Below are 113,701 nucleotides of genomic sequence, written 5' to 3'. Positions count from 1 at the left end.
CCAACCCCTCGGGCGGCCTGCTGTCCAAAGGCCACCCGCTCGGGGCCACCGGCTTGGCCCAATGCTACGAGCTCACCCAACAGCTGCGCGGCACCGCCGACAGACGACAGGTGGACGGCGTCCGCTTCGCGCTCCAGCACAATCTCGGGCTCGGCGGTGCCTGCGTCGTCACCCTCTACGGCAAGGCGGCCTGAGATGATCGATCGCGACCGCCACCTCGGCGTGGACTCCGAGCCTCGGACGATTGAGATCGAACGCGGCTTCCTCAAATTCTTCGCGAAGGCGACGGGCGAGACCGACCCGATCTATTTCGACGAGGCGGCAGCGCGCACGGCGGGCCATCCGGATCTTCCCGTGCCGCCGACCTACTTCTTCTCGATCAGCATCAACCCGCGGCCGCGTCGTGGCGACATCTTCGATGAGGACGAAGGACTGGGCATCCCGATGTCCCGGGTACTGCACGGCGAGCAGGGCTTCACCTATCACCGCACCGTGCACGCCGGCGATCGGCTCACGCTCCGCCAGACGACGCGCGACATCGTCGCCAAGAAGGGCGGCGCGCTCGAATTCGTGACGCACGAGACGCTCTTCGAGAACGCGGCGGGTCAACTCTGCGCGGAAATGCGCGTGGTCACGGTGGTGCGCAATGGCTGATCTGTTGACGGAGACCCGGGTCGCGGTGGGGGATCGCCTGCCCGATCATGTTCTGCCACCGATTTCGCGGACGACGCTGGCGCTGTTCGCCGGCGCCAGCCATGATCACGTGCCGCTCCATATCGACAGCGACTTCGCCAGGGCGGCCGGCATGGAAGACGTGTTCGCGCACGGCATGCTCTCCATGGCCTATCTCGCGCAAATGCTGACGCGCTGGGCGCCGCAGGAGAGGCTGCGGCGCTGGTCGGCGCGCTTCACGGCGATCACACCTTTACATGCCGCCGTCACCTGCCGGGGCGAGGTCGTCGAGATCTTCGAAGAAGCGGGCGAGTGGCGGGCGCGCGTGAAAATCGGCAGCTGGACGGACAAGGATGTCCAGACGCTCGACGGCGAAGCCGTCGTGGCACTGGCCTGACATTGGAGAGGGCAATCATGGGGAAGCTCAACGGCAAGGTTGCGATCATCTCGGGTTCGGGGCGGGGCATCGGCCGCGCGGTCGCGCTCAAGCTCGCGTCGGAGGGAGCGAAAGTCGTCGTCAACGATCTCGACGAGGCACCTGCTCTCGAAACGGTGGCGGCGATCGAGGCAGCGGGCGGTGAGGCCGTCGCCTGCGTGGGCAATGTCACCGCTGCCGATTTCGGCGAACGCTTCGTGGCGATGGCGCTCGATCGCTTCGGCGGCCTCGACATCATCGTCAACAATGCCGGCTACACGCGCGATGGCGTGATCCAAAAGCAGAGCGACGAACAGTTCCAGGCGATGCTCGACGTGCACGTGACGGCACCGTTCCGTATCCTGCGCGCCGCCGCCGAACCGTGGCGGACGATGGCCAAGCAGGAGGCGGCCGAGGGACGCGAGGTGATCCGCAAGGTGGTCAACATCTCGTCGATGGCCGGCACCCATGGCAATGCCGGACAAGTGAACTACAGCTCGGCCAAGGCGGCACTGGTGGGCATGACCAAGACGCTGTCCAAGGAATGGGGCCGCCTCAAGGTCTGCGTGAACTGCGTTGCATTCGGCTTCATCGAGACGCGGCTGACCAAGGCCAACGACGATCCGGAGACGAAGATCGAGATCGAGGGCCGGCAGATTCAGGCCGGCGTGCCGAGCCAGGTGCTCGGCGCACTCAAGACGCTGGTACCGCTCGGCCGCGCCGGCACGCCCGAAGAAGCGGCCGGCGGTGTCTATCTCTTCTGCTCGCCCGAGAGCGACTATGTCTCTGGCGAGATACTGGTCGTCGGTGGCGGCGTCAGCATCTGAGGCACATGCCATGAACGATCCGAGCTTCGGGACCGTCCTCAAGGCGCGGGGCAGCAGCGAACGGGCGGGTGCCATCGCCCTGCGCTATGCCGATGACGCGATCAGTTGGGGCGAGCTCGATCGCCGCTCCGATGCGCGCGCCGGTCAACTTCTCGCGCTGGGTGTGGCGCCGAACGAACTGGTCGCGATCTCGCTGCCCAACGGCGTTGCCCATCACATTTGGTCGTTCGCCGCGTGGAAGGCGGGCGCCACGCCCTGCGTCCTGCCGACGCGACTGCCCGGGCACGAGCTGCAGCAGATGGTGGATCTCGCCGCACCCCGCATCCTCGTGCGGGCCACCGGGGACGCGATCGACGGCGTGTCGGTGATCGGTGCCGACCAATCGGCCCCCACCGTCCCTCCCCCGCCGCGCGGCCTGACGGCCGACAACTGGAAGGCCATCGGCAGCGGCGGATCGACCGGTCGGCCCAAGCTCATCGTCGACCACGGGCCTCCGCGGCTGACCGCGCGGATCGAAGGGCTCATCCGGCTGGTGGAAATGCCGAGCGGTGGGGTGATGCTGAATGCCGGTCCGCTCCATCACAATGCCGGTTTCCTGTTCACGACGCTTGGGTTGCTCGCAGGCAGCGAGGTGGTCGGAATGGAGCGGTTCGATCCCGAGCAATGGCTGGCGCTGGTCGAGCGACATCGCGTCGAATGGGCCTTCCTCGTGCCGACCATGATGCACCGCATCTGGAGCCTGCCGGCCGAGGTCCGCGACCGCTACGACCTCTCGTCACTGCGCAAGATCGTGCATATGGCGGCCGCCTGCCCCATCTGGCTCAAGCAGGCCTGGATCGACTGGCTGGGGCCGGAACGGATCCTCGAAGGCTATGCCGGCACCGAAGGGCCCGGCACGATGATCACCGGCGAGGAATGGCTCGGCAAGCCGGGCTCGGTCGGACGTGTCCCGCCCGATACGATCAGCATCCGCAACGCGGCGGGCGCCCCCTGCCCGCCCGGCGAGATCGGCGAGATATTCTTCCCGCCCGGCGCGGCCGATCGCTTCCACTATATCGGCGCCGAGATGAAGCTCGATGCGGAGCGGCGCATGTCGCTCGGTGACCTGGGCCATATCGACGAAGACGGCTATCTGTTCCTTGCCGACCGGCGCAGCGACATGATCGTACGCGGCGGGGTCAACATCTATCCTGCGGAGATCGAGGCGGTGCTTAGCGAGCATCCGGCCGTCACCGGCGCGGTGGTGATCGGACTGCCGTGCGACGAACTCGGTCACCGCGTCCATGCCCTGATCGAGCCGCGCCCCGCGACCACGGTATCGCCGGAGGAGCTCGATGCCTTCTCCCGCGTCCGACTGTCCGCCTACAAATGCCCCGAAAGCTACGAGCAGGTCGCCGATGCACTGCGCGACGAAGCCGGGAAGGTGCGTCGTGGCGCTCTCCGCGACGAGCGATTGCACTGGCTTTCGATCGGGCGGCCGTTCGCGATCGCACCGAAACGGATGAATTCATGACTTTCAGGCCGGCAAACGACAGGGCGACACCGGACGACGTCGTTCGCGTGACGCTCGCCGACGGCGTCGTCGAAGGTGTCGAGCGAAACGGCGTCCGCTGCTTCTACAGCATCCCCTACGCTGCCCCGCTGACCGACGAACGGCGTTTTCGCGAACCGCAGCCGGTGGAGCCCTGGGAAGGTGTGCGTGATGCCACCAGGCCCGGCCCCTGTCCGCCGCAAATCCTGCCTCCCTCGCCGCCAAACATCGATCTCTCGGCCGTCAGCGTGCCACAGCTACCGGACGGCCCGGACTATCTGACGCTCAACGTCTTCTCCGCTGCGGATCGACAGGCGAAGCGCCCTGTCATGCTCTATATCTACGGCGGGGGCTTCGTGGGCGGCAGCAAGGACGTGCCGGCCTTCGACGGGGTACCGCTTGCGCGCGACGGGGTCGTCTGCGTCGTGATCAACTATCGCGTCGGGATCGAGGGCTTCCTGCCCCTCCCGGGCGTCCCAACGAACCTCGGCCTGCGCGACATGGTCGCGGCCCTCCAATGGACGCGCGACAACATCGCGCTGTTCGGCGGCGATCCCGGCAACGTCACGCTGTTCGGCCATTCGGGTGGCGCCTGCTGCATCGCCGTGCTCCTCCATTCGCCGCTGGCGAAGGGGCTTTTCCATCGGGCGATCTGCCACAGCGGCCACGGCGTGGTGACACGCGATCGCGCGACGATGCAGAAACTTGTGCGCAGGCTCGCACGGCGGCTGAAGGTGCCGGCGACCCGCGAAGGGTTCCTCGGCGTCCCACGCGATCGTCTGCTGGGGGCGCAGAGCTGGGTGCTCAAACCCAGCCTCCTCTTCGACATGCGCGATCGGAGCGGCCGCGATCCGTCGTTCGGCCTGACCCGCTTCATGCCGGTCCATGGCGACGACGTGCTTCCGCTCGAGACTATGGAGGCGTTGCGGCGCGGTGTCGGCGCCGAGATCGACCTGCTGATCGGTTCGACGGCGCAAGAGGTGAATGCCTTCTTCCTGCTCGGCAATTTCTTCGAAAAGGTCCGGCGCTGGCAGGCGGTGCTGCTGGTCCACAAGGCCATGCCGCGCGCCCGCGCGGCGTTGCGCGCCTACGGACTGGGCCGGCCCGGCACCAAGACCGGTGCGGTGCTGATGCCGGCGCTCAACGACCTCATGTTTCGCTGGATGGCAAGGCGAACCGCCGAACTGCACGCCGGGCAGGCCCATGTCTTCGAATTCGAGTGGCGCTCACCCGCGCTCGGCGGAAAGGTCGGCGCGGCGCACGGTGTCGATCTTCCCTTCGTATTCGGCACGGTCGAGATGGCAAGCGGGCCTGACGCCATGCTCGGCCCGAATCCGCCGGTCGAGCTTTCAGACCAGTTGAGAACAATGTGGACCGGATTCGCGCGGGACGGCATTCTGCCGTGGCCTGCCTACGACACCGAGACCAGGATGGTCTTCGCATGCGCCGCCATGTCGGCCGCGCACGAGCCGGTCATGCCCGCAGCCATGTTCCTTCCATGAACATGATCGTACCGGAACCGCTGGCCCGTCCGAACGCACGCTCAAGCGGGCATTCCAGGTGGCGGCTGGTAGCGACCATATTCGCATCGGCGACGGGGTTGACCTCAGCCTATCAGGGTGTCGCCAGTATCGCCCTGCCGCGCTCGCTTCAGCAGTTCGATCCGGTGCACAAGGTGAGCCTGCTGGCGACGACGACGACGCTCGCCGCGATCCTGGCGATCTTCGGCATGGTTCTGGGCGGGATGATATCCGACCGGACCCACAGCCGCTGGGGGCGTCGCACGCCGAGCATCGCGATCGGCTGTACCGTCGCCGCGATCCTGCTGGTAATGATGGGATCTGCCCGAAGCGCCGGGGCGCTGATGATCCTCATGCCGGCGCTCTGGCTCGCACTCAACTTCTACCAGGCCGCGATGACCGCGATGCTGACGGATCGTGTGGCGCCGGGCGATCTCGGGAAAGTCTCGGCGGCGATCGCGCTGGGTGCGCCAGTCGGTACCTTGATCGGTGTCAATATCACCAGCTTCGTCACATCGGCCCTGGGCAGTTACATGGCGATCGCGGCGGTGCTTCTGGCTGGTACGGGCATCCTGATCGGCTTCACGCCCGAGTCCCCCTATCTCGAAAGAAAGGTGCAGGCGCGGCCGAAGCAGGGCTGGGCGCTGAGCAGTTTCGGCGATCGCGATTTCTCGCTGGCGTTCGTGTCGCGCTTCCTCCTCTTCATCGCCTTCTATTCGGTGACCGGTTATCTCTTCTTCCTGGTGCAGGATTATATCGGCCTGCAGCGCCTTCCCGGGCGTGATGCGGGCAAGGCGGTCAGCGTCGTGTTCAGCATCATCACGGTGGGCTGGATCGTCGTCACGCCGATCACCGGGTTCATCGCGGACCGCATCGCGAAGATCCAATGGATCGTTGGCCTGTCGTCGATCGGGATCGGTCTTTCGATCATGGTGCCCGCGCTGTATCCGACATGGACGGCGATGATCGTGTTTTCGGCGGGGGTTGGCGTGTCCTTCGGAATCTACGTCGCGATCGATCTCAAGCTTATGGCGCTCGTGCTGCCCGATCCCGATGCCGCCGGGCGGGACATGGCCTTGCTGGGCGTCGCCGGAGGGGCACCGCAAATCCTGACGCCCTCGATCGCCGCCGCAATCATTGGCATGGGCGGATATTCCAGCCTGTTCCTGCCCGGCGCCGTCGTCGGCATCATCGGCGGGATCGCATCCTTCTTCATCCAGCTGAAAAGACATCGCGAGCGCGCGGATGGCATGGCGTCGAACGGCTAGAGCCATCCTGCTCGGCACGATCTGCGTGATCGCGGCTTTGATCGGCGCCGTCCTGATCGTCATCGTCGTGCAGGGAAAGCGGAAGCCCGACACGTCCGGCCAATATGTCGCGATGGGCAGTTCGTTCGCGGCCGGGATCGGACTGGGCCCGCATGCGCCTGGAAGTCCGCTGGTGTGCATGCGGACAACCGGCGGCTATCCACATCTGCTCGCCCGGGACCTTGCACTGTCGCTGGTCGATATGACCTGCTCCGGATCGACGACAGACCATATCCTCGACGGAGGGCAGATGTTCCTCGGCCCGCAACTCGACGCGATCGGTCCGGCGGCGCGTCTGGTCACGATAACGACGGGCGGTAACGATATCGGCTATATCGGCGGACTCATCCATGCGTCGGCGAAGGTCAGCGCCATAGATCACGCCCTGGTCGGCAAGCCGCCGCCGGTCGATCCCCGAGCCTTCGACAAGGTCACAGGCAACCTCGTCCGGATCGTGAAGGAAGCTCGGCGCCGAGCGCCCTTGGCGAGGATCGTCCTTGCCAGCTATCCGCCAGCCCTCCCACCGTCAGGTTCGTGCCCGGCCCTGGGGATTTCCGACGATGCCGCGGCGAAAGCCCGCGATGCGGCCGATCACCTCGCCGCAGCCACACGAAAGGCCGCGCGCCTATCGGACGCCTTGTTCGTCGACATGAACATCATCGGCGCTGAGCACGGGGTGTGCTCCGCGGATCCATGGATCAATGGTCCAGCCCCGAGAACGGGTGTGCCCTTCCATCCCAACGCCGAGGGTGCCCAGGCCGTCGCGGACGCGATCCGCGCGAGCCTCGATCGATCGCGCTGAGCCGCCGATGACCACGTCACATCGTCGATCGTTGCGAGGGAAAGGAAACGGGCGACGTCCTGAGGCCACAAAGACGGCCATTCGCGACAGCAAAACGATTTCAGGATGGTCGCATGCGGCCGTCGCCGCTCAATCCCGCGCGTCGAACACCGCCCGTGCGCATTCGACATGCTCGATATTGTCCGCCGCCCCGACCTAGACCCCACAAAGGGCAGCGCCGAGCGCCGCCGCGAGATGGTTCGGCCGGTAGTCGAAATGCGGAGCGACGGCGGCGTGCGCCGTGCGGATCTTGAGCCCGTCGTTCCATGGGCGCGGAGAGTCTGGGTCAGCATATCTGGCTGATCCCGCCGATCGCCCCGCCGAGCCGCGTGGAGCGCAAAGCATGCCTGCCGATGACGGCCACTTCGCTATCCGGTAAGCATTCGCTCGACCATAGAGCCGGGTGTAGCCGACACGATCAGACAAGATCTTTCGCGATGACGCCCTGCAGCATCTCGATCGGCCGAAGCGATGCCCGACGGCGCGATGCAGGCGCAGCATCGCACGTCTCGCTCCGCCATCGCCCGCCCGGGTTCGACGCCAAGTAGAACGCCGAGGTTGAAAACAGGAGAGCATGCCTTGTCGCCGAACACTGCGCCGGACCGACCTGCGGTCGTGATCGTCGGCGCTGGCCCGTCCGGGCTGGCGCTCGCGATCGAACTGGGTCACCGCAACGTTTCCTGCCTCGTCGTGGAGCGCAACGCGCGCGCCGGTCACGCGCCGCGCGCGAAGACGACACACGTCCGCACGCGCGAGCATCTGCGCCGCTGGGGGATCGCCTCCAAGCTTGCCGAAGCATCGCCGTTCGGGATCGACTATCCAAGCGACATCATTTTCGTCACCCGGCTGGCCGGTCAAAAACTCGCCCATTTCAGGAGCGGGCTCAACTGTAGCCCAGCACGACACGAGCATTATTCCGAGCACGGCCAATGGATCCCGCAATACAAGCTCGAAGCCGTGCTCCGCGATCATGCGGCCTCGCTCCAAAGCGTTCGAATACTTGCCGGAACGGAACTAGTCGACTTCGAGCAGGATCAGGACGGCGTTTCGGCTCTCTTTCGGGAGGTATCAAGCGGCGCCGAACGGAGGATCTCGACGCGCTATCTGGTCGGTGCGGACGGGGCGCGCAGCCGGGTGCGGGACCTGATCGGCGCAGAGATGCAAGGGCGCTATGGTCTCTCGCGGAACTACAACATCATCTTCGAGGCCCCGGGCCTCGCCGAGGCGCATCCTCATGGCCCGGGCATCATGTATTGGCAAATCAATCCGGAGACACCGAGCCTGATCGGCCCCATGGATCAGGGCGACCTGTGGTTCTTCATGCCGACCGGCCTGCCACCCGGCGAGCGCTTGTCCGACGACGATGCGCTGGCGCTGATCCGCAAGGCGACCGGCATCGATTTGCCCTATCGCATGCTCAGCTCCGACGAATGGGTCGCCAGCCGGCTCCTCGCGGATCGCTACGCGCGAGGGCGCGTCTTCCTGATCGGAGACGCGTGTCACCTGCATCCCCCGTTCGGTGGCTTCGGCATGAACATGGGTATCGCCGACGGGGTCGACCTTGGCTGGAAACTGGCTGCCATGCTCCAAGGCTGGGGCGGTCAAACCCTGCTCGACAGCTACGAGATCGAGCGACGGCCCGTGCACGAACTGGTGATGGACGAGGCGGAGAGCAATCACACGCTGACGCCGGATCGCCTGTTCCGGCCGGGCATCGAGGAGGAGTCCCCTGAGGGCGATGCCATCCGCGCGGAGGTTTCGCAGTTGATCGAGCAGCATAAGCGCGCCGAATTCTATGCGCTCGGCGTCGTGCTCGGCTATTGCTACCGGGGCTCCCCGGTCGTCATCGACGACGGATCGGGCGAACAGTGGACCCGATCCCGTGACTATCATCCCAGCGCGCTGCCCGGCTGCCTGGCACCACATCGCTGGTTGAGCGAAACGGAGTCGCTCTACGACCGCTTCGGCGACGGTTTCACGCTGCTCGCTTTCGACGCCAAACGCGATGTGGAGAGTATCGAAAATGCGCGAGCGGACGCGGTTCGGACGGCTACCCCGCTCAAGATCGAGGCGATCTCCGACATTGACCTTCAGCGACTGTACGGTGCCCGCCTGGCTTTGGTGAGGCCGGATCAGCATATCTGCTGGCGAGGCAATTCCTGGCCGGCCGATGCTGGAATTTTGGAGAGGGTGACGGGTCGCGCGAAGGCACCGGCAACTGTCTTGCGTGAAGTCGATCAAGCCGCCTCCGGTTGAGCGTCGGCACTTTACGACTGATCGACGAGGCCGTCAGCGCAGCGATACTTAGCTCGGTTCGCCGTGCCGCTCCCGATAATGGCCGCCAGCACGTCGGATCAGGTCGGAGAGATACTCGGCCATCGGGGTCAGAGGCATTGCGCGCCGCTTGGCCATGCAGATCGGCGGTGCCGGCATGGCAGGGCAGATGACCTGGATATTCGGGGGACCATTCGCCTCGATCCATTGCCTCGGCAGGATCGTCAACAAGTCCGACTGCGCGACAGCGGTCCACGTGGTCAGCGCCGAGCGCGCGTGGAGAACGACCTTGGGCGGAGGCAAGCCGGCCTCGACAAACAGATGGTGGAGGTCGCCTTCGGTGCTTTTCACCGACAAGGTGGGCCGAACCCATTCCGCGTCAAGAAGATCGGCGAGCGAAGACGAACCCGCCAGCGGATGCCCGGATCGCCCGAGGACGACCCGCTGGTTGCCGAAGAGCCGCTCGACCTCCAGTTGCGGTGATGCCGCCTCGATCTCCATCGGCCCCACGTACAAATCCATCTTTCCGTCCATGACGTCCGCCTCCACGGGCGGAAACAGGCTCTCGACGATCTTGAGGACGGCATCGGGGTAGCGCTTGCGAAACGGGCCGGTGATGACCGGCATCATGACCATCGTCGATGCGGTCGACAGTCCGATGGTGATTTCGCCGGTCTGCCCTCCCCTGATCTGGTCGATCTCATCGCGCGCGCGCTGCAGCTCCGCCTGGACCGCGGCTGCACGGCGGATGAAGGCCGCTCCGACCTCGGTCAGCGAGACCCCCTTGGGCTGACGTTCGAAGAGCGGCGCTCCGAGCTCCTGCTCGAGTTCACGCACGCTGCGCGTGATGGCTGGCTGGGTCACTCCGAGAAAACGGCCTGCCGCACGCAAGCTGCCGAGTTCGGCGATGGCAAGCACGTCCCGAAGCTGGTTGAGTTTCATCGCTGTGCAGACTCCGTCCGCGCATCGCAAAAGGGCAAGCGATGCCGCTGCGGCATCGGGCTAGGTCGTCTCGTTGCGCAAATCCGTCAAGCCCGCTTTGCCCGATTTGTCGCGATTGCTGCCCAACCCGCATCGCTCTGCAGAAGTTTGCATCTGCAGTGGAGGCGGGGCCGAGCCTAGGCTCGATCAAGATAATGCTGCGCAAAATGGAGAGATGTCGATGACGGGCGTTCCCGATCGTCCCGCCGCGAACCTCATGTTCAGCCATATGGGCCTGAGCGTGGTGGATATCGTGCGGATGGAGGAATTCTACACAGAAGTCCTGGGCTTCACGGTCACCGACCGCGGCCATGCCGATGGCATGGATCTCGTCTTCCTGTCGCGAGACCCCCATGATCATCACCAGATCGTGCTCGCCACCGGACGTCCCGAAACGCTGCCGGCGAATACCGCCAACCCGCAATTCGGACCGAGCATCAACCAGATCTCTTTCCGGATGGGGTCGCTCGACGACCTGCGCGACATCGAAATCCGGTTGAATGCGTTTGGCGCCGAGAGCATATTCCCCGCCAATCATGGCGTCGCATGGAGCATCTACGCCCACGACCCCGAGGGCAACAACCTCGAATTCTTCGTCGATACCGACTGGTATATCCTCCAGCCCTTGCTCCTTCCGCTCGATCTTTCCAAAGACAATGACGTGATCATCGCTCAGACGAAGGCGATGTGCGAACAGAGCGAGGGCTTCGAACCGATCGCCGACTGGCGCGCCCGCATCGCGCCGCGCATGAGCGCGTTCCGCCCGCCCCTCGGCCGCCCCAGCGAGGTCGTATCGTGAAGTGGGTGCGTTCGGCGTTTTGGGTCGGCCGCGCCAAGGACGGTGAGGAGGCGCATCTGCGTCGCGCGGTCGACACCGACCTCGTGCCGCGCCTGCGTACCTTCCCCGGCGTTCACACCGTGAAGGCGCTCTGGCCACGGTCTCGGGAAGATTCGCCCCCCGACATCTTCTGCCAGGTGATCGTCGAGTTCGACGACCGAAACGGGCTCGATCGCATGCTGGCGTCGAACGAGCGCAAGGCCACGCGGCCGCTCGTGCACGACCTGGCGAGTCGCTTCGACGGCACGATCAGTCACATCGATTTCGAGGTCGGCTAATACGCACCCGTTACCGGTGCGGGAGGAGATGAAGAACGATGAGATTTGTGCGTTTCGAAGCGGACGGCGGTGCCCGTATCGGGGTCGTGAAGGATGACGGCATCGTCGATCTGATCGACGCCGGAAGCCGCCACGAAACGATCCGCTCCATCATCGAAGGCGGTTCGGCAGCGCTTGCCGAGACCAGGGCGCTGGTCGATCGCGCCTCTGCCTCGGCGGCGCTGACCGAAGTCCGGCTTCTCGCTCCGATCGAGCGGCCCGGGAAATATCTCGCAATCGGGATGAACTATGGGAAGCATCTGGAGGAGGCGGACAGGCTCGGTGTCGCGCGATCGAGTCACCAGGTCTGGTTCAACAAGCAGACCACATGCATCACCGGCCCCTATGACGAGATCGATCCGGGCGTAACCGAGAAGCTCGATTACGAGGTCGAGCTCGGGCTCGTGGTCGGACGGACCGCCAAGCATGTCTCGGAAGCCGATGCTCCCGCCCACATATTCGGATATTTTGTCGCCAACGACGTTTCCGCGCGCGACTGGCAATTCCATTCATCGACCTTCACCATGGGCAAGTCGTTCGACAGCCATGGCCCGATCGGTCCCTGGATCGTCACCGCCGACGAGATCGCCGATCCGCACGCGCTGGACCTGCGAAGCTTCGTCAACGGCGAACGACGCCAATCGAACAATACCAGGAACATGATCGCGGACTGCTGGGCGCAGATCGCCTACCTTTCCACCGCCTTCACGCTCGAACCGGGCGACCTGATCGCGACCGGAACGCCCGAAGGGGTCGGCGTAGGCATGGATCCCCCCCTTTTCCTCAAGCCCGGCGACGTCGTGCGCTGCGAAATCGACGGCATCGGAGCGATCGAGAATCGCGTCAAATCCGGCTAATGGCTGCGCGGTGATGAACCGGCCGCCGATCCGAACGGCGAAATTCGAACGCGAGACATTCCGATGCTACGATCCCGGACAATGCGAAATGCCTTCGCCGATCTCCCGGAGCCCCCTAGAACGATGACGGCCATCGAGATGAAGGCCGGGATCTGTCGCTTCGTGTCTTCTCCGGTCTTTTGGGTGGGAACGGTCCTGATCGCGATCGTCTCCTTGTCCATCCACGTCGTGATGCTCCAGTTGCTCGGGATCGCCCATCCCGATTTCTCGTCGGTCGGCATCTGGGGACTCCTGGTCGTCGTCGGACAGACCTTCGCGCTCATCGTCGTTTACGATCTTGCTCGACCGATCCTCGACGACTGGCGCCTGCCCGCGAGGATCGCGTTCCTTGCCGCCATCGATATCGTTGCGACCGACCAGTTGCGCCTGGCGGTGATGGCGGGCGTCACGACCGCATCGTTCGCCTTCCCACTCATTACCTTCCTGGCCGGTGCGGCCGGAACGCTCGTCGTCGCGATCCTCATCGCGCTGACGGCGCCGTATCTGCGGGCGCCAGTCGCGAAAGCCGGGGTAGCGGTCGCCATCACCGCCATATCCGCGTTCGTGGTGCAGCCTGTCTCGAATGTTCTGGTCGCGCCCTTTGCGACACTCGCACGGCCCGAAATCTACACCGAGCCCTACGGTCCCGGTGTTCTCTCGATCAGCTACTCCTTCTTTGCCGCGACCGTGGCTGCGATAGTGTTGATCGTCGCCATAGCGGCGCCAAGGCTGTCGGTCCGCCCAGCGGCGAACCTGCTCCAAGTCGCGGCACTGCTCCTGTTGCTGCGTGGCACGCTGGTCGCACAGTTGCTCTTTCCCTGGCTGATTCATGGCGGCGTCGCCCACGCAGCGATCGGCATCAGCCAGTTCTTCTTGGAGGATCTCGCGATGGCGATGCTCGCCTGGGGGCTTTGGATGCGCGGCTGGGCGAAGACGGACCAGATCGAGAAACCCTGAAGCTGGCTCCAAATCGACAGGTCTTAGTGATACCGGAATAGCATCGCCAATAGCGAACGGGCGTCTCCAGCTCGGCTGCAGTGGTGCCCATTTCTCGGCAGCGGCCATCGACGGTCGCGCGAACCGAGGAGTTGAGGATGCCGACCAAACCGATGGGCGCAGTAAATCCAGCGTTGATGGCACACTGCCCCGAGCGCCCGCGCCCCGAAAACGCCGACAAACTGCCGGTCCATGTCACACCCTGGGGTGACAGCGGCCCGAGCGTCCTGCTGGTTCATGGTGGCGTCCAGGGCGGCATCGGCGGGGGGCCCGTCAACTACGAGGGACAGAAGCCGCTCGCCGAGCGCGATTGGCGGCTGCGCCTGATCGACCGCCCCGGTTTCGGCGAAAGTCCGTCGCGCGGCGCCGACGATATGGAGGCGGATTCGATTCTGATCGCCGAGCTGTTGGGCAATGGCAGTCATCTGATCGGCCATAGCTTCGGCGGCGCGGAGGCGCTGCTCGCAGCGGCGCGGCGACCGGACGCCGTGCGATCTCTCATCCTCATCGAACCCGCGCTCCAGCCGATGAGGCTGGCGATGGCCAATACCGACGCCTCTGCCCAGAAGGACGCGATCGTCGGGTTCGTCCTGTCGGCGACGTCTCCCGGCGAGTTCGCGATCAATTTCGCGCGAAGCATGGGACGAAGCGAGGACGGTGGCGACAATGTGTCGGTTGCCAACATCATCGACGATCCCGATAAGGCGGCCGCGCTGGGCTGCTCGCTGCTGCGCTCGCAAGCCGTATCGCCGCAGGAGATGCTGGCGGCGGCGCATGCGGTGCGCGACGCCGGCATTCGGACATTGGTGGTGTCGGGCGGCTACAGCGATCGCCAGGAAGCGAGCTGCGACCTCGTGGCAAGCGAGACCGGCGGAAAGCGCGTCGTCATCGATTGCGGAAGCCATTTCATCCAGCAGGCCAAACCTGCCGAGTTCAACGACATTGCCGACCGCTTCATGCGCGACGCGGAGCGCGCACGGAGCTGAGCAGATGGGGCGCCGTCGGAAAGGACGGCGCCCTCCCTTTAAAAAGTGATGGACGCCCTGCCGCCGAAGGTCCGCGGCGCGCTCGTATAGGCGCTGACCACACCGCTCAGATAGTTGACGTACGTTACCGTGCGGTGATCCTCGATGTTGTGGACGAAGGCTGCGATCGTCCATTTGCCGCCGGGCGGCGAATAGCTGATCTGGGCGTCCGAGAGCCAGCGCGCGGGCACGCGTTCGATCGGCAGGTATTCGAAGCCGACATAGTTCGAGCTGCGATACTGCGTGTCGGCACTGAGCACGATCTTGCCTTCGCCGATCCGGATGGTCTGCTCCGCGCCCAGATTGATCGTCCACTTCGGCGAGTTGTAGGCCGGCAAGCCCGAGCAGTTGACGGTATATTGTCCCGCGTTCGCCGGATTGATCGCATAGGGGCAACCCGTCGCGGGCGGCGCCGTCCCGGTCGGCACCTGGTAGGAGAAGGACGAATAGCGCGCGTGAAGATACTGGACGTCGGCGTTCAACGCCGTCGTCGGGGTGACCAGAGCGCGCGCGTCCATCTCGACGCCCTTGAGGTTCGACCGGCCGATATTCTGGGTGAAGTTGACCTGATTGCCCGCAAGATCGGTCCCGGGATGAAGGACCTGCTGGTTGCGGTAGCGCCAGATGAAGCCCTCAAGGTTCAGCTGCAGCCGATTGTCGAGCAGACGGTTCTTCAGGCCGATGGTGTAGGCGGTGATATATTCCGGTTGATAGTCGCTCTCGCCGACCGCGAGAGAGAAGCCGCCCGAGCGATACCCAGTCTCGTAGCTCGCATAGAAAAGAGACTGCGGCGCCAGGTCATATTCGACTGCGGCGCGCCAGGTCGCCCGGTTGTTGTTCAGGTGCGAGGCAATGTCGAAACCCTGGTGACGGATCACCGCGCCGGTCGCGCCCAGCGGCAGCGCGCCTCCACGCGGAGGGACCGGAAGAATCTGGGTGGCGAGCGAACTGGAGGTATCGAACAGGGGCGCGGTCGGGCAGCTCGGGCGCCCTGCTACGACATGCGTGCACGCGATGACGAGCGCATCCTGCGTCCCCGTGAAAGTCCGATGATCCGACGTGTATCGGATGCCGCCGACAATCCGGAGCTTGTTCGTGAGGTGCGCGGTCAGCCGGCCGAAGCCCGCATAGCTGTGCGTGATCGGCGCGAAATCCTGATAGATCTCCACCGAGGACTGGTTGACCGAATAATGCGCGCGATCGGATTCGTCGTATGCGAACCCCCCGATCTGCCAGTCGAAGATGCCGATCCGCTTGCCAGCGAGCCGTGCCTCGAGGCTATATTGATTGTCCTTCTCGCGCAGGTAGGGCGGGAAGCCCGGACCGCCGACGACCTGGCTGATCTGTGCCGCGCGCCATGCCGGGATCAGCGTGAACTTGCCGATCGCGCTGTCCCAGTCGATCTGCGCGTTGAAGCCGTAGAAATTGTCGGCCCGATACTGATTCGGAAAGTAGGGCGCGGCGATCGGCGAGAGCGTGCGCCCGGCAGAACCCGCGGGCAGCGTCGTCCGATAGGCGTTGGCGAGATCGCTCCTGATGCCATCGGACAGCGGCACCGTCGTCGGCGTGAAGACATATTGCTTGAGCGCAGGATTGTAGATCTCGCTCCCGAGATAGCTCTCGCCGTAGCCCGCCCCACCGAGGTGCGAATAGTCCGCGGCAAGACGCACCGTGAGCGTAGGCGTGAGCTCGGATTTCATCTGGACCCGGAGCGCCTTGGTATCCTCGTCCGACGTGCCGTCCTTCAGATACCCGTCGTGCTCGACGATGTTTCCCGAGATGCGCAGTGCACCCTTGTCGCCCATCGGCAGATTGATCGCGCCCTCGGCGGAGACCGCGTCATAATTGCCGTAGCTGACCGTCGCATAGCCCGAAAGCTCGCCGAGCCTGGGCTGCGCCGGCAGGACGTTGATCGCGCCACCGGTCGCATTGCGCCCATAGAGCGTGCCCTGCGGTCCTTTCAGCACCTCGACCCGATCGAGATCAAAGAAGGTGCCGTTGGTCGAAGTCGGCCGGCTGACATAGACGCCGTCATAGTTGAAGGCGATCGCGGGATCGCTATAGGCCGCGACCGAGAAGTTGCCGACGCCGCGGATGAAGAACAGGTTGCCGCCGCCGGTTGCCTGAACGCTGAGCGCGGGCACCTTCTGGCCGAGCTTGCCGGGCTCGGTGATCCCGTCCTTGATCAGATCCTTGCCGCCGACCACGTCGATCGCGATCGCGGCGCGCTGGACGTTTTCGGAGCGGTGCTGCGCGGTCACGACGATCTCGCCCAATCCGGCCGCGTTCGGTGCCGCTGCCGTCGCCGCGGAGGCGTCGGTCGACGCCTGCGCGCTGGCCTGCCCGGCAAGCAACCCCAGCGCTGCCGTGGATCCGAGCCATGTGATGATGCGCATATATCCCCTCCGCCGTTCCGATTTTTCGGACAGGTTTGCTTATGGGCGGCAGCTTTAGAGGGGTGGGTTGGCGGGGGCAGATACGATGTCGCCGTCACCGATCACGAATAGGCATCGGGCTTCGCAATCGACCCGGTACGCATCGGCCCGGCGCGCATTTGCCATGCCTGCCTGCCACTAGAACGATTACGACCGCTCGCAAATCGCGGGTTGGCCCGATGCCGAATACGCATCGCATGACATGACACGCGGTCTTCTTTTCCTCCCGCCTGGGACCAAAGTTGCCCGGTGATAAGATAGCGCAAGGAAGAGGCTCATGTCCGGCACGGACCTGCCCGACGCATGGACGACGACATCGCCAGCCATCTCACGGCCGGCGGCCACGGTGTCGATCGACGATCTGGTGGATGGCCAGGCCATCCATGCCCGCATGATCGTTCTGCTTGCAGTCGCAGCCCTGGCCATGATCAGCGACGGCTACGACCTGTCGGCGATCGGCTATGTCGGGCCCGAGCTCGTGAAGGCCTGGCATATCTCTCGCGAGGCGCTCGCGCCCATGTTCATGGTGGGCGTGGCCGGATTGCTGGTCGGCGCCCCCGCGCTCGGAACGCTGGGCGACAGGATCGGGCGCAAGAGGGCCTTGCTGATCAGCCTCATGCTGCTCGGCTGCGCGTCGCTGCTGTCTGCCGCCGCAGGTTCGCTGCGCGTCCTGACCGCGCTTCGGTTCGTCACCGGCGTCGGTCTCGGCGGCGTGATCCCCAACGCCATCGCGTTCGTCTCGGAGATGGTGCCGAAGCGCGTGCGCGGCCGTTTCCTCGTGGCGAGCAGCCTGGGCGTTGCAGCCGGTGTCGCTTGTCCTGGATTGGTGACCGCGGGGCTCGTCCCCCGCTTCGGCTGGCCCGTGCTGATGGTCATCGGCGGACTGATACCGCTGACCGTCGCGGCGCTCGCCGCCGGCGCCACGCCGGAGTCGGTCAAGTACCTGATCGGCCGGCCCGAGCGTGCGGACGAGCTGCTCGCGATCGCGGGCCGGATACGGCCGGATTTGGCTATCACCACCGTCGATGACCTCCGGACACCGTCCGTCGCCAGTGGGGAACGCACGGGACGCGGTTCACCTCGCCGCCTTCTTGCAGGCAAGCTGGCCGCCGCGACGCCGCTGATCTGGTGGCTCAACGCCGCCAACCAGTTCGCGAGCTTCTTTGCGCTGACCTGGCTTCCCACGTTGCTTCAGTCGCGCGGCGCAAGCACCGCGGCGGCTGGTCTCGGCGGGTCGCTCTACTCGCTCGGCGGCCTCGCCAGCGGGCTGCTATTGCTATTCGTCGTCGACGGCCTTGGCGTCATGCCCATGGCAGCCTTCTTCGTGGTCGGTGCACCGGCTGTGGCGGCGATCGGCCTGTCACTTCCGACCGCAAGCCATGGGCTGGTACTGATGCTCGCCGGGCTGTGCGTGACCGGCAACAATATCGTGATGAACGCCGTCCTCGGCATCGTCTATCCCACGTCGATCCGATCGGCCGGCGTCGGCTGGACGCAGGCCACAGGGCGTCTGGGCGCGATGGCCGCGCCACTGGCCGGAGGTCTGCTCCTGTCGTTGCGCTGCTCCGAGCAGCAACTGCTGCTCGCACCGGCCGTGGCGCTGGTGGCGGGCGGTTGTGCCAGCCTGGCGCTCGCCTTCATCTGTTATCGCACTTTCGGAGGCACGCGCCTCGGCGAGTTCGCGGCAAGTCCGGCGCCCGAAATCCCGGGCGGGACGAGGAGGCTGCCTCTGACCCCATGATCACCGGAACAGACCGAGGGGGCTCGCACCAATGCGCATCGGATTTTGCGCCGTCGCCCAGGCCCCCTCTCGCGACATCGGCTTGAAGCGGCGATCCTCGAAGGAGAAAAATCGTGTCTTCAGTCACAATCAATACCGGCACCGGAAATCGCCTGCGGAAAGTCGCGCTGGAGGAACATTGCATGTTCCCGGAGTTCGTCGACTATTTCAGCGTCAACAAGAAGACGGTGTCCGCATCGCTTTACGAGAAGGCCATTCCCGCCTTGAGCGACTTCGGCGAGAAGCGGCTCGCCTTGATGGATGACAATGGCATCGACTTCGTCGTGCTCTCGCTGTCGGGCCCGGGCGTGCAGATCGAGCCCGACACCGGCGTCGCCGTGAAGCTCGCCCGCCTTGCGAACGAGAAGCTTGCCAAGGAGGTCCAGCGCAAACCTGAACGCTACGGCGGCTTTGCGCACCTCGCGATGCAGGATCCCCAGGGCGCTGCCGACGAGCTCGAGCGCTGCATGCGCGATTACGGCTTCCAGGGCGCGATGATCAACGGCCAGACCGGGGGCGTCTATCTCGACGACCGGCGTTACGATGTGTTCTGGGAGCGCGTGTCGGCGCTGCGCGCGCCGATCTATCTTCATCCGGCCGATCCGTTCGACAAGCCGGCGATGTACGCCGATCACCCCGAGATGTGGGGACCGACATGGAGTTGGGCAGTGGAGACCGGCTCGCACGCGCTGCGGCTCGTCTTCAGCGGCGTTTTCGACCGCTATCCGGACGTCCCGCTGATCCTCGGCCACATGGGCGAGAACCTGCCGATCCAGCTCTGGCGCTTCGACAGCCGCTACGAGGTCAGCAACAAGCGGCATGCCATCGCCAAGGCCCCGTCCGATTATATCCGCAGCAACATCAAGATCACGACATCGGGGGTCTGTTCGGACGTGGCACTGCGTTGCACGCTCGACGCGATCGGCCCCGAGAACGTCATGTTCTCGATCGACTATCCGATGGAAAGCACCGAGATCGCCAGCAAATGGATTTCGGGTGCCGCCATCAGCGACGAGGAACGGCGCCTTGTGAGCCACGCCAATGCCGAGCGCATCCTGGCCCTCGGCGGGGCAGAACGCACCGCCGCCGCTGGAGGCGACCATGGCTGAGCCTCGTATCGACGTCCATTTCCACTATCTGCCGGATTTCTATCGTTCGGCACTGATCGCGGCTGGCTTCTCGCATGCCGACGGCATTGCGCGCCTGCCCGACTGGAGCGAGCGGGACATGATCGAGACGATGGATCGGCTCGGGATCGAGCGAGCCTATCTCTCGATCTCGTCGCCGGGCGTTCATTTCGGCGACGATGGCGCCGCGCGCGATCTGGCGCGGCGGGTGAACGAGGAAGCAGCGCGGCTCAAGTCCGTCCATTCCGGCCGGATCGAATTCTTCGCCTCGACACCATTGCCCGATATCGATGGCGCGGTGGCGGAGATCGCACATGCGATCGATACTCTGGGCGCGTCCGGCGTGGTGTTCGAAAGCCACTTCCATGGCATCTATCTGGGTGACGACAGGCTCGAGCCGGTTCTCGCGGAACTCGATCGGCGCCGTGCGGTGCTCTTCGTCCACCCGACGACTCCGGGCATCTCGTGCGGCTGCGGCGGGGGCACCCCCGATTTCGGCTACCCGGCGCCGATGATGGAGTTCGTTTTCGACACGACGCGGACCTTCACCAACATGGTCCTCTCGGGGACATTCGAGCGTCATCGCGAGCTTCGTATCATCCTGCCACACGCCGGCGCCGCGCTCCCCATCCTGGCGGGGCGGATCGATCTGATCGGGCCGATGCTCGCCCCGGAAGGCGCGGCCAAGCCGCCGTCGATGCGCGAAGCCCTGAAATGTGCCCACTTCGACCTCGCCGGCACACCCGTACCCGAACTGCTGGGGGCGCTGCTCTCGGTCGCCGATCCCAACCACATCCATTACGGGAGCGACTGGCCCTACACGCCGACGCCGGTGTGCGAAAAGCTGGCCGCCGAGCTTGACGGGACGGCGCTGCTCGATGGCCCGCTCCGGTCGCAGGCGATGAGACGCAACAGTGAGCGGCTGTTCGCCGAACGGTCCGACACCCACGCTCCCCAATCCTAGCGAGACGAACAATGGCGCATACCCACTCCCACATCCCCAATCTGCGGCACGGCGGCAAGATCGACATCTACAACCACGTCATGCCTCCGGCCTATCTCGAGGAGGTCAAGCGTCGCTTCGCCGACGCTGGGATGGTCAAGCGGTTGTCGAATATCCGCAACCTCTGGGATATCGAGGCCAGGGTCGAGATGCTCGCGCCCTTCCCCGAGGTCCAGCAGATCATCACGCTCGCGACACCCGGGCCGGAGACGCTCGGCGGACCCGACGAGTCGCCCGCACTCGCGCGGATCGCGAACGACGGCATGGCCGAGATCTGCGCCCGGTATCCCGACCGCTTCCCGACCTTCGTCGCCGCCATGCCGATGAACAACGTATCGGAAAGCCTGCGCGAGATGGATCGCGCTATTGGGACGCTCGGAGCGCGCGGGATCGAGATCAAGACCAACGTCAACGGCCGCCCGCTCGATGATCCCGAGTTCTTCCCGATCTTCGAGCATGCCAGCCGTACCCACGGCGTGCCGATATGGATGCACCCCGAGCGGTCACCGGCAATGACCGACTATGCCTGCGAGCCAAAGTCCCGCTACGAGATCTGGCAGGTGATGGGCTGGCCGTACGAGACAACGGCCGCAATGGCGCGGATCGTGTTTTCCGGCCTCTTCGACAAGCTGCCGGACCTGCGCATCATCACCCATCATTGCGGCGGCATGCTTCCCTATTTCTCCGGCCGCGCGGAGACGCTCTGGGCGCAACTCGGCTCGCGGACCGCGGACGAAGATTACAGCCACGTGCTGCGCGACATGAAGAAGCCGATGATGGACTATTTCAAGATGTTCTACGGCGACACGGTGCTGGGCGGATCGGCGTCGGCCCTGCGCTGCGGACTCGACTTTTTCGGCGACGACCACGTCGTCTTCGCGAGCGACTGCCCGTTCGATCCGGAAGGCGGTCCGATGTTCGTTCGCGACGGCATCGCCTCGATCGAAGCCCTGGATCTGCCCGAGGCGATCAAATCCAAGCTCTATTTCGACAATGCGAAAGGCTTGCTCAGCCCGCGCGGCACGGGGTGAGCGGGGCAAATCTCCGATCGAGAAACGCGATATTGAGAACACCCTGCACGAAGCTCTCGATCGCTTCGAGCCGTCGGCCAAACCCGCGAAGGGCGGTCTGGGACTGAACCGCATGCCCGGCTTCAACTGGCAGCGCCCCCGACGGGCGGCCGCCATGCTGCAGGCCCCATCACGACGAACCGATCCCGGCCGCTTCGAGGCGCTCCGTCAATTCGCCGGCCAATATGGGGCATTCATCGATCGGATTGTCGCGCGGGCAGGTCAGACGATGCTTGAGATAGCGCTCGGCCGACCTGGCGGCCTCGATCTGCTCCTCGAGGATCGCGATGCGGTCTTCGATGATCGTGCGGACATCCCGATCGTCCGGGGCATCCCGCACGATCTCGGTGATCTCGCTCAAGCTCATGCGAGCGGTGTCCTGCAAGAGCTGGATCAGGCTCAGCCGGCGCAGGTCGGTAAGACCGTAATAGCGCCGGCCGGAACGGCGAAGCATCGGGCGCAGGAGCCCGATCTCCTCATAATAGCGCAAGGCCGAAGCCTTGATGCGGAAGCGCTGCGCGACCTCGTTGATCGGAAGCACCGTCTGGCTCGTGAAAACAGGGTTCTCCGCCATGCTCTTGACCTCAAGTTCACTTGAACTGGTACCGAGTCGATTACACCAGAAAGAGGAGAACGGAAATGTCGCAGCCGATCGTCGATGGAACCGTGGCCAGCGGCTTCGAGCCCGTCCGGCAGGCGCTGAGGATGATCGCGAGCGCAGAAGAGGGCCTCGATGCCCAGCTCGCGATCTATCACCGTGGTCAGCAGGTGGTCGATCTATGGACCGGACCGTCGGTGACGCCCGATACGCTGCTGGGCGTTTACTCCGTGAGCAAGGGCGCGGCGCACCTCGTCGCCGCCCTGCTCGTTCAGGACGGTGTTCTCGACCTCGACGAGAGAGTAAGCCATTACTGGCCCGAATTCGGCGTCGAAGGAAAAGCCGACCTCACGCTGCGCGAATTGCTGGCGCATCGCTCCGGGCTCGTCGGCTCGTATCGCGGCTTCACTGTCGACGAACTGTCCGATGAGAGGTACGTGGCCGAACAGCTCGCAACGCAACGGCCATATTGGCGTCCCGGGGCAGCATTCGGCTATCATGCGCTGCTGATCGCCGCGCTTTCAGGCGAAGTGATCCGCCGTGTGACCGGGCGCACGGTCCAGGAACTTTTCGCCGAGCGGATCGCCCGTCCCTATGGGATCGACTTCCACCTCGGCCTCCCGGAGGCATTGGACGAACGCTTCCTCCCATCCCAGCCTCCCCGACCGACGCCTGAACAACTCGCGGCACTCGCGGCTGCCGCTACGGGTCCGGACAGCATCCCGGGGATCGCGTTCAACCGGCACGCGCCGGGCAATCCCGATGTCTGGGAATTGCCGAACCTGCCGGTCGTGCGGCGCAAAGGGCCGGCTTCGTTCGGCGGCGTCGCCTCTGCTCGTGCTCTGGCGAAGATGTACGCGGCGGCCATCGGGCCGATCGATGGCAATGGACCGCTCCTGTCACCCGAGACCGCGCGGACCTTCGCGCAGGTTCAGTCGATCGGTTACGACCTGGTTACGCGCGGGCATCTCGCCTTCGCCGTCGGCTTCCACGCGACCGCGGAATATTATCCGCTGCTGGGCGAAGGCACGTTCGGGCATAGCGGGGTCGGTGGCCAGCAGGCCTTCGCCGATCCCCGCCACGAACTGAGCTTCGGCTATGTCCGCCGACGGCTCGCCGTCCAGAGCGCTGCGGTCGAGGATGTCGGCCGGCTGATCGCCGCCGCTGTCGAAGCGATACGCGGCATGTAGTGGGGACTTCGGATGGGCGCCCTCCCATTGGTGACCCCGGACGGCGGTCGAGTTGTGCCGGCCCTCAGGAGCCGGCATGGCTTGCCGAGAAAAGCTATGCTGTTGAGACAAGAGCGATCCGGCTTCACCTCCTCAAGCGCGCGGCCAGGATGCTCACCGGCCACTGATTATTACTGCGCGGATTTTGGCGACGTGCCGGTGAACGGGGCTTTGGATCGGGATTTTGCGATTGGACGGCTCCCGGCGGACCGGACGGGCAGGCTACCGTTGGCACGGGTCAGGGATGCCAACGGCAGCTTGCTCGCGATCCAAGACGGCTAGTCGCTAGTGTGTGAACCGGTCCACCTGTCGGCCAATTCCCGGGCAAACTCCGCATAGCGACGCATCGGACGTCCGATCAGCGCCTCGAGGCGTTTCTGGTCTTCGGCCGATGCTGTCATGCCGCTTTCCTGGAAGCGCGCGTACATCGTCCGCATTTCGTAAGCCATCCAGTCGGGCATGAAATTGCCCAGCAGGCTCTCAGCGGCATCGAGATCGTCGCCGACGTAGCGGACGTCGTGCCCGAGCAGATCTGTCCAGATGTCGGCGAGCGCCGGGCCATTGAGCCGTTCGATCGACGTCACGTCGAGCGTTTCGTCAGCAAGCGGTTCCGGGCTGCGCTCCCGCTCGAGCAGGCATCGCCCCGCGACCTCGGCGAGATCCCGCGTGTCCACGAACACGACGCCAACCTGTCCGACCGGCATCGGATAGACGCCTTTCTCGTGAATATGCTCGCGGAACCAGGCATCGCTCTGCATATAATAGCCGCCTCGCACGACGGTCGCGGCAATCCCGAGTTCCGTGATCGCTCGCTCCATCGCCGCCTTCGACGCGAAATGCGGCACGTTGACGAGATCGTGCGCATTGACGGCGGAGAGATAAACGAAGTTCTGCACGCCTGCCTCGACCGCAAGGTTCAAGGTCGACATGGATTGTACGAATTCCGACTGGCTGACCGCAGCCAAGAGAAAGAGCGTGGACACACCCTCAAGCGCGGCGCGCACGCTAGCCGGATCTCCCAGATCGCCTTTGACCGGCGTCACTCCCGACGGGAACTCGGCCTTTTCGGGCGCGCGGCTCATCGCCCTGACATCACAATCCTGCGTCGCAAGATAGCGCACGACGTCGGTACCGACGGTGCCGGTGCTTCCGGTAACGAGAATGGTCATCACGGGTCTCCATACGATGAGGCGAGCACGCGCGTGCCGCGCGCCGTTGCTTCGGACATTTCGGACGAGCGCCTCCAAAGGATAGGCGCCGAGATGCCACGGCACGAAGGACCGGCCGCGAAGCGACCAGACGTTGCCGTTACCACGGCAGAGGGTCGCCCTCCTTGTCGAGGAAGTGGATACCACTCGCTCCCGCCTGACGATCGAGCGTGTCGACCACCATCGGAATGCTCTCTTCCACGGACAGTGGCGCCGCATCGCTGCCGAGCGCGGTTCGCACCCAGCCGGGGTTGATCGCGATATAGGTACGTTCATCGGCGCGACGGGCTGCGATGCCGCGCAGCCCCATGTTCACCGCGGCTTTGCTGATCCGGTAGAGTTCGTGGCCGCCCTCCTCATTCTGCGTGATGCTGCCTTGTTGGGAGGACATGATCGCGACGGTCGCCGTCGCGGTCAGCGCGTCGCGCCAGCGATCGATGATCCGCAGCGGCGCCAGCGCATTGACCAGCAAGGTTTGGCTGAAATCCTCCGGGGTGACGTCGCCGATCTTGGCGTCGAGCGGGCCGGTCATGCCGGCGACGATGAAGAGGCGGTCGATAGGTACGGAGACCATGCTGGCGAAGCGATCCACCGCCTCCCAGTCGGCCACATCGAGCTCGATGACCTCAAGCCGATCCGACGAGATGTCGGCCAGACCACCGGAGGTCCGCATCGTCGCCGTGACGCGCCACCCGCGCTTCAGATGCTCCTTGACCGCACCCAGGCCGAGACCCTGCGCGCCTCCGACGATGACGACGTGCGGGATCGAATTTGTTCCGTTCGTGCTCATCTCATCCTCCTGAAGCGAGGAGCTCGACAGTGATCCGGACAAGGCGGCGCGGCAGTCCGCGCGGTCCGGCCATCGTCGTTAGAAGGAAGGTGGTCGTCGCGCTTGGTAGACGGAAGAGCTATATTCGAGACGGACCTTTCCATTTCTGGAACGTAATATGGATCTTCGGGCGCTCGCCGACTTCCTCCTGGTCGCTACGCATCGCGGCTTCGCGCAAGCGGAGCGCATGGCAGGTCGACCCAAAGCCACCCTCTCGCGTCGCGTGCGCGAGCTGGAAAAGGACCTCGGCGTCAGGCTTTTCAACCGGGACACGCGGACGCTGCGGCTCACCGACGAGGGTCATATCCTGCTTGCCCGGACGCGAGGCCTGCTGACAGATGTCGCCGAAGCCGAGATCGCGCTGCGTGGCACGAGCGGCCAGCCTCAGGGGTTGCTGAGGATCAGCGCGCCGATTCTGTTCTCGGAGATCGGCCTTGGCTCGATCGGCGCTTCCTATTTGCGGCGATATCCGGCCGTGCGTCTGGAGATCGTCTCCGAGGATCGAATGACATCGCCGATCGAAGACAGCTTCGACGTCGTGATCCGGCTCAATCCGTCGACCGCCAGCGAACTGGTCGGCCGCTGTTTCCTGCGAGACCACCGTCAGGTCGTCGCTTCGCCGTCTCTCGCACAGCGGATCTCCGTCGGCGAAGTCTGGCCGTCCGTCGTGCTGACCAATGCGGAAGGTCGGGTGTGGCGCCTGAGGCAAGGCGAGCGTGTCCGTGAGATCGCTCATGATCCGGTCATGCGGGTGTCCGCAATGCTGACCGTTCGTGACGCCGTCTTGTCCGGCACGGGCGCCGGCATTCTTCCCGGGCTGATGGTCGCCGATCATCTCGCGTCCGGCCGGCTGGTGAAAGTCGGCGACGTGGAGGGTGGCGAGGTGGCGATGTGGGCGCTCCACCCGTCTCAGCGATTGGCAAGCCGCAAGGTGACGAGCTTTCTCGAGCATCTCGTGGGCTGTTTTCCCGGTGAAGTCTGGCCCGCGGGTGGTTTCGAGCCAACATCTGCGACCAGCGAAAACGATCCACGCACCGACTGACGACCAAGCCGCCGAAAGGCAAGTGTCGCGTCCTTCCCGACGCTTGCGTGCATCGTCTCGCACCCGGGACGGGCCATCCCGAAACAGGCACTTCCGCCTCCCCGACAGGCCGTCCGACGCGGCATCGGAATGAGCGCCCGCGGCGCGATGGTCGCGTGTGCCGCTATCGAGCGGAAGAGATCCGATATCCCCAATCTAGTCGATTGGCGTTGCGAGCCACACTGCCTGCACATGATCGCGCTCGCGAAGCGCCTGTGATCTGGCGAGCCGGTACGCTTCGGGAACGAGGCCATTGTCGAGCATCCTGCTTCCAAAACCGGTAAGAGCCAGGAATGCCAGATCGGGCGAAATGACCTCGACCATCGAACCATGATCGCGGAGCTGTTCGATCTCGTGCCGCAGCGCCTCGTTCAAGATGCGGATGGGCGCGGGCGCCTCGATGGGTGACGACAGATCGAAGCAGGAGATGACGATCACGCGCGCAAAGCCCTTCGCCGTGTCCGCGTTCAGCATGCTTCGGACCCCACCATCGACATATTGGCTGCCGCAGATCGAGATGGGCGGCCAGACGCCGGGCAAAGCCGCACTCGATGCGCAAGCGCGATCCAGCGGTACGCTATCAGATGGACCCCATATCCGAAACTCGCCGCTGCGCGCATCGATCGCCGTCGCGCGGAAGTTGGTGGGCCACGGTTGCCCGGCGATCGCTTCGACCGATGGCCGGGCGAGTGCCGTGTCTTCGCTGACGGTTTCCGCCGCCATCGCCAATGCGCCGATTTCGCGCCATTCCGCCTCGGGATGCGGCGATCCGACGGCCCGGGCGCACCCGACCATCAGCGCCTGCATCGCGGCTGCGGCACCGTCCGATCGCGGGGAGGTGGCGTAGCCGTCGATGATGGGTGGACCGTGCCGGGGGTCGATCTGGAGGGCCAGTTGCGCCCCGACGATGGCGCCGGCCGACGTCCCCACGATCAGATCAGCGGTCCTCAGATCGATGCCCGCATCAAGGAGCCCCGCACACAGCCCCCAATGGAAAGCGCGCCCCACCGGCCCGCCGCCACCCAGTACCAACGCTCGTGATGGGCTGGCGGGGGGGACTTCAGCTTCGTCAATCATCGCGTTGGGCTCCTACACGCTCGAACGGCGCGCTACTAATGGCTGGGGGCGCGGGAGAGAAATAGATCAGCCCGATGGCTTCGATCCGATCCGCCTATGCCGGAACCCACGACCGAGGGCGGAGCACATCATTTCCGCCGCTTATGAACGCCATGTCCAAGAACGATTAGACGATCCGTCGCGACGGGAACATTGATCGCCTCACGGCGAGCGAACCAAAAAGCAGACAGCTCGCGAAGTGGGAGGGAATGCATGAACGGCTTCGGTCGAACGGCGACTTGCGTCGCGAGCTTGGCAATGTCTTCTCTGGCTCACGCCCAGTCGCAACCTACGGCGATTTTTCCACAAGCGGGGAACGTCTCGTCGAATGCGCCGACCGGCGGTGTCGAGGAGATCGTCGTGACCGCGCAGCGCCGCAGCGAGCGCCTGCAGAATGTTCCGATCGCGGTCACCGCCGCATCGGCGGCCAGGCTCGCGGCCGTGGGCATCAGCAATACCCAGGAACTCGCGGTCGTCACGCCGGGGCTCAGCGCGCCACAGGCCGCCGGCTTCACCCAGCCACACATCCGCGGCGTCGGCTCGAGTACGAACGGCCCAGGCCTGGAGCAGCCCGTCGCGACCTACATCGACGGGGTCTATATCGCCTCCGCGCCGGCCTCGCTGCTCACTCTCAACAACGTCGATCGGATCGAGGTCCTGAAGGGGCCGCAGGGCACGCTTTTCGGCCGCAACGCGACGGGCGGTCTCATCCAGGTCGTGACCCTGGATCCAAAATCGACACCGTCGGCGGCGTTCAACCTCACTTATGCCAATTACGAGGACGTCGCGGCTGACGCCTACGTCACGGGTCCGCTCGCAGGCGGGGTCAAGGCCGATCTCGCGGTGCGCTACGAAACCCAGCAGAAAGGCTGGGGGCACAATCTCGCCGACGGAACGCCGGTGGGCGACCTACCCCACGATTTTGCCGGCCGGACGAAAATCCTTATCGAGCCGGGGCCGAGAACGCAGATCCGTCTCGCTCTCGATTACGAGGATCGCGACAGCCGCCGGGATTGGCAGAAGCTCGATCTGCGTCAGATACCGGGCACGTTCAACAATCCCTTCTTCGGTGGACCTTTCCCGCAGGGCGGCCGCTACGATGTCGACAACGACGTCGATCAGGAATTCCGGCTGAAATCGGGAGGCGCGTCGCTCCAGGTCAAGCAGGATGCCGGCGCCGTCACGGTACAGAGCATCACCGCGTTCCGTAAGTCGCGGTTCGTTTTCCCGCTAGATCTCGACCAGACGCCGGCGAATCTCATCAACCTATTCGGCGTCGCCCGCGACAAGCAGTTCAGCCAGGAGCTGCAGCTGTCTTCCAATACGTCCGGCAAGCTCAAATATACGGCGGGTCTCTATTATTTCTACGCGGACGATCGCTATCAGCCGCTCGACATCAATTTCGGGCCGAGCTTCGTGTCGCCCGTCCCCGGCGTGCCGGTGACGATCCGCACCAACGATCGCATGACCACCAACTCGCTCGCGGGCTACGCGCAGGCGAGCTACGAGGTCCTGCCCGGAACGAACCTGACGCTGGGCGGCCGCTACACCTACGAGCGCAAGCGGCTGAGCGGGACGTCGAGCTTCATCGTCGATGGCGTCGATGCTGGGGACTCGGCCGTTCCGGCGCCGGACTCGGGCATTCCCGACCGCGTATCCTTTAAGCGTTTCAATTATCGCATCGCGCTCGACCACAAGTTCGGGGCGAACATCCTCGGCTATCTCTCCTACAATACCGGCTTCAAGAGCGGCGGGTACAATCTCGCGGTCGCCAGCAACCCGCCCTACAAGCCCGAAGACATCAAGGCGTTCGAAGGCGGCCTGAAAAGCGAGCTCTTCGATCGCAAGCTTCGGATCAACGCTGCCGGCTATTACTATATTTATCGGAACATCCAGGTCGGCCGATATATCGACAACAGCGAATCGATCTACAACGGCGCCCGGGCGCGCATCTACGGCGCGGACGTCGATGCCGAGGCCGTCCTCGCGCGCGGCCTGACCCTGACGGGCGGCTTCTCCTACAATCACGCACGATTCACCTCCTTTCCGAATGCCGACTACATCATCCCGATCGACGGGCTGACGCCGGCCCCGGGGGGCGTCGTGTCCGCCTCGGCGACGGGGAACGACCTGCCGTTTTCGCCCAAATTCTCTTTCAACGTCGGCGGCGACTACAAGCTCGATCTGCCGATCGGCACGATCGAGTTGAACGCGACCTACTATCGGACCACCCGCTATTTCGCGAGCGCCGACAATGTCGCGACCCAGCCGGCCTACGATCTGGTCAATGCTTCGATCAGCTGGACGGACACGACCAAGCATCTGTCCGCCCGCATCTGGGGCAAGAACCTCGGCAATACTTATTATTCAACCTCGCTGATCGAGGCGAGCCAGGGCGTCATTCGCGGAAACGGTGCGCCACGCACCTACGGCGTCACGCTGGGCTACAAATTCTAGGACGAAACCGTGGCGAAAGCCTCATGGAGTGGACGATGCGATCTGGAATGAACGTGCTGATCGTCGGCGGCGGGATAGCCGGCATGGCATGCGCGATCGAGCTTGCGAAGCTGGACGTCGCGGTCACGCTGATCGATCTCGATCCGAACTGGCGCGTCTATGGCGCCGGCATCACCATCACCGGGCCGACGTTCCGCGCGTTCCGCGAGATCGGCATCATGGAAGAGGTGATCGCGCAGGGCTTCGCCTGCCGGGGCGCGAGGACCCGGCTGGCCGACGGCACCCTGCTCGGCGAGGTGGTGGAGATCGGGCTGGAGCCGGGCATTCCCTATGGCGGAGGAATATTGCGGCCTTTGCTTCATCGCATCCTCGCCGATCGGGTGCGGGCTGCGGGCGTGACCGTCCGGCTCGGCGTCACGATCGAGGACGTGCGGCCCGGCGAACATGACGTCGAGGTGGCGTTGGGCGACGGCGCGACGGCGCGCTTCGATCTCGTGGTGGGCGCCGACGGCATCAATTCGCGCACCAGAGCGCTGCTGTTTCCAGATATGGCGCCGCCGCGCTTCACCGGCCAGGGGGCGTGGCGCGTGCTCGCGCCTCGGCCGCCAGAGCTCGACATGATCGAGATGTATCTGGGCTACGGAATAAAGGCCGGCGTGACGCCGGTGTCGGAGCGCGAACTCTACATGTTCGTGCTGACCCCCGAAACGGACGGCGAGATCATCGCGCAGGACGAGCAGCCGGCCCGGTTATGCCGCGCGCTCGCAGGATTCGGTGGGGCGATCGGCACCATCCGGGACGGCCTCGGCGCCGACAGCCCGATCGTCTATCGGCCTTTGCAGGCGCTGCTCGTGCCCAAGCCCTGGCATCGGGGGCGCGTACTGCTGGTCGGTGATGCCGCGCATTCGACGACGCCCCATCTCGCGTCGGGCGCCGGCTGCGCGGCCGAGGACGGCGTCGTGCTGGCGCAGGAATTGAAGGCACGCTCCAGCGTGGAGGACGCGCTCGATGCGTTCGCGGCCCGGCGCTTCGAACGGTGCCGGGACGTCGTCGAAACGTCCGTGAAGCTGGGCGAGATGGAGCAAGCCGGGGCGCCCGGCGAAGAACAGGGCCGCGTCTACACCGAGGCCAACATGCGCCTTGCGGCGGCGATCTGAACCATGGCCAAGGTCATCATATCCTGCGCCGTCACGGGATCGGCGCACACACCCACCATGTCGGACGCGCTGCCCGTGACGCCGGAGGAGATTGCCGGGCAGTCGATCGCGGCGGCGGAAGCAGGCGCCGCCATCCTCCACCTCCACGCCCGTGTGCCGGAGGACGGGCGGCCAACGGGAGATCCGGACGTCTACGCCCGCTTCCTGCCCGTGATCCGCCAGCGCACCGATGCGGTGATCAACATCACCACCGGCGGGGCGGCGACGATGACCGTCGCGGACAGGCTCGCGGCGGCCGTCCGGTTCCGGCCGGAAATGTGCTCGCTCAATATGGGCAGCCTGAACTTCGCGTTCTTCCCCGCCGCCAAGCGCATCGCGACATGGAAGCACGATTGGGAGCGGGATTATGTCGTCAATTCAGACGATTATATCTTCCGCAACACCTTCCGGGACATCGCCACGATCCTCGAAACGCTCGCGGATGCCGGCACGCGTTTCGAGCATGAATGCTACGATGTCGGCCACCTCTACAATCTCGCGCACTTCGTGGATCGCGGGCTCGTGAAGCCGCCCTTCTTTGTCCAGATGATCTTCGGCATCCTGGGTGGGATCGGGCCCGACCTGCAGAACCTGGTCTTCATGAAGGAAACGGCGGATCGCCTGTTCGGGCGGGACAGCTTCCAATGGTCGGTGCTGGCGGCGGGCCGCCATCAGATGCCGTTCCTGACGCAGGCCGCCTTGCTCGGCGGCCATGTCCGCGTCGGGCTGGAAGACAGCCTGTTCATTGAGCGCGGCAAGCTCGCCGCGTCGAACGCCCAGCAGGTCGGGAAGATCGTCCGCATCCTCACCGAGATGGGCCACGAGCCGGCGACGCCCGCGGAGGCGCGGGAGATATTGCGCCTAAAAGGCGGCGATAGGGTGGAGTTCTGATCATGGACCGAAAGATCGTCGACCTCTCCATCTATTTGGAAAACGACGTGATCTCCGATCCTCCGCCCTTCCGGCCGAGGATCGACTATATCGATCACAAGATGTCGGTGCCCGAACTGGCCAGCTTCTTCCCCGGCCTTCGTAGGGAAGACCTGCCCGATGAAGAGGCATGGGCGATCGAGCGGATCGAGCTCATCACCCACAACGGCACGCATCTCGATGCGCCGTACCATTTCGCCTCGACCATGAACAAAGGCGAGCGCGCGATTACCATCGACGAAGTGCCGCTCGATTGGTGCTTCCGTCCCGGTATCAAGCTCGATTTCCGGCATTTCGACGATGGTTATGTCGCGACCGCGGCGGACGTCGAGGCCGAGCTGGCGCGCATCGATCATGTGCTCGCGCCGCTGGAGATCGTGGTGGTCAACACCTCGGCGGGACAGCGCTACGGCAATGACGACTATGTCACCGCAGGCTGCGGCATGGGCTACGAGGCGACGATGTACCTGCTCGAGCGCGGCGTCCGGCTGACCGGCACAGACGGGTGGAGCTGGGATGCGCCGTTCGTCCACACCCGGGAGAAATATCTCGAAACCGGAAACGCGGGCCTGATTTGGGAGGGGCACAAGGCGGGCCGCGATATCGGCTACTGCCATCTCGAGAAGCTCCACAATCTCGAGGCCCTGCCGGCGACCGGCTTCACGATCGCCTGCTTCCCCATGAAGATCCGCGCGGCATCGGCGGGGTGGACGCGTGCCGTCGCGATCTTCGACTAGCGAGCGTCTGACGTCATAAAGCGGGTGGATGCCGCCCATCCGGACAAGCGATTTCCGCGGCGAGTGCAAGCTGCCTACCGTGCCGCGAGGAGAGTGATACATGGCCATCATCGGCATCGAGACCGTTCGCTATTGTGTCGAAGACGTCGCGCTCTGCACGCGCTACTTCGACGATTTCGGCCTCCCGCTCGACGAGCGCGGGCCGGATCGCGCGACTTTCCTCCTCCCGGACAATTCGAAGGTGATTTTGCAATCGCTTGCGGACGTGCCGGTCGAGGGGTCGCGGCTGGCGGGGCCGGGCGTCCACGAGGTGATCTGGGGCGTCGACACGCGATCGTCCTTCGATCGCCTGGTGGCGGGCCTGTCGGCGGATCGGGATGTTCGTATCGATGACGCGGGAACCGCGCACTTCGTCTGCGACGACGGATTGGCGATGGGCCTGAAGGTCTGGGATGACCATCGCGAGGTCAGGACGGCGACCGATCCGGTCAATTCGCCCGGCAACATCCGGCGGATGAACACGCACCGCAAATGGATCGCACGGGCACGGCCCAAATATATCCAGCACGTCGTGTTCATGTCGCCCGACGTCGAGGCGTCGTTCGTCTTCATGCGCGATCGGCTCGGCTTCCGCATGTCGGATCATCAGCGCCTGCTCGGGATCTTCGCGCGCGCGGACGGCACGACCGACCACCACAATATCTATTTCCTCAACGCGAACGCCCCCTTCCCCGGCGCGGACGGACGCCTGCGCTTCCACCACGTCAATTATGCGGTGACCGACCTCGACGAGATCATGGTCGGCAAGAATTACATGGAGCGGAAGGGCTGGGACCGATCGATCTGGGGCGTCGGCCGCCACCGGATCGCCTCGTCGCTGTTCCTCTACCTCCCTGCTCCGACCGGCGGCGAGGCGGAATATGGCGCCGATTCCGATGCGATCGACGACAATTGGATCCCGCGCTCATGGGAGCCGCTGTTCGGCATCGCCCACTGGATGCACGAGATGCCCGCTTTCTGGAGCCAGGGAGCGGATTGGGACGTGGGATTCGTCGCGTCGCTGGCGCCGTCGCGCGGCAGCGTCGCCCCCGATGATCCCACGCTCAGCCTGCCGGTCGCGCAAGGTCGCCATCCCGACGACGCCGAGACCGGACAGGCGAGCACATTGCCCCGCGAATTGAGGAATGCAGCCCGATGATCCTGTTGACGGCGGCGGGCAGCCGCACCCAGCGCCACGTTCTCTCCCACCTTCGCGATGCGGGACAGCCCGTCCGGGCTTTCGGACGCTCGCTTGATCGCGGCTGGTTCGAGGCGCGGGGCGTCACCGATCTCGTCGAAGGGGACATGCTCGATCGCGATGCGCTCCGGCGAACGATGGCCGGGATCGACACGGTGGTGCACCTCGGCCCCGGGTTGAATGGAAACGAGGCGATCATGGGCCGCTTCGCGATCGATGCCGCGCGTGAGGCCGGCGTCCGGAGGTTCGTCTACATCTCCGTGATCTTCCCTCAGATCGACTATCTGATGAACCACCGGGCGAAGCGGCAGGTGGAGGATCATCTGATCAGCTCGCGCCTGACGTTCACGATCGTCCAGCCGCAGCATTATTTCCAGAACATCGATGTGAAAAGATGCCTGGAGACAGGCGTGGTGGCACTTCCCTACGCGATGGATCGCCGTCTCGGGTTCGTCGACATGGCGGACCTTGGGGAGGCTGTCGGCAAGGTCGTGACCGAGCCCGGACACGACTTCGCTTATTATCCGATCTCGAGCGACGAGAATCTGAGCGGCGAGGATATCGCGGCCGCCTTGTCCCGGATTGGCGGCAAGCCGGTCGGCGCGCACCGCATTCCGCTCGATGAGATCGTGGCGATGCTGGCGCCGCATTTCGGAAGCGCCGACGGCAATATCGACGCCAGCGCGGACATCATCACGCGGCTGTTCACATACTACGACCGCTACGGAATTCCCGGCAACGGCCGCGTTCTGGAATGGCTTCTCGGCCGGCCCGCCACGACCTTCGAGCAATATGCCGCGCGCAGCCTCGAAGGGGGCGCCGAATGACCTCGGGTGATGCCCTGCTGCACCGGTGTTCGAACGCGATGCCTCCCGACGCGGCCGGCAAGCCACGCAAGCGGCTCGGCCACCGGACCATCGACGTGCACTGCCATATCTTCGTCCCCGAGGTGCAGGGGATCGTGGCGGGGAGCGCGGGGCAGAGATCGGATGCCGCCGCACTGCTGCGCACGTTCGGCGAACGATCGCTGGCGGTGAACGCCGCGCAACTGGAGACGATCGGACCCAAGCTGACCACGGTCGAAGCCCGGCTCGCCGACATGGACGCGATGGGCGTCGACATGCAGGTGATCAGCGTATCGCCGACGCAATATTTCTATACCGTCGACGAGCCCGACATGGCCGAGGCCGTGGTCTCGTCCGTCAACGACCGTATCGCGGAGACGGTCGCCGGCCATCCCAACCGGCTGTCCGGCTTCGGAACGGTCTCACTGCAATATCCCGATCGCGCCGCGGCGCAGCTCGACCATGCCGTGCGCCGGCTTGGGCTGTGTGGCGTAGAGATATCTACCCATGTGGACGGCGTGGACATCTCCGATCGCCGGTTCGACCCCTTCTGGTCGAGGGCCGACGAACTGGGTGCCGTCGTTTTCCTCCATCCTTGGGGCACGACCGTCGGCGATCGGCTCAACCGGCATTATCTCGGCAACACCGTCGGCCAGCCCATGGAAACCGCGATCGCACTCTCGAACCTGATCTTCGACGGAACGCTCGATCGTCATCCGGGAGTGAAGATCGTCGCGGCGCATGGCGGCGGCTATCTGCCGCTCTACATCAATCGATCGGACCATGCCTTCGCGCACCGGCCGGAGGCCTGCGGATGCGCGCTGCCACCCAGCGCCTATCTCCGCCGGATCTGGTTCGATTCACTCGTTTACGAGTCCGATCATCTGCGTCGGCTGATCGATGTGGCCGGGGCGTCGCAGGTCGTTCTGGGAACCGACTATCCCTTCGACATGGGGCATTATGAGCCCGCCAGCCTGCTGTCCGCCTTCGACGACGAAACGGTCGCCGCGATCTCCGGCGGGAATGCCGCCGCCCTTCTCGGCCTCCACGCGGAGGCGCACCGGTGACCTTCTCCCTTGGAAGCTTCTCGATCGCAGGGTGCCGGCCATTCGGCGGCATGATGATGAAGGACCGCGTCGTCGCGCTGTCTGGCATGGGCGAGGAGCTGTTCGCAGATGACGTGCTCGGCCTGCTCGATCACTGGGACAACCACCTGCCGACGCTGCGGCGCGCGGCACGACGCTGGGCGGAAGGAGACCCATCGCTGGTCGCTCGCTCGGTCCATGTGGACAGCCTGGATATCCAATGTCCGTATCGCCCGAGACAGATATTCGCGGTCGGCGCGAACTACCGGAAGCACGTGATCGAGCTGATCATGGCGGACCCCGACATGCGATCGGATGAATCCGAGATAGCCGCCAGCGACGCTGAACGAAGGGCAGCCGCCGAACGCCTGATGGATGAGCGGGCGAACAATGCGACGCCCTACTGCTTCAGCAAACTGCCGTCTTCCCTTGGCGGTCCCATGGACCCCCTCGTCATCCCTCCGGATGCGAAGAAGATCGATTGGGAGTGCGAACTGGCGGTCATCATCGGCAAGCCGGCGCGCCATGTCAGTGCGGCGCAAGCCTCCCAATACATTGCCGGCTATGCCATCGCCAACGACGTCACGGCGCGCGATCTCGTCTTCCGCCGGGATGTCAAAGCGCTCGGGACCGACTGGGTATCGTCTAAATCCCAGCCGGGGTTCACGCCTTTCGGTCCCTATCTGGTGCCAGCCGAATTCGTCGATCCGCGGGACGTCATTATCCGACTTTCGGTGAACGACCGCGTCATGCAGAACGAGCATAGCGGCGATATGCTGATCCCGATCGAGCGGCAGATCGAATATCTCTCCTCACGGGTCCAGCTCATGCCGGGCGACGTCATCTGCACCGGATCGCCCGCCGGCAACGGCTCGCATCACGGCGTCTTCCTCAAGCCCGGCGATCATATGGTCGCGTCAATCAGCGGTCTGGGCGAGCAGCGCGTGGACTGCATATAGCGCGGCAGGTTCGGTAGATGTCTAGGCGAGCGCCGCCGAACCATGGCTGGCAAACCTTGGCCGATCGGCGGCGGGTCCCTCCGAAAAATTGAGCCCAGTGGCGACCCGCAGGAGATAGTCGCGAAACCAGCGATGGGCGGGATCGGCGTCGTTCCGCTTGTGCCAGATCAGCGTCTCGCGCAGGCGGGGAAGCGGAAACGGCGCTTCCATGGTCGTCAAACCGAAGGTTGGCCCAATCCGCCGTGCCAATTGCCGGGGAATGATCGTCGCCATGCCGGTACCGGAGATCAGCCCGGCTGCTTCGGTAAAGCCCGGCATCACAAGTTTCGGCCGCAATGCCAGCCGTTGCTGACGTATCGCCGTTTCCACGACGCTGAATACGGCATAGGAGAAGCGGACCTCGACATAGGGCCGCGCCAACAGGCCGTCGAGCGTGAGCGGTTCCTCCGCCGCAGCGCTTGCCGCGTCCACCACGACGACGAAATCGTCCTCGAACAAGGGGGCGCCGCTCAGCGTTTCCGCGATCAACGTTTCCTCGAGAAGCTCGCGCTGCTCGACCGTGATGCAGAATTCCGCGACGCCGTGGTCGATCCGGGTCAGGCTGTCGGGCGCGAGATGCTCGATCATGCACCGGACCCCGGGGGCATCGGTCAACAGGCTCCGCGTCAGCGCAGGCATGAAGACCGACGCCGAATAATCGGACATGAGGAGGCGGAACTCGCGTTCGCCGGTGGATGGATCGAAGGTCGGCTCGGTCCTGAGCGTCGAACGGATGCGGAATATCACGTCGCGCACTTCGCCCGACAATTCCTGCGCCCGCGGCGTGAGTTCGAGACCCGCCCCCACCTTCGTCAGAAGCTGGTCGTCGAAATAGGCGCGCAGGCGCGACAGCGCGGCGCTCATCGCGGGCTGCGACACGCAAAGCTTTTCCGCGGCGCGGGTGACGTGCTTCTCGGTGAGCAGCGCGTCGAGCGCCACCAGCAGGTTGAGATCGAACTTGTCGAGGTGCATTCGATACAGTCTCTTCGGCCGAACGTGGCTGCCCTCAGGCTATCCGGCAGCGGCGGCTCAGGCAATCGGAATGGCCCATCCGATCCGTTTATAACGGGGATCAATCCAACCGATTAGCGGGGATGTGTCCGGCAATGCTACCGCAGGCCAAACCGCATCCAGAAAGGGTGTGGTGAAGGAGGAGTGGCATGCCCTTTCTGCGCAATGCTTGGTATGTGACCGCCTGGTCCGAAGCCCTGATCAAGGATCCGATCCGGATCACGATTCTGGGGGAGCCGGTCGCCATCTTCCGAAACGACGAAGGCGAGGCCGTTGCACTCGGAGATGTATGCCCGCATCGATTCGCGTCGCTGAGCCAGGGCAAGATTCATGGCGACACCCTGGAGTGTCCGTATCACGGGCTGCGTTTCGATCGCTCCGGCGCGTGCGTCCACAATCCGCATGGCGATGGCGTGGTCCCGCCCGGTGCGAGGGTCCGGTCGTTCCCGCTGATCGAACGCCATCATGCCATCTGGATCTGGCCGGGCGATCCGGCGCTTGCGGAACCGGCGTCGATACCGGATTTTTCGGTGTACGATCGATCGGATATCGTCAGTTCGCGCGACTATCTGCACGTCGATGCCCATTACGAGCTGATCAACGACAATTTGCTCGATCTGAGCCACGCCGCATTCCTGCACCCGTTTCTCACGACGGAGGGATTTGCGGGCCGATCCCGCGCGAAGGTCGAACAGGATGGCCGGGCCGTCCATTCCTATCTGTGGAACGACGATGAGCCGCTGACTCCCTTGTTCCGGCTCGTATGGGACGGCGACGGCGACCGCGTCGACATGCGCTCGCACATGCACTGGACGGCTCCGTCCAACCTGTTTCTCGACGTCGGCATCACGGAGGTCGGAGGAGAGCCCGAGGACGGTCCCTGGCTCCCGAGCGCCCACCTTCTCACTCCCGAAACCGAGACGTCGACCCATTATTTCTGGATGGTGGGCCGCAACCGACAACCGGAGAATGATGAACTCGGCGGCATTCTCCACAACGGGATCAAGCAGGCCTTCGAGACGGAGGACGAGCCGATGATCGCGCGTGTCGCTGCCAACATGGCCGGCCGCGACTTCTGGTCGCTCCGGCCGGCGATCCTGGCGGGCGATGCCGCGGCCGTCCGGGCGCGCCGGATGCTCGCCAAGCTGATCCGAGAGGAGGATCAGCCGGTCGCCCAAGCGGCGGAGTGACCCCGGGAGCGATGGCGCCGATGGTACGGAAAGGCCTTACCCGGGCGATGCATTTGTCGCATCACCCGAGTAGGTATCGCATCTGTTGGCGGCCGCTTTTCGCGGCACCATGATGCGTCTTCAAAAGCACCGCCCGGCGTTGGGCGTGTGTCGACGACAAGGACGAGCGAATAGTGCCTCTGACAATGAGTGAACGGATGGACCTGATCGGCGCGATCGATGCGCTGGACACGCGGTTGCGCTGGCTGTCGGCATGGACCATCCACAATGCGAACCATCTGCGGGAAAGCCGCGATGGCCTGAAGGTCGGCGGCCATCAGGCGAGTTGCGCGTCGATCAGCACGATCATGGCAGCGCTCTATTTCCATGCGCTCGGGCCCAACGACAAGGTCGCGGTGAAGCCGCATGCCGGGCCGGTCCTGCATGCCATCCATTATCTGCTGGGTCAGCAGAACCGCGAGCAGCTCGAACGCTTTCGCGGCGTAGGCGGCGCGCAGAGCTATCCCAGCCGCACCAAGGACCACATTCCCGTCGACTTCTCGACGGGCTCGGTGGGTCTCGGCGTCGCGGTCACCGCCTTCGCCAGCTTGGTACAGGACTATCTGGTCGCGCACGGCGCGCTGGCGGAGGCGGAAACCGGCCGCATGATCGCGCTTATGGGCGACGCCGAACTCGACGAGGGCAATATCTACGAGTGCCTGATCGAAGCCTACAAGCACGACATCCGGAACTGCTGGTGGATCGTCGACTATAACCGCCAGTCGCTCGATGCGACGACGGCGGATCGCATGTTCCGCCGCTTCGACGACATCTTCGAGACCTGCGGCTGGCGCGTCGTCACGCTGAAGCACGGCAAGCTGCAAAAGGCGGTGTTCGCCAAGACGGGCGGCAAGGCGATCGAGGAGTGGATCGAGACCTGCCCCAATGCCGAGTTCGCGGCGTTGACCTATCAGGGCGGCGCGGCCTGGCGCACACGGTTGATGACCGATATCGGCGCGAAGCGCGGCGTGAAGGCGATCCTCGATGCGCATGACGACGATGCGCTCGGCCGCCTGATGACCAATCTCGGCGGTCATTGCGTGGAGTCCCTGATCGAGGCTTTCGACCAGGCACAGGACGAGCGGCCGACCCTTTTCATCGCCTACACGATCAAGGGCTACGGGCTGCCCTTCGCCGGGCACAAGGACAATCATTCGGGGCTGATGAACCCCGGCCAGATCGCTTCGCTGCGAGAAAGTCTCGGCATCGTGGAAGGCGACGAATGGGAGCCGTGGGCGGGCCTCGGCGATAATGCAGCGGCGAGCCTCAAGGCTTTTGCAGAGGCGTCGGCCTTCGCGACGCGACGCACCAACCTCGATGCGGCCCCCGTCCCCGTGCCGGCGATCCCGGCGCCCGAGGGCGACGAACAGTCCACGCAGGCGGCATTCGGGCGCATCCTGCTCGATCTGGCGAAGAGCGGCCATCCGCTGGCCGACCGGATCCTCACAACCTCGCCCGACGTCACGGTCTCGACGAACCTCGGCGCCTGGGTGAACCAGCGCGGGCTGTTCCGCCGGTCCGAGCTCAAGGATGTCTTCGCCGGGGCCAAAATCCCTTCGGCGCAGAAATGGGCGGGGCACGGGGCTGGCCAGCATGTCGAGCTCGGCATCGCGGAGCATAATCTGTTCCTCATGCTCGCCGCCGCCGGCCTTGCCTCGCCGCTCTTCGGTACGCGGCTGATGCCGATCGGGACGGTCTACGATCCGTTCATCGCGCGCGGCCTCGATGTCCTGAACTACGCCTGCTACCAGGATGCCCGTTTCCTGCTGGTGGCGACTCCGTCCGGCGTGACGCTGGGGCCGGAAGGCGGCGCCCACCAGTCGATCAACACCCCGCTGATCGGCATGGGCCAGCCGAACCTCACCGCCTTCGAGCCGGCATTCGCCGACGAACTGGCCGCGTGCATGGAATGGGCGTTCGATCATATGCAGCGTGGTGCGGATGGCGGATCGGTCTACCTTCGCCTCACTACGCGCGCGATCGCGCAGGTCGCCCGGGAAGGCGATGGCTGGAAGGCGGATGCGCTCAAGGGTGGTTACTGGCTGCGCCGGCCCGCCCCCGGAGCGGAAGCGGCCATCGTCTACAGCGGCGCCATAGCGCCGGAAGCGATCGAGGCTTGGGAAATGCTGGTCGAAGACCTGCCGGGCCTTGGACTGCTCGCGGTGACGTCCGCAGATCTGCTGCATCGCGACTGGTCGGAAAGCCGCGCGGCGCGCTGGCGGGGCGGCCGCCGGGACAAGAGCCATGTCGAGACCCTGCTCGACGCGCTTCCGGCACATGCTGGGTTGGTGACGGTGCTGGATGGTTCACCGGCGGCACTGTCCTGGCTGGGCGGCGTGAACGGCATGCGGGTCTCCCCGCTCGGGGTCGATCGCTTCGGGCAGACCGGAGACCTGCCGGACCAATACCACCTTCACCGTCTCGATGCCGAGGCCATCGCCGATGCGGCGGCCGACCTCTATGCACGGAATTGACCCATGCCGATCGAACTCAAGATGCCCGCGCTTTCCCCGACGATGGAGGAAGGGACGCTGGCGAAGTGGCTGGTGAAGGAGGGCGACGAGGTCAAGTCGGGCGACATCCTGGCGGAGATCGAGACGGACAAGGCGACGATGGAGTTCGAGGCGGTGGACGAGGGCACGATCGCCCGGATCCTCGTGGCGGAGGGTACGGACGGCGTGAAGGTCGGCGCGCCGATCGCGATCATCGCCGGCGAGGGCGAGGATGCCGCCTCCGCCAAGGCCGCCCCGGCCGCGAAGAAGGAAGAGGCGCCCAAGGAAACCGCCAAGGCCCCCGAGCCCGCTCCCATCACGAAGGCCGAGCCGGTGCCCGCGCCGAAGCCCGAGCCCGAGGTGAAGGCGGCGGCGGCCTCGTCGGGCGATCGCGTCAAGGCGAGCCCGCTCGCGCGACGCATCGCCGAGCAGACCGGCGTCGATCTCTCGTCCGTCGAGGGCTCCGGCCCGAACGGCCGCGTGGTGAAGGCCGATCTCGACGGCGCCAAGGCCGGTGGCGCGGCTTCCACCGCGAAGACCGAGGCGCCCGCCGCCGCGCCGTCGGCGCCGGCCGCAACACCCGCTCCGGCGCAGATCCCCGACATCCCGCACGAGGCGGTGAAGCTCTCGAACATGCGCAAGACGATCGCGCGCCGGCTCACCGAATCGAAGCAGACCGTCCCGCACATCTATCTCACCGTCGATATCCAGCTGGATGCGCTGCTCAAGCTGCGCGGCGAGCTCAACAAGGGTCTTGAGAGCCGCAGCGTGAAGCTGTCGGTCAACGACATGCTGATCAAGGCGCTGGCGGTCGCGCTGATCGAGGTGCCGAGCTGCAACGTGATGCTGGCGGGCGACCAGCTCGTCACCTTCGGCCGCGCCGACATCTCCGTGGCCGTCTCGATCCCGTCGGGCCTGATCACGCCGATCATCACCGGCGCCGACACCAAGAGCCTGTCCGCCATCGCCAACGAGATGAAGGACCTCGCGAGCCGCGCCAAGGACGGCAAGCTGAAGCCCGAAGAGTATCAGGGTGGCACCGCCTCGCTCTCCAACATGGGCATGTTCGGCATCAAGCAGTTCGAGGCGGTGATCAATCCGCCGCAGGGCATGATCATGGCGATCGGCGCGGGCGAGAAGCGGCCCTACGTGGTCAACGACGAGCTGACCGTCGCCACCGTCATGTCTGCGACCGGCAGCTTCGATCATCGCGCCATCGACGGCGCGGATGGCGCCAAGCTGATGGCGGCGTTCAAGCGTCTCGTCGAGAGCCCGCTGGGCATGCTCGCCTAATGAAGCCATCCTAGATGAACGGAAGAATTCCATGAAGACCCGCGCCGCCGTAGCGTTCGAAGCGAAGAAGCCGCTGGAAATCGTCGAGCTCGATCTCGAAGGCCCGAAGGCGGGCGAGGTGCTGGTCGAGATCATGGCGACGGGCATCTGCCACACCGATGCCTATACGCTCGACGGCCTCGACAGCGAGGGCCTGTTCCCGAGCGTGCTGGGCCACGAAGGCGCCGGCATCGTGCGCGAGGTGGGCGCGGGCGTCACCTCGGTGAAGCCCGGCGATCACGTCATCCCGCTCTACACGCCCGAATGCCGGCAGTGCAAAAGCTGCCTGAGCGGCAAGACCAACCTGTGCACCGCGATCCGCGCGACCCAGGGCAAGGGGTTGATGCCCGACGGCACCACGCGCTTCAGCTACAGGGGGCAGCCGATCTTCCATTACATGGGCTGTTCGACCTTTGCGAACTTCACCGTGCTGCCCGAGATCGCGGTCGCGAAGATCCGCGAGGACGCGCCGTTCAAGACCGCCTGCTATATCGGCTGCGGCGTGACGACCGGCGTCGGCGCGGTGGTGAACACCGCCAAGGTGCAGGTCGGCGACAATGTCGTGGTGTTCGGATTGGGCGGCATCGGCCTCAACGTGCTGCAGGGCGCGCGGCTGGCCGGCGCGAACAGGATCATCGGCGTGGACATCAACCCGGATCGCGAGGAATGGGGCCGCCGCTTCGGCATGACCGACTTCCTCAACTCGAAAGGCATGAGCCGCGAGGACGTGGTGGCGAGGATCGTCCAGCTGACCGACGGCGGCGCCGACTACACGTTCGATGCCACCGGCAACACCGAGGTGATGCGCACCGCGCTGGAGGCCTGCCATCGCGGCTGGGGCACCTCGATCATCATCGGGGTGGCCGAGGCCGGCAAGGAGATCGCGACGCGGCCGTTCCAGCTGGTCACCGGCCGCAACTGGCGCGGCACCGCGTTCGGCGGCGCCAAGGGCCGCACCGACGTGCCGAAGATCGTCGACATGTACATGACCGGCAAGATCGAGATCGACCCGATGATCACCCACGTCATGGGGCTGGAGGAGATCAACAAGGGCTTCGACCTGATGCACGCGGGGACAAGCATCCGCAGCGTCGTCGTCTACTGACGATACAGGCCTGACGGCACCTTTGCGGCATGATCCGGCCCCACGCCAGCCTCGGCTATCGTCCGCAGGACCGGTAACGGCGAGACCGGCTGGCCGGCAAGCTGTTCCGCTTCGCTCCACCACCGCCCGATCGCGACCGACGCGGCAATCCGGCGCCGGCAATCACCCCGGTCCGCGCGGTGGAGGCTGCTCAAGGACGAGGATTGCGGCCGCGTCGCCATGTGCCGATCGACTTGCCGCGGCGCTTCCAGCTGCACTCAGATACAAGCACATTGTTCTGCCGCGTGCGCCAGCCCAGCCTATGTTCCGGTCTAGGGATACCCGACGAGCGGTGATCGGACAGCGGTCGCCGGCCGTTTCTCGGAGGGCGTCAGTGACGAACATCGAAAGCGCATCCCCGCGTTCCGCACAGCTTCGAGCGGAAGAGCCGCGCTCGAACACCGCGAACAGGCAATCAGCCGAGGGATCGAAGCACCGGTCGCTCCAGGATCTGATCGACGACGTTCCCAGCATCGTCGAACATCTGTTCAACGACGCGGTGGCACCCCACGCCCGGCCCAATCCCGAGCGGACACCGGTCCCGCTGGAATTCTCCAACTGGCGCGACGAGCAGCGCTCCTGGCGTGAGACAGCGGTTCTCTTCGATCAGTCGCATCACATGCCGGAGCTGTTCATCCAGGGGCCCGATGCAAGAGCCCTGCTGTCACGGGTGGCGATCAATTCGCTCGACAACCTCGCGCCCGGCCGGGCCAAGCAGCTCGTCGGCTGCAACGCCCGGGGGCAGCTCATCGGCGATTGCGTGCTCCATGACCTCGGCAACGAGCGATTCGAGCTGATCAGCGGAATGCCCTTGCTCAACTGGGTTCACTTCCTCGCCGAAAGCGAAAGGCTGGACGTCGCCATCGAACGCGACAACAACACCGCCGACAATCCCACCGGCGGGCGGCTCCAGTTCCGGTTCGGGATGGACGGCCCCCATGCCGGCGATATCTTCGCCGAGGTCGTGAAGGGCGAAGCGCCCGACATTCCGTTCTTCTGCACGCGTCGGGTCGAGATAGCGGGTTGCCAGGTGCTGGCGCTGCGCCATGGCATGGCGGGTCACAAGGGAGTGGAGTTGTCGGGCCCTTACGAACAAAGGGACGTGGTGCGATCCGCCATCCTCCATGCCGGCGAGAAATACGGCATCCGCCGCGGCGGCTCGCGCACCTATTTCAGCGCTTCGATCGAGAGTGGCTGGATCGGCTATCCGCTGCCCGCATTGTATACGGGCGACGACCTGGCCGATTTCCGCCGCTGGCTGCCGGCCGATGGCTGGGAAGCCAATTTCCAGATGGGGGGAAGCTACTTCTCCCGGGATATCGAGGACTATTATCTGACCGCCTACGACATGGGCTATGGCGGCATCATCAAATATGATCACGATTTCATCGGCCGGGAGGCGCTGAGCGCGATCCGGGAGGAGCAGCCGCGCGCCAAGGTCACCCTCGTATGGGACGACGAGGACGTGTCGCGCATCCTGGATTCGCTCATGGGGACCGAGCTTCCCTACAAGTATCTCGACCGGCCGGTCGCCGACTATGTGCTGGCGCAGGTCGACGAGGTCCGCTCCGAAACGGGCGATCGGATCGGCTACTCGACCCATTGCTGCTACTCGATCAACGAGCGTCAGCAGCTGTCGTTGGCGATCGTCGACCGCGCATTCGCCGAGCCCGGCACGCGCGTGACCCTGATCTGGGGCGAAGCCGACGGCGGGAGCCGCAAGTCGCGGGTCGAGCGGCATCGCCAGATCGAGGTGCGCGCGACCGTCGCTCCGGTGCCCTACGCGAAAGCCGCGAGCGCCATGAAGAAGGCAGCGATCGGCAAAGATCGAGGCTGACCGCGGGAACGCGGGACGGGATCACCATAAGCCAGGCTTCACGGCGTCCGGTCGTGCGCTCGCAATCAAAGGACCGGGAATGGATTGGGGCAATCTGTCGCGGGATTTTTCCCTCGAGATAACACGCAAGGATCTTGGCGATCTCGTCGACAACGCCACGCTCCTACCCGCGGGTTCGGCGATCTCCATCACCTATCTCCCTGGCGACAGGATCGAGGATCTGGCGCAGGTCGCGGCCAGCGTCCGTCGCCTTGGGCTCGAGCCAGTTCCCCACATCTCGGCACGCCGCATCCGCTCGGACGAAGAGTTGGCACGCTTCCTCCGTACGCTGAGCGGTGAGGCGGGCATTCGGCGCGCTTTCCTCATCGCCGGCGATCTGGCCGAGCCGCTCGGTCCCTATGCGGACGCGCTCAGTCTTGTCGAGAGCGGCCTGCTGGAAGCGCATGGGATCACCCGGATCGGGGTCGCCGGCTATCCGGAGGGGCATCCGGCCATTCCGGAAGACGTGCTGCGAGCGGCGCTCGCCGACAAGATAGCCGCCGCGGCTTCCCGCGGGCTCGACCTCGAGATCGTCACCCAGTTCCTGTTCGATGCCGACCGGATCGCCGACTGGGTCTGCACGTTGCGGGCCCAAGGGATCCGTCATCGCGTACGGGTCGGTGTCGCAGGGCCTGCGAGCGTCCAGGCCCTTCTGCGCTATGCAGCGCGTTGCGGCGTCGGAGCCTCGGCCAAGGTGATGGCCAAATATGGCGTTTCGCTCACACGGCTGCTCGCGCAGGCGACACCCGACCGCCTCCTCACGCGGCTCGGCGAGCGTCTGGCCGACGCGGGCGAGCAGAACGTGAAGCTGCACCTCTACCCATTCGGCGGCCTGTCGAAGACCGTTCGATGGATGCATGCTTATGCGGCCGCAGCGCCGGCCATCGCCTGAACCATCGGAGAAGCAAGTGAACGGCTTCATTCTCACGCTGTCGTGCCTCGATCGGCCTGGGATCGTGGCGGAGGTCACCGGGCGGATCGCGCGCTTCGGCGGCAATATCCTCGAAGCGGCCCAGTTCGATGATGTCGACACCGGCAATTTCTTCATGCGCATCCGCTTCGAGATGAGAGAGCGGGCCGAGGCGTTTCGCGAGGACTTCGCCGTCCACGCCGCCGGGCAGGCACTGCGCTGGATGCTTCGGCCAGCAGAGGAGCTTCGCCGTGTCCTCATACTGGTCTCTAAATTCGATCATTGCCTGGGCGACATGCTCTATCGTCGTCGCATCGGCGATCTGCCCATGGATGTCGTCGGGGTGGTGTGCAACCACCCGCGCGAGGCGCTCAACGTCACGACGCTGGATGGCATCCCCTTTCATCATCTGCCGGTCAGCAAGGACAACAAGGTCGCGCAGGAAGCCCAGATCAAGCAGATCGTCGAGGACAGCCGCGCCGAGCTCGTCGTGCTCGCACGCTATATGCAGATCCTGTCGGATGATCTGGCCGGGTTTCTGTCAGGCCGCTGCATCAACATCCACCACAGCTTCCTGCCGGGCTTCAAGGGTGCGAAACCCTACCACCAGGCGCACGCGCGCGGCGTCAAGATGATCGGCGCGACGGCGCATTACGTGACGGCCGACCTCGACGAAGGTCCCATCATCCATCAGGATGTCGAGGCGATCAGCCATGCCGACACGCCTGAGGATCTCGTTCGCAAGGGACGCAATATCGAGTCCCGGGTGCTCATGCGTGCAGTATCGCTCCACCTGGAGGATCGCGCCTTCGTGAATGGCGCGAAGACCGTGATCTTCGCGAAATAGGCCAGTGACGGCGATCATCGACGGCAAGGCGTCGGCCGAGCGCCTGCTGGCGGGTATCGCGGCGGACGCACTGGCGTTTCGCCAAGAGCACGGCATGCCGCCGACGCTGGCGGTGATTCTCATCGGCGACGATCCGGCGAGCCAGGTCTATGTCGGCCGCAAGATCGCGGCCTGCCGCCGGGTCGGCATCGGTTCGATCGAACATCGGCTGGACGGGGATTTCGGCGAGGAGGCGTTGCTCGCCTTGATCGACCGGTTGAACGCGGATGCGAAGGTGCACGGAATCCTCGTGCAGTTGCCTCTCCCCCAAGGCATCCGGGCAAATCCCGTGCTTGATCGCATCACTCCGGAAAAGGATGTCGACGGCTTCCACCCCGTCAATGTCGGCCGGCTGTCGATCGGATCCGACGGGCTGATGCCCTGCACGCCGCTCGGTTGCATGATCCTGCTGGACAGCGTGATCCAGGATTTCCGGGGACTGAGCGCGGTCGTGGTCGGCAAGTCCAATATCGTGGGGAAGCCGGTGGCGCTGCTGATGCTCGAACGCGAGTGCACCGTGACCGTCACCCACATCCACACCCGCGGCCTGCCCGACATCGTCCGATCTGCGGACATCGTCGTCGTCGCGGCGGGCTCACCGGGGCTCGTGCGCGGGGACTGGATCAAGCCCGGCGCGGTCGTGATCGATGTCGGGATCAACCGGATTTCGGACGGTGCGGATGGGAGCCGCATCGTCGGCGACTGCGTGTTCGAGGAGATGAGTCATGCCCGCGCTGTCTCGCCTGTCCCCGGCGGGGTAGGCCCGATGACGATCGCCTGCCTCTTGTCCAACACAGTCCGCGCGGCGCGCCGGCAAGTCCGTTGAGGGCCGCCCGCGATTGCACCGGCTACTTGCGTAACAGCGCCATGCCCCAGCTGTTCAGCGTGCGCTCCGCATGTGGCCATACGCCGACCTTGCGGTCCGGTGTAAGGGTCTCCAGCTCGGCCGATATCTCGAGCCAATGGCCGTCGGGATCATGGATGAAGAGAAACAGGTTGTTGCCCGGCCCATGACGCCCCGGCCCCCATTGCAGCGGGATATGGAGGGCGGCGAAATGGTCGGCCCAATCCCGGATGAGCCCCCAGTCACCCGCTTCGAAGCAGTGATGATCGAGCCGGCACTCGCTGGCTCGAAAGACGGCGAGGCTGTGATGCTCGTGCGAGCAATGCACGAAGAAGGTGGTCAACTCGCCGTCGTCATTCTCGACGCAGTCGGACAGGCCGAAACCGACGACATCGCGGTAGAAGGCGAGCATGGCAGCGATGTCGCGCGAGGCGAAGACGACGTGCTGCAGCCGGGCAGTCAGAGCCGTCGTATCGGCTACAACGGTGTGCACCGATGGCACGCCGAAGATCAGCCGGTTGCCATCGGGATCGGCGAAACCGACCGCGTGGCCGCCGAAGCCAGGATGATCGATCTCATCGTGGACGACCGCTGCCCCGTCGAGCCGCGCCCGCAGCCGATCCATCTCGTCGGCGTCGGCGACCGCGAAGGCCGCGTGCGAGAAGCCTTTCTGGCCCGTGTCCGACACGCCGAGATATAGCCTGCGATCTCGGGCGACGCCGATGGCGCCGTGGCCATGCGGCTGGAAGCGGTAGCCCAGCGCCGCCTCGTAGAAGGCGCGGCTGCGGTCCATGTCGCTCACCAACAAACCGAGCTCGAACAAGCGCGCCTGCAGCCCATGTCCGCCCGGATCGCCACCCGCTTCGTACAACTGGGTCATGCCGCATCCTCGAAATCGTAGAATCCCATCCGCCCAAACCTTGAAAAAGGGGGCGCCCGGCCGCAACCCCTGCGGCTGTCATGGGACTGAACGAAGTCATTGTACGTCCGCCGATGCGGTTTCGAGCCCGTTGCCGACCGGCTAGGAGCAGCGCGGCGGCATTCGTCCGGATGCCAGAGATCTTGGAGCAGACGGGAGCGCGACATGCGATTTGCCAGTGTTCGAACCGCAGCGGGGGCCAGCTGGGGCGTCGTTGCCAATGGCGCCGTCCATCCGATCGATGCCGCGACGGCGGAGGCCTTTCCAACGCTCAAGCACGCCATCGCCGCCGCCGCGCTGAAAGCTGTGCACGATCGCCACGAGAGCTGGGACGCGATCCCGGTCGATGAGGTCGAATGGGCGCCGCTCATTCCAGAGCCAGGCAAGATCCTTTGCGTCGGGCTCAACTATGAGAAGCATCGCGAGGAGACTGCCCGCCCGGTCGTCGCGCATCCGACGATCTTCACACGCTTCGCGGACAGCCAGACCGGTCATCGGCAGCCGATCGTGCGGCCGATCGTGTCCGAGAAGCTCGATTATGAGGGCGAGCTGGCGCTCGTCATCGGCAAGCGTGGGCGGGCGATCGCGGCGCGCGACGCGCTCGATCACATCGCCGGGTTCAGCTGCTACAACGACGGATCGGTCCGGGACTGGCAGCACCACACGATGCAGTTCACGCCCGGCAAGAACTTCCCCGGCACAGGCGCTTTCGGGCCTTGGCTCGTCACGCCGGACGAGTTCGGGGACATACCGTCCAAGCGCATTCGTACGCGACTGAACGGCGAGGTGATGCAGGATGCCCACTTCTCCGAGCTGATCTTCGGGCTCGATCGCCTCATCGAATATGTCTCGGCCTTCACGCCGCTGGAGCCGGGCGACGTCATCGTGACCGGGACGCCCGGTGGAGTGGGCGCGAAGCGTAAGCCGCCGGTGTTCATGAAGCCCGGAGACCATGTCGAGGTCGAGATCGAGGGGATCGGGGTGCTCCGGAACGGGATTGCGGACGAGCTGGCGCCCTGACAGCCAAGGCCTCAGTGGAGGGCGGGCTGCTCGTGCTCGGCGTCGTCCTCCATCCGACAGCGGTCCCGAAATGCGCCGGGCGTGCAGTCGTAGCGGGCACGGAAATGCCGGGTCAGGTGGCTCGCATCGAAGAAGGCGCAACGCCACGCTATCTCTGCGATGCTGAGCGTGCGGAAGCGCTGATCGCTCAGCATCTGCCGCGCGCGGCCTAGTCGGATGTCGAGCAACTCGCGCGAGTAGGAGGTTCCCGCCGTCGCGAAGATCGCGTGCAGATAGCGCACCGAAATTCCGATCGACTGGGCGAGCCTGGCCGCGTCCAGCGTGTTGTCGTGGGCAAGGTCGCTCAGCGTCTGGCGAAGCCGGTTGAACAGCTTGAGCTGGTATTCGCGGATCGGCTGTGCCGCGCCCTCCGACGCGCACAAGGCGAGCGCGCCGGCGATCTGGTTTGCGCAGAGCGGAGCGAAATCGTCATCGATCGCGGTCCGCGCCACCGCGTCGAGCGTGGAGATCAGCGCCGCCTGCCAGGCACTATCGTCCGTCACCCTGCGCGCGACGAAAGCCTCGGGCTGGGGAAGCCATTGCTTGAGCCAACTGCCGGGCAGATGGAACGACATGTTGCGGCTGCCGGGCGTGGTGGTGAGCCGGTATTGCTCGCTGCTGTCCACCAGCACACACTGGCGAGGGGCGAGCTCGACCTCACGACCGCATTGCTGGAGATTGATCCTGCCATCGAGCAGATAGACGAGCTCGAACTGCTGCGCAGCGCTCCGATTGATCGACGACGGAGTCCGGCGGATGCGCTGGCCGAAGCCGATCGACATGCGGCTCATGCTGAGTGGACCGAAAGGTCTCTGCTCGATCGACGCCGCGAGGCTGTCTTCGGCGAAGGACTCGAGCTCCAGCTCGAAGACGGCTTCGCATGTGGCTTCCCGCCAATAAGCCAGTTCCCGTCCGGGCGCCGACGAGGTCGACCAGAGACGTGCTTCCGTCATGGTGTCCGCTCCTAAGTCTTATTTTTTGTCCCACCATCATGAAACGGCAGCGGGCTTGGTCGCGATACTACGCGCTGGCATCAGGATCGGCAATCATATATTGACCGATAGTCTAAATGTAGAAATTCCAAGCACTGACGAGGGATCAGGGTGCGATCCAGATGGTGGAGGGCTCGATGCACGGATCAGGGCAGCGCGTGGACTATCCGGCTACGGGCGACGCCACGGCAGGCTGGGACACCGCCTATGAGCGCCGGGCGATCACGCTGCTGTCGCTCGGCTTCGGCCTCGTCGCCTTCGATCGATTTCTGATCCTTCCGATGTTTCCCGTGATCATGAAGGACCTCCGGCTGGATTATGGCGATCTCGGCACCATCACGGGCGCGCTGGCGATCACCTGGGGCCTCTCGGCGCTCCTGATGGGCAATCTCGCCGATCGCTTCGGACGGCGGGCGGTGCTGGTCGGCGCGATGGCGGCCTTCTCCCTGCTGGTCGGCTTCAGCGGAATGGCGACGGGCGCCCTGTCGCTCGTGCTGATCCGGTCGGTGATGGGGGCCGCCGAGGGCGCCTACGTACCGCCCAGCATCGCCGCCACGCTGGAGGCATCGCGCCCCGATCGCCACGGGCTGAGCCTTGGCATCCAGCAGATGATGGCCCCCCTCCTCGGACTCGGCCTTGCCCCGGTGCTGGTGACGCAGCTCATGCCGTCGATCAACTGGCGGTGGATCTTCCTGATCGTCGCCGTGCCCGGACTGCTCGTCGCGCTGCTGACGGCACGTACCCTGCGCGATCCGGATCCGGCGCAGGCGGGCGCGCAGGCCAGGCCGATCTGGGCGTCGCTCCGCGACCTCATCGGGTATCGCAACGTCCTCATCGCCGCCGGCGGCATGCTCTGCTGGCTCAACTGTCTCATCGTGCTGAGCGCCTTTCTGCCCAGCTATCTGGTCGATCACCTCCATCTCGGCATGACGCAGATGGGTTTCACGATGTCGGCGATGGGCATTGGCGCGGTCGTGGGCTCCGTCGTCGGTCCCGCCATCTCGGACAGGGCCGGTCGCAAGCCGACCATGATCGTGATGGCCCTCTGCACGATCGCGGGCCTCGCCGCCCTCGCTGCGGCGCCGGCCGATCCCACAGCGCTGTTCACCGCCCTGCTGCTCGCCGCATTCTTCCTCTACGGTCTGCTGACGATCACCGTGGGGCCGGTCGCTGTGGAATCGGTGCCCGTCGCGCTGCGGGCAACAGCGTCCGGCGCGGTGATCGCGGTCGCAGAGCTGATCGGCGGCGGGCTGGCCCCCGTCCTTGCGGGGGCAGTTGCCCGCCGTGCAGGCATCGACAGCATCTTCTGGCTCGCGATCGGCGGCATCGTCATAGGCTGCCTGCTCTCGCTTGCCCTGGTCGAGACGGCGCCTGCCGTCGTCCGGCGCCGGGCCAGCCGGCATCTCGCGGAGTGAGGCGACAGCCGTCTTGCGTCAGAGTGGTATCACCACCGACTTCGTGTGGGTGTAGTCGCGCAGGATGTCCCAGCTGAGTTCGCGTCCAAAGCCACTCTGCTTGTAGCCGCCCACGGGCATGCCGCGCGGGAGGTTGTAATAGGTATTCACCCAGACCACACCCGTCTGCATCTCACGAGCGATGCGATGGGCCTGGCGGATGTCGTTCGACCAGACGGCTCCGGCAAGGCCGTAGCGACTGTCATTGACCTCGCCGAGCATCGCGGCCTCGTCATCCCAGGCGATGACGCTCGTGACCGGTCCGAAAATCTCCTCCTGGGCGACGCGCATGTCGTTGCGCACGCCGGCGAGGATCGTCGGCTTGAGGAACAGGCCATCGGGAAGATCGGGCACGTGGGCGACGCCGCCGCCGAGCGCGATCTCGGCGCCATCACTGAGCGCGACGTCGAAATAGCCTTGCACCTTCTCGTATTGCTGGCGCGAGGACATCGCGCCCAGCCGAGTCTCGGGATGGCTGGGATCGCCGATCCGGACCGCCTCGACCTCGCGGACGAAGCGCTCGAGAAAGGCGTCATGGACCGAGCGTTCGACAAACACCCGGGAGCCCGCCATGCAGACCTCGCCCTTGTTGAACACGGTCGATAGCGCCGCCATCCGGGCGGCCTCGTCGAGATCGGCCGAAGCGCACACGATGCTGGCCGATTTGCCGCCCAGCTCCATCGTCTGGGGAATGATGTTGCGGGCCGCATATTCGATGATCTTGCGGGCGGTGGCGGTGGAGCCCGTGAAAGCCACCTTGCGGACGTCGGGATGCGCGACGAGGGCTTCGCCGACGTCCTGCCCATAGCCCGTGACCACGTTGACGACGCCCGGTGGCAGCAGATCCGCGATCTCCCGGATCAGCTCCAGCACCGTCAGGCAGACCGTCTCGGCAGGCTTCAGCACGACCGTGTTCCCGGCGGCAAGCGCAGGGGCGAGCTTCATGGACGCCATCAGCAAAGGCACGTTCCAGGGAATGATCTGCGCGACGACACCCAGCGGCTCACGGTGCGTCAGCCCGATCAGATCGGGATAGTCGCGCGTCTCCCCGTGAAGCGCATAGACCGAACCGGAGAAATATTCGAACTGCCCGATCGCCTCGGGCAGATCGTGGATGGTCGCCTCCACGATCGTCTTGCCGTTGTTGGCGGACTCCATGCGCGCGAAATCCGCTGTCCGCGCCTTCAGACGTCGGGCGATTTCGAGCAGGATCTCCTGCCGCTCCTCCAGCCGGCTTCTCGCCCAGCGGGGAAAGGCGGCCTTGGCCGCGGCGACGGCAGCGGAGACGTCCGCCGCATTGCCCGCCTGTATCTTCGCGAGATGGGCGCCCGTCGCAGGGTTCGTAAGCGGGATCGTCCTGCCACTCGCCGATCCGACCCACGCCCCGTCGATGAAGAGTCCATATTCATCCTGGAAAAGCCCGCTCGGGGCGTCGGTCACGATCGTGCTCACGGAATGATCCTTCCTCTCGGCCGCTACGCGACGCGGCGGCAGGGCTGGCATTGTCCCGCGCCTGCCTCGCTCGCGATCGTAGCGGCGGCGGCGGGCCGCTCGCGAGGACGCCTCCGAACGAAGTGATTGTATCTGCGTGCAGCCCCTCGACCTCGATCGGCGAGGCTGCTCCCCTCCTGCGCACGAGACACGGGAGACTGGAATGGAGTTCGAGGGGCACACAGTGTTGGTGACGGGCGCGAGCCGGGGCATCGGCCGAGCCGTGGCACACGGTTTCGCACGCGGCGGCGCGGATGTCGTCGTGGCGGCGCGGGGCCGCGATGGTGCGGAGGCGGTGGCCCGCGAGATACGGTCTCTTGGCCGGCGTGCAGCCGCGGTGGCCGGCGACGCCGCCGACGCCGCCGATGCACGGCATTTCGTCGACGCCGCGCTCGAACTGGGTGGCCGGCTCGACTGCGCTTGCAACTGCGCGGGCACCATCGGTGCGATCGCGCCGACCGGGATGCAGGAGGTCGCGGACTTCGCGGCGGTCATGCGCACCAATGTGCTCGGCACCTTCCTGTGCATGCGCGCCCAGATCGCCGCGATGATCGAGCGCGGGAGGGGTGCGATCGTCAACATATCGTCGGTGACGGGACTGGTCGGCGTCGCCGGCGTCTCGCCCTATGTGGCGAGCAAGCATGCGGTCAACGGACTGACCAAGTCGGCCGCGCTCGAATATGCGAGGCTCGGCATCCGTGTGAACGCGGTCGCGCCAGGATGCACGAAGACGGACCTGCTCGACGCCTTTTGCGGCGAATTGGGAGTGCAGCACGGCCTGGAGGATCCGGCAGCCGTGATCGCGGAGGATCATCCGATCGGGCGCCTTGCGGATCCGGACGAGATCGCGTCTGCAGTGCTATGGCTGTGCTCCAAAGGCGCGAGCTTCACGACCGGCCAGATTCTAGCCGTCGATGGCGGCCAGACAGTCGCCTGAGCCTCAGCTGGCCCGGATGTGGCGATCGACGACGGCCGCTCCAACGGCGACCAGGAGCAGGCCACCGCCGCAGATCGTGAAGAACGGCGCGGTCGATCCCTGGCTCAGCGCCAGCCCGCCTCCAAAGCCGCTGACGATCCCGCCCAATCTGCCGAGCGCCGAACTCGCTCCGACGCCGCGAGCCCGGCATTGCGTGGGGTAGGCATGAGCCGCCAGCGCGAAGAGCAGCGCCTGGATCCCGCCCATCGCCCCGCCGACGACGATGTAGCCGATCAGGAGCCAGCCGGGAGCCACCGTGTGGGACACCACGCCCTGCGACAGCAACGCCGCCTCCATGCAGGCGGCCGCCCCTGCGACGCCGAGACCGATGAGCAGCACGCGTGACCCGACCCGCACGGACAGCAGCGCGGCGAGCAAGGTCATGCCCATCGATGCGATGTTGTACGGAACCGCGACGCCGAGCGCGACGGTCAGGTCGAGCCTCAGCTGGGACAGCGCGGTGGTGCCCCAGGCGAGGATCGCGTTGGCGACCATCATGTTCATGAAGAAGGCGAGCCAAAGTCCGACATTCACCCGCAGATTGTTCCGACCCAGCAATCGGTAGCGGATGGCAGTCGCCGCGATGCCTCCGGCCTGGTCGACGGACGAAGCGCCAACCTCGGCAACGCTCCAGGCACGCGCGGCCAGGCGTTCCAGCGAAGCATGCCGGCTCGCGCCACGGGTCGACAGCCAGGCTGGAGACTCAGGAAGGAAGGCCAGCGCCAGCAGCCCGATCCCACCGGCGAGAATACCGCCGGCGACGAAGCAGCCGCGCCAGCCGCCATGGGGTAGCACGGCAAGCGTGACCAGCGCTCCGGCCATCCCACCGAGCGGCACGCCGACGCTGGTGAGGCCAACAGCGAGGCCCACCCGCCGCTTGGGCACCCATTCCGCCACGAGCGCGGTGGCATTCGGGAAGCAGGCGCCGAAGCCGAGACCGCTGAGCAACCGCAGAGCAGCGAGCTGCGCGACCGAGCCGGCGGTTGCGCAGCCCAGCGTCATCGCCGTGAACAGCGAAATGGTGACGATCAGGGCTGGGCGGCGGCCAATGCGGTCTCCCAAGGCACCGCCAAGGAGCGCTCCGGCCATCATGCCGACCATGGTCATGCCGACGGCGGGCGCGAGCGCGATCTTCGAGATGCGCCAGTCGGCGAGGATGGAGGGCACCGAAAAGGCGAGAAGCTGCAGGTTGAGTCCGTCGAGAATGAGGATCGCCGACACGAGCGCGACGACGATACCCTGCAGCCTGGAGAAAGCGCGCGTCTCGATAAGCTCGTCGAACCCCGGCGGCGTCGTTCGCGACTCGCTGGCCATGGCTGCCTCCATCAAGTGCCTGCTCCTCCGGCATTCGCCCGAATCTTGACGCCGCGTCCTAAAAGTGCGCCGGAACCGTTGCTTTCGTCGACCGGTCGTCATAGGCCGGGCGCATGGACGACGCGGCATCGCCAGCGCCTGCCCGGCCCGGGGGCCGGCGCTCGAGGACCCGGGAGGCGCTGGTCCGGGCCGGATTTTCGCTGTTCGGTCAAGGGCCGTCGGATGCGGTGAGCATCGACGACATCGTCAAGGCCGCGGGAACCTCCAAGCAGACATTCTACAATCACTTCACCGACAAGGCGGCCTTGCTCGAGGCGATCCTTCACCAAGTCCGCGAACGCTACGAGGCGCTTTGCTTCGCCGTGAACGAGGGCGAGAGCGACGCGGCACGCCGATCCGCCCGTGCCCTGTGCGTCTATGCGCGCCAGACGATCAACGACCCGGACGGCGGCCATTTCATCGCCCGCCTCATCCTCGACGATCTCGGCATCAGCGAGATCAACCGCGGCGTGGTCGGCGACCTCGAGCTCGGTCTTCGGCAAGGCCGTTATGCCATTCCGGTGCTCGAGACCGCGGTAGCCTTCATCTTCGGGATCACCCAGGCGCTGGTCGCGCGGGTCATTCTCTGCAGCGACCTGTCCCAGGCTACGGTGATCTCGCAGCAGTTCGCCATGCTGATGCTGCGGGCGCTCGGGATCGACACCCGGGAAGCGGAACTGATCGCTTCCCAAGCTGCCGATGCGATCGTCCGGCAGGGCATGCTTCACGTTCCGGCGAGCCAGTCCGCGCCCTCGGCATAGAGGCGGTCGAGAGCGGGGCTGCCGGGCGCGGGAAGATCCATGTTGATCTCCATCCCGCGCTGCGAAAGCATGTACCCGCAGCATCGATAGGCTTCGGGATAAATCTCGAGACGGGCCTGATCCAGCTCGAGGCGGTCCGACGGATTGGCCGGGGCAATGAAGTCCTTGTCGAAAATCGCCACCCGTCGCCTGATCTTCCAGCCCGCCGTCGTTCTCAACAGCAGGTCATAGAAGCGCGCGACCGCTGTGACGTCGCTCCAGATGCCATCGACCTTGAGACGGACGAGGATGAGGATGCGGGTCTCGGCGACCGCGCGATCGCCGGCGACGTCGATCGATCCGCCGGTGATGACGTGTTGCGACGCGATTTGATTGTCCCGGTCGACTGCCATCGGCTTGCATCCCGCGACGAACTCGTCGGCGGTGCCATCGAACCAGCTGACCGCGATCCGCCCATCGTCGGTCCAGCAGTCGCGCAGCTTTTCCCACGCATAGGTGTCCCGCAGGATACCCCACGCGGCGATCAGCTGGCCGATCGCCGCCTTGTCGAGAATGGCCTGCGTGTCATCGGTCGGCATCATCTGCTCCTTGGTCAATAGCGGAGGGCCTCGAAGGGCCGCACCGGCGCGCTCCCGTCCCACGTCTTCGCCGCTTCGTAGATGGCTGTGAAGAAGGCGTCGTTCGCGGGGGTCGTCTCGATCAGTTCGACGAATCCCGGCATCGTCGATCGGGTGTCGAGGTAGGCGACGCGGCTGCCTGTTCCCACGACCGCGCTGAACGCAAGCGCGAACCCCCTCTCGCGGTAGGACGCGACCTCGACGTCGAATTCCGCAGCGCCGCGCGCGATGTGATGAAAACCCGCGCCGCGCTCCTCCAGGACCTCCCGGTACACCGAGGGGTGATCGTCGAGCGGCTGCAGGAGCTCGATCTGGGTGTGGCCGGAGAATGCCAACGCCGCGGCGATCTCCGCGCGGTTCACCTCGCCCCGATAGAGCCCATCCTCGGGAAGCCAGCGATCGAGCACGTACCAGGGGCCGACACCCTCGGCGAGCCACGCCTCGATCGCTGCGTGGAGATCGTCGACCACATAGGCGATCTGGAGAATGCCCGCTTCCGGTTGGCCGAACCCCGTGGCGCGCCCGGCCACGCTCATATCGTGACGTCGACGACGCAGAGCGGCGTCCCGACCTCGACGTCCTCGCCGGCCGCGACGAGCAGCTCGACAAGTACGCCCGGGGCCGTCGCCTCGACGTCCTGCGTCACCTTGTCGGTCTCGATGGCATAGAGCGGATCGCCGACGACAAAGCTCTCGCCGGGCTGTTTGTACCATTGCGCGATCGTGGCTTCCTGCATGCTCATGCCCACCCGGGCGAGCTTGAGAGTGATCTTCATGCCTGAACTGACTCCGGCTGACATATGGACGACGCCGCACGCACGATGTCGTCGGCGTTCGGAAAGACCGCCGCCTCGGCGTTGGGCGCGTAGGGCATCGACATGTTGTCCACGGTGACGCGCTTGACGGGCGCGCGCAGCGCGGAAAATCCCTTGTCGGCGATCACGGCGGCGATCTGGCTTGCCGCGCTGCAGCTGTCGCGCGCCTCGTCGACCACGACCGCCCGTCCGGTCCTGACGACCGACGCGACGATGGCATCCTCATCCAACGGGATCAGGCTGCGGACGTCGAGGATCTCGGCATCGATCCCATTCTTCTCCAACTGCTTCGCGGCATTCTGGGTCGCCCTTATCATCGAGCCGACACTGATCAGGCTAACGTGGCGCCCTTCGCGCACGACCGCCGCCCGGCCGAGCGGCTGGAGATGCTCGCCGTCCGGGACATCCCCGTTGATCGCGCCAAGACCCGATGCCTGCAGGAAGAAGGAGGGCCGATTGTTCCGGATCGCGGTCTTGAGCATGCCCTTGGCATCCGCCGGCGTCGCCGGAACCAGAACATCGACGCCGCCGAGATTCATGAGTACGGGATGATTGCTGTCCGAGTGCTGCGCGGCCTGCGACGCCCCGCCGCCATAGACGGCCAGCACCGTGATCGGCAGGTCGATCTGGCCGCCGGTCATCAGCCGGAGCTTGGCCATCTGGTTGGCGATCGCGTCGAATCCCGTGTAGATGAAGTTGGAGAAGAGCATGTGGACGATGACGCGATAACCGGCCGCGGCGGCGCCTACCGCCATCCCCGCGATCGTCGCCTCGCAGATCGGTGTGTTGCGGACCCGCTCAGGCCCGAACGCGGCGAGCAGTCCGCGCGTGTCGCCGAACACCGCCAGCGCGACATCCTCGCCAAACAGGATCGTCTTGGGATCGCGCGCCATCTCCTCGTGGAGCGCCTCGTTGATCGCCTGGGTGTAGCGCTTCCGGGTCATGTCACCCCTCCCCGCCGACGAACATCAGCTGCCGGGCCAGATCGGGATCAGCCGCCTCGCTGCCTTCCGCGAAAGCGACGGCCGCCTCCACCTGCTCCAAGGCGGCATCGTCCATGGCTGCGAATGTCTCCGGGTCGCAGAGCCCCTCCGCTGCGAGCAGGTCACGGAAGCGGCTGATCGGGTCCCGGTCCGCCTTCCGCCAGATGTCGATCTCCTCGGGGGTCCGGTAGCTTCCGCCCGCAAGGATCAGGTCCTCCGCCTCCAAATGCCCGTGGATGCGGTAGGTGACGGCCTCGATATAGGACGGCCCCTCCCCCCGCCTGCAGCGTTCCACCGCGGCGCGCGCCACGCTGGCGACAGCACGCACGTCGTTGCCGTCGACGACCTCTACCGGCATGCCGAAGGCCCGCGCCCGGTCGGCGAGCTTGCCGGCGGTCACCGTCGACGAGACGGTGAACTCGGACAGCCCGTTGTTCTCGCACACGAAGATCGTCGGCAGCTTCCAGATGCTGCTGACATTCATGCTCTCCATGAAGACGCCCTGGTTTGCGGCCCCGTCGCCGAAGAAGCAGACTGCCGCGCGCCCCCTGCGGTCCAGCTGGGCGGCGAGCGCCGCTCCCGTCGCGATGGCAAGGCCGCCGCCGACGATACCGTTGGCGCCGATGATACCCTTCGAGAAATCGGCAACGTGCATCGACCCGCCCATGCCCCTGCAGATGCCGGTCCGCTTTCCCCAAATCTCCGCGAACATCGTGTCGACGTCACCGCCCTTGGCGAGGAAGTGTCCGTGTCCGCGATGCGTGCTCGTCATCCAGTCGTCCGTCTCCAGCTGCGAGCAGATGCCGACCGCCGATGCCTCCTGTCCGATGGAGAGATGCACGCCGCCGGGGAGACCGGTTTCTTTCGCCGTGCGGGCAAGACGGGTTTCCGCATGGCGGATGAGGAGCATGCGCTCGAGCATCGCGAGCTGGCTCGCGGCCCAGGGTTCCGCCTGCTGATCGTGTGTGGTCCGACTGGCCAAGACTGTCTCTCCCGGATCGGCGCGCCTTCGAAGCGGCGCGTGTCCTGTCCCGCGATGTTAGGGCTGGCACGCCCGGATCGCGTTGCAGGTGAATGCACAAAAGCGCGGTATCGAGACCACCGCCGTCAGAGCGAGCCGTCGCGGGCGAAGCGCGCGATCGTCTCCGCAAGGCGCTGCGGCTGCTCCTGCGGGATGATGTGCGCCGTGTCCGGAATTGCCGCTGTCGAAAGATCATCGCAGATCGGACCGAGCTGGCCCGCCAGGGCATCTCCGACGACGCCTCCGGATATGGCCAGCGTCGGTTGGGTGACGCGCGCCGCCGCCAGTGCCGCCGCGATGCGCGCCGCATTGTCGGGCATGGCGCGATAATATTCGAGGCTGCATCGCAGCGCGTCGGGCTCGGAATAAGCGGCGACGATGGCGTCTCGCACGGTCGGCTCTATGCCCCGCTGCCCGACTGTGCCGATCGCCAGGAAATGGTCGAGGTAACTGCTCTCGTTTCCCGCCAGGACACGCTCGGCCAGGCCCGGCACCATATGGAAGCCGAACCACCAGGGCGCCCCCTTGCTCAGGAAGGCTTCCGCACCCGGAAGGGCGCCGAGCAGCCCTTCCATGAGCACGATCCGCTGCACGCGCGCTACGTGGCGCATTGCCAGCATCCAGGCCACAGGGACACCCGCGTCGAGTCCGACGCCGGCTGCAACCTGCTCCACGCCGAGCGCGTCGAGCAGCTGCGCAAGGTCGTCCGACAGAGTGTGCAGATCATAGCCCGCCGAGGCTTTCGTGCTCCGCCGATCCCGCGCAGATCGGGCGCGATGACCCGATGATGCTCGGCCAGCCGCGTCATCACCGGTTCCCAGATGCGCCAGATGTGGGGCCAGCCGTGGAGCAGCAATATCGCCGGACCCTCACCTGCTGTGGCGACGTGGATGTCGATGCCGTTGGCGCGGACGAAGCGGGTCGAGATGTCGGCGGTCATATGACGATCTCCTCGATCGGAGCGCTACCCATGGCACGAAGCGAGCGAGCGGCGAGCGGTCTCCACCCCCTCGCCGCTTCCGATGAAGGCACCGAACGCCGCCTAGAATTTCGCGCCAAGGGTCACCGTGAACTCACGCGGCGGGGATCCGTAGGAAACGAGGTGCCCAAAGGCGAGGGTCGCGTTGCGGATGATGATCGCCTCGTTCAGCCCATTGGTGACACCGAAGCGAAGGCTCAGCCGATCCTGGGCATCGGACAGCTTCACGCCGGCGTTCAGCATCGTGTAGGCAGGCTGCCTCACGATATTGTCGGGCTCGAAATAATAGTCGCCGCTGCGCGTCGCCGTGACGTTGAAGGCGAGGTTGCCCCCGAAGGCGTGCGTCACATAGTCCGCCGCCAGCGTGCCCACGAACTTGCGGGCGAACGGCAGGCGCTGGCCGTCCGCATCGAAGCTACTGGTCGCGACGCCGCCGCTCGCAAGATCGAGGTTGAGCGGCGCATTCGGATATTGCGTGAAATTGGGATGGAGCAGCTCTACGCCGCCGGACAGCGTCAGCCCCCTCGTCAACCGGGCACTGAAATCGACGTCCACGCCGTAGATTTCCGCCTTGGCACCGTTGGTGACGATCTGCGTCGGTGGGTTTCCGGTGAACTGCGTCACCTGGATGTTGCGGTATTTATAATAGAAGCCGTTGGCGTTGAACGTGATCCTGCGATCCCAGAACTGGCTCTTGAGGCCAACCTCCCAGTCGTCGAGCTGCTCGGGACGATAGGCCGGAGAGGCGGGGGCGGCGATGTTGAAACCGCCGCTCTTGAAGCCGCGATTGTAGGACGCGAAGATCATCACGTCGCGCGCGAGCTTCTGCTCGACGGCAAAGCGCCAGGTCAGCTTGTTCGCGGTCAGGGACTCCGCCGGGATATGCACGGCGGGCAGCACGACACCGGCGAGATTGGTGACCTGCGTGATGCCGTCGTCCATGCTGCGCTTCTCGTATGTGTAGCGCAGGCCGGCCGTCAGGGTGGTGCCGGAAGCCACCTTCAGGTCGGCCTGGGCGAAGGGCGCCACCGATTCCGATTTCTCGAAACCCGAATTGGCGCTCCGGTCGATGGGTGCGAAGCGGTAGGGAGCGCCGCTCTGGCTGACCCCCGTCGCAAAGTCGCGATTGAAGAAGTCGTAGCCCTGCCGGTAGTTGAAATAATAGACGCCCGTCAACCACTTGAACGGGCCGCTCGAGTTCGAGACCAGCTGGACCTCCTGCGAGTACATGCGGCTCCTGCCCCCCGCGGTCGAGATCAGCAACGGCGCGGCGACGTTGGTGAGGTCGAACTTGAAGCCGAAATGCGAGTCGCGATAGGCGCTGATCGAGACCAGTTTCGCGAAGCCGAGGTCGCTCTTGATCGTCGCCGAGACGCCACCACCCTTGAAATAGGTGTAGCCCCCCGTCCCGTTATAGCTGTCGTAACGATTGTCGACCGGACCGAAGCCCTGATAGGCGAGCTTGGTGCCCGGATATGGCTGGTAGACGACGCCGCTGTCCTTTCGGTTGAGATAATCGCCCTCGATGAGGATCGAGGTGGTGTCGCTGGCCTTGAACAGCAGTTTTCCACGCATCGAATAGGAGTGATAGAGCTGGTTCTCGTCGCGCCCGGTGGTCAGGCTCTTGCCCCATCCCTCATTCTGGGTCTGGTAGGCGGCCGAGAAGCTGGCGGCGATATTGTCGGTCAAGCCGCCGGTCACGAACCCGTTGGCGCGCACCGTCTGGTAGCTGCCATAGCTGATGTTGAACTGGCCATGGGGGTCGAAGTCGGGGCCGAGCGTGGTGATCTGGATCACGCCCGCCGTCGCATTGCGCCCGAACAGCGTGCCCTGCGGCCCCTTGAGCGTGGTGATCTGCTCGGCGTCGCCCAAGTCGCGCAAGCCCTCCTGCTGCTGGGGCAGATAGACGCCGTCAATGTAAAGGGACACCGGGTTCTCGACGACATTGCTCGCCGTCGTGACGCCGCGGATCGACGGCTGGAAGGAGCCGAGCGCTGCTGCGACATTGAGCCCGGGAACGATGGCCTGGAGCTGCGGCAGGTCCTTCACGCCGGAATTCTCCAGCTGCTTCGTCGAGGCGACGTTCACCGCGATCGGGACGTCCTGCAGGCGCTCGGACCGCTTCTGGGCGGTCACCACGATGTCGGCGACCGCGGAATCGCTTGCGGCACCGTTCTGGGCCTGCGCCTGCGCCAAGGTCGCCGCCATGCTCGCAATCGAAATCCCGAGAAGAAGACTGCTTGCTTTCATCATCCGTCTCCCCAATTTTTATCGCTTTGACGGGGACGTATCGACGTTGTCCCTCTGCCGTGAATTTAGACTCATCGCCAACAATCACAATCTAGCAACGACGGGCTGGCCGGCGGGCGCTTCGCGGCGAGCGCTTGTACCGTCAGATCTGAAATTCGCCACTCGCCGATTATACATCTGAAATATCATGTATTTTTCTCAACGCTCGGATGTGTACCGGCGCCATTCGTGCTCGCGGCAGCACGACTGCTGCCGCCCGGTACAACAAATCCCTACCTTGTCTTCCAAGCCAGAACGGTGGGTTGATCGGCGAAGCGCGAAGGCCCTTCAGCGCGCGTCCCTGTTGACCCCGAAGTCAACTGGCGGCGGCGGTCCCCACTGATAGAAGGCGTCCTCCGCCGGATGGTCCTTGGCGTCCCAGGCCAGGCCCGCCGGGATGAAGTCCATGTCCGCCGAATATTCGGCGTAGCTTCCCCACGGGTCGCGGACGTAGTGAAAATAATTGGAGCCAAGCACGTGGCGGCCCAGCCCCCATCCCGCTGTGAAGCCGGCCTCGGCCATCTGCGCCGCGCCGAGCCCGACGGCCTGCACCGACGGCACGTCCCAACTGCTGTGATGGAGGCCGGCGGCATCCGATCGTGCAAGCGCGATCATGTGGTGGTCGCTGCCATGCACGCCGTGCAGGAAGGCGACCTCGTCTCCGGATATGTCCGAGAGGCGCAAGCCGAGGACCTCGCTGAAGAATGCGACCGCGCCGATCAGGTCAGGCACGAAGAGCCCTATATGGGCGAGACGCCTGGGCATGACCGTCGGCTGAAGACGGCGCGGCCCCGTCCCGCGCCCGCCGACCACCTCGCAGGCCTCGCCCATAGCCTTGCAATCGGGAGAGCTCTTGGCAGCGATCACCAGCTCGATCCTGATGCCACCCGGGCCGTCCAGTCGCAGCGTTCCGTCGATCGTCTGCGAGAAAGCAATGCCGAGCGACGTCAGCCGGGCGATGAAGCGGAGCTCATCACCGGCGAATATACCGAAGCGCAGGTGATCGAGCCTCTTGGCATCGTGAAGCCCGGCGTCGGCCCGGACGCGCATCCAGACATGGCTGCCCGGGAACGTGCGAAGCAGGAGAAGCCCCTGCTCTTCGCGTACGTCCAGTCCGAACGCCTCGTGGAAGTGGCGCGCCTCGGCAAGGGCCGGCACGGAGAGCGCGATGCTGTCGAGCGAATGGACGGCAGGACCGCGCCCTTCCGATTCTTGCGTACCGGCGTCGGGACCGCCGGCCGGGGACGTATCCATATCGACGTCACCCCGCATCGTGGCTGTCGGGCGCCGCCCTGGCCGCATCGGTTGCGATCGGATTGCGCAGCGTGCCGAGCTGCTCGATGCTGACCTCACAGATATCGCCCGCCGTCATGTACACGGGGGGCTTTCGCGCATGGCCGATGCCCGCCGGCGTCCCCGTCACGATGATGTCGCCGGGCTCCAGGAGCATCGCTTCGCTGCAGATCGAGACCAGCGTGGCGACATCGAAGATCATGTCGCCGGTCGATGCCTGCTGCATGACGGCGCCATTGAGCCGGGTCTCAAGCCGCAACCCCTTCGCGCCATCCGGCAACTCGTCCCAAGAGACGAAATCGGGCCCGAACCCGCCTGTCCGGTCGAAGGTCTTGCCCAGCACCCATTGCGCCGTGCGGAGCTGATAATCGCGTACCGATCCGTCGTTGAAGATGGAATAGCCGGCGACATGATCGAGCGCCCGGGCCGGTTCGATATAGCGGCCGGGCCTGCCGACCACGGCGACGAGTTCGCCTTCGAAATCCAGCTTGTCGGACACGCGCGGGAGCAGGATCGGCTGATCGTGGGCGACCAGACTGTTCGCGAACCGTGCGAAGATGTTGGGGAATTCCGGCGCCGCCCGGATTCCGGCTTCCTGAGAGTGATCGAGGTAATTGAGCCCCACGCAGATGATCTTGCCCGGCCGCGGGATGGGCGGCAGCAGTTGCACCGCGCTCTCGTCCTCGATGATCGGTGCTTCGCGAAGCGTGCGGGAAGCATGCGAAAGCGCATCCTGGCCGGCGGCGAGGCAGTCGGCCAGTGTGCCAGGAAAGTTGTCGTCCCCATCGAACAGGGCGCGCATGGCGCCGCCCTGATCGACGATCGCGATGCCGAGACGGGTGTTTTTGGATAGGGTCCTGAAGCGCATGCCTGATCATTCCCTTGGTGAACGCGCGGCAGCCGGCTGCTGCATATCGGGGCTCGAAAGGGCTTGCGCCGCCGGTCGCAACATCTTGTGAAGCATGAGTCGGGCCTTGAGACCGGGCTGGTCGGCCTTGACGCTGACCTCGACAGCCTGGTCGCGCCGGACGTCGGTGCTGATCGTCTCCTGGATCACCTCGAGAAGGCGCTTGTCCTCTTCGAAGGTCGCGTCGACGATGGCCCGCACGTCGCGCGCCACCTGCGCGTCGTCGAGCGCATAATCCTGCGCGAAGAACCACCAATAATGGGATCGCGTCGGCGAGATCGGCGTGGTCGCATGGACGATGCGGCTGGAGAAGGCCGCACGCCTGCCGGCGCCGGGCGACGGGTCGACGATGTCGATGCCGGCGACATGGATCGCTGGAGACATGAACCACCCCCAGTCGGTGCGCTCGACATCCTTGTCGGGCCCGATCCCTGTCGGACCGGCTTGAAAGGGCGCTAGCCGGATGCCGGTGAAGTGCTGCCGATATCCCACTCTCCCCGCATCGGTCCGGACCTCGGAAGGGGGCGCCGTCCAGCCAGGCTGCTGGAAGGTCGTTGCATGAAGATAACCGAAATGCGTGAGGTCCAGGACGTTCTCCTGGATCAGCATGTAGTTGCAATCCACCGGAAGCGCCGCGCCCATCGTCAGCCACCGGGGATCCTCGGCCCAGTCGATCGTCGCGGGCAGCGCCTCGGCCGGCTCCCCTCTTCCCATCCAGATCCACACGAAGGGCGCGCTCTCCCGGACCTCGAAGGCCCGCACCTTGGCCTTGCCGGGAATGTCGCGCTGGGTGGGCACATGGACGCACTGCCCGTCGGGCCCGAAACGGAAACCATGATAGGGGCACACGATATCGTCGCCCGCCGGGCGCCCCATGGAAAGCGGCGCCCAGCGGTGGACGCAGCGGTCCTCCAATGCGACGACGCGCCCGGACGCTCCCCGGTACAGGACGACGGCGTGATCGAGCAGCATGCGGCGGATCGGCGTGCCGGAAATCTCTTCCGAGAAGCCCGCGACCCACCACGCCTCCTCGGGGTAATTGCGCGTGGCTCGCGCAGCGCAATTCGGCTCGTGCTGAGCAGTCACCGGCAGTCCTCCACATCCGTCCCTTATCGACTTATATTGACTATTAGTCCACAAATGAGCAATCGACAACTGTTACGAATTGCCGTTCCGGTGGATCGGTATTGCCATCACGTCCAAATGGAGCAGAGCGCCGTGGCCAAGGTTATCATATCGTGCGCCGTCACCGGATCCGCGCATGTGCCGTCGATGTCCGACGCCCTTCCCTACCGGCCCGAAGATATCGCCCAACAGGCTATCGCGGCGGCGAAAGCCGGCGCTGCGATCCTGCATCTGCATGCGCGCGACCCCGAGGATGGCAGGCCCACCGGCGATCCTTCTATCTACCAGCGGTTCATTCCGATCATCCAGGAAGCGACGGACGCGGTGATCAACATCACCACGGGCGGTGCCGTGACGATGAGCGTTCAGGAGCGGCTGGCGGCAGCGACCGTCTTTCGTCCCGAGATGTGCTCCCTCAACATGGGCTCGATCAACTTCGCCTTCTTCCCGGCCGCTTCGCGCATCGCCAGCTGGAAATTCCCGTGGGAACGCGCGTACGTCGAAGGCTCGGAAGACTTCGTGTTCAAGAACAGCTTCCGGGACATCGGCCATATCTTGCAGACGCTGCGTCCGCTCGGCACGAGGTTCGAGCTCGAATGCTACGATGTCGGGCATCTTTACAACATCGCGCACTTCCTCGATCGCGGCCTCCTCGACCCGGGTTTCTTCGTGCAGATGATCTTCGGCATCCTGGGCGGGATCGGCGCGGATCTGGACAACCTCATGTTCATGAAGCAGGCGGCCGACCGCCTCTTCGGCAAGGATCAGTTCTCGTGGTCCGTGCTCGCCGCCGGACGGCATCAGATGCCGTTCATCACGCAGGCCGCGCTGATGGGCGCGCACGTCCGCGTGGGGCTCGAGGACAGCCTCTTCATCGCCAAAGGCGCGCTCGCGACGTCGAATGCGCAGCAGGTGGAGAAGACGGTGCGCATCCTCTCAGAGATGGGCCATGAGCCAGCCACGGCGGATGAAGCGCGAGCCCTGCTGGGTCTGCGGGGCCCAGCCTCACCTACCTGCGACGATCCTGCCATTGATCGCAGGACCCGCATGCGGAGGCCTTGAGAGTCGTGCGCGGACCCAGGCTCGTCGGCTTAGCGGCCACGCGGCATTTTCTGCACGCGTCCGCAAACGAAACGGTCGGCTGCGGCGCAAAAGCGCAATGGATCGGGAGCGCCGCCCGATAGCCGGCGGCGCATCGATCTGGCTTCGATCGATGCGCCAGCGATGATGCTTTTCGCGGATCGCGATGTCGTAGGACTTGTTGTCGGCGGTTCTCCAGAACCGCGCCATGCCCGTGAAGTTGCCGCGCCGAACGTCATCGCCCACCGGGCTCGGGCCGTCGAACAAGCCGGAAATGAGCAGTTCGAAACCATCACGGTCACTCAGACGCTTCGCGAGCCGACGAAATACTTCCTCGCCGAGGACGACCTCGGGCAGGACGAGGGCGTGGATCGGCCCACTTGGCGCTGCGGACCTTCGCATCGGTGAGCATTTCACGGTCTCCTGAGATACCTCGTTTTTCGACCGCTCGCACCTCGTTTTGAACCCTCCGATTCACCGGATTGGCACGGACGAGCATGGACGCACGAGGCCGAACCGATCTGCTAAGCGTCAGTTTTCAGAAGGAAAAAGTCGATCCCGGTGGTCCCTTGCGGACCCCTATGGAACAGGCTCTGGCGGAGAGGGTGGGATTCGAACCCACGTTACGGTTGCCCGTAAACCGCATTTCGAGTGCGGCGCATTCGACCACTCTGCCACCTCTCCGCGAGACATGCTTGCGGGCCATGTCAGGGCGCCGCAGGGTCGTGAGGCGCGGCCATTAGCGGCACTCCTCGCGCTTGCCAAGTAGGCTTGCGCTTGTGTCATACGATTGAGGCCCTAGATATGAACCATGGACAACAGCCCCGACGTCGCAGGCCCTGCCCGCATCGTGCCGGATGCGCTGCTCGCGGCGCCCAGGGTCGTGCACGCGCGTTTCTCGGTTGGGGACGTGGTGAAGCACCGGCTGCTCGATTTTCGCGGCGTGATCTTCGATGTCGATCCCGTCTTCGCGAACTCCGACGAATGGTATGAGGCGATTCCGGAAGGCATTCGCCCGCGCAAGGATCAGCCTTTCTATCATCTGCTCGCCGAAAATGCGGAATCCAGCTACGTCGCCTATGTCAGCCAGCAGAATCTGGTGGCGGACCGCAGCGAGGAGCCCGTCGAGCATCCCGCTCTCGACGGCCTGTTCGACGGCTTCGCCGACGGCCGCTACACGTTGCGGCGGGAGCATCGGCACTAGGCGGGAAAACCTGCCGGTCGCGCTTCCATGCATGATTGACAGACTCACCCGAATCCCTTAGGCGGCCGGTCTTTCCGCGCGGGGCCGTGGGGCTTCCGCTCCATTCCCGCGCGTCAGGTCCAGATTGAAGAGAGAGCCATGTTCGCTATCGTGCGCACGGGCGGCAAGCAGTATCGCGTCGCCGCCGGAGACAAGATTGTCGTCGAGAAGCTGGCCGGTGAGGCCGGCGACACCATCTCGCTGGGCGACATCCTGTTCGCCGGCGCGGACGGCGAAGCCCAGTCCACCGACGGCCTCTCGGTCTCGGCCAAGATCATCGCGCAGGCACGCGGCGAGAAGGTGATCGTCTTCAAGAAACGTCGCCGCCATAACTATCGCCGCCGCAACGGCCACCGCCAGTACCACACGATCCTCGAGATCCTGTCGGTCGGCGGCGCCGAGAAGAAGGCGACCAAGAAGGCCGCCGCCAAGAAGGACGAGGCTCCGGCCGCGTCCGCGGAAGCCTGAGCGCCAGGTAAGGAGTAAGAGCAATGGCACATAAGAAAGCAGGCGGCTCCTCGCGCAACGGTCGCGATTCGGCCGGCCGCCGTCTCGGCGTGAAGAAGTTCGGCGGTCAGGAAGTGATCGGCGGCAACATCATCATCCGCCAGCGCGGCACCAAGGTGTATCCGGGCGTGAACGTCGGCATCGGCAAAGATCATACGCTGTTCGCGACCGCAGACGGCCGCGTGCGCTTCCATGACGGCAAGCTCGGCCGCAAGTACGTATCGGTCGACGCCATGGCGGAAGCCGCCGAGTAACATCGGACGATTCTCATGGGATCGTCCTAAGGGGCGATCCCGGGTTCCGCGCTCAGCGGAGCCGTCAGGGAGACGGGTCGCCCCGGCTCCCTTTTTTGTTTCTCCCTGAAAATATTCTGTCGTTCGCCGGTAACTTATCGCCGCTATCGGCGTTTCGGCGGGCGTGGGAGAGGCATAGAGAATACCACCATGTTTGCACGGACCGAACGGCTGCTGCTGCGGCCGGGTTGGGGCGAGGACGCCCCAGCCCTTTTCAATGCGATCGCCGACGAGGCGATCATCGACAAGCTGCCCGGCACGTCGTGGCCCTATCGCGAGTCGGACGCGGAAGCGTTCCTGCTGCGTGATCGCGGCCAGGAGGATCTGCCCGAGTTGCTGATCTACGCCCGCACGCGCGGCGCGCCCAAGCTGGTCGGCGGCATCGCGCTGCGCGAAACCGGCGACGACGAGACCGCCGAGCTCGATTACTGGATCGCGCGCCCCTGCTGGGGCCTGGGCTTCGCCACCGAGGCGGGCCAGGCGGTGGTCGGCATGGCGAAGGACGGGCTGCGGATGAAGCTGCGTTCCGGTCACTTCCCGGACAACCCCGCCTCGGGCCGGGTGCTGGAGAAGCTCGGCTTCCGCCCGACCGGCGAGACCGAGAAGCGCTGGAGCGCGGTGCGCGGCCAGGAGGTCGATTGCGTCATGTACGAGCATCGGCCGAGCTGAGACACGCGACGGGGTGGCGCCCTTGGCCGAATCCGGCTAAGGGCGCGCCTTTCGTGACGAGTCTGCTTTGCCCTCCCGGCGTTCCGGGGCGCGCGCCCTCGTCCAGACGGACCGGCTAGCCCCATGCATTTTCTCGACCAGGCCAAGATCTTCATCCGTTCCGGTGCCGGCGGCCCCGGCGCGGTCAGCTTCCGCCGCGAGAAGTTCATCGAATATGGCGGGCCGGACGGCGGCAACGGCGGCAAGGGCGGCGACATCATCTTCGAGGCGGTGCAGGGCCTGAACACGCTGATCGACTTCCGCTACACCCAGCATTTCCGCGCGCCGCGCGGCAAGGGCGGATCGGGCTCGAACCGCACCGGGCCGGGCGGCGACGATCTCGTCATTCGCGTGCCGGTCGGCACCCAGCTGATCTCGGACGAGGATCGCGAGACGGTGCTCGCCGATTTCGTCGAGCCCGGCCAGCAACAGGTGTTCCTGCGCGGCGGCGACGGCGGGCGAGGCAATGCCAGCTACAAGACCTCGACCAACCGTGCCCCACGCCAGCACGGCCCGGGCTGGCCGGGCGACGAGATGTGGGTGTGGCTGCGCCTGAAGCTGCTGGCCGATGCAGGTCTCGTCGGCCTGCCCAACGCCGGCAAGTCCACCTTCATCAACGGCGTGAGCAACGCCAAGGCGAAGGTCGGCGACTACCCCTTCACCACCACGCGCCCGCAACTCGGCGTCGTCAGTCATCGCGACCGCGAGTTCGTGGTGGCGGACATCCCCGGCCTGATCGAGGGCGCGGCGGACGGCGCCGGCATCGGCGACCGCTTCCTCGGCCACATCGAGCGCTGCCGGGTGCTGCTGCATCTGGTGGACGCGACCGGTGACGATCCGATCGAGGCCTACCGCATCGTCCGCGAGGAACTGATCGCCTACGGCAATGGGCTGGAGGACAAGCCCGAGGTGCTGGCGCTCAACAAGATCGACGCGATCGACGCCAAGACGAAGACCAAGCTGCTCAAGGCCTTGAAGAAGGAAAGCGGCGTCGAACCCTTCCTGCTCTCCGGCGCGACCGGCGAGGGCCTGCCGGCGGTGCTCGATGCGCTGGTCGAGGCGATCGGCCCGGCCGGCCCGTCGCCCGAGAGCGTCCAGACGAGCGAAGCGGACGAAGAGACACCCTGGTCCCCATTGTGACATCGGCGGCAAGCGCTTAAGCGGGCGCTTCCTTTTCTCCTGTTTCGCCGGTTCCTGCCCCGCCCGATGACTCGCGCCGATCGTTTCGCCCCCGCCGCCTGCCCGACGCTGGTCGTGAAGATCGGTTCGGCGCTGCTCGTCACGCCCGACGGGCATGTCCGGCGCGACTGGCTGGCGGGCGTGGTCGCGAACCTCGCCGAGCGGCACGCCGCAGGCCAGAAGATCATCGTCGTCTCCTCCGGCGCGATCGCGCTGGGTGCACGGCGGCTCGGCCTGCCGGGCGGCGGGCGCGCCAGCCTGGAGGATGCGCAGGCGGCCGCCGCGACCGGCCAGATCGCGCTCTCGCATTGCTGGGCGGAACTGCTCGGCAGCCACGATCTCACCGCCGCGCAGATGCTGCTGACCCTCGACGATCTCGAGGATCGCCGCCGCTACCTCAACGCGTCGGCCACCTTCGGGCGACTGCTGGCGCTGGGCGTGGTGCCGGTGGTCAACGAGAACGACACGGTGGCGACCGAAGAGATCCGCTTCGGCGACAACGACCGCCTCGCCGCGCGGGTGGCGCAGGCGGCGGGCGCGCATGGCGTGATCCTGCTGTCGGACGTCGACGGCCTCTACACCGCCAATCCGCAGCGCGACCCGTCCGCGACGCTGATCGAGGAGGTGCCGAGCCTCGACGCCTCGGTGATGGCGATGGCCGATACCGGTTCCGCCTCGGGCATGGGATCGGGGGGCATGGTCGCGAAGTTGCTCGCCGCGAAGATCGCGCACGCCGGCGGCGCGCACCTCGCGATCGTCGGCGGCAAGCAGGACGATCCGCTGGGTGCCTTCGCCCGCACCCATCGCGGCACCGTCTTCCCCGCCCCCGCCCGCTCCGGCGCGCGCAAGGGCTGGCTCAAGGGCCGCCTGACCGCCAAGGGCCGCATTGTCGTCGATGCCGGCGCAGCGAAGGCGCTGACGGGCGGCGCGAGCCTGCTTCCGGCCGGCGCAACCGGCGTCGAGGGCGGCTTCCGGCGCGGCGACGTGATCGATATCGTCGCAGATGGCCACGCCATCGCCCGAGGCCTTTCCGAATACGATGCCGAAGAAGCCGCGCTGATCGCCGGCAAGCGATCGGGCGATCTCGCCGCCGTGCTCGGCCACGCGCCGCGCGCCGTGCTCGTGCACCGCGATCACATGGTGCTGCTGTGAGGAACCGCCACCGCACCCTCGCCATCACCGGCGGCACCGGCTTCGTCGGCCGCCACCTGATCGACACGGCACTGGCGCAGGGCCATCTCGTCCGCGCGCTCACCCGCAAGCCCTGCCCGCCGCGCGACGGCGTACAGTGGATCTATGGATCGATGGAGAAGCCGCTCGCGCTTTCTCAGCTCGTCGCGGGCGCAGATGCGGTGATCCACGTCGCCGGCGTCGTCAGTGCGCCCGACAGGGAAGGTTTCGCGATCGGCAATGTCGACGGCACGCTGGCGGTGGTGAACGCCGCCCGCGCCGCCGGCGTCCGCCGCTTCATCCACGTCTCCTCGCTCGCCGCGCGCGAGCCGAAGCTCAGCAACTACGGCTGGTCCAAGGCGCGGGCCGAGATCATCGTCGCGGCCTCCGCGCTCGACTGGACGATCGTGCGCCCGCCCGCCGTCTTCGGCCCCGGCGACCGGGAGATGCTGGAGCTGTTCCGCGCTGCCGCCAAGGGCCTCGTCCCCCATCCGCCGGGCGGCCGCATGTCGGTAATCGCAGCGCAGGATCTCGTCCGCTTGCTGCTGGCCGTACTGCCCGACGACGACGGGAGCCAAGCCGCCATCTACGAGCCCGACGACGGCCGGCCCGGCGGCTGGACCCATGGCGAGTTCGCGCAGGCGATCGGCATGGCGGTCGGCCGCCGCGTGCGGGCGCAGCCCGTCCCCGGCTGGGCGATGCGCGCGGGCGTGAAGGTCGACGCGATGCTGCGCGGGCCGAATGCCAAGCTCACCGAAGACCGAGTGCGCTACTTCCTCCACGAAGACTGGGTGGCGAACCCCGAATATCGCCCCCCCGCCCACCTCTGGCGCGCCCAGCTCGCCACGCTCGACGGCCTCGCCATCGCAGCGGAAAGCTATCGGGAAGAGGGATTGCTCAAGTAAGCCCGGGCGTCACACCATCGCCCCATCCACGCCGCAATCGCTTGGCAGGCCGCGCCCACGCCATTAAGGACATCGCCCCATGACAACGCGCGACGAGACCTTCGCCAAGGTCAAGGAACTGATCGATCCCTTCAACAAGAAGGGCGTCGCTCTCACCGAGGCCACCCGCTTCGCCCAGGATCTCGAATGGGACAGCCTGACCGTGATGGATTTCGTCGCGGCGATCGAGGACGAGTTCGACATCATCATCACGATGAACATGCAGGCCGAGATCGAGACGGTCGGCCAGCTGATCGACGCGGTCGAAAAGCTTCGGGACAAGGCATGACCGACGCCGGCACCATCCCCGAGGACAAGCCGGTCGACGCGCTGACCGGCGCCCACACGGCAGATCTCCTTTCCAAGTTCGATCCGCTGATCGCCGAGCGCGAAGCGCTGCTCGCCACCGGCGTGCGAGACCCGTTCGCGATCGTGATGGAAAAGGTGCTCTCGCCCACCGAGGCGATCATCAACGGCAAGCCGACCATCCTGCTCGGCACCTACAATTACATGGGCATGACCTTCGATCCCGACGTGGTCGAGGCCGGGCGCCAGGCGCTGACCGATTTCGGATCGGGCACCACGGGCAGCCGTGTGCTCAACGGCACCTACTCGCCCCACAAGGATGTCGAGGAGGCGCTGAAGGAGTTTTACGGCACCTCGTCGGCGATGGTGTTCTCGACCGGTTACCAGGCCAATCTCGGCATCATCTCCACGCTCGCCGGCAAGGGCGACTACATCATCCTCGATGCCGACAGCCACGCATCGATCTACGACGGCTGCTGGCTGGGCAATGCCGAGATCGTCCGCTTCCGCCACAACAGCGTCGAGGATCTCGACAAGCGCCTCGGCCGCCTGCCCAAGGAGGCCGGCAAGCTGGTGGTGCTGGAAGGCGTCTATTCGATGTTCGGCGACATCGCCCCGCTGCCCGAAATGGTCGCAGTGGCGAAGAAGCACGGCGCCATGATCCTGTGCGACGAGGCCCACGGCATGGGCTTCTTCGGCGAGCATGGCCGCGGCGTGTACGAGCAGCTCGGCTGCGAGGACGATATCGACTTCGTGGTCGGCACCTTCTCGAAGTCGGTCGGCACGGTGGGCGGCTTCTGCGTGTCCAACCACCCGAAGTTCGAGGTGCTGCGGCTGGTCTGTCGCCCCTACGTCTTCACCGCATCGCTGCCGCCGAGCGTCGTGGCGACGGCCGCTACCTCGATCCGCAAGCTGATGCACGCGGGGAACAAGCGCGGCAAGCTGTGGGACAACAGCCGTCGGCTCCACAAGGGCCTGAAGGATCTCGGCTTCAAGCTGGGCACCGAGGATGCTCAGTCGGCGATCATCGCCGTCATCCTGCCCGATCAGGAGCAGGCGGTCGGCATGTGGCAGTCGCTACTGGATCTCGGCCTCTACGTGAACATGGCGCGGCCGCCGGCGACGCCCGCCGGCACCTTCCTGCTGCGCTGCTCGCTCTGCGCCGAGCATCGCGACGAGCAGGTGGCGGAGATCATCGAGATGTTTGCGAAGGCGGGCCGACACGTGGGCTGCATTCCGAGCTGATCGTTACGCTTTCTCATCCTTTGTTACTGTTTCGGTAACCAGTTTCGGCATAGAATCGGCAACCATGAGCATGGGGGCCGACCCGACCGAACAGGAGCGCGCCGCGCGCCGCTGGCTGTCGCCGCTGAACCTCGGCGTGTTGATCGGCGCGCTGGTCGCGGCCTCCGTCGTCGTGCTGCTGATCGTGCAGGCGTCGGCCGCCAACCGTCAGCGCGATCGCGCGCTGGAGCTGGAGCGGCACAGCTATGACGTGATGCTGGTGACGCGCACCGTCGGCACCTCGATGGCCAAGGCGGAAGCCTCGCTGGGGAGGTTCGCCACCAGCGCCGATCGCGGCATGGGCACCAGCTACTACAACGCCTGGACGGACGCCGGCGCACAGATCACCCAGCTCGAAAGCCTCGTCGGCAAGGACCCGACAGAGGTGCAGCTCGTCCACCAGCTGCGCGACCTCTATAATGCGCGCGGAGAGGAACTCGGGCTGACCGCGCAGCGCGCCTACTACAAACAAGGCTGGCCGGCGCTGCTGCTGTTCAACAATGCCGGACATTCCAAGCTGATCGGCCAGATCGACAAGACGCTGACCGCCATCCAGGATCATGAGAGCGACAAGCTCCAGAACCGCTTCGATCAGTCGGACGCGGCGGCCAGCGAATCCAACCATGTCGTGAAACTGCTGTCGCTGACCGGCCTGTTGTTGGTTGCGGGCGGGATCGTGCTGGCCTGGCTGGCCTGGCTGGCGCTGATCACCCGGCGCAGCGCCCAGCGCGAGACCGAGGAAGCCGAATATCGCAACGTCTGGCTTGAGCAGGCGGTGGCCGAGCGGACCCGCGAGCTTTCCGAATCCAACGCCATGCTCAACCGCGAGATGGCCGAGCGCGAGGCGGCGGAGGCGCGGCTCAGGCAGATGCAGAAGATGGAGGCGGTCGGCCAGCTCACCGGCGGCATCGCGCACGATTTCAACAACATGCTGGCTGTCGTCGTCGGCGGCCTCGATCTCGCGCGCCGCCGCCTGCAGGTCGAGGCGGACGAGGTCGGCCGCCATATCGACAACGCCATGGAAGGCGCCAACCGCGCCGCGGCGCTGACCCGCCGCCTGCTCGGCTTCGCACGCGCCGAGCCGCTGCTGCCCGAGGCGATAGATCCCGCCAAGCTGATCGACGGCATGTCCGACCTGATCGACCGTACCCTCGGCGAGCGGGTGATGGTGGCGACCCGGCTCTCGCCCGGTGCGTGGCCGATCTGGGTCGACCCGCTGCAGCTGGAAAACGCCATCCTCAACCTTGCCGTCAATGCGCGCGATGCGATGAACGGCGCGGGACGTCTGGAGATCGCGGTCGACAACGTCACCCTGGCGGAGGGCGAGGTCGGCGAGGCCAAGGCCGGCGACCATGTCCGCGTTGCCGTCACCGATACCGGCTGCGGGATGTCGCCCGAAGTGCTGGAGCGTGTGTTCGAGCCGTTTTTCACCACCAAGGAGGTCGGCAAGGGCACCGGCCTCGGCATGAGCCAGATATTCGGTTTCGTCCGCCAGTCGGGGGGCGACATCGCGATCCGCTCGGCGCCGGGCGAAGGCACCACCGTGTCGCTCTACCTGCCGCGCGGAACGAAGAGCGCACCGTCCGATACCATCAATATCGCGCCTCCGCAGCTGCGCCAGGTGCCGTCCGATCCGGTTCCGGCGGCGCTCACCGGCGAGCCGGTGCTGATCGTCGAGGACGATCCACGCGTCCGGATCGCCACGACCTCGGCGATCACCGAGCTGGGCTACCGTCCCCTCGCTTGCGCGAGCGGCGAAGAGGCGCTGGCGCTGCTCGAGGGCCATGACGACATCCATCTGATGATCACCGACGTGGTGATGCCGGGCATGACCGGCCCTGAGCTCGGCGCTCAGGTCCGCCAGCGCTTCCCGCACGTCGGCATCCTTTACGTGACTGGCTATGCCGGCGAGGCGGGCGAAGGCGGCGAACTGGAGGGCGAGGCGGTGCTGCGCAAGCCGTTTACCGTCTCCGCGCTGGAACGCGCCGTGACCGATGCGCTGCACCGTGCGAGGCCGGCGCACGCAGCGTAATTCCCCCTCCCTCCAAGGGTGGGGAGAAGCTCACCGCACCGCGCCCTTCGCCAGCAGCCTCGGCAGCAGCGTGATCGCGCCGAGGATCGGCCAGCGGCGTTGCCAGGGTCTGATCGTTATCTGCGTGCCGGCATGGCGATTGATCTTCCAGGCGAGATAATCGATCCCGCCCGCGAAGGTCGCGCTTGCCTTGAGCAGGCGGAGCACCACCGTCCGCTTGCCGCGCCGCTGCATCCGCCGCCAAGCCGTCCGCGAACCGGCGCGAGTCCCCTCGGTATTTGGCACAACCGAAAGACCGACTATCGCGCGGGCCGCTCCGCCGAAGCGGCGATAGCGTTCGGGGTCCGCATCGACGATCGCGCCCGGCCGGGCCGCCCGCTCGGCGCGCAGCTCGGCGCCGTATGTCAGCACGAAACCGGCGCGCCAGACGTCCAGCGGGTCGCGATGCGCATTCGGGTCCATGGTCGGCTCGGTCAGCGCGATCAGGGCCGGTGCGGCGCGCGCGATGGATGCTATCGCCCTCTCTCGCGCCATTTCGTCCGCAGCCCATACGAGCCGGGACGGCTGCGCGAAACGCGCCCAGACCGACGGATCGGGAGCCGACCTCGAACACAGCCGCGCGAAATCCGCCTCGCTCAGCACCGCATATTTGCAGGTCAGTCCGTCCGCCTCGAACGGGAAGACGTTGGGCGGGACCAGCCGATTGGCGGTCGCCAGCCAGCTTTCGCCGTAGGCCGCCCGATAGTCCGAGACGATCAGGTAGAAATCGAGCATCAGCCCATCGAGCTGCTTCTCGCGCAGGCAGGAGCCATAGAACAGCACCGCTCGCGCCGCACCGGGATAGCGCGCCGCCACCGCCGTCGCGAGGTTGATCGCGCGCTGGTCCACCGGCTCGGCCAGCTCGGCCGCGACGAGATCGTGCAGGCTCTCGGACATCGTCCCCGCCCTCAGGCGGCAAGGCTCAGGAAGGGCACGGGCGCGGTCGGCGTCAGCACGATCGGGAAGCCCGCCTTCGCCTCGAACAGCTCGCCGTCGAGGATCACGCTGGAGCGCTCACCCTCGATGCGGATCTCGTCGCCGCGCTCGATATGCACGCCCGCCATGCTCTGCCGGCCAAGCCGTCCGAAGATGCTGGCGATGGTGGCACCCACCAACGAGCCCGGCTTCTGCTCCACCATCATCAGCTGGAGCGCGCCGGACTTGTCGGTCTGCGCCTGTCGCCAGCCGAGCACCAGCTTGTGCAGCGTGGTGACGATCATCACCGCGAAGGTGCCGGTCAGCACGCCCTGCCTGAGCACCGACACCGACACCGGCCTGGGGCTCGGCGGCAGGAAGCGCGCACGGACGCCGAAGATCATCGTCACCAGCAGCGCCAGCGCGGTCAGCGCATGGCTGATCGAGTTGGGCAGGCCGAGCGGATAGATCTTGTTGCGGCAATAGAGCATCGAATCGGCCAGTCCCGCCCCGCCGAGGAACATGCCCAGCACCGGCCGGTCGTTCGCCTCGCCATGGCTGAGCGCGATCAGCTCGCGCGCCACGATGTGCGGCGCCATGTCGTCGCGCGCGATGTCGATGATGCGCTGGAGTGCGGCGAGCGGATCGCCCACCGCCCCCAAATCGAGTGCGATCAGGTTGGTCTTGCCGTTGGGCAGCACCGCCACCGGCGGCGGCGTCACGCCGAAATGCTCGCCATGATAGAGCTCGGTCAGCGTCGCCTGCACGGTGCCGTCGCCGCCGTTGAGGACGAGTATCTTCGGCCGCACCCGAGCGATGGTGCGCAGCGCGTCGCCGATCTGGTCGACGCTCTCCACCTCGTAATGGAAGACGTCGCGATGCTCGGCGCAGAAGGCGCGGATGCGGGGCAGCAGCGAGCGGTTGCCCGTCGAACGCGGATTCGACAGGAGCGCGACGCGGGCCATCAGCCCGCCGTCACGGGGGCGAAGGAACCGCCCTGCAGATAGTTGAGCACCACCGGCACGACGCGCACGCCATGCGGCACCTCCACCGCCACCTGCTCGGGCGACGGCTTCCGCTTGAACATCAGGTCGATGAGCGAGAGGTGCGGGTTGCCCGACATGCCGCCGCCGTCCGACCGGTCTGTCTTGCCCGAACCGTTGACGTCGTGGCGCACCGAGATCGCGTAACGCCCCGGCCCCGGCACCGGCACGCACACGTCGGCGGCCCCGGCCGAGGGCACCTGCACCTCGATGCGCTTCAGATAAGTGCCCTTGTCGAAATAGTGGCCGGGATCGCCACCGTAGGACTGCACGCGCAGCACGCCGGTGCGCTGCTTGAAGCCGGTGACGTGCACCAGCATCGCAGCACTTCCCGCCTGGCAGGCGTTGGCGAACGGGCCGATCGGCGCGGCATGCCCCACGGCCGGCAGCGCCGCCAACGCGCCAAGCGCGAGGGTCGCTGACAGGAACCGCTTTTTGGGCATGACCTTCCAACCTCCGGAAGCTATAGGCTCGTGCTTCAGGGTGTGCGGAATCATCGATCCCGCCATCCATCCACAGGTGCTAGATCGGGCGCAATTGCGGCCGAAAAAGGGTCGTGAGGCGTCCAAACCTTGCCATTTCTGACGCGGATCGATCGATACATAGCCAGATTGATGGCAACGCCGCTCGCCTCGACGCTGATCTTGGCGGCGATGCTGCTGCTGCTCGACAAGATGCGGCGCCTGTTCGACTTCGTGATCCGGGAGGGCGGACCGGTCGGCGTGGTGTGGCGGATGCTGGCCAACACCATCCCCGAATATATGTCGCTGGGCGTGCCGATCGGGCTGATGCTGGGGACACTGTTCGCGTTTCGCCGCCTCGCCCTGTCGTCAGAGCTGGACGTGCTGCGTGCGCTGGGCTGGAGCTACGGGCGGCTGCTACGCGTGCCGTATATGTACGCGGTGGGTCTGGCTCTCGTGAACCTGCTGATCGTCGGCTTCGTCCAGCCCTATTCCCATTATGCCTATGAAGGCCTGCGCTACGAGCTGCGGTCCGGCGCGCTCGGCGCCTCGATCAAGGTCGGCGAGTTCACCAAGCTCGGCAAGAAGGACACGCTGAGGATCGAGCGGAGCGCAAACGGCGGCCGCGATCTCTCGGGCGTGTTCGTCCATGCCGAGGGCAGCGACGGCAAGACCTACGCCGTCACCGCCGAGAGCGGCAGTTTCTTCGCCACCGACGATCCCGACACGATCATCTTCCGTCTGCACAATGGCGTGCTCGTCAACAACGCGCCCAGCTTCAAGACCCCGCGCGTGCTCAGCTTCACCAGCCACGATCTGCCGATCGCACTGCCCAAGGTCGAGGATTTCCGCCGGCGCGGCGGCACCGCCAACGAGGAGCTGACCGTGCCCGAGCTGGTCCGGGTCGGCCACTCCGCGAATACACCGCTCAAGGAGCGGCTGCAGAGCCGCGCCGAGTTCCACTTCCGACTGGTGGAGGTGGCGATCATGTTCCTGATGCCGCTGCTCTCGGTAGCGCTCGCGGTGCCACCCAAGCGATCGTCCTCCGCGCTCGGCGTGTTCCTGTCGATCGTGATGATCGTGACCTATCACAAGATCAACGAATATGCGTCCGCCGTGGCAGCACTGGGCAAGATCAACCCGATCATCGCGCTGTGGGTGCCGTTCCTGTTCTTCTCGGCGCTGATCTGGTGGATGTACCACACGCTCGCCCACAAGCCGGGCGGCCAGCCGATCGGCGCGCTGGAACGCGGATTCGAAAAGCTCGCCGCCAATATCGGCCGCTGGTTCCGGCCCGCCCGCCGGCAGGGAGCACGGGCATGAGGCTGGCGCCCGAATTTCAGTTCTTCCCGTCGCGCACGCTGTTCATGTACATGGCGCGCACCTTCCTGACGCGCACCGCCGCCGTGCTGGTGGCGCTGGTGGTGATCATGCAGACGCTCGATCTGCTCGGCGAATCCGGCGACATCCTCGCCGTCACCGGTAATGGCGAGGCGCAGCTGTGGCATTATGTCGCGCTGCGCCTGCCGCAGATCGTCGCCTTCTTCCTGCCCTTCTCGGTGCTGCTCGGCACCCTGATCACGCTCGCCTCGATGAACCAGAATTCGGAGGTCATCGCGATGAAGGCGGGCGGCGTCTCCGCCCATCAGATTCTCGCTCCGCTGGTGCTGGCGAGCATCGGCATCGCGGCATTGGCCTTCACCTTCAACGAGCGGATCGTGACGCGCGCCAGCGCGACGCTCGATGCCTGGCAGGACGTGAATTACGGCCCCATCCCGAAGAGCAGCAACAGCAGCGGCAACGTCTGGGTGCGCGATGGCGACGACATCGTTCACGCCGCGCAGGTGACGGGTAAGGGCGCGGCCGTGCGCCTGACCGGTGTGACGGTTTACGATCGTGACGGCGGGGAGCTCCATCACATCTTCAATGCCCCTTCCGCCCGGCCCAAGCCCGGCCCGATGGGCACGATCAACGGCTGGACCGCGCCTGATGTCACGATGTTCGACGTCGTGTCGGGCACCGAGCTGAAGATGGCGCGCTACGATTTCGGCCAGCACATCACGCCAGACCAGTTCACGCTGGCGGACGTCAGTGCCGACGAGCGATCGCTGATGGACCTCGCCTCGGTGGTCGACGATCTCAAGGTCGCCGGGCGGCCGACCGGGCCGCTGGAGACGGGCTGGTGGCACAAGATCTCCGGCCCGCTCTCCTCGATCCTGATGCCGATCCTGGCGGGCGTCTCCGCCTTCGGCCTCGCGCGGTCGGGGGCGTTGTTCCTGCGTATCGTGATCGGCATGGGGCTGGGCTTCGCCTATTTCGTCTCGGACAATTTCGCGGTCGCGATGGGCAATCTCGGTGCCTATCCGCCCTTCCTCGCCGCCTGGGCGCCGTTCCTGCTGTTCCTGCTGATCGGGGAGACGGTGCTGATCCGCACCGAGGAATAACCTGCTTCCCTAATAGGATTTCGTCTGTCAGCACCGCCTGCATGCGATCGACCGCTTCCCGGTGGTGTAGGAATGTCTTCTTTTGCGCGTGACAGCGGTCAACTTTGTCAACTTCGCGCCCCATTCGCGCCGCATTGCGACGGCAAGGGACGGATGGGAGTTGGGGTCGTTTGACGCCGCACGAGGACGATTAGCTCAGTGAATACCACCGCCATCCGCCGCAAGGGCTTCTGGACGCAGTCGCACCATCTCGACCGGATGACCTTCCGCGAGCTGGTCGTCGCCTACCTGCAATATCCGGCGATCATCCTGTATCTCGGCCTCGCCGCGGCGGGGATCGGGACGTGGTTCTACCAGCCGGCGCCGATCGGCCGCTCGCTGCTGGCGATCGCGGTGGCGGTGCTGCTCTTCCCGATCGTGTGGTACGGCCTGCATCGCTGGGTGCTGCACTCGCGCTGGATGTGGAAGGTGAGCTGGCTCGCCGCCACCTGGAAGCGCATCCATTTCGATCACCATCAGGACCCGAACCACCTTGAGGTGCTGTTCGGCTCGCCGGGCAATGTCGTGCCGACCGTAGCGATCGCGACCATCCCGGTCGGCTACATGATCGGCGGCGTCGGTGGCGCGGCTGCGGCATTCGCCACGGGCATGATCCAGACCTGCGTCAACGAGTTCTTCCACTGCATCCAGCACCTCTCCTACCAGCCGAAGAACCGCTGGCTGGCGACGATCAAGCGCCGCCACATGGAGCATCATTTCCACGACGAGACCGGCAATTTCGGCATCACCAACTTCTGGTGGGATCATCTGGGCGGCACCCATTATGCCGGCGCCTCGGCTCGCCCGAAGAGCGCGACCGTGTTCAACCTCGGCTATGACGACGCGGCGGCGGACGTGCACCCCAAGGTCCGCGATCTCTCCGGCGGCGTGATCGCCACCGCCGAATTCCGCGCCCGCAACAAGGCCAAATGACGAATAAATAACTACATCGCGCCGGCCCTTTCGCCTAAGGCGGCCCCGTCACGGACAAGGACAGGGCAATGGCGGGCGCGATCGAGATTTTCCACGTCAAGACGGTTGCGGACAAGAAGCGCTTCGTCGAGGTCCAGTTCGCGCTGAACAAGGCCGATCCGGCCTGGGTCCCGCCGCTCAAGATGGACGCGCTGGAGCTGCTCACCCCGGGCAAGAATCCGTGGTTCGAGCATGGCCATGGCGACCTGTTCATCGCGGTGCGCGATGGCAGGGACGTCGGCCGCATCTCCGCCCATATCGACCATCTCTGGCTCGACATGCCCGCCGAACAGGGCGGCGGCCGCGACATCGGCAATTGGGGCCTGTTCGAGGCGGTCGACCAGGAGGTCGCCAACGTCCTGATCGGCCACGCCGAGGACTGGCTGCGCAAGGAAGGCATGACCAAGGCGGTCGGCCCGATCTCGATCTCGATCTGGGACGAGCCCGGCCTGCTGATCAAGGGCCACGACCATTCGCCCACGGTGATGATGGGCCATCACAGTCCGAAGTACGAGGCGTGGATAGAGGCGGCCGGCTATGCGGGCATCAAGGATCTCAACACCTACGAGCTCGATATCACCAAGCCGTTCCCGCCGCTGATCCAGCGGATCGTGTCGTCGGGCGAGCGCAACCCGCGCATCACCATCCGCAAGGTCGACAAGTCCAAGTTCAAGCAGGAGGCGGAGCTGATCCTCTCCATCCTGAACGATGCCTGGTCGGATAACTGGGGTTTCCTCCCGATCACCGACGCCGAGATCAATTATGTCGGCAAGAAGCTGAAGCCCATCGTCTTCAACGAGCTGATCCGCATCGCCGAGGTTGAGGGCGAGCCGGTCGCCTTCATGATGACCTGGCCGGACCTCAACGAGATGCAGAAGGACCTGAACGGCAATCTCTTCCCGTTCGGCGTGGTGAAGCTGCTCTGGCGCCTCAACGGCGGCTTCTCGGGCAAGCCCAAGGTCCGCACGATGCGCGTGCCGCTGATGGGCGTGAAGAAGAAGCTGCAGGCGACCCGCCTGGCCTCCCAGCTTGCCTTCATGATGATCGAGTATATCCGCAAGGATTCGGTCGAGCTGTTCGGCGCCTCGCGCGGCGAGATAGGTTGGATTCTGGAGGACAATCAGGGGATGGTTTCGATCGCCGACGCGATCGAAAGCCACATCAACAAGGTCTATCGAATCTACGGCAAGGCGCTGTGATCGGCCATTATTTGTCGAGGCTATAGGCGGGAATCGTCTCGGCGATGGGATCGGTGCGCACCTGCACCGCGATCGCCAGCGCGGCGACCAGCAGCGCGCCCGCCGCCAGCAACACGCGCCGATCCGGTCTCTCGATCCGGCCGAGCGGCCAGACGGCGGCGGCGAGGAGCAGCAGGAAGGCCAGCATCGCCTCCGGCAACGGCCCGCCGATGCCGAGGAAGGCGAGATGCGCCAGCGGCACCAGCGGCGCAACGGTGACGACCATGGCGAGGCCCGCGACCGCCCAGCTCCACGGCCTGGCGAATGCCGCATCGGACCAGGCGACGATGGCGGCCGCGATGGCGAGCACCATGACAGGCCAGGCGAAGATCCACGCCGCCATCGGCGCCGTCGCCTGCACGATCACGGCTACCGACAGCAGCAGGCCGATGGCCGCGATCCAGCCATTCCAGCTGGTCACACCGTCCGCCGGCGCGAACCAGCCCGAGACCATGGCAATCAGTGCGGCGAAGAGAATCAGCACGAACGGCCCGCCCAGGACGAGGCCCAGCAAGCCCAGCACGGCGCCCGGCATCAGACCGAGAACACGCCGGGGAAGCCTTCGCCACCCCAGCCAGCCAGCCAACACCGCGAGACTCGCCAGCAGCGCCAGCGCTTCGAGGCGCGGTAGGGCGGCCAAGCGGTCATAGTAGTTCGGATGCGCGCTGCCCGAAACGAGGTTCAGCACGACGATCAGCAGCAACCCGTGCGCCGCCAGCCACAGCATTCCGAGCAGGCCCGTCCCCACGCCGGCCGGCCGAACCAGCTTCGATCGCGCGGCGCCGACCCAGGCCGCCCCAAGCCCGGCCGCCGCGATCAGCAGCACAAGCCATCCCGTTCCGGCCGGATAGACGATCAGCCCGTGGCCGGCGACATCGAAGAAGACCGCATCCTCGGCATCCTGCGGCAGCGCCTTGGCGTTGGCGAGCGCGGAAACCAGATCGAGCACCTGACCGCCCATGTCCTGCAGCGATCGCGGGTCGAGCCGATCGGCAGTGGCGCGCGGCGAATGGTAATATTCCGCCCGCCCCATGATCGCGAAGTTGAAACCAGGCAGCCCCTTGTCACGCGTGACCGTGAAATCGGTGCTGTTGGGCATCAGTCGATAGGCCATCACCGACATCGAGTTGGCCACCGGATGCCGCACGCTCGACGCCATCAGGCGGATCATGTCGCCGTTGAGATCGCCCGTCTCGAACATGGTCGCGCGACCGCCGGCGCCCCGCGCCTCCAGATTCACCACCGCGCCGATATGATCGGCCAGCCCGTCGGTCGGCCAGAAGGCCTTGGCACCTGACAGGCCGATCTCCTCGCCATCGGTGAACAGCACGACGATGTCGCGCTCCGGCATGCCGCGCGCCCTGATCGCACGGAGTACTTCCAGCGTGGAAGCGAGGCCGATGGTGTCGTCCCCGCCGCCCGGCGAGCCCCACACGGTGTCCATGTGCGCCATCAGCGTCACGGCAGGCAGCAACCGGTCGCGTCCCGGCAGGATGCCGATCAGGTCGACGATCTCGCTCGCCGGATTCGCCTTCGGGTCCCAGCGCTTGAGCGTGGCGGCACCGACCGGATCGACCATGTAGCGCCGTTCCTCGGTCTGCAGGCCCAGAGCATGAAGGCGATCGGTCAGATAGGTCCGCACGCGCAGGATGTCGGCGCTCGATGTCGGATGCGGCCGGAGCGCGATCGTGCGGACGTCGACCATGGCTCGCTCCGCAGAGAAGGCCATATCGGGCGCAGTGGTGGGCACCACCGCCGGCGGGTTGGCCGCGCGAATACCGATCCACAGCACGAGGATGATCGCGACGGCGAGCGCTACGATCCGCGCGACGCCGTTCCAGTCGCGCGCGGCAGTTCCCTCCATGGGGCGATCGGCGGCGGCGGTCAGCGCAGGTCCACCCAGGTCGGAGCGTGGTCGGAGGCCTTTTCCCGGCCCCGCACGGACTTGTCGACATTGGCGTCGACGAGCCGGTCCGCAGCCTGTGGGCTGAGCAGCAGGTGATCGATCCGGAAGCCCGCGTCGCGCTGCCAGGCGCCGGCCTGATAGTCCCAGAAGGTGTATAGCTTCTCGGGCTCCGGGTGGCGCGCGCGGATCGCGTCGGTCCAGCCCTGGAAGAGCAGATTGCGAAAAGCCGCGCGGCTTTCCGGCTGCATCAGCGCATCGTCTTGCATGGCGCGGACGGAGAAGGTGTCGATGTCGGCGGGAATGACGTTGTAGTCGCCCGCCAGCACCACCGGCACCTCCTCGGCGAGAAGGGATCGCGCATGCGCGGCGAGGCGCGTCATCCAGGCGAGCTTGTAGTCGAACTTGGGGCCGGGCTGCGGGTTGCCGTTGGGCAGGTAGATGGACGCGATCACCACGCCGTCCACCTCTGCCTCGACATAACGGCTCTGCACGTCCTCGGGATCGCCGGGAAGGCCCACCGTGCGCTCGACCGGCTGCCTCCCCCGCGCGAGGACGGCAACGCCGTTGAATCCTTTCTGCCCGTGCCAGATGGCACCGTAGCCGGCGGCCTCGATATCCCTGGCGGGGATGCGATCCCCTTCGCCCTTCAATTCCTGCAGGCAGACGACATCCGGCCGCGCCTCATCGAGATATTCCAGCAGCCGGGGGAGCCGCGCGTTGATGCCGTTGACGTTGTAGGTGGCGATCCTCATGCCCCGTCTTAACGGGACCGGACCGGCTCCGAAAGAGTCAGATCGAAAAGCTGGACCCGCAACCGCAACCGGAGGCCGCCCGCGGATTCTCGACCTTGAAGGCCGCACCGCCGAGCGACTCCACATAATCGACCATCGCGCCGCGCACGAGATCGAGGCTGACCGAATCAACCACCAGAGTCACGCCATCGCGCACGGCGGTGATATCGTCCTCGCCGACCGCGTCGGCCAGCCCGAAGACATATTGGAAGCCCGCGCAGCCGCCGCCATCCACCGACAGGCGCAGCATGGCAGCTTTGCCTTGCTTGGCCGCGATGGTCGCGACACGCTTGGCGGCCGACGGGGAAAGCTCGATATCGGGGGCGTCGCTCATGACCCGAAGATAGGGTCGCGGATGCCGCATATCAATCGGCGGCGTCGGGATCCTCGGGGCCGCCCATCGCGACCGGGGTCGCCCCGTGGATCGGAACCGCGCGGTTCTGCAGCGCGGTCATGTAGTCGGCGGTCTGGAGGAAGGGCATCGGATTGACGGCCCGGCCGTCGATGCGGACTTCGTAGTGAAGGTGGCTGCCCGTCGAGCGACCGGTGGAACCCACCAGCGCGATCAGGTCGCCGCGGTGCACGCGCTGGCCGTCGTGCACGAGGATCTGCGAAAGGTGGCCGTAGCGGGTTTCGAGGCCCTTGCCATGTTCGAGTTGGACGAGATTGCCGTAACCCCCATAGGTGCGCTCGGCGCGGCTGACGATGCCGTCTGCAGTAGCGTAGACCGGCGTGCCGGTCGGCGCGGCCATGTCCATGCCCGGATGCATTTCGCCACCACGCCCACCGAACGGATTGCCGCGCACGCCGAAGCCGGACGTGTAACGGAATTCCTTGACCGGCTTCTGCGAGGGGACGGCGAGAATGCCGCCGGTGGGAACCGCATCCATCTTCTTCCAGCCGTCGAACAGCGAGCGGAACATCGGGTCCGCCTTGGCGCCGAGGGTAGAAGTGGATACGGCGTCGAAGGCACCGGAGGTCGCCACGGTAGCCGCGGCGGTCGCCGCATCGGCGGCGGCGACCGGACCGGCTGCCAGCGCGCTTAGGCCCAGCAGCGCGACGACGGAAATCTTCAGGGCAGGAAACCGAACGATCTCGGCAGCGTTGACTCGACGACGGGTAATGAAGCTCACGATATCGTCCACCTTGCACGCGCCCACGGGCCGAAAGCTCATGCTTCGGTCGTGGATCGTTGGGTCAGCCGCTCGTGGAAACTTGCCCCTCCCGCTCACGGCGAGGTGATGTCTGACCCGAAGGTGTTAACGCCGCAAGAGTCCCGTAATAGTCCAGCGTCAGACCGGCCTGAGCGCGCGCCGAATCGTTGAATGGTGGCTTAACGACTCCACCGAAGTCGCGGGAAATCAGGCTCCGCCAACGTTCGGCCGGCGGTTTCCGCTCGCTCGTGCAGCAGGATTCGAACCATTTCGTCCCTGTCGAAACGTGCCTTATCTCGTCTGTGTAGATGCGGGCGAGGATATGCGCCGAGCGCTCGTCGCCGGCTGCTCGAAAACGTTCGACGATGGCGGGCGTGACGTCGAGACCGCGGGCTTCGAGCGCCATCGGAACGACGGCAAGGCGGGCGACAAGGTCGTCGCGGGTCTTCTCCGCAGCTTCCCACAGGCCGGAATGCGCCGGTAGCGCGCCGTAATGGGAGCCGAGTCTCCTCAGCCGCCGGTCGAGCAGGACGAAATGCATCGCCTCATCCGCGCCGACGCCCAGCCAGTCGTCGACGAAGGCGGGCGGCATGGCATCGCCGAACCGCCCGGCGCAATCGAAGGCAAGATCGATCGCGACATATTCGATGTGCGCCAGCGCATGCAGCATGGCGACGCGCGCCCGCTCCGACCCGCCGCGCCCGCGCTTGGGCATGCGGTTGGGGGGCAGCAGCTCCGGCCGATCGGGGCGCGGCGGATTGTCCGGCATCGTGACGTCGAAGCCGTGCGCCAGCCGGCCGTTCCGCCAATCCCGCGCCGTCGCTCGCGCGGCAAAGGCCTTCTCGTAAGGCTCGGTCGTGAGCAGGACGGCGCGACATGCTTCGGCGATCGAGCGCGCCGCTGCGACCCCCGCCCTGCCCGTCAACGTCACGCGCGCACCAGTTCCTCGGCCGCCGCCAGCACCGCCTCGGCATGGCCCGGAACCTTCACCTTGCGCCACACCTTCGCGACGCGCCCGTCCGCATCGATCAGGAAGGTGGCGCGGTCGATGCCCATATATTTGCGGCCGTAGAGGCTCTTCTCGATCCAGGTGCCGAACGCAACGCAAACCGATCCGTCCTCGTCCGACGCCAGGCTGATGGTGAGATCGTATTTGGCGGTAAACTTCACGTGCTTGGCGGGTGGATCCTTGGAAACGCCAAGGATGGCGACACCGGCAATGTCGAACGCCCCCTTGAAGCGCGAAAAATCCTGTGCCTCGCGCGTGCAGCCGGAGGTGTCGTCCTTCGGATAGAAATAGAGGACCAGCGGCTTGCCCCGCAGCTGCGACAGCTTCAGCGTGCCGCCCTCGGGCGTGGTCAGCGTGGCATCGGGTGCCATATCGCCGGGATTGATCTCTGCCATCATGCCTCTCCTGCCGCGTGTCCTGCCTGCGTGACGATCGCGCCCCAAACCTGCTGCACGCTCTGCCGCGCCTCGTCGAGCGCCGCAAGCAGAGACGGCCAGTCGGGAAGGCCGCAGGCGCGGACCAGCGCATCGCGCGCGGCGGGGCCGGGCTCCTGCGCATCGGGGCTGATCAACCGAAGCGTCACGAGGATGCGAGCGAGCAGTTCGTAGGCTGGCCGAAGCGCCTCGGGAAGCAGCCCCGCGTCGATCAGCGCCGATAGCGCCACGCGAAGGCGCGGATCGAAGCCGGTCCGGTTGCCCAGTTGCGTGACGTGGATGGCAAATTCCAGATCGACCAGCCCGCCGTCGATCAGCTTCACGTCGAGCGGCCCGGCGGGCGGCTTGTGGCGGGCCATGTCGCCGCGCATCTTGACCGCATCGGTGATGAGTGTCGCGATTTCGCGCTCGCGCCCCAGCGTCTCTTCGATAGTCGCCTGCAGCGCCGTGCGCCCTTCCGCCGATCCGTAAACCGGCCGGGCGCGTGCCAGCGCCATATGCTCCCAGGCCCACGCCCCCTCGCGCTGATAGCGCGCGAAGCTGTCGAGGCTGACGGCGAGCAGCCCCTGCGCGCCCGACGGGCGCAGCCGCGTGTCCACCTCATAAAGTGGCCCGGCGGCTGTCGGCACCGAGAGGGCGGCGGTGACGCGCTGGGCGAGGCGGTTGAAATAATGGGTGGCGCCGAGCGGCTTCGGCCCGTCCGATTCCGCGAGGTGATCGCCGGTAAAGAGATAGACAAGATCGAGATCGGATGCGTGGGTAAGCGCCGCCCCGCCGAAACGCCCGAGCGCCAGGATCAGCAATTCGCCACCGGCCACGCGGCCATGCGCCCTCTCGAATTCCACCACGGTCGCATCGGCGAGCGCGAGCAACGCGCCCTCGGCGATACGCGAATAGCCGGCGGCGACCTCCAATGGATCGGCGAAGGCCGAAACGATCTGCACGCCTTCGGCGAAGCGCAACTCGTTGACCTCGCGCCGCACGCGATCGAGCATCGCCTGATAATCCTCGTCGTCGCGACGGGCGAAGCGACATGCGAGCGCGGCGACCCCGGCCGGCGGCTCCAGTGCACTGGCGTCGATCAGGCCATCGATCAGCTCGGCCCGGCGGCTCAGCATCTCGGCCAACGCCGGGGCCAGGCTCAGCACGTCGCCGACGAGCCGGGCGAGCGGCGGCCGGGCCTCCAGCAGCCGGAAGAGGTTGATCGCACTCGGCAGGCGCGAGAGCATCGCATCGAAGCGGTTGAGCGCCGTCGCGGGATCGGGCGCGCGGCCCAGCGCCGCCACCAGTGCGGGCAGCACCGCTTCCAGAGCCTGTTGCGCGGCGGGCGAGCGAAGCGCGCGGACGCCGCCGCCCCGCCACTGTGCGACGCGCTGCGCGGCCACCTTCGCGTCGACGAAGCCGGCTGACACCAGCATGGCCTCCAACGGCGCCTCGTCACGCGGCAAGCCCTGATCCTCTGGCGGATCGAGGCTGTCATATCGCGCGCCGACGCGCTCGACGTGCGGGCGCAGGGCATCGAGCAGGGCGGCACCATCGGTCCGGCCATCCAGCTTAGCGACATTGTCGAGCGCCGCCGCGTCGCGCGGCAAACTGTGCGTCTGCTGGTCCTCCACCATCTGCAGCCGGTGCTCGACGCTGCGATAGAGACGATAAGCCTCGGAGAGAGCGGTCACCTCCTCCGCCCCGACCAGCCCGGCTCGACCCAACGCCTTCAGCGCATCGAGCGTCGCCGGTGCGCGCAGCGACGGATCGCGACCGCCGTGGATCAGCTGATGGATCTGCGCGAAGAACTCCACCTCGCGGATGCCGCCCCGCCCGCGCTTGAGATCGTAGCCCGGGCCGAAGCGCTGGCCACCCTCATAATGGCTGCGGATGCGGCGAGTCAGAGCACGAATCTCGCCCAACGCGCCGAAATCGAGCGAGCGGCGCCAGACGAATGGCCGGATCGCCGACAGGAACTCCTGCCCGAGCGCGATATCGCCCGCCGCCGCGCGGGCGCGGATGAAGGCGGCACGTTCCCACGGCAGCGCGCTCGATTCATAATAGGTCAGCGCTGCCGAGATCGGCAGCGCCGGCGGCGTGGCCTCGGGCGAAGGGCGAAGCCGCAGATCGACGCGGAAGACATAGCCGTCGCCGTCCACCGCCTGCAGCAGTTCGACCACGCGCCGCGCGATGCGGGCGGCCGCCTCGACCGGCTCGTCCCTTGCGCGGCGGGGCAGCGTCTCGGGATCGAACAGCAGGATCGGATCGATGTCCGACGAATAATTGAGCTCGCTGCTGCCGTGCTTGCCCAGCGCGAGCGCCACGAAGCCGCGCGGTTCGACATCGGGCGTGCGCTCCCGGATCGCCGCTTCGATGGCAAGACCCAGCGCGTGATCGGCGAAACGGCTGAGGTGGCCGGTGACCTCCTCGATGGTCAGCACGCCGGACAGATCCCCCACCGCCAAGGCGAGCGCCAAGCGCCTCTTTTTCTTCCGCAACTGCGACGCGAGCGAATCGCCGTCGCTTCCCGGATTTTCATATGAATCAAGCGCAGCGGGGAGATTCCCCTGTTCCAGCGCGATCCGCACGTCGGTCTCGCGGCCCGCAAGACGCCTCAGATACGGCGCGTGCGCCAATGCCCTCGCCAGCGCCTCCTGCACCCGTGTGGCATTTTCGCCGCTCATGCTCGCGGGTTGCAGCCGAACCTGATCCAACGCAACCCCCGCAAAGGTCCCGCGTTGTCTGTTCATGATCACGCAGGGCCGGAAATCGATGACCGAGGCAGAGCCTCGCTCGAACGGGCGGATCCGCACGGTGTCCGCCCCTGTCGAGCATCAGGGCGTGCGTGATGCGCTGCGCGTGAGCTTCGATTGCAGCAAAGACATGCCGGCCGAGTTCGCGAAGTTGCTCAACCGGATACCGTAGGCATCTGCTTTCTCGTCATCGCGAAGAGCAAAGGGACAAGACAATCCGCCGGCGTACCGGCGGAGGATTGCTTCGTTACCCCCGCAGGGACGCAGCGCCGAACGCCGCCTTATTTATGATCCAGCGCATCTCGGCTCAAATCGTCGACCTGATCCATGATCGTCTGCAGCGCGGTGGTGTTCGGATCGGTTTCGTGCGTGCGGCGCGACGGCAGCTTGCCCTCGCTGAGCAGAGCCTCCAGCGCCACGCGGCCCCGCGCGACGCGGCTCTTGATCGTGCCGACCGCACAGCCGCAGATCTCGGCCGCCTCTTCATAGGCGAACCCGCCCGCGCCGACGAGGATCAGCGCCTCGCGCTGCGGCTGCGGCAGATGCAGCAACGCGCGCTGCATATCGCCAAGCTCGACATGGCGATCCTGGCTCGCCGGCGCCGCGAGCAGCTTGTTCGCCGTGATCTCGTCCCACTCGCCCTTGAAGCGCGCGCGGCGCATCTGGCTGAGGAAAAGGTTGCGCAGGATGATGAAGGTCCACGCGCGCATGTTGGTGCCCGCCTGGAAGCGCTGCCGCGCCGCCCACGCCTTGAGCAGGGTTTCCTGCACCAAATCGTCGGCAAGGTCGCGATTGCCCGAAAGCGAGCGACCGAAGGCGCGCAGGTGCGGGATCACCTGCGCCAGCTGCACCTTGAATTCGTTGTCGGGAAGCGGCGTATGGACGGGAGTTTCCACCGTCTCGACACCGTCATCCTCATCCTCCGCGCGGGGCGGACCGTCATTCGTCATCGCTGCCCCAAGCTCCGTACCACTGCCAACAGTGTCGTCCTCTTCCGAGACATAGGGGGCCTGGTCTCCAGGCGCCACCCTTGCATTGTAAACTTCCATATTATCGATTGATAATCAGGAGGATGGCGAAGATAACCACGATCGCAACGAGCGAAATGGCAAGGACGTAGCGCATCGCGCCGGTCTTCTTGCCGGCGCTGGCTTCCATTTCCGAAAGACGCGGTTCGTGCTCAGCCATCGGCCCTCTCCCGATCGTTACGCTGTGCCAACGTCGGGAGAGGGGCGCAGGTTCCTTAGGCGGGGACCGTCGAGCTGTCGAAGAACAGCGCCTGCGCGATCGCCGCCTTCACCGTGGAGCGCTGGAAGGGCTTGGTGATCAGGAAGGTCGGCTCGGGCCGCTCGCCGGTCAGCAGGCGCTCGGGGAAGGCGGTGATGAAGATCACCGGCACCTCGAACTGGGCGAGGATGTCCTTCACCGCATCGATGCCCGAACTGTCGTCGGCGAGCTGGATGTCAGCCAGCACCAGGCCGGGGCGTCGCGCCATCGCCTGCGCCACCGCCTCGTCGCGGGTCACCGCCACGCCGGTCACGCCATGGCCGAGATCGCGCACGATCGTCTCGAGGTCCATCGCGATGATCGGCTCGTCCTCGATGATGAGGACCTCGGCATGGGTCTGACGCTCGATCTCCGAGAGTGCGTCGGCCACCAGTGTCTCCACCTCGGGCGCATCGACGCCGATCAGATAGGCCGCATCCTCATTGGTGAAGCCCTCCATCGCGGTCAGCAGCAAGGCCTGGCGCGAGCGCGGCGTGATGCGGGCCAGGCGGGCCTGCGCGATCGCCTCGGGCTGGGCGGCGTCCTGCCCGCCATCAACGCCGGTCTCGACATTGGCCGAACCCCAGATCGCCTGAAAGGTCTTGTAGAGGCCGAGGCGCGGATCGACATCGCGCGGAAAATCCTCGGGCGCGGCGACGATTGCCTCCAGCGTGGCGCGCACATAGGCGTCGCCATGCTTCTGCGTACCGGTGAGGGCACGCGCGTAACGCCGTACGAACGGCAGATGGGGGGCCAGTTCCTGTCCAAGCGACATGATCGTTCCAAACTCCTGTGTGCAGCCCATATTGGCCCAGGGCAGGAACGACTGTCGAGTGCGCCCTCCCCCGGACGATCGCCCCCTTGAACGAAACGATCATCAATGCGGGAACCATCCTGCGACTTTTTTGTTTCCACGGCCACGCGAGGATTTTATCGCATGTCGTGCGAATGCCGAAACGATCGGCCTAGCAGGCGGTTTTGATGACGTGGGTTTCGATGACTAGGGTTTCGCGTTCGGTGATCGCAGGGCGATATCGACAGGGGACGGGGCAGATTGGCGTTGAGCGACGGTAACAAGAGCAAGCGCGGCGCCAAGGGTTCAGCGGGATCCGGCGGAGACGGCAAGGCGTCCGATCGGGACGTCGGCCATGCCCTGCGTTCCGTATATTCCAAGACGGTGAGCGAGGAGATCCCGACCGAGCTTCTCGATCTGCTGGGCAAGCTCCGCTAGGGGCGTGCCGCCAGAGCACCCCTTGCACCCTCTTCCGTCGCCTTCACCGGCCGTCCGGCTTTTCGCGCGTCTCTCGACCAGCCTGAAGATCCTGATCGTGCTCAGCCTGGCGCTGCTGCCGCTGGGCATGATCGCGTCGCTGGCCTCGCTGGAGACGGCGCAGGCGAACCGCGCCAATCGGGAAGCAGCGGCGCGCCTGCTCGCGACCGACAGCGCCGAGCGCTTCAACCTGATGATCGATCGCACCGCCGGCATCCTGCGCGGCACCCAGCGAGAAGGTGTGGGCGGCTGCGTACGGGCCGCGGCGACGATCGGGCCGGATGCCATGGTGGCGGTATTCGATCCGGCCGGTCACCTCATCTGCGCCAGTCGTCCGATCAGGGCCGCATGGCCAACGCGCGTGCCGTCGCCGACCCCCATCGTCACCTTCGATCGGGACGGGCAGTCGCTGCGGATCGTCGCCAGCGCCTCCGACCTGCCTGGCTGGACCGTCGCCATTCTGCCGCGAACGCTGCTGGCGACCGCCGCCCATCCGCATGCCCAGGACGGAACCTACGCCCTCAAGATCAGCGACGATAGCGGGCATGAGCTGGCCCTCGCCTCGCTCGAATCGATGCCGGTCGGGCGCGAGACGCTGGCCGATCAGCCGGTCGCAGCCGGGCAGCTGCGACTCTCCATGTCGGTGGCGAGCCCTCCGCTCAGCGCCAACGAGGTGCTGCTGACGCTGCTGCCCATCCTGATGTGGGTGGCAGGCGCAGCGATCGGCTGGCTGGTGGTCGATCGCCTGATCCTGCGACCGCTCGAGACGATGCAGGAGGCGATCGAAACCTATCGCCTGACCGGCCGCTTCGTGTCGCCGGCACTCACCACGCCGGCCTTCGAGATCCGCGCGCTGGGCGAGGCGTTCGAGCGCGCCGCCCAGACCATCACCCGCCACGAGGCAGACCTGGAGGATGGCCTCGCCCGCCAGACCCGGCTGACGCGCGAGGTGCACCATCGCGTGAAGAACAACCTTCAGGTGGTCGCCAGCCTGCTCAACATCCACGCGCGCGGCGCACCGACCACCGAGGCCGGTGACGCCTACGCCACCATCCAGCGCCGCGTGGACGCGCTCGCGCTGGTCCATCGCAGCCACTATGCGGAGCTCGAGGTCAATCACGGCATCGCGCTGCGGCCACTGATCGGGGAGATCGCCGCCAACCTGCGCGGGTCTTTGCCGTCCGGCATCAAGCCGCCGGTCATCACGCTGCAGGTCGGCCTCTTCCACGCCAATCAGGATGTCGCGGTGTCGGTCGCCTTCCTGCTCGTCGAGGTAATCGAGACGGCGATGATGCGGCTGCCCGGCACGACGATCGGGATCACGCTGGAGGCCGTGCCGGACAGGCCCGATCGCGCGCGTCTGGCAATACGCTCACCCGCTCTGAACCGCGATGCGGCTCCGATCGACCAGCATTTCGAATTGTTCGAGCGCGTGATCGGCGGCCTCTCGCGCCAACTTCGCTCACCGATGGAGCGCGACGATGCCGAGGGGCTTCTGGCGATCGAGATCGGGGTGATGACGGACGTCGCCGACGTTTGACAGGAAGTTCGGCGACTTGGCCGAATTTTTTTCATGCGCACCGGGAACCAGCCTCATTTTAGCCCGTTTTAATCCCCGGATAGCGACCTTTTGCCCCCCCGCTCTCGCTATCCAGAACAAAACTGGGTCCGGCCGCTCCATCATCCCCCCCGATGGCGCGACCGGACCCAAAATTTTATCGGGGCCACATTGTCCTGAAAAGCACAGCCCCAATCGCGAAGCGACGGTTTGCGGAACCATTGTTTCGGGGGCGCATTGTCTCGGAGCGGCGGCTGTTACGCCGTCTGGAAAGGGAGATTCCCATGGTTCGCAAGATCGTCACCGCCGGGCTGCTCGCCGGCATGTTCACGCTGGCCGCCTGCAACACCGTCGCGGGTGCCGGCAAGGACGTGTCGTCGGTCGGCCACGCCACCACCAAGGCGGCCGACCAGTCGAAATAAGCCTCGGGCTTATCGCAGAACGGAAGGGCGTCGCCGGGAAACCGGCGGCGCCTTTTTCATTGACTTCATGCGTATTGCAGGCAGTTTGCCAGGATGATCCCGAGCCTGTGGCTGGCCCTGCTCATCAGCGAGACCCACTCATCCGCAAGCGCGTTCAACGGCACATGGATCATGGATCTCGATTCCGTCGACGGTCCACGCGCTCCGCACAGTTTCGCACTTCGGGCCGGGGTATTTTCGCGGGGCGATCCGGCAGATTTTGTTGTGAAAGCGGATGGCGTCTTTCATCGCCAACCGAGTGACGGATATGTCGATTCAGTCGCGATTTCCGTCCGAAATAGCCGGCATGTCCGCGAGCTCGACCGCTTCAGAGGCCGGATCGTTTATTCGGTCGACTATACGGTTTCGGCAGACCGGCGTGCGCTGAACGAGGTCGTAACCGATTTCGGCAAGCCTGACCGTGGTCCCGTCCCTACCCGAATATTCTACCACCGGATCGATGGGCCGAGAGCAGGCGCGCACGCGCTGGACGGCAGGTGGCAGGAGATAACCACCAAGACAACGCAGGCTCGTCTGACAGAGAGAATCACGCTTCATGGCTCACGTCTGGGCGTCTTGGGCTTCGGCGGCTCAGGATTCGACGCGATCGTCGGCGGGCCGCCTGTTCCGATCAGGGGTGACAGGGCGTCGGCAAGGATAACCGTGACGATGCCTGACGACCATATGATCGTCGAGCAGATGTCGGCGGAGGGCACGACGACCCTGACGAAGACGATGACAGTGCTTCCTGACGGCAAAACGATCCGCGTGGCGGTGCGACGCTTGACCGACGGCACCAATTCCAGCTGGCTTCTGCACAGACGTTAGGGGCTCTACCCTTCAGCCTCGGCAGCCGCCTCCCGCGCCCGTCTCCGCTCGGTGAACCAGATCATCACCAGCGCGAATTCGTAGAGGATGCACAAGGGGAGCGCGAGCAACACCATCGACAGCAGGTCCGGCGGCGCCAGCACGGCGGCCACCGCGAACACCGCGACGATCGCGTAGCGGCGCCCCTTGATCAGCTGCCTGCGCGTCACGATGCCCGCGCGTTCCAGCAGCATCAGCAGCACCGGCAGCAGGAAGGCCACGCCGAAGCCGAACAGGAATTTCGTGACGAAGCTCAGGTAATTGCCGATCGCCGGCAGCGCTTCCTGCTGCACGCCGCCGATATTGCGCTGGAATGACGTGCCGAGCAGGAAGTGCAGCGCCAGCGGCATCGCCATGTAATAGGCCATCGCCGCGCCCGACAGGAACAGCACCGGCGTCAGCACCAGGAAGGGCCTCAGCGCGCGCTTCTCCTTGGCGTAGAGGCCGGGCGCCACGAAGCGCCAGATCTGGTTCGCCACGATCGGGAAGCTCAGCATGATCGAGGAGAAGAAGGCGACCTTCACATTGGCGAAGAAGGCCTCGAAGATGTCGGTATAGATGAGCTTGCCCTGCCCCGCCCTAAGCAGCGGCTGGACGAGGAAGGCGAAGATGTCCTCCGCGAAATAGAGGCAGACGCAAAAGCACAGCCCCAGCGCCAGGAAGCTCCAGATCAGCCGGCGGCGCAGCTCGATCAGGTGATCGAGCAGCGGCGCGCGCGAATCGTCGAGTTCGTTCTCCCCCTCGGCCATGGCCTCAGGCCTCGGGCGGCTGACGGACGGGCGCGGCCGGTTCGAGCGGGAGCATCGGCTCCTCTGCGGCGGCAGGCTTCGGCATCTCGGCTTCGGCGGTCCCGGCGGCGACGGGCGGTGCCGGCAGAGCCTCGTGCGGCGCCGTCACGCTCGCCATCAGGTCGGCATGCTCGCGCATGATCCGCTCATTCTCCGCCTTCCACTTGGCTTCCATCTCGGCCATCTCGGCCTCGCGGACCATCTCGTCCATCGCCGAACGGAAATGGCGCGCCATCGTCCGCCCCTTGCCGACCCACTGGCCGACGAAGCGCATCGCCTTCGGCAGATCCTTGGGCCCGATGAACACGATCGCGACGAGCGCGACCAGCATCAGCTCGGACGGGGCGATATCGAACATGTCTCAGCGGCGACCCGGCAAGCGGCCAGCGATCACGGAAGCGGCCGGTCCTCACGAACCGGGGCCGGATTGTGCTCGACGATCGGCTCGGCGGGCTGCTGCGCCTGCAGGCGCGGCGACGGGCGCGGCGGCTCGGGGCGATCGGTGGAATCGTCCTCGGCCATGCCCTTCTTGAACTGCTTCACGCCCTTGGCGACATCGCCCATCAGCGCCGAGAAACGCCCGCCGCCGAGCACCAGCACCGCGACCAGCGCGAGCAGGATGATGTGAATCGGGGACAGACCCATGACCATTCTCCAAACAGGAGCGCCCTATCTAGTCGTCCTCGCCGCCGGTTTCCACCTCCGCGTGCATCAGCATGTCCTCGACGGGATCGAGCAGGCCGGCGGCGCGCAGATCCTCGATGCCGGGCAGGTCGCGACGGCTCTCCAGCCCGAAATGGGTAAGGAAGCCCGCCGTGGTGGCGTAGGTGAGGGGCCGGCCGGGCACCTCGCGACGGCCGGCGGGGCGCACCCAGCCCGCCTCCATCAGCACGTCGAGCGTGCCCTTGCTGATCTGGACGCCGCGGATCGCCTCGATCTCGGCGCGGCTGACCGGCTCGTGATAGGCGATGATGGCGAGCGTCTCGATCGCCGCGCGGCTCAATTTGCGCGGTTCCTCGCGCTCGCGGCGCAGGATGTGGGCGAGGTCCGGCGCGGTCTGGAAATGCCAGCGCCCGCCGCGCTCGACCGGATGGATACCGCGATCCGCATAGCTTTCCGCAAGCGCGGCGAGACCGGCGGCAACGTCAACACCTTCGCCTGCGGCCGCTTCGATCTCGGATTTGGTGAGCGGGTTTTCGGCGGCGAACAGCACCGCCTCGACCGCGCGCTCGTCATGGCCGATCATGCGGCGCGCACCCAGAGCGTGTCGAATGCCTCTTCCTGCCGCAGTTCCAGCCGGCCCTGCTTGGCGAGTTCCAGCATCGCGAGGAAGCTGGACGCGCGGGAGGATTTGGCCAGCTGCGGATCGAGCGTGGCGGGCAGGAAGCGTTCCAGCGCCGTCCAGTCGACCGCATGGCCCAGCATCGCCTCGACGCGCTGCAGCGCCGCCTCCAGCGTCATGACCGGGCGACGCGCGACGACGTGCATCACCGGCTTGTTGCGCGCGGTGATGGCGCCGTAGGCCGCGATCAGGTCGAACAGCTCGGCCTGCCATGCGGCCTTGCGGATCACCTTGAGACCTTCCGGTGCGCCGCGCACGAACACGTCGCGGCCGATCCGGTCGCGCCCCATGAGTCGGCTGCCGGCTTCACGCATCGCGTCGAGCCGCTGGAGACGCAGTTGCAGACGGAACGCCAGTTCCTCGGGTGAAGGCTCGACCTCGGGATCGCGCGGCAGCAGCAAGCCGGATTTGAGATAGGCCAGCCACGCCGCCATCACGAGATAATCGGCCGCCAGCTCCAGCCTGAGCTGTTTGGCGCTCTCGATGAAGCCGAGATATTGCTCGACCAGCGCGAGAATCGACAGCTCGCGCAGATCCACCTTCTGCTGCCGGGCGAGCGCCAGCAGCAGGTCGAGCGGCCCTTCCCAGCCGTCTATGTCGATGGTGAGGGTGTCTTCGGCCTGGTCCACAGCCAGAGGCTAACGCTTCTCTACGCGGTCAACCATCCCCGTTCGCCCTGAGGTTGTCGAAGGGCTGTCCTTTTCTGTGGACGGTTCAAGAAAGGGCAGGGCTTCGACAGGCTCAGCCCGAACGGAGGGGGGGTCAGGCCAGGGCGAGCAGCGAATCGCGCTTGGCGACCAGGTCCTCGAAGCTTTCGTCCGATGCCTGCGTCGCGATCGTCGCCATCGCGCGCTGGAGGCGATCGTAGCTCACCTCCGGAATCGATCCGAGCGCGCCGGCCACCGTCTCCATCTCGGTCATCTCGCCGGAGCAATGAAGCGCGATGTCGGTCCCAGCCGCCAGTGCGCCGACCGCGCGCGCGCCGAAATCGCCGGAGAGCGCGTGCATGCCAAGATCGTCCGACATCAACAGCCCATCGAAGCCGATCCGGCCACGGATGATCTCCTGCACGACGATGGTCGACTGGCTCGCCGGTCGCTCGGCATCCCACGCCGCATAGACGAGGTGTGCGGTCATCCCCATCGGCGCGTCGTTGAGCTGGCGGAAGGGCTGGATATCCTCGGCCAGCTCCGCGTCGGTCGCCTCGATGATCGGCAGCGCCTTGTGGGTGTCGAGATGGGTGCGGCCATGGCCGGGCATGTGCTTGACCACCCCAACCACCCCGCCCTCGCGCAAGCCGTCGATCACGAGGCGGCCGAGCGACGCGACCTGCTTCGGCTCGGTGCCGAGCGCCCGGTCGCCGATCACCGCATCGGCATCGGGCCGGCGGACGTCGAGCAGCGGCAGGCAGTCGACATTGACGCCGACCTCGCGCAGCATCACCGCGATCGCCTTGGCGTTGACCCGCGCCGCCTCCATCGCGGAGACGGGCGCCCTGTCCCACAGCCGCGCGAACGCCTCGCCCGCCGGCAGCTTCGGCCATTCTGGTGGCCCCATGCGCTGCACCCGGCCGCCTTCCTGATCGATCAGGATCGGCACGTCGTCGCGACCGACGAGGCTGCGCAGGTCGTCCGTCAGCGCCTTCATCTGCTGGCGATCGCCGCAGTTGCGCTTGAACAGGATGAAGCCGGCGGGGTCGGCCGAGCGGAAGAAGCTCCGCTCGGCATCGGTCAGCGCGAGGCCGGAAAGGCCGAAGAAAGCGGGGATCATGCAGTCAGGCGCTAGGCCTCACTTCACGACCGTGCAAGCCTCGCCCGCCACCTTGAGCTTCGAGCAGACCGACGAGGCATCTCCGCCCGCCGCCGCGCGCAGGCGGTAATAGGTCTTGCCGTTGACGTCCGCCTTCACCACCGAATGCTGGAGCGCCGCCAGATAGCCATAGCGGCCGGACAGCGACTTCCACGCCGCGTTCGCCGCCGCTTCGCTCGGCAGCGCGCCGAGCTGGATGGTGCCGCCGGCGGCCGGGGCCTCGGCGGTCTGGACGGGCGCGGGCGCCGGAGCGGCCGGCTTCGGCGTGGGCGCGGGCCTCACCGGGGCCGGAGCCGGCGCCTTGGCGGTCTCGACCGGCTTGGCGGGCGCGGGGGTCGGCTTCGGCGCCTCGGGCTGCGGCGCGGGCGTGCCCTTGGCGATCGGCGCCTCGGGCACCTTGGAGAGATCGATCTTGGCGTTCGGATCGGCGCCCTCGCTCGCGGCATAGGCGCTGTCGCCCTGGCCCTTGACCTGCATGCCGCCCTCTTCGGCGGGCTTGGTCTTGTAGGGTCCGGCCGGCGCGGCGATCGTCGCGGGGCCGCCATCGGCGGTCTGGACCGGGCCGGAGACGCGCTGCTTCAGCCAATAGACGCCGCCGACGACGCAGCCCAGGATCACCAGCGCCGCGACCAGCCCGGCGATCAGGCGGCCGGCGGAGACGCCTTCCTCAGCGGTCTCGTCCTCGACCGGTTCCAGCCAGGGCAGGCGGTCCTCGTCCGCATTGCCGCCCATGCTCCGCCCCGAATCCGACATCGCCCTACATCTCCTCGGCCGCCGCGACCCCCATGATCGACAGGCCATTTCTTAATATCTGCCCGATCCCCTCGGCGAGGGAAAGCCTTGCTTGTGTCGTTTCGGGATCGTCCTGCACCAAAAAGCGACGGTCGGGACGATCGTTGCCGCGATTCCACAAGGCATGGAAAGCCGCCGCCAGATCATAGAGATAGAAAGCGACACGGTGCGGCTCGCGCGTGCCCGCCGCCTGCTCGACGACACGCGGGAATTGCGCGGCGAGCTTCACCAGCCCCCATTCCTCGTCGTCGAGGCGGGAGAGATCGGCGCCCGCCGCCTCCAGCCCCATCTCGCCCTTCGCCTTGCGTTGCACCGAGCAGACGCGGGCATGGGCATATTGAACGTAGAAGACCGGATTGTCCTTCGACGCCTCCACCACCTTGGCGAAGTCGAAATCCATCTGCGCGTCGGCCTTGCGGGTGAGCATGGTGAAGCGCACCACGTCGCGGCCCACCTCGTTCACCACGTCGGCCAGCGTCACGAACTGGCCCGAGCGCTTGGACATCTTCACCGGCTCGCCGTTGCGCAGCAGCTTGACCATCTGGACGAGCTTGACGTCGAAGCGCTTGCCCCCGGTGAGCGCCTGCACCGCCGCCTGGATGCGCTTGACGGTGCCGGCGTGGTCGGCGCCCCAGATGTCGATCAGCTCGTCCGCCTCGGCCGCCTTCTGCGCGTGGTAAGCGAGATCGGTGCCGAAATAGGTGAGCCCGCCGTCGGACTTGCGCACCGGGCGATCCTGATCGTCACCGAATTCGGTGGCGCGGAACAGGGTCATCTCGGTCGGCTCCCAATCGTCGGGAAGCTCGCCCTTGGGAGGCTCCAGCACGCCCTGGTAGAGCAAGCCCTTGGCGGTCAGGTCTGCGAAGGCGGCATCCACCTTGCCGGCCTTCTGCACGCCGGCCTCGGACGCGAAGATGTCGTGATGGATGCCGAGCAGGGCGAGGTCGGCGCGGATCATGTCCATCATCGCGGCGACCGCCTTCTCGCGGAACAGGTCGAGCCACTCGCTCTCCGGCGCGGACTGGTAGCGCGTGCCATATTCGGCGGCGAGCGCAGAGCCGACCGGCTTCAGATAATCGCCCGGATAGAAGCCTTCGGGGATCTCGCCGATATCCTCGCCCAGCGCCTCGCGGTAGCGCAGGTGCGCCGAGCGGCCGAGCGTCTGCACCTGCGCGCCGGCGTCGTTGACGTAATATTCGCGCGTCACCGGGTGGCCGACGAAGGCGAGCAGGCTGGCGAGCGCATCGCCCACCACCGCGCCCCGGCAATGGCCCATGTGCATCGGCCCGGTCGGGTTGGCCGAGACATATTCGACGTTGACGCGGTGGCCGTTGCCGGCGGTCGAGCGGCCGTAATCGCCGCCCGCCGCGAGGATCTCGGCCAGTTCGCCGCGCCATACGTCGGGCGCCAGGCGCATGTTGATGAAGCCGGGGCCGGCGATCTCGACGGCGGTGACGCCCTCCACCTGCTCCAGCTTCGGCGCGATCGCGGCCGCCAGCGCGCGCGGGTTCGTGTTCGCAGGCTTGGCCAGCACCATCGCGGCGTTGGTGGAGAGATCGCCATGGCTCGCATCGCGCGGCGGCTCGATCGAGACGGCGCGTCGCGACAGCCCGGCGGGGATGGTCCCCTCGGTCTCAAGCTGGTCGAGAATGCGGCCGATCTCCTCGGCGAAGCGGATGTAGAGCGTCACGGGCGGTCTTTTCGTTGGATCGATGAAGGCCGCGCCCTTAGCGCGGGGGGGCGGACGGAGCAAATGCGGGACGCGCGAGGGCGAAGTTGACGAAGTTGACAGGGTGCGCGCCTGAAAAAAGACATTCCTACAGGTGGCCCGCGACGGTGGGAAGGAGCCGGCCGACTCCGGTCGGCGCCACCCTCTCACGCGAAATCCTACATTGGAAGAGCGGCCACGCTCGCTCCACGATCCGTCGCCCCAATAGCGGTCGTGGCGAGGTCTGATCTTCAATCCCATTTGCTGCCGTTCACCAGCCTGCTAGCATTCCTCCGATCTGCGGATGGGGGCGCGCATGAAGGCCGAATGCCAGTGTGGTCAGTTGTCGGTAGGCTTGCCCGGCCCGACACCCGCAGTTGTTGCCTGCCATTGCATCGATTGCCAGCGCCGGACTGGGGCACCTTTCGGGGTCATGGCATATTATCCGGCTGACCAGATAACCGTTACTGGCACAGCAAAGCGCTATGAACGCCCGACTGCTGAAGGAAACTCGTTCGAGACATTCTTTTGTTCAGAGTGCGGTTCTACTGTTTATGCGAAGGCCGGAAAGCATCCCACCCTCGTCGGAATAGCTGTTGGTTCGATAGCAGACCCCTCTTTTCAAGCCCCTGTGAGGTCGGTGTGGGAGCAGTCCATGCATGCGTGGGTGCGGCTTTCGCCCGATATTCAACACTTCCCCAAGGGGCGTGGCTAACAGCCGAAGTTGCCGCGTGGTGCTCCAAAAGCAGCCCGAGCACTTCCCACCAAAAGCCGTCCCGCCTGCCTGCCACAAATCGGGACGTTAACCGTGACGCGCCGCTGAGCGCTCCGCCCCGTATCTGGTAAGACGACTCGTCCCCCGAGGAGTCCCACGCCGATGGCGCCGCGCAAGGTTCTGATGCTGGAGTTCAACGAGCTGTGCCCGGCGCTGCTCGATCGCTGGATCGCGAGCGGCGACCTGCCGCACTTCGCCCGGCTGCGCGCCACCTCGGACAGCTTCGTCACCACGCCCGACGTCGAGGACAGCGCGCTGCTCGAGCCGTGGATCCAGTGGTATTCCACCCACACCGGCCTCGCCTACGACCAGCATCGCGTCTTCCACCTGACCGACGGCGCGCGCGCGCCGCACACCGACATCTATCGCGCGCTGATCGCGGCGGGGCGCACGGTCGGCAGCTTCTCCAGCATGAACGTCGCGCCCTTCGCCAGCCCCGGCAGCTTCTTCGCCGCCGATCCGTGGACCGAGCAGGGCGACGCCTTCCCGCCCGCGCTCAACACCTACAACCGCTTCGTCTCCGGGCAGGTGCGCGAATACAGCAATGCCAGCGCGTCCACCGGCCTCGCCGACCAGGCCAACTTCCTAGCCTTCCTGCTGCGCCACGGCCTGTCCGCCGGCACGGTGAGCGCGATCGCGAGGCAACTCGCATCGGAGAAGCTCTCCGATCCCCGCCTCTCCTACCGCCGCGTCGCCATCCTCGACCGGTTGCAGGCGGACGTGTTCTGCGCGCTCTACCGCCGCCAGCGGCCGGATTATGCCAGCTTCTTCATCAACAGCACCGCGCACCTCCAGCACAGCTACTGGCGGCATCTCGATCCCGAGGCGTTCACGGTGCGGCCCGATGCGGACGAGATCGGCGTCTATGGCGACGCGATCCGCTTCGGCTATCGCGCGATGGACGCTTTGCTCGGCCGCTTCATGACGCTGGCGGAGCGGCAGGGTGCGCTGCTGATCTTCATGACCGCGCTCAGCCAGCAGCCCTTCCTCCGCCACGAGGAGATGGGCGGGCAGCATTTCCACCGGCTGCACGATATCGAGGGCTTCCTCGACCGGATGGACATCGCGCGGCTGTCGGTCGATCCGACGATGACGCATCAATATATGGCGCGCTTCGAAACCACCGCGCAGCGTGATGCCGCGCGCGAACGGATCGCCGCTCTGCGCATGGAGAGCGGACGGCGCCTGTTCGACTTCGCCGACAAGGCCGAGGAGGAAGCCCAGCTCTATTTCGGTTGCCAGATCGCGACCCGCACCGAAGCTGACGCGACCGTGATCGACGATGCCACCGGCGCGACGCTCCGCTTCGGCGAGCTGCTGTATCGCATCGACGCCATCAAGAGCGGCCGCCACCACCCGGACGGCGCGCTGTGGATCCGCACCGGATCGGGCGTGCGCCATGCCGGGCAGGCGTCGATCCTCGACGTCTTCCCGACGCTGCTCGATCATTTCGGCCTGGGCATGCCGGAGGGGCCGGAGCGGCGTGGATCAAGCCTTCTGCCGCGGCTGGGGATGCAGCGCGCGGCGGCCTAGAAGCCCTCGGGCATCGCCACCGGCCCGACCACATCGATATGCCGTGCGATAGCGTAGCGATCGGTCATGCCGGCGATGAAATCGGCGATGTGGCGGGTGCGGGCCGGATCTTCGGCCGGCAGCGTGTCCTGCCAATGGGGTGACAGCAGCGACGGATCGGCGGCATAGGCCGCGAACAGACGCGTCAGCAGGCCGCGCGCGGCCTCCGCCACCTCCAGCTGCGACTCGCTGTGGTAGAGCGTGGCGTACATGAAGCGCTTGAGAGCACGTTCGTCCGTCTCCATCGCCGGCGAGAAGCCGACCAGCTGGCGCCCGGCCCCACGCACCTCGTCCACCGATGCGACGCCGCTTTCCGCGATCCGCTTCCGGCTTTCCTCGATCACGTCGTTGACCATCGCGCCGATCTGGTCGCGGACCAGTTCGCGGCGCAAGCGATCGGGCTTGGCGCAATCGGGGTGACGCGCGGTCACCGCCCGCCAGCGCGCGCCCACGAAATCCACCGTGCACAGAGCATCGAGATCGAGCAGCCCGGCGCGCAGGCCATCGTCGATATCGTGATTGTCGTAGGCGATATCGTCGGCGATCGCGGCGATCTGCGCCTCCAGGCTCGGCCAGCTTTCGAGATCGAGCGGGAACTCCGCATCGGCCTCGCGCAGCGCCCAGGTGGGATGACGGACGGGGCCGTTATGCTTGGCCAGCCCCTCCAGCATGTCCCACGTCAGGTTGAGCCCGTCCCAGCCCGGATAGGGGCTTTCGAGCTTCGTCAGGATGCGCAGCGTGTGGGCGTTGTGATCGAAGCCGCCGGCATGCATCGTCGCGGCCTTCAGCGCGTCCTCGCCGGCATGGCCGAACGGCGGGTGGCCGATATCGTGGGCGAGACACAAAGCCTCGGTGAGGTCTTCGTTCAGACCCAATGCCCGCGCGATGGTGCGGCCGATCTGCGCCACCTCCAGGCTGTGGGTGAGGCGCACGCGGAAGTGATCGCCGTCGGGCGCCACGAACACCTGCGTCTTGTGGCGCAGCCGCCGGAAGGCGATGGCGTGGACGATCCGGTCGCGGTCGCGCTGGAAGGCGTCGCGCGGCCCGCGCGTTTCGCCGCCCGGCTCGCGATGAAGCCTGCCCCGGCTGCGCGCCGGATCGGCGGCGTAAGGCACCGTCATTTGCCGGTGTCGATCTTCTCGACCTTCTGGCCCTTTGCGCTCTTGAAGGTGAAGCCGGAAAGCCCCTTCGCCGCCATCTTGTTGACGAAAGCCTGCGCCTCGTCCTCATCCTTGAACGGGCCGACGAGCAGGCGGTTGGTGGCGCGCAGCGGCGTGGTGGAGGGGTTGTGCCCCTTCATCAGATCGGGCGCCTTCTTCTTCACGCCGGCCCAGGCCTTGTCCATGTCGTCCCTGTTGGCGCCGCCGGCGACCTGGACGTAGACGCGCTCGGGATTGCCCTTCTCGGCCTTGGCGGATTTCGACGACTTCGTCTTGCTGTCGTCGGCATCGTCCGACGTCGAGGATTTCGACTTCGCACCCTTCTTCGTCTTGACCGCCGTGTCGCCGCCGCCATCCGCCGAAGCGAGCTTCGTGGTGCAGGCGGTGGATGCCGTCTTCCTGGCGCTGGACTTGCCGTGGCTCTTGCCCTTCGACTTCGGAGCGGGCGCGCAATCCTCGTCGTCCGCATCGGCAAGCCTGGCCTTGGCGCTGGCCGACTTCGCCTTGGTGGCGGTGGTGCTGTCGTCGTCGGCCGAAGCCAGCTTCGTGCAGGCGGTCGAGGCCTTCTTCTTCCCCGCAGTCCGGCCGTGCGCCTTGCTCTTCGACCTGGCGACCGGCGCGCAATCGTCATCGTCCGCATCGGCGAGCTTCGTGGCGTCGGATGCCTTCGCCTTGCTGCCCTTCACCAGTGCGAGATCGGTGTCGTCATCCTTCGAAACCTTGGCGGCCCGCGTCTTCGTGGACTTGGCGTCGCTGTCGTCGGTGCTTGCCAGCTCGGTCTTGGCAGACTTCTTGGACGTGGTGGCCGGCGTCGTATCATCGACCGAGGCCGTGGCGGTCTTGCCGTGGACGACCGGCGTGCCGACGGTCTTCGCGACTACCGGCGCCGGGGTCGCGCGGACAGGCCGGCTCGGCGCCCTGGACGCCGCATCGTGCGGCAGATCGTAATGGCCCTGCGCCGCCGGGGTCGGCAGCGCGTCCGGCGGCGGAGCCGGCGGGCCGGCGATCTCGGCGCGATGCGGCTCGGCCTGCGCCAGCTGCACGGCGGGGCTCGGTGCGGGCGAAGCTGGGGTGGGCTGCGGTGCAGCAGGCGTCAGTGCGATCTGCGCGAGCGGCGCTGCCGTATAGTTGGTCGATGCGGCAGCCGGTGCCGGAGTTTCGGCCGGGCGCTTCGTTTCGACCGGCTTCGGCGTGGTGGCCGACACTTGCAGCGGGGCGGGCGCGGGCTGCGGGATCGTCTTCGCCGGGATCGGCGCAAGATCGCTGCGCGGCGCCGGCGCGGTCTCGCGCGGCGGGGCCGAGGCGTAGGTGGCCGGCGCGCTGACGCTCGCCACCTGGGCCGGCGTGTAGGTGGCGCCGGTCGCCGGCATCTCGCCGAAATGCACCGCGCGCGCCTTGTCGGCCGGCGACAGCGTGGCGAGCCGCACCAGGAACGGCTGCAGCATCGTCGCCTGCTGCGGCAGCATGATGCGGGTGATGTCGTTGGCGCCCTTGGCGTCGCCGTCCATCGCCAGCACGAAGGTCTGCGCGCGCCAGGCGGCGATGTCGCGCTTGCGGATCAGCGGATCGAGCGTCGCGATCGCCGCCGTCTTCTGCCCCGAAATGCCCTGCGAGAGCGCAAGCCGCCGCCGCGCGGTGTCGTCATCGGGGTGCGAGGCGAGCACGGTGCGGTAATCGGCCTGCGCGCGCGCCTGATCGCCGGTAAGATCGTAGGCGAGGCCCCGATCCTCGGCGAAATCCGCATCCGGCACGCCGAGCCGGCTCGCCTCCGAGAACAGGCGCAGCGCATCCTGCGGCTTTTCCAGCTGGACCAGCGCGGAGCCGAGGCCCGCCTTCACGCCCCCGTCATTGGGCGCGATCTCCTGCGCCTTGCCGAAGAAGCCGACGGCGGCATTGGGATCGCCGAGGATCAGCGCATTGTGCCCGGCGGCGGTGAGGGCCTGCAGGTTGTTGGGTTCGGTCGCCAGCGTGCGCAGCGCCTGGGCAAGCAGCTCGGCCGGATCGGTGCTCTGCGGCAGCGGCTGGACGACGGCGCCCGCCGGCGCCTGTGCCATCGCGGGCATGGCGGCGGAAAGCAGCAGAGCGGGAATCAGCAGCCGGCGAAGCGCGCCGGGGATGGGCAGGTTCGGCATGGCGCATGGCTTTGGGCGAGGATGCGTGCCCGCGCAAGGGGCGATGCCCCGGCCCACGCCGGAAGGCGGGGCGACCGCGCCGATCGGATGCTTAACCCCCTGTTTACCATATTGCGCAACGATGGTTACCGGACAGACCAACGAGGCAAAGAATGAAGGGCAACGGTTTCACAGGGCGCAGGACGGCGCTGATGGCAGCATTGCTGCTTTCCTCCTGTACGCATCGCAAGCCGGTGGCGGTGGAGACGCCGCCCGCGGTAGTGCCGGTGCCCAGGCCGGTGCTGGCGACCAACCTCGCCGCCGTGGCACCGCCGCCCGTGGACGCCGCCGGGCGTTACCGCACGATCAACTACGGCATCGATCCGGTCCAGACCGAATGGCACGTCCGCGCTGCGCTCAACGTCGCGGCGATCGGCTGCCGGGGCGCCGCCGACGGCGCGCTGGTCAACGCCTACAATGCGATGCTGAGCGGCCAGAAGGCCGAGCTGGCCAAGGCCAATAATGCCGTCCAGGCCAAGTTCCGCGTGGCCGGGGGCGACTGGCAGTCCGCCCATGACGCCTATATGACCCGGCTCTACAATTTCTTCTCGCAGCCCGCCGCCAAGGCCAATTTCTGCGCGGTGGCCGATCGGCTCGCCCCGCAGGCGGCCGCTCCAGCGGGAGGCTTCCAGAGCTTCGCGGCGCAAGCGCTGCCGCAGCTGGAGGCGCCGTTCCTCGAGACCTACCGGCAGGTGGATGCCTACAAGGTCGCGCTCGCCCGCTGGCAGGCCGGCGAAACGACGCAGCTCGCCGCCGCCGCTTCCGCTGCCGTGGCGGGGCCGGCACCCCAACTCGGCTATGCCGACATGAGCGTGCTGCTCGCCTGGCAACCGGCGGACGGCATGAGAGTGGCCGTGCGCTAGATCACAGCGGCAGCCCGAGCACATCCATTACGACCCCATGTCAGGGTCAATGGCGGGATCTTCAGGCGGACCGGCGCCGGCTCCCCGTACGCCGTTCGAGGGCTACCAAGGGCGCAGCCGAGCGCGCCGCCGTCTCCGGCTCGACCGTATCGAGCAGGCGCAGCGCGACGCGATTGCGGCCGCCATGCTTGGCCTCGTAGAGCGCGGCATCGGCGCGGCCGATCGCGTCGTGCACCGAGAAATCCGACGCGACCACGCCGGAAATGCCGAAGCTGGCGGTGATCGGGCCATCCATCCCCACCGTCTCTGCGGCCTCCGCCTCGATCGCCGTGCGCACGCCTTCCGCGATGCGCAGGGCGTCCGCCGGCGTGCGGCCGGGCAGGAACAGCAGGAACTCCTCGCCGCCGAAGCGCGCGGCGATGCCGTCTTCGGGCAGGCGCGTCCGCAGGATCGCGGCCAGCGCCTCGATCACCGCATCGCCCGTCGCATGGCCGAACCGGTCGTTGACCGTCTTGAAGCGATCGATGTCGCAGGTGACGATGCTCGCCGGCCGGCCGCGCCAGTCCGGCCGCGTCGCCAGCGCCTCCTCGAACCCGCGCCGGTTGAGCAGGCCGGAGAGCGGATCGTCCATCGCCATCTTGTGATAGCGATCGAGCACCGACAATGCGACGGCGGACAGGCCCGCCATGGCGAACACCACGCCCAGCACCGATCCCAGCGCCTGCATGAAATAGGCATATTGCGAGGTGCCGAAATCCTCGACGCTGCTCGGCGCCGTGAAGAAGGACGAGGTGCCGCGGATGACGCTCTCGATCGTCACGAACCAGGCGGCGACGAACAGTACCCAATCGAACGAGCGCAGCCCCTGCCAGCGGATGCCGACCATCGCGAGACCGAGCAGCAGCACGCAACCCGCGTCCGACGCCAGCAATTCCATGTGCAGATCGTCGAGCCCGACGACCGCATAGATACAGAGCGCGATCGAGATCGCGCAGGTCGCCAGCCGCGCCCACAGCAGGCGCCTCGGCGCGCCGAAATGCTGGGTCGCGGCCTGCCCGAAGAAGAAGAAGGAGACGGCGAACAGGATGTCGGTGACCCACGCCACCGTCAGGTCGGACAGGCCCATCGGCATCACCGGCAGGCCGAAGCCGGCGGCGTTGCAGAGGAAGGCGATGCCGAAATAGAGCGCCGACCGCTCGCCCCAGCGCGCCG

At 66.1% G+C, this 113,701-nt stretch carries 110 protein-coding genes and 1 tRNA gene (2 of these 111 cut by a window edge); 64 read left to right on the top strand and 47 right to left on the bottom strand.

The window, feature by feature from the left end:
* The 9 genes from HZF05_RS05400 to HZF05_RS05360 all read left to right on the top strand — a co-directional run.
* On the top strand, positions 1-194 hold the end of the coding sequence (locus HZF05_RS05400) for a lipid-transfer protein (protein ID WP_160363350.1). Its footprint begins 991 nt before the window's first position; only the last 194 of its 1,185 coding nucleotides appear in the window; its start codon lies beyond the left edge, outside the window; the stop codon is at positions 192-194.
* Position 195: 1 nt separating this feature from the next.
* Positions 196-654 (top strand): MaoC family dehydratase N-terminal domain-containing protein, encoded by a 459-nt coding sequence (locus tag HZF05_RS05395; protein ID WP_160363349.1) that lies wholly within the window; start codon positions 196-198, stop codon positions 652-654.
* On the top strand, positions 647-1,069 hold the full coding sequence (locus tag HZF05_RS05390) for a MaoC/PaaZ C-terminal domain-containing protein (protein ID WP_160363348.1): 423 nt from the start codon (positions 647-649) through the stop codon (positions 1,067-1,069). Before HZF05_RS05395 ends, HZF05_RS05390 begins: the two co-directional genes overlap by 8 nt.
* A 17-nt stretch (positions 1,070-1,086) precedes the next feature.
* On the top strand, positions 1,087-1,914 hold the full coding sequence (locus tag HZF05_RS05385) for an SDR family NAD(P)-dependent oxidoreductase (protein WP_160363347.1): 828 nt from the start codon (positions 1,087-1,089) through the stop codon (positions 1,912-1,914).
* Between the two features lie 10 nt (positions 1,915-1,924).
* Positions 1,925-3,427: an AMP-binding protein gene (locus HZF05_RS05380; protein ID WP_160363346.1), complete on the top strand. Its 1,503-nt coding sequence runs from the start codon at positions 1,925-1,927 to the stop codon at positions 3,425-3,427.
* Complete coding sequence (locus HZF05_RS05375; RefSeq protein ID WP_160363345.1) at positions 3,424-4,947, top strand: carboxylesterase/lipase family protein; 1,524 nt, start codon at positions 3,424-3,426, stop codon at positions 4,945-4,947. The genes HZF05_RS05380 and HZF05_RS05375 overlap by 4 nt, the downstream gene beginning before the upstream one ends.
* A 98-nt stretch (positions 4,948-5,045) precedes the next feature.
* The gene (locus tag HZF05_RS05370) at positions 5,046-6,233 is read left to right on the top strand and encodes an MFS transporter (RefSeq protein WP_160363344.1); all 1,188 of its coding nucleotides are present in this window, start codon (positions 5,046-5,048) and stop codon (positions 6,231-6,233) included.
* Positions 6,211-7,074, top strand: coding sequence for an SGNH/GDSL hydrolase family protein (locus HZF05_RS05365; RefSeq protein ID WP_160363343.1), 864 nt, complete (start codon positions 6,211-6,213; stop codon positions 7,072-7,074). The genes HZF05_RS05370 and HZF05_RS05365 overlap by 23 nt, the downstream gene beginning before the upstream one ends.
* Positions 7,075-7,584: 510 nt before the next feature.
* Positions 7,585-9,369 (top strand): FAD-dependent oxidoreductase, encoded by a 1,785-nt coding sequence (locus HZF05_RS05360; RefSeq protein ID WP_246331607.1) that lies wholly within the window; start codon positions 7,585-7,587, stop codon positions 9,367-9,369.
* A 48-nt stretch (positions 9,370-9,417) separates the two neighbouring features.
* On the opposite strand, the gene HZF05_RS05355 is transcribed toward HZF05_RS05360, so the two are convergent.
* On the bottom strand, positions 9,418-10,329 hold the full coding sequence (locus HZF05_RS05355; RefSeq protein ID WP_160363342.1) for a LysR substrate-binding domain-containing protein: 912 nt from the start codon (positions 10,327-10,329) through the stop codon (positions 9,418-9,420).
* A gap of 115 nt (positions 10,330-10,444) precedes the next feature.
* Between HZF05_RS05355 and HZF05_RS05350 the strand changes: the two genes are divergently transcribed.
* From HZF05_RS05350 to HZF05_RS05330, 5 genes are all read left to right on the top strand, one after another.
* On the top strand, positions 10,445-11,167 hold the full coding sequence (locus tag HZF05_RS05350) for a VOC family protein (RefSeq protein WP_246331605.1): 723 nt from the start codon (positions 10,445-10,447) through the stop codon (positions 11,165-11,167).
* Positions 11,164-11,484: a hypothetical protein gene (locus HZF05_RS05345; protein WP_160363341.1), complete on the top strand. Its 321-nt coding sequence runs from the start codon at positions 11,164-11,166 to the stop codon at positions 11,482-11,484. Before HZF05_RS05350 ends, HZF05_RS05345 begins: the two co-directional genes overlap by 4 nt.
* Positions 11,485-11,522: 38 nt before the next feature.
* The gene (locus HZF05_RS05340; protein WP_160363340.1) at positions 11,523-12,380 is read left to right on the top strand and encodes a fumarylacetoacetate hydrolase family protein; all 858 of its coding nucleotides are present in this window, start codon (positions 11,523-11,525) and stop codon (positions 12,378-12,380) included.
* A 123-nt stretch (positions 12,381-12,503) separates the two neighbouring features.
* Entirely contained in the window at positions 12,504-13,376 is an 873-nt protein-coding gene (locus HZF05_RS05335; protein WP_160363339.1) for a hypothetical protein, read from the top strand.
* 137 nt (positions 13,377-13,513) lie between these two features.
* Complete coding sequence (locus HZF05_RS05330) at positions 13,514-14,401, top strand: alpha/beta fold hydrolase (RefSeq protein ID WP_160363338.1); 888 nt, start codon at positions 13,514-13,516, stop codon at positions 14,399-14,401.
* 38 nt (positions 14,402-14,439) lie between these two features.
* On the opposite strand, the gene HZF05_RS05325 is transcribed toward HZF05_RS05330, so the two are convergent.
* Positions 14,440-16,836 (bottom strand): TonB-dependent receptor, encoded by a 2,397-nt coding sequence (locus HZF05_RS05325; RefSeq protein WP_160363337.1) that lies wholly within the window; start codon positions 16,834-16,836, stop codon positions 14,440-14,442.
* A 316-nt stretch (positions 16,837-17,152) separates the two neighbouring features.
* Here HZF05_RS05325 and HZF05_RS05320 point away from each other — a divergent pair, with 316 nt between their 5' ends.
* The 4 genes from HZF05_RS05320 (at position 17,153) to HZF05_RS05305 (ending at position 21,816) form a co-directional block, all read left to right on the top strand.
* Positions 17,153-18,616 (top strand): MFS transporter, encoded by a 1,464-nt coding sequence (locus tag HZF05_RS05320; protein ID WP_160363336.1) that lies wholly within the window; start codon positions 17,153-17,155, stop codon positions 18,614-18,616.
* 113 nt (positions 18,617-18,729) lie between these two features.
* Positions 18,730-19,764, top strand: a complete 1,035-nt coding sequence (locus tag HZF05_RS05315) for an amidohydrolase family protein (protein ID WP_220129718.1) — start codon at positions 18,730-18,732, stop codon at positions 19,762-19,764.
* The gene (locus HZF05_RS05310) at positions 19,757-20,746 is read left to right on the top strand and encodes an amidohydrolase family protein (protein WP_160363335.1); all 990 of its coding nucleotides are present in this window, start codon (positions 19,757-19,759) and stop codon (positions 20,744-20,746) included. The genes HZF05_RS05315 and HZF05_RS05310 overlap by 8 nt, the downstream gene beginning before the upstream one ends.
* Before the next feature lie 11 nt (positions 20,747-20,757).
* A complete protein-coding gene (locus tag HZF05_RS05305; protein ID WP_160363334.1) occupies positions 20,758-21,816 on the top strand; it encodes an amidohydrolase family protein in 1,059 nt (352 codons plus the stop codon).
* A 169-nt stretch (positions 21,817-21,985) separates the two neighbouring features.
* Here the strand turns inward: HZF05_RS05305 and HZF05_RS05300 are convergent, their stop codons facing one another.
* Positions 21,986-22,396 (bottom strand): MerR family transcriptional regulator, encoded by a 411-nt coding sequence (locus HZF05_RS05300; RefSeq protein ID WP_160363333.1) that lies wholly within the window; start codon positions 22,394-22,396, stop codon positions 21,986-21,988.
* 98 nt (positions 22,397-22,494) lie between these two features.
* On the opposite strand from HZF05_RS05300, the gene HZF05_RS05295 reads away from it, so the two are divergent.
* Positions 22,495-23,643, top strand: a complete 1,149-nt coding sequence (locus HZF05_RS05295) for a serine hydrolase domain-containing protein (RefSeq protein WP_160363332.1) — start codon at positions 22,495-22,497, stop codon at positions 23,641-23,643.
* Positions 23,644-23,960: 317 nt separating this feature from the next.
* Here HZF05_RS05295 and HZF05_RS05290 read toward each other — a convergent pair whose 3' ends face one another.
* Both HZF05_RS05290 and HZF05_RS05285 read right to left on the bottom strand, forming a co-directional pair.
* Positions 23,961-24,929, bottom strand: coding sequence for an SDR family oxidoreductase (locus HZF05_RS05290; protein ID WP_220129716.1), 969 nt, complete (start codon positions 24,927-24,929; stop codon positions 23,961-23,963).
* 61 nt (positions 24,930-24,990) lie between these two features.
* A complete protein-coding gene (locus HZF05_RS05285; protein WP_160363331.1) occupies positions 24,991-25,680 on the bottom strand; it encodes an SDR family NAD(P)-dependent oxidoreductase in 690 nt (229 codons plus the stop codon).
* 157 nt (positions 25,681-25,837) lie between these two features.
* Between HZF05_RS05285 and HZF05_RS05280 the strand changes: the two genes are divergently transcribed.
* Positions 25,838-26,761, top strand: a complete 924-nt coding sequence (locus tag HZF05_RS05280) for a LysR family transcriptional regulator (protein ID WP_160363330.1) — start codon at positions 25,838-25,840, stop codon at positions 26,759-26,761.
* Positions 26,762-26,956: 195 nt separating this feature from the next.
* Here HZF05_RS05280 and HZF05_RS05275 read toward each other — a convergent pair whose 3' ends face one another.
* On the bottom strand, positions 26,957-27,877 hold the full coding sequence (locus tag HZF05_RS05275; protein ID WP_160363329.1) for a patatin-like phospholipase family protein: 921 nt from the start codon (positions 27,875-27,877) through the stop codon (positions 26,957-26,959).
* Between the two features lie 297 nt (positions 27,878-28,174).
* Here HZF05_RS05275 and HZF05_RS05270 point away from each other — a divergent pair, with 297 nt between their 5' ends.
* The 8 genes from HZF05_RS05270 (at position 28,175) to HZF05_RS05235 (ending at position 37,362) form a co-directional block, all read left to right on the top strand.
* Complete coding sequence (locus tag HZF05_RS05270) at positions 28,175-30,373, top strand: TonB-dependent receptor (RefSeq protein WP_181638802.1); 2,199 nt, start codon at positions 28,175-28,177, stop codon at positions 30,371-30,373.
* Between the two features lie 35 nt (positions 30,374-30,408).
* Positions 30,409-31,530 (top strand): FAD-dependent oxidoreductase, encoded by a 1,122-nt coding sequence (locus HZF05_RS05265; RefSeq protein WP_160363327.1) that lies wholly within the window; start codon positions 30,409-30,411, stop codon positions 31,528-31,530.
* Between the two features lie 3 nt (positions 31,531-31,533).
* Positions 31,534-32,460 carry a 3,5-dioxohexanoate:acetyl-CoA acetone transferase gene (gene kce / locus HZF05_RS05260; protein WP_160363326.1) on the top strand — a complete coding sequence of 309 codons (927 nt, stop codon included), beginning with the start codon at positions 31,534-31,536 and terminating at the stop codon, positions 32,458-32,460.
* Between the two features lie 2 nt (positions 32,461-32,462).
* A complete protein-coding gene (locus tag HZF05_RS05255) occupies positions 32,463-33,236 on the top strand; it encodes a cyclase family protein (protein ID WP_160363325.1) in 774 nt (257 codons plus the stop codon).
* Between the two features lie 100 nt (positions 33,237-33,336).
* Entirely contained in the window at positions 33,337-34,434 is a 1,098-nt protein-coding gene (locus HZF05_RS05250; protein ID WP_160363324.1) for a VOC family protein, read from the top strand.
* Positions 34,431-35,300 (top strand): SDR family oxidoreductase, encoded by an 870-nt coding sequence (locus tag HZF05_RS05245; protein WP_160363323.1) that lies wholly within the window; start codon positions 34,431-34,433, stop codon positions 35,298-35,300. Before HZF05_RS05250 ends, HZF05_RS05245 begins: the two co-directional genes overlap by 4 nt.
* Positions 35,297-36,385 (top strand): amidohydrolase family protein, encoded by a 1,089-nt coding sequence (locus HZF05_RS05240; RefSeq protein WP_160363322.1) that lies wholly within the window; start codon positions 35,297-35,299, stop codon positions 36,383-36,385. Before HZF05_RS05245 ends, HZF05_RS05240 begins: the two co-directional genes overlap by 4 nt.
* Before the next feature lie 53 nt (positions 36,386-36,438).
* Entirely contained in the window at positions 36,439-37,362 is a 924-nt protein-coding gene (locus HZF05_RS05235) for a fumarylacetoacetate hydrolase family protein (RefSeq protein ID WP_246331601.1), read from the top strand.
* A 21-nt stretch (positions 37,363-37,383) separates the two neighbouring features.
* Here HZF05_RS05235 and HZF05_RS05230 read toward each other — a convergent pair whose 3' ends face one another.
* A complete protein-coding gene (locus HZF05_RS05230; RefSeq protein ID WP_160363321.1) occupies positions 37,384-38,373 on the bottom strand; it encodes a LysR family transcriptional regulator in 990 nt (329 codons plus the stop codon).
* A 188-nt stretch (positions 38,374-38,561) separates the two neighbouring features.
* On the opposite strand from HZF05_RS05230, the gene HZF05_RS05225 reads away from it, so the two are divergent.
* From HZF05_RS05225 to HZF05_RS05190, 8 genes are all read left to right on the top strand, one after another.
* Positions 38,562-39,602 (top strand): aromatic ring-hydroxylating oxygenase subunit alpha, encoded by a 1,041-nt coding sequence (locus HZF05_RS05225; protein ID WP_160363320.1) that lies wholly within the window; start codon positions 38,562-38,564, stop codon positions 39,600-39,602.
* Between the two features lie 197 nt (positions 39,603-39,799).
* Positions 39,800-42,115, top strand: coding sequence for a transketolase (locus HZF05_RS05220; protein ID WP_246331599.1), 2,316 nt, complete (start codon positions 39,800-39,802; stop codon positions 42,113-42,115).
* Positions 42,116-42,118: 3 nt separating this feature from the next.
* Entirely contained in the window at positions 42,119-43,426 is a 1,308-nt protein-coding gene (locus tag HZF05_RS05215; protein ID WP_160363318.1) for a pyruvate dehydrogenase complex dihydrolipoamide acetyltransferase, read from the top strand.
* A 31-nt stretch (positions 43,427-43,457) separates the two neighbouring features.
* On the top strand, positions 43,458-44,570 hold the full coding sequence (locus tag HZF05_RS05210) for an S-(hydroxymethyl)glutathione dehydrogenase/class III alcohol dehydrogenase (RefSeq protein WP_160363317.1): 1,113 nt from the start codon (positions 43,458-43,460) through the stop codon (positions 44,568-44,570).
* Positions 44,571-44,943: 373 nt separating this feature from the next.
* A complete protein-coding gene (locus tag HZF05_RS05205; RefSeq protein ID WP_220129715.1) occupies positions 44,944-46,446 on the top strand; it encodes an aminomethyl transferase family protein in 1,503 nt (500 codons plus the stop codon).
* Positions 46,447-46,525: 79 nt separating this feature from the next.
* Positions 46,526-47,377, top strand: a complete 852-nt coding sequence (locus HZF05_RS05200; RefSeq protein WP_160363315.1) for a methylenetetrahydrofolate reductase — start codon at positions 46,526-46,528, stop codon at positions 47,375-47,377.
* 16 nt (positions 47,378-47,393) lie between these two features.
* On the top strand, positions 47,394-48,242 hold the full coding sequence (purU, locus tag HZF05_RS05195) for a formyltetrahydrofolate deformylase (RefSeq protein ID WP_425505613.1): 849 nt from the start codon (positions 47,394-47,396) through the stop codon (positions 48,240-48,242).
* Positions 48,243-48,246: 4 nt separating this feature from the next.
* Complete coding sequence (locus HZF05_RS05190) at positions 48,247-49,107, top strand: tetrahydrofolate dehydrogenase/cyclohydrolase catalytic domain-containing protein (RefSeq protein WP_160363314.1); 861 nt, start codon at positions 48,247-48,249, stop codon at positions 49,105-49,107.
* 22 nt (positions 49,108-49,129) lie between these two features.
* Here HZF05_RS05190 and HZF05_RS05185 read toward each other — a convergent pair whose 3' ends face one another.
* Positions 49,130-50,005, bottom strand: coding sequence for a VOC family protein (locus HZF05_RS05185; protein WP_160363313.1), 876 nt, complete (start codon positions 50,003-50,005; stop codon positions 49,130-49,132).
* A gap of 204 nt (positions 50,006-50,209) precedes the next feature.
* On the opposite strand from HZF05_RS05185, the gene HZF05_RS05180 reads away from it, so the two are divergent.
* Positions 50,210-51,064, top strand: coding sequence for a fumarylacetoacetate hydrolase family protein (locus tag HZF05_RS05180; protein ID WP_160363312.1), 855 nt, complete (start codon positions 50,210-50,212; stop codon positions 51,062-51,064).
* A gap of 11 nt (positions 51,065-51,075) precedes the next feature.
* Here HZF05_RS05180 and HZF05_RS05175 read toward each other — a convergent pair whose 3' ends face one another.
* On the bottom strand, positions 51,076-52,056 hold the full coding sequence (locus HZF05_RS05175) for an AraC-like ligand-binding domain-containing protein (protein ID WP_160363311.1): 981 nt from the start codon (positions 52,054-52,056) through the stop codon (positions 51,076-51,078).
* Positions 52,057-52,232: 176 nt separating this feature from the next.
* Here HZF05_RS05175 and HZF05_RS05170 point away from each other — a divergent pair, with 176 nt between their 5' ends.
* Complete coding sequence (locus HZF05_RS05170) at positions 52,233-53,510, top strand: MFS transporter (RefSeq protein ID WP_160363310.1); 1,278 nt, start codon at positions 52,233-52,235, stop codon at positions 53,508-53,510.
* A gap of 18 nt (positions 53,511-53,528) precedes the next feature.
* Here the strand turns inward: HZF05_RS05170 and HZF05_RS05165 are convergent, their stop codons facing one another.
* Positions 53,529-55,001 carry an aldehyde dehydrogenase family protein gene (locus HZF05_RS05165; protein WP_343046837.1) on the bottom strand — a complete coding sequence of 491 codons (1,473 nt, stop codon included), beginning with the start codon at positions 54,999-55,001 and terminating at the stop codon, positions 53,529-53,531.
* A 202-nt stretch (positions 55,002-55,203) separates the two neighbouring features.
* Here HZF05_RS05165 and HZF05_RS05160 point away from each other — a divergent pair, with 202 nt between their 5' ends.
* Entirely contained in the window at positions 55,204-55,977 is a 774-nt protein-coding gene (locus HZF05_RS05160; RefSeq protein ID WP_160363308.1) for an SDR family NAD(P)-dependent oxidoreductase, read from the top strand.
* Positions 55,978-55,980: 3 nt separating this feature from the next.
* Here HZF05_RS05160 and HZF05_RS05155 read toward each other — a convergent pair whose 3' ends face one another.
* The gene (locus tag HZF05_RS05155) at positions 55,981-57,330 is read right to left on the bottom strand and encodes an MFS transporter (protein WP_160363307.1); all 1,350 of its coding nucleotides are present in this window, start codon (positions 57,328-57,330) and stop codon (positions 55,981-55,983) included.
* A gap of 113 nt (positions 57,331-57,443) precedes the next feature.
* Between HZF05_RS05155 and HZF05_RS05150 the strand changes: the two genes are divergently transcribed.
* Positions 57,444-58,130 (top strand): TetR/AcrR family transcriptional regulator, encoded by a 687-nt coding sequence (locus HZF05_RS05150; RefSeq protein ID WP_160363306.1) that lies wholly within the window; start codon positions 57,444-57,446, stop codon positions 58,128-58,130.
* Here HZF05_RS05150 and HZF05_RS05145 read toward each other — a convergent pair.
* The 11 genes from HZF05_RS05145 to HZF05_RS05100 all read right to left on the bottom strand — a co-directional run bounded on the left by HZF05_RS05145 (position 58,094) and on the right by HZF05_RS05100 (position 68,119).
* A complete protein-coding gene (locus tag HZF05_RS05145) occupies positions 58,094-58,708 on the bottom strand; it encodes a nuclear transport factor 2 family protein (protein ID WP_160363305.1) in 615 nt (204 codons plus the stop codon). The two genes, HZF05_RS05150 and HZF05_RS05145, sit on opposite strands and share 37 nt — an antisense overlap.
* 14 nt (positions 58,709-58,722) lie before the next feature.
* The gene (locus HZF05_RS05140; RefSeq protein WP_160363304.1) at positions 58,723-59,277 is read right to left on the bottom strand and encodes a VOC family protein; all 555 of its coding nucleotides are present in this window, start codon (positions 59,275-59,277) and stop codon (positions 58,723-58,725) included.
* 2 nt (positions 59,278-59,279) lie between these two features.
* Positions 59,280-59,522, bottom strand: a complete 243-nt coding sequence (locus HZF05_RS05135; RefSeq protein ID WP_160363303.1) for a lipoyl domain-containing protein — start codon at positions 59,520-59,522, stop codon at positions 59,280-59,282.
* The gene (locus tag HZF05_RS05130) at positions 59,519-60,505 is read right to left on the bottom strand and encodes an alpha-ketoacid dehydrogenase subunit beta (RefSeq protein WP_160363302.1); all 987 of its coding nucleotides are present in this window, start codon (positions 60,503-60,505) and stop codon (positions 59,519-59,521) included. The genes HZF05_RS05135 and HZF05_RS05130 overlap by 4 nt, the downstream gene beginning before the upstream one ends.
* Position 60,506: 1 nt before the next feature.
* The gene (locus HZF05_RS05125) at positions 60,507-61,526 is read right to left on the bottom strand and encodes a thiamine pyrophosphate-dependent dehydrogenase E1 component subunit alpha (protein WP_220129713.1); all 1,020 of its coding nucleotides are present in this window, start codon (positions 61,524-61,526) and stop codon (positions 60,507-60,509) included.
* Positions 61,527-61,651: 125 nt separating this feature from the next.
* Positions 61,652-62,176 carry an alpha/beta fold hydrolase gene (locus HZF05_RS21610; RefSeq protein WP_220129711.1) on the bottom strand — a complete coding sequence of 175 codons (525 nt, stop codon included), beginning with the start codon at positions 62,174-62,176 and terminating at the stop codon, positions 61,652-61,654.
* Complete coding sequence (locus HZF05_RS22380) at positions 62,164-62,505, bottom strand: alpha/beta fold hydrolase (RefSeq protein ID WP_220129709.1); 342 nt, start codon at positions 62,503-62,505, stop codon at positions 62,164-62,166. The genes HZF05_RS21610 and HZF05_RS22380 overlap by 13 nt, the downstream gene beginning before the upstream one ends.
* Positions 62,506-62,607: 102 nt before the next feature.
* A complete protein-coding gene (locus tag HZF05_RS05115; protein WP_160363301.1) occupies positions 62,608-64,752 on the bottom strand; it encodes a TonB-dependent receptor in 2,145 nt (714 codons plus the stop codon).
* A gap of 369 nt (positions 64,753-65,121) precedes the next feature.
* Positions 65,122-66,087, bottom strand: coding sequence for a VOC family protein (locus HZF05_RS05110; RefSeq protein ID WP_160363300.1), 966 nt, complete (start codon positions 66,085-66,087; stop codon positions 65,122-65,124).
* Between the two features lie 7 nt (positions 66,088-66,094).
* A complete protein-coding gene (locus tag HZF05_RS05105; protein WP_160363299.1) occupies positions 66,095-66,994 on the bottom strand; it encodes a fumarylacetoacetate hydrolase family protein in 900 nt (299 codons plus the stop codon).
* Positions 66,995-67,000: 6 nt separating this feature from the next.
* The gene (locus HZF05_RS05100) at positions 67,001-68,119 is read right to left on the bottom strand and encodes an aromatic ring-hydroxylating oxygenase subunit alpha (RefSeq protein WP_160363298.1); all 1,119 of its coding nucleotides are present in this window, start codon (positions 68,117-68,119) and stop codon (positions 67,001-67,003) included.
* A 132-nt stretch (positions 68,120-68,251) separates the two neighbouring features.
* On the opposite strand from HZF05_RS05100, the gene kce (HZF05_RS05095) reads away from it, so the two are divergent.
* Together kce (HZF05_RS05095) and HZF05_RS05090 are read left to right on the top strand one after the other, a co-directional pair.
* Positions 68,252-69,220, top strand: coding sequence for a 3,5-dioxohexanoate:acetyl-CoA acetone transferase (kce, locus tag HZF05_RS05095; RefSeq protein ID WP_343046836.1), 969 nt, complete (start codon positions 68,252-68,254; stop codon positions 69,218-69,220).
* 162 nt (positions 69,221-69,382) lie between these two features.
* Positions 69,383-69,646 carry a hypothetical protein gene (locus HZF05_RS05090; RefSeq protein WP_160363296.1) on the top strand — a complete coding sequence of 88 codons (264 nt, stop codon included), beginning with the start codon at positions 69,383-69,385 and terminating at the stop codon, positions 69,644-69,646.
* Positions 69,647-69,832: 186 nt separating this feature from the next.
* Here HZF05_RS05090 and HZF05_RS05085 read toward each other — a convergent pair.
* Positions 69,833-69,922 (bottom strand) — tRNA-Ser (locus HZF05_RS05085).
* Positions 69,923-70,049: 127 nt separating this feature from the next.
* Here HZF05_RS05085 and hspQ point away from each other — a divergent pair.
* The 10 genes from hspQ (at position 70,050) to HZF05_RS05035 (ending at position 78,904) form a co-directional block, all read left to right on the top strand.
* On the top strand, positions 70,050-70,442 hold the full coding sequence (hspQ, locus tag HZF05_RS05080; protein WP_160363295.1) for a heat shock protein HspQ: 393 nt from the start codon (positions 70,050-70,052) through the stop codon (positions 70,440-70,442).
* Positions 70,443-70,580: 138 nt separating this feature from the next.
* Entirely contained in the window at positions 70,581-70,949 is a 369-nt protein-coding gene (gene rplU / locus HZF05_RS05075) for a 50S ribosomal protein L21 (RefSeq protein WP_160363294.1), read from the top strand.
* A 23-nt stretch (positions 70,950-70,972) separates the two neighbouring features.
* A complete protein-coding gene (gene rpmA, locus HZF05_RS05070) occupies positions 70,973-71,242 on the top strand; it encodes a 50S ribosomal protein L27 (RefSeq protein WP_160363293.1) in 270 nt (89 codons plus the stop codon).
* A 189-nt stretch (positions 71,243-71,431) separates the two neighbouring features.
* Entirely contained in the window at positions 71,432-71,950 is a 519-nt protein-coding gene (locus HZF05_RS05065) for a GNAT family N-acetyltransferase (protein WP_160363292.1), read from the top strand.
* Between the two features lie 123 nt (positions 71,951-72,073).
* Positions 72,074-73,129 (top strand): GTPase ObgE, encoded by a 1,056-nt coding sequence (gene obgE, locus HZF05_RS05060; protein WP_160363291.1) that lies wholly within the window; start codon positions 72,074-72,076, stop codon positions 73,127-73,129.
* 66 nt (positions 73,130-73,195) lie between these two features.
* Positions 73,196-74,320 (top strand): glutamate 5-kinase, encoded by a 1,125-nt coding sequence (gene proB, locus HZF05_RS05055; protein ID WP_181638801.1) that lies wholly within the window; start codon positions 73,196-73,198, stop codon positions 74,318-74,320.
* The gene (locus HZF05_RS05050; RefSeq protein ID WP_343046835.1) at positions 74,317-75,243 is read left to right on the top strand and encodes an NAD-dependent epimerase/dehydratase family protein; all 927 of its coding nucleotides are present in this window, start codon (positions 74,317-74,319) and stop codon (positions 75,241-75,243) included. Before proB ends, HZF05_RS05050 begins: the two co-directional genes overlap by 4 nt.
* A gap of 79 nt (positions 75,244-75,322) precedes the next feature.
* Complete coding sequence (locus tag HZF05_RS05045) at positions 75,323-75,571, top strand: acyl carrier protein (protein ID WP_160363290.1); 249 nt, start codon at positions 75,323-75,325, stop codon at positions 75,569-75,571.
* Positions 75,568-76,833 carry a serine palmitoyltransferase gene (gene spt / locus HZF05_RS05040; protein ID WP_246331595.1) on the top strand — a complete coding sequence of 422 codons (1,266 nt, stop codon included), beginning with the start codon at positions 75,568-75,570 and terminating at the stop codon, positions 76,831-76,833. The genes HZF05_RS05045 and spt overlap by 4 nt, the downstream gene beginning before the upstream one ends.
* 64 nt (positions 76,834-76,897) lie before the next feature.
* Positions 76,898-78,904, top strand: a complete 2,007-nt coding sequence (locus HZF05_RS05035) for an ATP-binding protein (protein ID WP_160363289.1) — start codon at positions 76,898-76,900, stop codon at positions 78,902-78,904.
* Positions 78,905-78,934: 30 nt separating this feature from the next.
* Here HZF05_RS05035 and HZF05_RS05030 read toward each other — a convergent pair whose 3' ends face one another.
* From HZF05_RS05030 to HZF05_RS05020, 3 genes are read right to left on the bottom strand one after another with little or no spacing between them, the layout of a single operon-like run.
* A complete protein-coding gene (locus HZF05_RS05030) occupies positions 78,935-79,840 on the bottom strand; it encodes a hypothetical protein (protein WP_160363288.1) in 906 nt (301 codons plus the stop codon).
* Between the two features lie 11 nt (positions 79,841-79,851).
* Entirely contained in the window at positions 79,852-80,823 is a 972-nt protein-coding gene (locus HZF05_RS05025) for a diacylglycerol/lipid kinase family protein (protein WP_160363287.1), read from the bottom strand.
* Positions 80,823-81,344 (bottom strand): DUF2141 domain-containing protein, encoded by a 522-nt coding sequence (locus HZF05_RS05020; protein ID WP_160363286.1) that lies wholly within the window; start codon positions 81,342-81,344, stop codon positions 80,823-80,825. Before HZF05_RS05020 ends, HZF05_RS05025 begins: the two co-directional genes overlap by 1 nt.
* 129 nt (positions 81,345-81,473) lie before the next feature.
* On the opposite strand from HZF05_RS05020, the gene lptF reads away from it, so the two are divergent.
* From lptF to HZF05_RS05000, 4 genes are all read left to right on the top strand, one after another.
* Positions 81,474-82,685 carry an LPS export ABC transporter permease LptF gene (gene lptF / locus HZF05_RS05015; protein WP_281367447.1) on the top strand — a complete coding sequence of 404 codons (1,212 nt, stop codon included), beginning with the start codon at positions 81,474-81,476 and terminating at the stop codon, positions 82,683-82,685.
* Positions 82,682-83,806 carry an LPS export ABC transporter permease LptG gene (gene lptG / locus HZF05_RS05010; protein WP_160363285.1) on the top strand — a complete coding sequence of 375 codons (1,125 nt, stop codon included), beginning with the start codon at positions 82,682-82,684 and terminating at the stop codon, positions 83,804-83,806. Before lptF ends, lptG begins: the two co-directional genes overlap by 4 nt.
* A gap of 198 nt (positions 83,807-84,004) precedes the next feature.
* Entirely contained in the window at positions 84,005-84,778 is a 774-nt protein-coding gene (locus HZF05_RS05005; protein ID WP_425505612.1) for a sterol desaturase family protein, read from the top strand.
* A 68-nt stretch (positions 84,779-84,846) separates the two neighbouring features.
* Positions 84,847-86,016: an N-acetyltransferase gene (locus HZF05_RS05000; RefSeq protein WP_160363284.1), complete on the top strand. Its 1,170-nt coding sequence runs from the start codon at positions 84,847-84,849 to the stop codon at positions 86,014-86,016.
* Between the two features lie 7 nt (positions 86,017-86,023).
* Here the strand turns inward: HZF05_RS05000 and HZF05_RS04995 are convergent, their stop codons facing one another.
* The 7 genes from HZF05_RS04995 to HZF05_RS04965 are packed head-to-tail and all read right to left on the bottom strand — an operon-like array spanning position 86,024 to position 94,018.
* Positions 86,024-87,919: a M20/M25/M40 family metallo-hydrolase gene (locus tag HZF05_RS04995; protein ID WP_160363283.1), complete on the bottom strand. Its 1,896-nt coding sequence runs from the start codon at positions 87,917-87,919 to the stop codon at positions 86,024-86,026.
* Positions 87,920-87,939: 20 nt separating this feature from the next.
* Entirely contained in the window at positions 87,940-88,713 is a 774-nt protein-coding gene (gene xth / locus HZF05_RS04990) for an exodeoxyribonuclease III (RefSeq protein ID WP_160363282.1), read from the bottom strand.
* 37 nt (positions 88,714-88,750) lie between these two features.
* Positions 88,751-89,086 carry an iron-sulfur cluster insertion protein ErpA gene (gene erpA / locus HZF05_RS04985; protein WP_160363281.1) on the bottom strand — a complete coding sequence of 112 codons (336 nt, stop codon included), beginning with the start codon at positions 89,084-89,086 and terminating at the stop codon, positions 88,751-88,753.
* 31 nt (positions 89,087-89,117) lie between these two features.
* Positions 89,118-89,927: a M23 family metallopeptidase gene (locus tag HZF05_RS04980; RefSeq protein WP_160363280.1), complete on the bottom strand. Its 810-nt coding sequence runs from the start codon at positions 89,925-89,927 to the stop codon at positions 89,118-89,120.
* Between the two features lie 22 nt (positions 89,928-89,949).
* Positions 89,950-90,831 (bottom strand): ferritin-like domain-containing protein, encoded by an 882-nt coding sequence (locus HZF05_RS04975; RefSeq protein ID WP_160363719.1) that lies wholly within the window; start codon positions 90,829-90,831, stop codon positions 89,950-89,952.
* A 2-nt stretch (positions 90,832-90,833) separates the two neighbouring features.
* Positions 90,834-91,310 (bottom strand): peroxiredoxin, encoded by a 477-nt coding sequence (locus HZF05_RS04970; protein ID WP_425505611.1) that lies wholly within the window; start codon positions 91,308-91,310, stop codon positions 90,834-90,836.
* Positions 91,310-94,018, bottom strand: coding sequence for a bifunctional [glutamine synthetase] adenylyltransferase/[glutamine synthetase]-adenylyl-L-tyrosine phosphorylase (locus HZF05_RS04965; RefSeq protein ID WP_160363278.1), 2,709 nt, complete (start codon positions 94,016-94,018; stop codon positions 91,310-91,312). Before HZF05_RS04965 ends, HZF05_RS04970 begins: the two co-directional genes overlap by 1 nt.
* A gap of 88 nt (positions 94,019-94,106) precedes the next feature.
* On the opposite strand from HZF05_RS04965, the gene HZF05_RS04960 reads away from it, so the two are divergent.
* A complete protein-coding gene (locus HZF05_RS04960) occupies positions 94,107-94,259 on the top strand; it encodes a hypothetical protein (protein WP_160363277.1) in 153 nt (50 codons plus the stop codon).
* Between the two features lie 109 nt (positions 94,260-94,368).
* Here the strand turns inward: HZF05_RS04960 and HZF05_RS04955 are convergent, their stop codons facing one another.
* From HZF05_RS04955 to HZF05_RS04945, 3 genes are all read right to left on the bottom strand, one after another.
* On the bottom strand, positions 94,369-95,037 hold the full coding sequence (locus HZF05_RS04955) for a sigma-70 family RNA polymerase sigma factor (RefSeq protein WP_160363276.1): 669 nt from the start codon (positions 95,035-95,037) through the stop codon (positions 94,369-94,371).
* Between the two features lie 100 nt (positions 95,038-95,137).
* Complete coding sequence (locus HZF05_RS04950; protein ID WP_160363275.1) at positions 95,138-95,275, bottom strand: hypothetical protein; 138 nt, start codon at positions 95,273-95,275, stop codon at positions 95,138-95,140.
* Positions 95,276-95,330: 55 nt separating this feature from the next.
* Entirely contained in the window at positions 95,331-96,128 is a 798-nt protein-coding gene (locus HZF05_RS04945; RefSeq protein ID WP_110156312.1) for a response regulator, read from the bottom strand.
* A 285-nt stretch (positions 96,129-96,413) separates the two neighbouring features.
* On the opposite strand from HZF05_RS04945, the gene HZF05_RS04940 reads away from it, so the two are divergent.
* The 4 genes from HZF05_RS04940 to HZF05_RS04925 all read left to right on the top strand — a co-directional run bounded on the left by HZF05_RS04940 (position 96,414) and on the right by HZF05_RS04925 (position 99,470).
* Complete coding sequence (locus HZF05_RS04940) at positions 96,414-96,584, top strand: NepR family anti-sigma factor (RefSeq protein WP_160363274.1); 171 nt, start codon at positions 96,414-96,416, stop codon at positions 96,582-96,584.
* A gap of 22 nt (positions 96,585-96,606) precedes the next feature.
* On the top strand, positions 96,607-98,163 hold the full coding sequence (locus tag HZF05_RS04935) for a sensor histidine kinase (protein ID WP_160363273.1): 1,557 nt from the start codon (positions 96,607-96,609) through the stop codon (positions 98,161-98,163).
* 302 nt (positions 98,164-98,465) lie between these two features.
* Entirely contained in the window at positions 98,466-98,603 is a 138-nt protein-coding gene (locus HZF05_RS04930; protein ID WP_110156314.1) for an entericidin A/B family lipoprotein, read from the top strand.
* Positions 98,604-98,696: 93 nt separating this feature from the next.
* Positions 98,697-99,470, top strand: coding sequence for a hypothetical protein (locus tag HZF05_RS04925; RefSeq protein ID WP_160363272.1), 774 nt, complete (start codon positions 98,697-98,699; stop codon positions 99,468-99,470).
* 5 nt (positions 99,471-99,475) lie between these two features.
* Here HZF05_RS04925 and tatC read toward each other — a convergent pair whose 3' ends face one another.
* The 8 genes from tatC to argS all read right to left on the bottom strand — a co-directional run bounded on the left by tatC (position 99,476) and on the right by argS (position 105,930).
* Positions 99,476-100,258, bottom strand: coding sequence for a twin-arginine translocase subunit TatC (gene tatC, locus HZF05_RS04920; RefSeq protein WP_160363271.1), 783 nt, complete (start codon positions 100,256-100,258; stop codon positions 99,476-99,478).
* Between the two features lie 4 nt (positions 100,259-100,262).
* Positions 100,263-100,655: a Sec-independent protein translocase protein TatB gene (gene tatB / locus HZF05_RS04915; RefSeq protein WP_160363270.1), complete on the bottom strand. Its 393-nt coding sequence runs from the start codon at positions 100,653-100,655 to the stop codon at positions 100,263-100,265.
* Positions 100,656-100,687: 32 nt separating this feature from the next.
* Complete coding sequence (locus HZF05_RS04910) at positions 100,688-100,942, bottom strand: twin-arginine translocase TatA/TatE family subunit (RefSeq protein ID WP_160363269.1); 255 nt, start codon at positions 100,940-100,942, stop codon at positions 100,688-100,690.
* A 28-nt stretch (positions 100,943-100,970) separates the two neighbouring features.
* On the bottom strand, positions 100,971-101,543 hold the full coding sequence (scpB, locus tag HZF05_RS04905; protein WP_160363268.1) for an SMC-Scp complex subunit ScpB: 573 nt from the start codon (positions 101,541-101,543) through the stop codon (positions 100,971-100,973).
* Positions 101,540-102,268, bottom strand: coding sequence for a segregation/condensation protein A (locus HZF05_RS04900; RefSeq protein ID WP_160363267.1), 729 nt, complete (start codon positions 102,266-102,268; stop codon positions 101,540-101,542). The genes scpB and HZF05_RS04900 overlap by 4 nt, the downstream gene beginning before the upstream one ends.
* Positions 102,269-102,401: 133 nt before the next feature.
* On the bottom strand, positions 102,402-103,409 hold the full coding sequence (gene nagZ, locus HZF05_RS04895) for a beta-N-acetylhexosaminidase (RefSeq protein ID WP_160363266.1): 1,008 nt from the start codon (positions 103,407-103,409) through the stop codon (positions 102,402-102,404).
* An 18-nt stretch (positions 103,410-103,427) separates the two neighbouring features.
* Positions 103,428-104,201: an SPOR domain-containing protein gene (locus HZF05_RS22090; protein WP_281367443.1), complete on the bottom strand. Its 774-nt coding sequence runs from the start codon at positions 104,199-104,201 to the stop codon at positions 103,428-103,430.
* Between the two features lie 4 nt (positions 104,202-104,205).
* Positions 104,206-105,930, bottom strand: coding sequence for an arginine--tRNA ligase (gene argS, locus HZF05_RS04885; RefSeq protein ID WP_160363265.1), 1,725 nt, complete (start codon positions 105,928-105,930; stop codon positions 104,206-104,208).
* A 322-nt stretch (positions 105,931-106,252) separates the two neighbouring features.
* Between argS and HZF05_RS22375 the strand changes: the two genes are divergently transcribed.
* Positions 106,253-106,663 carry a GFA family protein gene (locus HZF05_RS22375; RefSeq protein WP_425505610.1) on the top strand — a complete coding sequence of 137 codons (411 nt, stop codon included), beginning with the start codon at positions 106,253-106,255 and terminating at the stop codon, positions 106,661-106,663.
* Positions 106,664-106,825: 162 nt separating this feature from the next.
* The gene (locus HZF05_RS04875) at positions 106,826-108,256 is read left to right on the top strand and encodes an alkaline phosphatase family protein (RefSeq protein WP_160363263.1); all 1,431 of its coding nucleotides are present in this window, start codon (positions 106,826-106,828) and stop codon (positions 108,254-108,256) included.
* On the opposite strand, the gene HZF05_RS04870 is transcribed toward HZF05_RS04875, so the two are convergent.
* Together HZF05_RS04870 and HZF05_RS04865 are read right to left on the bottom strand one after the other, a co-directional pair.
* Complete coding sequence (locus HZF05_RS04870; protein ID WP_160363262.1) at positions 108,253-109,416, bottom strand: deoxyguanosinetriphosphate triphosphohydrolase; 1,164 nt, start codon at positions 109,414-109,416, stop codon at positions 108,253-108,255. The two genes, HZF05_RS04875 and HZF05_RS04870, sit on opposite strands and share 4 nt — an antisense overlap.
* Positions 109,413-111,587, bottom strand: coding sequence for an SPOR domain-containing protein (locus HZF05_RS04865; RefSeq protein ID WP_160363261.1), 2,175 nt, complete (start codon positions 111,585-111,587; stop codon positions 109,413-109,415). The genes HZF05_RS04870 and HZF05_RS04865 overlap by 4 nt, the downstream gene beginning before the upstream one ends.
* A gap of 152 nt (positions 111,588-111,739) precedes the next feature.
* On the opposite strand from HZF05_RS04865, the gene HZF05_RS04860 reads away from it, so the two are divergent.
* A complete protein-coding gene (locus tag HZF05_RS04860) occupies positions 111,740-112,489 on the top strand; it encodes a hypothetical protein (protein ID WP_160363260.1) in 750 nt (249 codons plus the stop codon).
* Positions 112,490-112,550: 61 nt separating this feature from the next.
* Here HZF05_RS04860 and HZF05_RS04855 read toward each other — a convergent pair whose 3' ends face one another.
* A protein-coding gene (locus tag HZF05_RS04855; RefSeq protein ID WP_160363259.1) for a GGDEF domain-containing protein crosses the window boundary here: on the bottom strand, positions 112,551-113,701 show its 3' portion. 67 nt of this gene lie beyond the right edge of the window; 1,151 of the gene's 1,218 nt are visible here — the last part of the coding sequence; its start codon lies beyond the right edge, outside the window; the stop codon is at positions 112,551-112,553.

The sequence above is a fragment of the Sphingomonas chungangi genome (genome assembly GCF_013778325.1).
GTDB classification, from domain to species: Bacteria; Pseudomonadota; Alphaproteobacteria; order Sphingomonadales; family Sphingomonadaceae; genus Solisphingomonas; species Solisphingomonas chungangi.
This window is presented reverse-complemented; position numbering and strand designations above follow the sequence as displayed.

Bases quoted from the DNA above. Each gene is read 5' to 3' on its own strand.
- HZF05_RS05395 (WP_160363349.1), top strand. From the start codon at position 196: ATGATCGATCGCGACCGCCACCTCGGCGTGGACTCCGAGCCTCGGACG.
- HZF05_RS05390 (WP_160363348.1), top strand. From the start codon at position 647: ATGGCTGATCTGTTGACGGAGACCCGGGTCGCGGTGGGGGATCGCCTG.
- HZF05_RS05385 (WP_160363347.1), top strand. From the start codon at position 1,087: ATGGGGAAGCTCAACGGCAAGGTTGCGATCATCTCGGGTTCGGGGCGG.
- HZF05_RS05380 (WP_160363346.1), top strand. From the start codon at position 1,925: ATGAACGATCCGAGCTTCGGGACCGTCCTCAAGGCGCGGGGCAGCAGC.
- HZF05_RS05375 (WP_160363345.1), top strand. From the start codon at position 3,424: ATGACTTTCAGGCCGGCAAACGACAGGGCGACACCGGACGACGTCGTT.
- HZF05_RS05365 (WP_160363343.1), top strand. From the start codon at position 6,211: ATGGCATGGCGTCGAACGGCTAGAGCCATCCTGCTCGGCACGATCTGC.
- HZF05_RS05360 (WP_246331607.1), top strand. From the start codon at position 7,585: ATGCCCGACGGCGCGATGCAGGCGCAGCATCGCACGTCTCGCTCCGCC.
- HZF05_RS05355 (WP_160363342.1), bottom strand. From the start codon at position 10,329: ATGAAACTCAACCAGCTTCGGGACGTGCTTGCCATCGCCGAACTCGGC.
- HZF05_RS05340 (WP_160363340.1), top strand. From the start codon at position 11,523: ATGAGATTTGTGCGTTTCGAAGCGGACGGCGGTGCCCGTATCGGGGTC.
- HZF05_RS05335 (WP_160363339.1), top strand. From the start codon at position 12,504: ATGACGGCCATCGAGATGAAGGCCGGGATCTGTCGCTTCGTGTCTTCT.
- HZF05_RS05330 (WP_160363338.1), top strand. From the start codon at position 13,514: ATGCCGACCAAACCGATGGGCGCAGTAAATCCAGCGTTGATGGCACAC.
- HZF05_RS05325 (WP_160363337.1), bottom strand. From the start codon at position 16,836: ATGCGCATCATCACATGGCTCGGATCCACGGCAGCGCTGGGGTTGCTT.
- HZF05_RS05320 (WP_160363336.1), top strand. From the start codon at position 17,153: ATGTCCGGCACGGACCTGCCCGACGCATGGACGACGACATCGCCAGCC.
- HZF05_RS05310 (WP_160363335.1), top strand. From the start codon at position 19,757: ATGGCTGAGCCTCGTATCGACGTCCATTTCCACTATCTGCCGGATTTC.
- HZF05_RS05305 (WP_160363334.1), top strand. From the start codon at position 20,758: ATGGCGCATACCCACTCCCACATCCCCAATCTGCGGCACGGCGGCAAG.
- HZF05_RS05295 (WP_160363332.1), top strand. From the start codon at position 22,495: ATGTCGCAGCCGATCGTCGATGGAACCGTGGCCAGCGGCTTCGAGCCC.
- HZF05_RS05285 (WP_160363331.1), bottom strand. From the start codon at position 25,680: ATGAGCACGAACGGAACAAATTCGATCCCGCACGTCGTCATCGTCGGA.
- HZF05_RS05280 (WP_160363330.1), top strand. From the start codon at position 25,838: ATGGATCTTCGGGCGCTCGCCGACTTCCTCCTGGTCGCTACGCATCGC.
- HZF05_RS05275 (WP_160363329.1), bottom strand. From the start codon at position 27,877: ATGATTGACGAAGCTGAAGTCCCCCCCGCCAGCCCATCACGAGCGTTG.
- HZF05_RS05270 (WP_181638802.1), top strand. From the start codon at position 28,175: ATGTCTTCTCTGGCTCACGCCCAGTCGCAACCTACGGCGATTTTTCCA.
- HZF05_RS05265 (WP_160363327.1), top strand. From the start codon at position 30,409: ATGCGATCTGGAATGAACGTGCTGATCGTCGGCGGCGGGATAGCCGGC.
- kce (WP_160363326.1), top strand. From the start codon at position 31,534: ATGGCCAAGGTCATCATATCCTGCGCCGTCACGGGATCGGCGCACACA.
- HZF05_RS05255 (WP_160363325.1), top strand. From the start codon at position 32,463: ATGGACCGAAAGATCGTCGACCTCTCCATCTATTTGGAAAACGACGTG.
- HZF05_RS05250 (WP_160363324.1), top strand. From the start codon at position 33,337: ATGGCCATCATCGGCATCGAGACCGTTCGCTATTGTGTCGAAGACGTC.
- HZF05_RS05245 (WP_160363323.1), top strand. From the start codon at position 34,431: ATGATCCTGTTGACGGCGGCGGGCAGCCGCACCCAGCGCCACGTTCTC.
- HZF05_RS05240 (WP_160363322.1), top strand. From the start codon at position 35,297: ATGACCTCGGGTGATGCCCTGCTGCACCGGTGTTCGAACGCGATGCCT.
- HZF05_RS05235 (WP_246331601.1), top strand. From the start codon at position 36,439: ATGATGAAGGACCGCGTCGTCGCGCTGTCTGGCATGGGCGAGGAGCTG.
- HZF05_RS05230 (WP_160363321.1), bottom strand. From the start codon at position 38,373: ATGCACCTCGACAAGTTCGATCTCAACCTGCTGGTGGCGCTCGACGCG.
- HZF05_RS05225 (WP_160363320.1), top strand. From the start codon at position 38,562: ATGCCCTTTCTGCGCAATGCTTGGTATGTGACCGCCTGGTCCGAAGCC.
- HZF05_RS05220 (WP_246331599.1), top strand. From the start codon at position 39,800: ATGGACCTGATCGGCGCGATCGATGCGCTGGACACGCGGTTGCGCTGG.
- HZF05_RS05215 (WP_160363318.1), top strand. From the start codon at position 42,119: ATGCCGATCGAACTCAAGATGCCCGCGCTTTCCCCGACGATGGAGGAA.
- HZF05_RS05210 (WP_160363317.1), top strand. From the start codon at position 43,458: ATGAAGACCCGCGCCGCCGTAGCGTTCGAAGCGAAGAAGCCGCTGGAA.
- HZF05_RS05200 (WP_160363315.1), top strand. From the start codon at position 46,526: ATGGATTGGGGCAATCTGTCGCGGGATTTTTCCCTCGAGATAACACGC.
- HZF05_RS05185 (WP_160363313.1), bottom strand. From the start codon at position 50,005: ATGACCCAGTTGTACGAAGCGGGTGGCGATCCGGGCGGACATGGGCTG.
- HZF05_RS05180 (WP_160363312.1), top strand. From the start codon at position 50,210: ATGCGATTTGCCAGTGTTCGAACCGCAGCGGGGGCCAGCTGGGGCGTC.
- HZF05_RS05175 (WP_160363311.1), bottom strand. From the start codon at position 52,056: ATGACGGAAGCACGTCTCTGGTCGACCTCGTCGGCGCCCGGACGGGAA.
- HZF05_RS05170 (WP_160363310.1), top strand. From the start codon at position 52,233: ATGCACGGATCAGGGCAGCGCGTGGACTATCCGGCTACGGGCGACGCC.
- HZF05_RS05160 (WP_160363308.1), top strand. From the start codon at position 55,204: ATGGAGTTCGAGGGGCACACAGTGTTGGTGACGGGCGCGAGCCGGGGC.
- HZF05_RS05155 (WP_160363307.1), bottom strand. From the start codon at position 57,330: ATGGCCAGCGAGTCGCGAACGACGCCGCCGGGGTTCGACGAGCTTATC.
- HZF05_RS05150 (WP_160363306.1), top strand. From the start codon at position 57,444: ATGGACGACGCGGCATCGCCAGCGCCTGCCCGGCCCGGGGGCCGGCGC.
- HZF05_RS05145 (WP_160363305.1), bottom strand. From the start codon at position 58,708: ATGCCGACCGATGACACGCAGGCCATTCTCGACAAGGCGGCGATCGGC.
- HZF05_RS05135 (WP_160363303.1), bottom strand. From the start codon at position 59,522: ATGAAGATCACTCTCAAGCTCGCCCGGGTGGGCATGAGCATGCAGGAA.
- HZF05_RS05130 (WP_160363302.1), bottom strand. From the start codon at position 60,505: ATGACCCGGAAGCGCTACACCCAGGCGATCAACGAGGCGCTCCACGAG.
- HZF05_RS21610 (WP_220129711.1), bottom strand. From the start codon at position 62,176: ATGCGCCACGTAGCGCGCGTGCAGCGGATCGTGCTCATGGAAGGGCTG.
- HZF05_RS22380 (WP_220129709.1), bottom strand. From the start codon at position 62,505: ATGACCGCCGACATCTCGACCCGCTTCGTCCGCGCCAACGGCATCGAC.
- HZF05_RS05115 (WP_160363301.1), bottom strand. From the start codon at position 64,752: ATGGCGGCGACCTTGGCGCAGGCGCAGGCCCAGAACGGTGCCGCAAGC.
- HZF05_RS05110 (WP_160363300.1), bottom strand. From the start codon at position 66,087: ATGGATACGTCCCCGGCCGGCGGTCCCGACGCCGGTACGCAAGAATCG.
- HZF05_RS05105 (WP_160363299.1), bottom strand. From the start codon at position 66,994: ATGCGCTTCAGGACCCTATCCAAAAACACCCGTCTCGGCATCGCGATC.
- HZF05_RS05090 (WP_160363296.1), top strand. From the start codon at position 69,383: ATGATGCTTTTCGCGGATCGCGATGTCGTAGGACTTGTTGTCGGCGGT.
- hspQ (WP_160363295.1), top strand. From the start codon at position 70,050: ATGGACAACAGCCCCGACGTCGCAGGCCCTGCCCGCATCGTGCCGGAT.
- rplU (WP_160363294.1), top strand. From the start codon at position 70,581: ATGTTCGCTATCGTGCGCACGGGCGGCAAGCAGTATCGCGTCGCCGCC.
- rpmA (WP_160363293.1), top strand. From the start codon at position 70,973: ATGGCACATAAGAAAGCAGGCGGCTCCTCGCGCAACGGTCGCGATTCG.
- HZF05_RS05065 (WP_160363292.1), top strand. From the start codon at position 71,432: ATGTTTGCACGGACCGAACGGCTGCTGCTGCGGCCGGGTTGGGGCGAG.
- obgE (WP_160363291.1), top strand. From the start codon at position 72,074: ATGCATTTTCTCGACCAGGCCAAGATCTTCATCCGTTCCGGTGCCGGC.
- proB (WP_181638801.1), top strand. From the start codon at position 73,196: ATGACTCGCGCCGATCGTTTCGCCCCCGCCGCCTGCCCGACGCTGGTC.
- HZF05_RS05045 (WP_160363290.1), top strand. From the start codon at position 75,323: ATGACAACGCGCGACGAGACCTTCGCCAAGGTCAAGGAACTGATCGAT.
- spt (WP_246331595.1), top strand. From the start codon at position 75,568: ATGACCGACGCCGGCACCATCCCCGAGGACAAGCCGGTCGACGCGCTG.
- HZF05_RS05035 (WP_160363289.1), top strand. From the start codon at position 76,898: ATGAGCATGGGGGCCGACCCGACCGAACAGGAGCGCGCCGCGCGCCGC.
- HZF05_RS05030 (WP_160363288.1), bottom strand. From the start codon at position 79,840: ATGTCCGAGAGCCTGCACGATCTCGTCGCGGCCGAGCTGGCCGAGCCG.
- HZF05_RS05025 (WP_160363287.1), bottom strand. From the start codon at position 80,823: ATGGCCCGCGTCGCGCTCCTGTCGAATCCGCGTTCGACGGGCAACCGC.
- HZF05_RS05020 (WP_160363286.1), bottom strand. From the start codon at position 81,344: ATGCCCAAAAAGCGGTTCCTGTCAGCGACCCTCGCGCTTGGCGCGTTG.
- lptG (WP_160363285.1), top strand. From the start codon at position 82,682: ATGAGGCTGGCGCCCGAATTTCAGTTCTTCCCGTCGCGCACGCTGTTC.
- HZF05_RS05000 (WP_160363284.1), top strand. From the start codon at position 84,847: ATGGCGGGCGCGATCGAGATTTTCCACGTCAAGACGGTTGCGGACAAG.
- HZF05_RS04995 (WP_160363283.1), bottom strand. From the start codon at position 87,919: ATGGAGGGAACTGCCGCGCGCGACTGGAACGGCGTCGCGCGGATCGTA.
- xth (WP_160363282.1), bottom strand. From the start codon at position 88,713: ATGAGGATCGCCACCTACAACGTCAACGGCATCAACGCGCGGCTCCCC.
- erpA (WP_160363281.1), bottom strand. From the start codon at position 89,086: ATGAGCGACGCCCCCGATATCGAGCTTTCCCCGTCGGCCGCCAAGCGT.
- HZF05_RS04980 (WP_160363280.1), bottom strand. From the start codon at position 89,927: ATGAGCTTTCGGCCCGTGGGCGCGTGCAAGGTGGACGATATCGTGAGC.
- HZF05_RS04970 (WP_425505611.1), bottom strand. From the start codon at position 91,310: ATGGCAGAGATCAATCCCGGCGATATGGCACCCGATGCCACGCTGACC.
- HZF05_RS04965 (WP_160363278.1), bottom strand. From the start codon at position 94,018: ATGAGCGGCGAAAATGCCACACGGGTGCAGGAGGCGCTGGCGAGGGCA.
- HZF05_RS04960 (WP_160363277.1), top strand. From the start codon at position 94,107: ATGACCGAGGCAGAGCCTCGCTCGAACGGGCGGATCCGCACGGTGTCC.
- HZF05_RS04955 (WP_160363276.1), bottom strand. From the start codon at position 95,037: ATGACGAATGACGGTCCGCCCCGCGCGGAGGATGAGGATGACGGTGTC.
- HZF05_RS04950 (WP_160363275.1), bottom strand. From the start codon at position 95,275: ATGGCTGAGCACGAACCGCGTCTTTCGGAAATGGAAGCCAGCGCCGGC.
- HZF05_RS04945 (WP_110156312.1), bottom strand. From the start codon at position 96,128: ATGTCGCTTGGACAGGAACTGGCCCCCCATCTGCCGTTCGTACGGCGT.
- HZF05_RS04930 (WP_110156314.1), top strand. From the start codon at position 98,466: ATGGTTCGCAAGATCGTCACCGCCGGGCTGCTCGCCGGCATGTTCACG.
- HZF05_RS04925 (WP_160363272.1), top strand. From the start codon at position 98,697: ATGATCCCGAGCCTGTGGCTGGCCCTGCTCATCAGCGAGACCCACTCA.
- tatC (WP_160363271.1), bottom strand. From the start codon at position 100,258: ATGGCCGAGGGGGAGAACGAACTCGACGATTCGCGCGCGCCGCTGCTC.
- tatB (WP_160363270.1), bottom strand. From the start codon at position 100,655: ATGTTCGATATCGCCCCGTCCGAGCTGATGCTGGTCGCGCTCGTCGCG.
- HZF05_RS04910 (WP_160363269.1), bottom strand. From the start codon at position 100,942: ATGGGTCTGTCCCCGATTCACATCATCCTGCTCGCGCTGGTCGCGGTG.
- scpB (WP_160363268.1), bottom strand. From the start codon at position 101,543: ATGATCGGCCATGACGAGCGCGCGGTCGAGGCGGTGCTGTTCGCCGCC.
- nagZ (WP_160363266.1), bottom strand. From the start codon at position 103,409: ATGATCCCCGCTTTCTTCGGCCTTTCCGGCCTCGCGCTGACCGATGCC.
- HZF05_RS22090 (WP_281367443.1), bottom strand. From the start codon at position 104,201: ATGTCGGATTCGGGGCGGAGCATGGGCGGCAATGCGGACGAGGACCGC.
- HZF05_RS22375 (WP_425505610.1), top strand. From the start codon at position 106,253: ATGGGGGCGCGCATGAAGGCCGAATGCCAGTGTGGTCAGTTGTCGGTA.
- HZF05_RS04875 (WP_160363263.1), top strand. From the start codon at position 106,826: ATGGCGCCGCGCAAGGTTCTGATGCTGGAGTTCAACGAGCTGTGCCCG.
- HZF05_RS04870 (WP_160363262.1), bottom strand. From the start codon at position 109,416: ATGACGGTGCCTTACGCCGCCGATCCGGCGCGCAGCCGGGGCAGGCTT.
- HZF05_RS04865 (WP_160363261.1), bottom strand. From the start codon at position 111,587: ATGCCGAACCTGCCCATCCCCGGCGCGCTTCGCCGGCTGCTGATTCCC.
- HZF05_RS04860 (WP_160363260.1), top strand. From the start codon at position 111,740: ATGAAGGGCAACGGTTTCACAGGGCGCAGGACGGCGCTGATGGCAGCA.